Source organism: Pseudomonas putida NBRC 14164, from assembly GCF_000412675.1.
Taxonomy (GTDB): Bacteria; Pseudomonadota; Gammaproteobacteria; order Pseudomonadales; family Pseudomonadaceae; genus Aquipseudomonas; species Aquipseudomonas putida.
This window is the reverse complement of the sequence record NC_021505.1, coordinates 112659-228001: the sequence shown is the minus strand read 5'-3', so window position 1 is coordinate 228001 and position 115343 is coordinate 112659. Positions and strand designations below refer to the sequence as shown.

Here is a 115343-nt window from a genome sequence, read left to right as displayed (position 1 = left end):
GCAGCAGCGGTTTTGGCAGCTGGCTTGGCGGCAGGTTTGGCTGCAGCAGTAGCCTTGGCAGCTGGCTTCGCGGCAGGTTTGGCTGCGGTGGTTCTGGCAGCTGGCTTGGCAGCGGCAGGCTTGGTGGTTTTGACGGCGCGCTGGTCAAGGGCTTTGGCGGCGGCTTCGCGAACCTTGCCTACACCTTGGGCCAGCTTGAGGCTGTCCTGAGCATCGCGCTTGAGTTGCTGGATATAAGAGCGGGTCTGGGTTTGACGTTCCTTGAGGGCATCGAGCAGCCCTTCAAGTTCACCAACGGCTTTTTGCGCTTTGGACTGCGCCTTGGCTTTGCCTGCCTTGGCGGCGTCCTGCAATTTCAGGCGACCGTTGTGCAGTTTTTCCTGGGCCTTGCCACGCTGCTTTTCCAGTTTGGCCAGCAGTTTTTCCGCATCAGCCAGCGCTTGCGAGCAGGCATCTTCCAAGTGTTCGAGCAGGCTGCCCGAAAGTTGCTGGAGCAGGTGTAACGGCGTACTTACTGGCTTCTTTTTGGCCGACATGGTTTACCTCCTGGCTGACGAGATTGCGGCTCATACTATGCTTCTGCTGCTACCGCCGCTAGGGCATGTTGACAGTAATATTTACGCCGCGTTGCATGCCTGGGCAAAGTTGTTATCTTGCAGCTGCGTGAAAGTGTAGTTGCTGAATTAATCATTGCTGATATTTGGGAGTCAGGGCATTGCCTCGATATCTTGTATTAGGTTTATGCCTGCTGGTGCCAGTTGCAATGGCCGACAGCAACGACCATGACCTCGCCTACAGCCTGGGCGCCAGCCTGGGCGAGCGTCTGCGCCAGGATATGCCTGGCCTGCAACTGGACGCACTGGTCGAAGGCCTGAAACAGTCCTATCAGGGGCAACCCTTGAAGCTCGACAAAGCACGTATGCAGGCCGTGCTCCAGCAACACGAAGCCCAGGAAGGTGACGCCGCCACGCAGAAGTTGCAGGCAGCCGAAACACGCTTCATGGCCAACGAGCGTGGCCGTTATGGGGTACGCGAACTACCGGAAGGTGTGCTCTACAGTGAACTGCAGCCAGGCACAGGCGCGCAGCCCAAAGTTGGCGGTAAAGTGCAGGTGCGCTATGTGGGCAGGCTGCCGGATGGCTCGGTGTTCGACCAGAACCAGGCGCCCCAGTGGTTCAGCCTGGATTCGGTGATCGAAGGGTGGCAGGTGGCCTTGCCAAGGATGCACGCCGGGGCCAAATGGCGCCTGGTAATCCCGTCAGCGCAGGCCTACGGCGCCGAAGGCGCAGGTGACCTGATCGCACCCTACACGCCCCTGGTGTTCGAGATCGAATTGCTGGCGGTTGGCGACTGACGCCAACCTTCAGGCCTCGACTGTGCCTTCTTCCTTGTGCGCGTTGTGCAGCACTTCGATCAGGCAATCTTCGAGTTCGAAGCGCTCGTGCAGCAGGGCACCCAACTTGGTCAGCTTCTCGGCAAAACGAGCCGGGTCCGAGCACTCACCTTTTGTACAATGGTCGTTGAAGGCCAGAGCAATCTGGGTACTGTCATCGATGCGAGGATTGATCTGCGTGGCCAGCTCCAGACCGCGCGTGTCACCAAATTCCTTGGCTTCACTGACCAATTGTTCGCTGACCTCGAAGTGCCACGCCGAAACGTAGTCGACAAGGAGAGCACAGAAGTCCCCGTGCGTATCCTTGTCGGCGAAGGCCGGCTTCACATCGCGCAAAGCACGGAAAGCCTGCACCAGTTCCTGGCGCTCATCCAGCCAACGGTCGATCAGCTTGTGAACCCCACCCCAGCGTTCCTGGGCATTCTGACAACTATCGAGCATGGCAATCTCTTCCCTTCTGGGTAGATGCCGCTGCACCTCGCACCACGACCGCGCAGCACAAAGGTGACATCAGCAGGACGGCATCGAGCAGTTGTATTTTCGGTATGCGTGCTGGGAGATTATTCCCGCGCGTGCTGCCCATCAAGGTACGCAGCGGACAAAGTTCATACAAGTGTTTAATACCCTGTTAATACGCCATTGGTCGCGCTAGTGGCCCAGCCTTGTTCCAGGTCAACTTCTTGCCAGGGTGCGGAAACGATACGCCAGCAGGCAACTCAAGGGCGGCACGGCCAGCAACAAGAAGGCCAGCAGGCTCCACTCAGGCAGCGTCAGGTCGAGAAAGCTCCAGGTCAGCGAGCTGCATTCGGGGCCGCCGAGCAGCAATTGCCGCGCCGCCTCGCTCCAGGATTGCTCGAACACACGCCCGATCGGTACCGGGCATACAGGGATAGCACCGCTGGCCCCCTGCAACCAGACATGCCGTGCCGCCAGCAACGCGCCAGCCAGCGTGCAGCCCAGCGTCGCCCGTGCGTAATGGAGGGTGCCCTGCGTGCCTGGTGCCTGCAGCACCGCCGCCATGCTCAGCAGTGCGTACACCGCTAGCAGCAGCCGCTGGCTGAAGCACAACGGGCACGGCACCAACCCCCGTATGTTTTCCAGGTGGTATGACGCGACCAGCACCGCCAATGCGGCCAGGCAGGCAGGAAGGAAAAAAGTGCGCAAACGGGCCGGAAGCATGGGCGGTGAAAGTCCCGGGGAAGATGTTGTGGTGTGAGACGGTAGAGGAAAGATGCGCTTTGTATCAAGGCGCGACAGTAGCGACAAGTCGCTGAATGGCGTAGGAAATTTCAAGCGATACGGTAGGAGGCGGCTGAGGAACCGCACTGCAGATCTAACTGGCAGCGGTAGAAAAGTTACCCAACGCCAAAGCCCGCACCTTGGCGCGGGCTTTGGGGTGGGTCAGGCGCGTACGCCTTCTGGCAGGGGCAGCGCCAGCAGGCGCTCGTCCAGCAGGCCAAGGCCCTCCTGGAACAGCTGGTTGCTTCGCTCGGTCTCGCCCAGGCCAGCGAGCAGGCGAGCCAGTTCGGCACAGGCCTCGGGGTTGCGTTCCATGCGCAGGCTGCTTTCCAGGTAGTCCCGCGCCTTGCCCCACAGCCGGTTCTGCAGGCTCAGGCGGCCCAGGGTCAGTAACAGGCTGGCGTCTTGCGGGTGATCCTTGAGCCAGCCTTCGGCGGTTTGCAGCTGGCGCGCCGGGTCATCACCGCGCACCAGGCCGTACAGGCGGGCCAGGTGGCTTTCGTATCCACGCTTGAGGGCGGTGCGCAACACCTGCTCGGCTTCGTTCTGGGCACCTACCTGGCGCAATTGCTCAGCGTAGGCCAGCACCAGTTGCGGCTCCTGGCGCTGGGCCGCGGTCAGCTGCTGCCAGGCGCGTTCCAGGGCCTGACGTGCGCTTTGCGCATCTTCGCCACGGGTGGTGGCCAGGCTCAGGTTCTGGCCCCAGGCGCGTTGCTCCAAAGCGGCCAGCTCCGCGGCAGGCAGCACCTTGCCCTTGCGCAGGTCGGGCAGCAGGCGAATCAGTGCCGACCAGTCACCGCGCTGCAGGTACAGGCGCTGCAGCAGGCGCAGCACCTGGCCGTTGTGAGGGTGGCGTTCCTGCATGGCCAACAGGGTTTCCAGGGCGCCGTCACTTTCACCACGGTCCATCTGCAACTGTGCATGGGTCAGGGCGATGGCCAGTTCTGCTTGCGGCTGACGCTCCAGCGCGCGCTCCAGCAGGTTGTCGCTGTCTTCGGTGCGGCCCTGCTCGTTGGCAGCACGGGCGGCACCGAGGTAGTACAGCAGCGGCTGGCGTTCAGCCTCGGCGGCACGGTGCAGGTGGCGTTGAGCACTGGCCCAGCGGCCCTCGGCAAGGTCCAGCTGGCCCTGTTCGATGGCCAGACGGATGCGCCGGCTGCGATTACGCCGCGACCACGGGTTGACCACACCGCTGGAGGTCAGCACCAGGCCGACCAGGTAACGCAACAGCCACAACAGAGCGACCACGGCCAGCAGCCCGGCCAAGGCCGCCCACAGCCCCGATTGATAGCGGAAGCTTCCATAGGAAAGCAGTACGTAACCGCTGTGCTTGGCGACCGCAATACCCAGTGCCGCGGCAATCACGATTGCCAGCACGGCCAGCAGGTAGACACGCTTCATGGTTTGCCCCCTTCAGCCTCAGCCGGCAGGTGACGGCGCTGAATGTAGGCCTGCACGGCCGCCAGGCTTTCGCTGAGGTCGGGGGTAACCACCGACACCGGCTGATCGGCCAGGGCATTGAGGCTCTCAAGCATGGCCTTGCTTTGCGGGTTGTCGGCGTTGAAGTTGGCCAACAACACACTGCGGGCGTCGTCCAGCGCCTGGGTGTAGACCTTGGCGTCACCATTGAGCGCCGCCCACTGGGCCTGCTCGATGGTCAGGCTCAGGGCCAGGCGCAGCTGGTTCAGTTGCTGGCCGGCCAGCAGTGGCCGCACGTTTTCATCGGCGTTGAAGTCGATCTGGAAGTACTTGGAGATTTCTGCCCACCACTGCGACAGCCGGCTGGCACCATCGCCGTCGGCGGTCAGGGCACCCAGCGCATCGGCATTGCTGTCGAACTCGGGCGACTGCGCACTCAGCTGCTGTACCAGCTCACGCTGTGCAGCCAGTTTCAGGAACAGGCCGGTACGGTCCGGTTGCTGGGTGCTGTTGAGCGTGGCCAGGCTGCGTGCCAGTTGCTCACGGGCAGCGAAGGCACCCGGGTCGCTCTGCTCGCGCAGGATCTCGTCGGCGCCTTCGACCAGGGCCTTGGCGCTGGTGATGTCCTGCAAGGCCGACAGGCGCAGGGTAGCCAGGCGCAACAGGTGCTCGGCTTCAGCCAGGCGCCACTCTTTGCGGCTTTCGCCTAGCACGGTTTCCAGGCGCTGGCTGAGACGCTGCTGGTCGCCCTGCAATTGCGCCACCAGGCGCCGGCGGTCTTCCAGCTCGCTGGCCGCCGGCAGGCTGGCCAGTTGCGCGCTGATCTGCTGTTCGCGCTGCTGCAGGGCTTCTGCGCGCTGGGTGAGCGCCTCGATGTGCTGGCCCTGGTTGAACTCGCTGCCTTGCAGTTGACGTACCTGCCAGACACCCCAGCCACCTACTGCCACCCCGGCCGCACCCAGCAGCAAGGCCAGCGCTGCCAGGCCACTGCCGGAGCGCTTGGCAGGTGGGGCGGTGACAGGTTCCGCCGGCGCCTGTGCCGACGGCTGATCATTATTGGACAAGACAGTCTCGCTCACGTATCCATCCTTTGCATGGGGGCGCATCGCGTTCAGCTTAGCGCCTTAAGAGGCAGGTGCAGCGCTGCGCTGCACGGCTACCAGCAAGGCCGTGGCACTGGCGCCACGGCAATCCACAACCTGTTGGGCCCCAGCGGCCCGGGCCTGTTCGGCAACCCGTGGGCTGGGCACGAACAGCGGCAGGCGTGCCAGCTGCGGCCAATCCGCGCCAGCCAGCTGCTGCAGATGTTCAAAACCCTGCCCACTGCTGACCACCAGGCCATTGAGGCGTTCCGCTTCGATGCGGCGCTTCAGGGTGCCCGCCGGGTAATCCGGCAGGCAGCGACGATACAGTTCCAGATATTCGACACTAGCACCTTGCTCTGCAAGACGCTCTGCCAGCAGTTCGCGACCTCCGACGCCGCGCACGACCAGGACACGCGCTGCAGGCACGGCAACGGCCTGAAGCAGGGCCGGTAACGCCAGCAAGGCTTCGCTGTCATCGCCACGCGGCGGAGTGTTTACCTCCAGCCCGGCGCCCTGCAGCACTGCAGCGGTTGCCTCACCCACGGTGAACCAGCCTTGCCGTGGCGGCTGCAGGCTGGCTTCGGCCAGTTGCTCAAGCAACAACCGGGCAGCTGGCTTGCTGACCACGATGATCGCCTGGAAGCCATGCAGGCCTTCCAGCAGAAGACGCTGCCGGGGCTCCACGGTGACGGGCTCTATCGCCAGCAGCGGCAGGCAGCTGCTGCCCACCCCCGCTGCCGCCAGGCTTTGCGCCAGCGCCGCACAGTCCTCGGCAGGCCGGGTCAGCAGCAGGCGCCATTGGCTCACGGGTGGCCGGCCTCGCCGTAGACTTCCTTGAGGATGGCCTCGGCACCTTGGCCCAGCAGGTCTTCGGCCACCTGTACGCCCAAGGTCTCGGCACCAGCGCGAGGGGCACGGGCTTCGGCCACCAGCAGGGTACCCCCGCTCGGCTGGCCAACCAGGCCACGCAGCCAAAGCTGGTCACCTTCGAGCACCGCGTAGCAGGCAATCGGCACCTGGCAGCCACCATTCAGGTGTTTGTTCAGGGCGCGTTCGGCCACTACCCGGTCGGCGGTGTCGGCATGGTGCAGCGGCGCCAGGAGTGCGTGGATCTCGAGGTCGGCACTGCGGCACTCGATGCCCACCGCACCCTGGCCGCCAGCCGGCAGGCTGTCATCGACGCTGATGGTGGCGGTGATGCGGTCTTCAAAGCCGAGGCGGATCAGGCCGGCGGCGGCGAGGATGATGGCGTCGTACTCGCCGGCGTCCAGCTTGGCCAGGCGCGTATTGACGTTGCCCCGCAGGAAGCGGATTTGCAGGTCCGGGCGGCGCGCCAGCAACTGGGCCTGACGGCGCAGGCTGGAAGTGCCGACGATGCTGCCGGCAGGCAGCGCTTCAAGGCTGTCAAAGGTGTTGGAAACGAAGGCATCACGCGGGTCTTCACGCTCGCAGATGCAGTACAGGCCCAGGCCTTCGGGGAAGTCCATGGGCACGTCTTTCATCGAATGCACGGCGATGTCGGCTTCGTTGTCCAGCAGGGCGGTTTCCAGCTCCTTGACGAACAGGCCCTTGCCGCCGATTTTTGCCAGCGGCGCGTCGAGCAGCTTGTCACCCCGGCTGACCATGGGCACCAGGGTCACCAGCAGACCGGGGTGGGCCTGCTCCAGGCGGGCTTTGACGTATTCGGCCTGCCACAGGGCCAAGGCACTTTTACGGGTGGCAATGCGGATTTCGCGAGTGGACATGGAACGCCCCGATCCAGAGAAATGCCGCCGATGATAACAGCATCTCCTTTATCGCTTGCAGATGTGGATCAGCTGAGGGCCTCTTCGCGGCTAAAGCCGCTCCCACAGGGTGAGGTGCCGCTCTACAGGCCAATGATCAACCTGTGGGAGCGGGTTTACCCGCAAACAAGGGCACAGCCCTTGCCATGCGGGCGCCGTGTCAGAGGGTCTGCATCATCTTGCGCACGCCGGCAACATGCCGGCGGCTGACTGTCAGGGCATCACCGTCCAGGCCTTTCAGGTACAGCTGAAAGTGCCCCAGCGGGGTACGCTGCAAGCGTTCTATGCGCTCGCGGGCAACCAGCGCATTGCGGTGAATACGCACGAAGCGTTCGCCAAATTCATCCTCCAGGGCTTTGAGCGGCTCGTCGAGCAGCACTTCCCCGGCCTCGTGGCGCAAGGTGACGTATTTGTGGTCGGCAATGAAATAGATCACCTGGGGCAAAGGAATCAGCTCGATGCCTTTACGCGTGCGGGCACTGATGTGGCTACGTGGGCCGCCACCTTCATTGGCCGGCCGGGTAAGCGCCGCCAACTGGGCGCGGTTGGGTTTTTCGGCCTTGCGCAAGGCATCGCGCAACGCCTGGGCCTGGAACGGCTTGGTCACATGGCTGAGGGTACTGTCCTTGAATGCCTCGGCACCGTATTCGTCATCCCCGGTGCAAAACACCACCGCCGGCGGCGCCTCGCGTTCGCACAGGCGAGCGGCTACCTGCAGGCCATCCAGGCCTGGCATGCCGATGTCCAGCAGGACCACATCGGGCTTGAGGCTTTCGATCAGCGCAAGGGCCTCCTCGCCGTTGGTGGCGCTGGGCTCCAGCACGGTGTAACCCTCCAGTTCGCCGAGTAGCCGGCTGAGGCGTTCACGGCCTTGGGGTTCGTCATCAACGATCAGGACATTCATAATTGCGCTGGATTCCTGAATGAGTCTCGCACAGGTATAGCGTAGACAGGTGTGGTTCGAGCGACACTGCGGTCACGCTCTAGACCGGTGCGATGGCCAAAGATTCACTCGGACGGCAGATTCACCGCCAGTCCTTTGTCCAACTGTAGACGGTCCGTGGAACACTGCCGTTCATTCCTTAAAATCCTTCTCTGCCATTTTCCGGGCATTTCTCTCGACCGGCGCCCTGCGGCAGCCAGCCCAACCCTGCTATTATCGGCGCCACTTTTTCGTTCACGCCTGCAATGAGTGAATCCATGAGCACCGACAAGACCAATCAGTCCTGGGGCGGCCGCTTCAGTGAGCCCGTCGACGCCTTCGTCGCCCGTTTCACCGCCTCGGTCGATTTCGACAAGCGCCTGTACCGCCACGACATCATGGGTTCGATCGCCCATGCCACCATGCTGGCGCAGGTCGGCGTGCTCAGCGATGCCGAGCGCGACACCATCATCGATGGCCTGAAGACCATCCAGGGCGAAATCGAAGCCGACAACTTCGACTGGCGCGTCGACCTCGAAGACGTGCACATGAACATCGAAGCACGCCTGACCGACCGCATCGGCATCACCGGCAAGAAGCTGCACACCGGCCGCAGCCGCAACGACCAGGTAGCCACCGATATCCGCCTGTGGCTGCGCGACGAAATCGACCTGATCCTGGCCGAAATCACCCGCCTGCAGCAGGGCCTGCTGGAGCAGGCCGAGCGTGAAGCCGAAACTATCATGCCCGGTTTCACCCACCTGCAGACGGCTCAGCCGGTCACCTTCGGCCACCACCTGCTGGCCTGGTTCGAAATGCTCAGCCGCGACTACGAGCGCCTGGTCGACTGCCGCAAGCGTACCAACCGCATGCCCCTGGGCAGCGCCGCGCTGGCGGGCACCACCTACCCCATCGACCGCGAACTGACCTGCAAGCTGCTGGGCTTCGAAGCCGTGGCCGGCAACTCGCTGGACGGCGTGTCGGACCGTGACTTCGCCATCGAATTCTGCGCCGCTGCCAGCGTGGCGATGATGCACCTGTCGCGCTTCTCGGAAGAGCTGGTGCTGTGGACCAGCGCGCAGTTCCAGTTCATCGACCTGCCGGACCGCTTTTGCACCGGCAGTTCGATCATGCCGCAGAAAAAGAACCCGGACGTGCCAGAGCTGGTACGTGGCAAGAGCGGCCGCGTGTTCGGCGCCCTCACCGGCCTGCTGACCCTGATGAAAGGCCAACCGCTGGCTTACAACAAGGACAACCAGGAAGACAAGGAGCCGCTGTTCGACGCTGCCGACACCCTGCGCGACTCGCTGCGTGCCTTTGCCGACATGATCCCGGCGATCAAGCCAAAGCACGCCATCATGCGTGAAGCGGCCCTGCGCGGTTTCTCCACCGCCACCGACCTGGCCGACTACCTGGTACGCCGTGGCCTGCCGTTCCGTGACTGCCACGAAATCGTTGGCCACGCTGTGAAGTACGGCGTGGACACCGGCAAGGACCTGGCCGAGATGAGCCTGGACGAACTGCGCCAGTTCAGCGACCAGATCGAGCAGGACGTGTTTGCCGTGCTGACGCTGGAAGGCTCGGTGAATGCCCGTGACCACATTGGTGGTACGGCACCGGCGCAGGTACGCGCTGCCGTTGTTCGTGGCAAGGCCCTGTTGGCGTCTCGCTAACCCCCAAGGCGAGGGCTTCGCCCTCGTTCGCGGGCACGCCCGCTCCCACAGGTATTGCACAAGTTTCAAAAACGGTGCAGACCTGTGGGAGCGGGCATGCCCGCGAAGGGCTCAACACCAGACTCAGCGCTTGCCGCTGCGGATCATCTCCATGAAGGCCGGCATCGACGCTTCCTTGTCCGCCACGATCCGCGCCATGTGCGGGTTCTCGCCCATCAGCTGCAGCAACGCCTTGGCCTGCGGGAAGTCGGCCAAAAAGTCGATGTTCAGCACTTTCTTGCCCACGGCATAAGCCAGGTCGACCGAGAAGCAGAACATCAGGTCTGCCAGCGTCAGCTGCTCACCCGCAACATAGGGCGCAAAGCGACCGTTGCGCTTGAGGGTGGCAAAGCCGGCCAGCAAATCGGCACGCGCTTTCTCTTTGACCAAGGGCTCAACCGACATGCCGAAGAACGACTCGGCATAGCAAGTACGCGCCGGCAGCTCGATGTACAGCTCGATTTCCTTGAGCAGCTCACGCACCTTGGCCTGCCCGAACGGGTCGGCCGGCAGCAGTGCCTTGCCGCCTTGGGTCTGCTCGATGTAGTCGAGGATTACACTGGTTTCGCTGAGGAAGCCGTGCTCGGTCTGCAGCACCGGCACCTTGCCCCGCGGGCTCACTTCCAGCGCCTGTGGCGCCTGGCCGCCATAGAAGGTGACTTCTTCGAAGGGCAGGCCTTTTTCCAGCAGGGCCAGCTTGACCATGTTGTAGTAGTTGCTGACCGAGAATCCATGAAGCTTGAGCATGAGGTAACAGCCTCCAGGCCGTAAGGGGTTGGCCCGGCTTTTATAGACCCTAAGCCCGCCCCTGACCAGCGTCATGCACCCCGTCAATGCCCGGGCATTGCCGCCACGGGCGTGGCACACTGTGCATCCCATCACAGGAGTACCGCCATGAGCGAGCCCACCGACATCGACAATGACGACGAAGCCTTCGCCGAGGCGACACTGACCCAGGCCATCGAAAACCAGATTGAAAGCGGCGAACCGCCTGCGGCCAAGGCCACCTTCAACAAGCTGACCCTGGTCGGTTACGAGCGCGAGGACATCCTCAACCTGATGGCCCATGTGCTGGCCTTTGAAATCGACAACATGCTGGTGGAAGACCGCGCGTTCAACGGCGAGTGGTACGAGAACGCGTTGCGGGCGCTGCCGGAGCTGCCGCCTGAGATGGATCAAGGCGAGGACGAATAACCCGACTACACTCGAAGGTCAGGCACCGTAAGCGGTGCCGCCATCCTTGTCTGGAAGTCAGGAGTCGCCATGTCTTTTACCCCCGATCTGATCGCTGAACTGGAAGTACTCGCGCTGTTCAAACACGACAGCAGCCAGGAAGGCATCAAGATAAACAGCAACGCCGCCCCTGCCCTGGTCGCCGCTGCGCAACGCCTGCATGAAAAGGGGCTGACCGATCAACCCGATGGCGGCTACCTGACCAGCCTGGGTCACGACGCCGTTGACAGTGTCCAGCTGCTGCAGAACATCCTCAAGGCGCCACAGCCGGCCTGAACAGAGATCACAAGGGGCCGCGCTGCGGCCCCCGGTCAGTTGGCCGTTGCCCTGCGCTTTTCCACCAGCCACGAGCGCCCATACAGGAACACGATGGCCAGCAAGGCCACCGCCTGTGCCGACAGCGAGTAGGCATCAGCGTGAATGCCCAGCCAATCGAACTCGAAGAACGCCACCGGCCGTGTGCCCAGCACCCCGGCTTCTTGCAGCGCCTTCACGCCATGCCCCGCAAACACCACCGACAGCGCGCAAAGCAGCGCGGCGTTGATGCTGAAGAACAGCGTCAGCGGCAGCTTGGCAGAACCGCGCAAGATCACCCAGGCCAGGCCCACCAGCAGCACCAGCGCCGTGGCGCCACCCGCCAGCACCGCCTGGTGCCCGGCAGGGCCTGCCTGCAACCACAGGGTTTCGTAGAACAGGATCACTTCGAACAGTTCGCGGTACACCGAGAAAAACGCCAGCATCGCAAAGCCAAAGCGCCCGCCGCCGCTGACCAGGCTGCTTTTGATGTAGTCCTTCCAGGCAGCAGCGTGGCGGCGGTCATGCATCCATACACCGAGCCATAGCACCATCACCGCGGCAAACAGCGCCGTGCAGCCTTCCAGCAGTTCGCGCTGGGCGCCGCCCACATCGATCACATAGGCCGCCACCGCCCAGGTGGCGAACCCGGCGACCAGCGCCAGCCCCCACCCGATGTTGACGCTGCGTACCGCCGACTGCTGCCCGGTGTTACGGAGGAAGGCCAGGATCGCCGCCAGCACCAGAATTGCCTCCAGGCCTTCGCGCAGCAGGATCAGCAAACCGGAGATATAACTCAGCGACCAGCTCAGGCCGTCGCTGCCCAACAGCTTGGCGGCCTGGTCGAGCCTGCTCTTTGCCTCAGCCAGACGCTGTTCGGCCTGAGCCACGGGCAGGCCATCCTGCAGGGACTGACGGTAGGCCATCAGGGATTTTTCGGTGTCCTTGCGCGCCTGGGTGTCGATGTTGTCCAGCGAGCTTTCCACCAGCTCGAAGCCTTCCAGATAGGCCGCTACCGACAGGTCATAGGCCTGGTCGTGGTCACCTGCGCGGTAGGCGGCCAAGCTTTTGTCCAGCGTGTTGGCAGTGTATTCGAGCAGTTGCGCCGGGCCGCGCTTGACTTGCGGCGGCTGGGCACGCTGGGCACGGAAAGCTTCCACGACCGCGCTGCCTTCGTTGGCGGCGACTTCGGCCGGGGTCTGGCGAGCCAGGTCGGCGATGTTCCAGGTCTTGTCGCCTTTGCCGGCTTCCGGCTTGGCGGTGAAGCTGGCGATATAGGCGGCCACATCCCAGCGCTGGCGATCATCCAGCTGGTCGGCAAAGGACGGCATCTCAGTGCCGTCGATGCCCAGGGCCAGGGTGTTGTAGAGGTCGAACAGGCTCAACTGGTCCAGACGCACGACATCACGCAGGTTGGCGGGCGCAGGCTCCAGGCCCACGCCAGCGGGGCCGTCGCCTGCGCCGGTGTCTCCGTGGCAGATCGAGCAGTTTTGCGCATAAAGCGAAGCGCCACGGGCCGGGTCAGGTGTGATCACCGGGGCCTGGCTGACCTCGTAGGCCACTGCCAGTCGCGCGCCCAGCTGGCGGGCCTGCCGGGCGACAGCGGTGCCCTCCTGTCGCTGATCAATGGCCTGGCGTAACGCCTGGACGCCCTGTTCCAGGGCTTTTTGCTCGGTATTTGTGGGCAGGGCTTTGACCAGGTCGGCCAATACCGCGCTGAATTCCTGTTGCTCGCGGTATTCGCCCTCGTCGATCACTTTGCCGCCTTGCACGGTCGGCGGGTAGTCGGCGCCGATGTAGTCCAGCAGGTGCAGGGCCTTGCCGGCCTCGGCGGGGGACTCGGCCTGCGCCAGGGTGCTGCACAGCGCCAGCACCGGGCCAAGCAATATAGCCGGCAGCCAGGCAAGCAGACAGGAACGGGTTTTCATGGCCAGTCTCGAAGGGAATGCGAAAGAGAACATTGTTCACTCCGACTTGCCTTCGCTCAAGGGTGCTGGGCGGATTTCATGAAAAATCTTGCTACAAATCAGATGACAAGCATTCCGCCGCCCTCAGAACCTGCGCTGATCAGTGGGGGATGGCTTTGCCGGCGATGGCGGCCACGCCGATCCCACAGGAAACACTGGGTACCAATTGAGTAATCGCCAATTGAGCCATCGTCACTAGCCTGATGTGCAAACCAACAGGAGGCAGGGAACATGGATCGTCCCCATTCAGAGCAGTTACGGCTTGGACATTGTCCTGAACCCGAAGCGAGCGGGTTTGGGGATTATCCTCCCATCGCCGGCAAGCCAGCCCCTACAGGTGACACACGAGGCTTGAACGCAGTGACGTACCTGTGGGAGCTGGCTTGCCGGCGATGGGCCGCACAGCGGCCCCAGGTTTTTGGCAGCCAAGTAACACTGACAGTTGGGAGAATGCGTAACTGAACGGCACATTGGGCTGCAGGCGAAACAGGTCAAAGCTTTCCACGCCAACGGTGGAAGGATCTCTTGGGTCTTTGCTCATCGCTTGTAGTCACATGTGCCCCCCTACCTGACGAATTTCCACCTCATCTTCTCCTACCCTGAACGTCATGCGCTGACTACCATCAAGACGGACTTGCCAAAGGCCCAGCTTTTTGTTCGTGATCTTTAAATTCGGATCTCCCATTTTTTTGGCAGCCTCGGTAAATGAAAGTCCTTCTTTTTCAATAGCGTCGACAAAGATACTGTAGTTATGCTCTGCCGCAGGCGACAAATCTTTCATATCCCTGTCGCGTAGCCGCTTTACTTTAGGAGGGCTCACGGGGCTTGTAATAGAACTCGAAGCGTTAAATTGGCCTTGCCTATTTGCACGCTTGACGTCAAGTTTCAGGGGTTTGACACGCCTCATATGCCCTGTAGGATCGAAAAAATTCACTGGATCACAAGAGACATAGGCATAGGCATGCCACCCCCCCTTGCCGAACGGACTCCAGCTATCAGCGCTGTTGAAGCGCATCAGCGCCGGGTTGTATGCCCGGTAGCCGGCGCCTAGCAAATAACACCCAGTTACCCCATCGCGCGGCTGTCCGTCAAAACCCAACGCGCCCGCTAACGGGGCAACATCAAAACCGTAGGGCGCATAACTGAACTTTTCACAAGAGCGCTCAGCCCGCCCTTTCACAGTGCCATCAGGCATACCACACGTAACTTTTTCCATGCCCCACCTACCTGGTTAAGTCAGGCGGAGCATGGCGAACTCTCAAACGGTCATGTAACTAGCAGATCTATGGGCGTGGCGGCTCAGCCGTACCTGCCTTCCAGCCCCCACCCAATGCCAGAAACACACCGATCTGCCCCATGGCTACCTGGCTATTGGCCGCCGCCAACTGCGCACGCATGTCGGTATAGGTGCGCGTGGCCTGCAAATCCGCCAGGAACGATTCACGCCCTGCCTGGTAATACCGGTGGGTCTGATCCGCCGCTTCCTTGGCCGATTTTTCTGCCTCGGCCAAGGCATCACGCCGGTCCAGCAGGGCGCTGTACTGCGCCAGGCGGGTCTGGGTTTCGCGAATGGCGTTCAGCACCACGCCATCGAAGTTCGCCAACGCCGCCTGGGTAGAGGCTTCGGCCATGCGAATACGCGCACGGGTGCCATTGGTGGGGATGGTCCAGCTGACCTGCGGGCCGAAGCCCCAGCGGTTGGTCGAAGGCTCGCCGAGATTTTCCAGAATGCCGATGGTGCCGACCTGGGCGCCAATGCTGATGTCCGGGTACAGCGCGCCGGTGGCCACGCCGATGTAGGCAGTGGCAGCAGCCAGCTGGCGCTCGGCCTGGCGCACGTCGGGGCGACGTTTGAGCAGCGCGGCGCCATCACCCACCGGGACCAGCTGGTTCAGGTGCGGCAGCTCGGCACAATCTGCGGTGCCGGCAGGCAACTGGTCGACCGGCTTGGCCAGCAGCGCGGCCAGTGTGTACATGCCGGTTTCGCGCTCGGCCTTGAAGCGTGGCAGTTCGGCGCGCAAGGATTTGAACTGGGTCTGCGAGCGGGTGACCTGGGTTTCATCACCGCGGCCAGCATCGCGCAGGCGCTGGTTGAGTGTGACGCTCTGCTCCTGCAGGTCCAGCGACTCACGGGCGATGTGGAGTTCCTCGTTGGCCGAGCACACCTGGGTATAAGCCTTGACCACATCCGCCACCAGGGTGATACGGGCGGTATCGGCAGCGGCCTGTACAGCGTCGGCATTGGCCTTGGCGGCCTCGGTGCCGCGCTTGAAGGTGCCCCACAGGTCGAACTGGTAAGAGGCACTGATGATGGCCTCGCCAATGTTGGCCACTGGTACCTTCTCGGGCTGCAGGAAGGCTTCGCCCGACTCCTGCAACCGCTGGGCGCCGAGTTTGACGCCACCATTGAAGCCACCTTGCGATTCGGCCACTTCGACCTGGGCGCGGGCCTTGGCGATGTTGGCCGCCGCCACGCGCAACTCGGTGTTGGCACTCAGGGCCTGACGCACCAGCGCGTTCAGCCGCTGGTCCTGATACAGCTGCCACCAGTCCTCGGGCACCGGCGCCGAGACCACGCTGTCGGCATCCTGGCGCAGGGGGCCGCTCAGGTCGCTGCGTTGCACCGCCGCGTCCTTGGGCACCTCATAGTCGGGCCCTACCATCATGCAGGCCCCTAGTGACAGGCACAGGCCGGCCAGGATCAGCTGTTTCATGGGCGCTCGCCCTCGATGATCGACACCGTGGCGGTGCGCCCGGCAATCATGCGGAAGTCCTGCGGCACTTCATCGAAGGCGATGCGCACCGGAATACGCTGGGCCAGACGCACCCAGCTGAACGCCGGGTTGACGTTGGGCAGCAGGTTGGCACCGCTGCTGCGGTCGCGGTCTTCGATGCCCGCAGCAAAGCTCTGCACATGGCCGCGCAGGCGGGTGTTGTCGCCCATTACGCGAATGTCCACGGCATCGCCAATGTGGATGCCACCCAGCTTGGTCTCTTCAAAGTAGCCATCGACGTGGTACGAGGTGCTGTCGACCACCGACAGCACCGGGCGGCCGGCGGTGACGAATTCGTGGTTACGCGGGGCGCGGTCGTTCAGGTAGCCGTCCACCGGGCTGCGCACCACCGAACGGTCGAGATTGAGCTGGGCGGTATCGACTGCCACCTGGGCCTCGCTGACAGCCGAGCGGGCTCGGGCCTCGCGGGACTGGCTTTCTTCCAGCTGCTCGGCGGCCACCAGGTTGCCCAGCTTGCGGTTGCGCTGCGCCTCGCGTGAGGCCTGGGCCAGGGTTTCCTGGCGTTCGCCCAGGGTGGCCTTGGCCTGGCGCAGGGCCAGGGTGAAGCGGTCCTGGTCGATGGTGAACAGCACGTCACCGCGTTTGACGGTCTGGTTGTCGCGCACCTCGACCTTCTGGATCAACCCCGACACATCGGGGGCGATCTGGATCACGTCGGCGCGGATGTGGCCGTCGCGGGTCCAGGGGGCAAACATGTAGTACACCACCATCTGCCACACGAGCACGGCGGCGAAGGTCACTACCAGCAAGGTCAGGACCACACGGCCCAAGGTCAGCAAAGGTTTTTTCATGGCAGCATCAGGTTTCGGCAAAAGTGGTCCACCGCGCCAAGCAGCACGGCATACAGAGCAACGTTGAACAACGCCCGGTGCCAGACCAGGCGGTAGAAATGCAGGCGCACCAGCACCGCGTGCACCCCCAGGAACACCAGGTAGGTGCCAAACATCATCACCAGCAGCGTGGGCAGAAACACCCCGCTGATATCCAGTTCACCAATCACAGGGGCGCTCCGTCGAGGCCAGGGGGCAGTTGCGGTTGTTCGGCGGGTTCGAGCATCACTTCCACGCCCGGCAACAGCGCCAGCCGCAGGCCACTCAGGGCATGCAACAGGTGGGTGCGGGCATCGCCACGCTCGTACAATTCATCCAGGTTCAGCGCCAGGCGTGCGCGTTCCATGTTGCGCAGCAGCGCGGCCGGGGCATGCAGGCGCTCACCGGCACGCAGGCAGGCGGCGTAGTGCGCGCCGACTTCTTCGACCACCGTGCGCAAGCGCTCGCGGGCCTGCTGGCCGGCGCGCGGCATATAGGCCAGCAGGTCGAGCAAGTTCAGCCCCACGCGCAGGTCACGCAGTGCCACGCCGCTGTCCTGGCCGGTTTGCGACAGGCGCGGCAGGTGCTGCATCAGGCGGTCGAGCATCTGCACGCCCACCTGGCGTTGCTCGGCCAGGGTCGCCGGCTCGGTCATTTCGACAATGTCGCGCCAGGCGAAGCGGGTCATGCGCTTGGCCGCCAGCTCCACGCCGAACGGGCGCATCACCAAGGTCCAGATGAACGCGAACAACAGGCCAACGGGGCCGGCCAGGTTGGCGTTGAGGAAGGTGAAGAAGTCGGCGTCGTAGGCACCCTGGATGCTGATGAAGGTCGAGGTGTTGACGATGGTCAGCAAGGTGCCCAGGTAGAAGCGCGGCTGCACGGTCAGGGTGCCGATACAGATGAACGGCACGGCAAACGCCAGCACCAGCATCGGGAAATCGTGCAGGTTGGGCAGCACCAGGAACAGGTACAGGCTGGAGAAGATGACCGACATCAGCGTCCAGAAGAAGAACCGGTAGATCTGTGGCGCCGGGTCGTCCATGGCAGCAAAGAAGCTGCACGACACGGCAGCAAGGATCACGGCGCTGGCGCCGTCGTTCCAGCCCAGGCCAATCCACAAGCCGCACGCCACCACAATCGCCAGTACGGTAGAGGCCACCGAGTACAGCATCAGGCCACGGTCGAAGAATGCCGTCAGGCGGCCCAGGCGCCAGTGGCGGTACACCGCGCGCCAAGGCTTGGCATCGTCAGTACGCAAGGCGTGCTGCAGGGTGCAGCAGTCCTGCCATAAGTCAGCCCATTCGGTCAGGCGGTACAGGGCGTTGGACAGCAGCAGTTCGGCGCGCTGGTCGAGGGCGGCGGCACCGGGCTGCAGGCGGTCGATCTGCTCGTGCAGCGCGGTCCAGCGCGTTACCGAAGCGCTGTGAGCAGTGCCTTTCAGCCATTCGCGCGCGGCTTCAAGCAAGGGTTGAAGCTGGGCGAACTGGGCCGGGGCTCGGCCCTCCAGGGCCACAAGTGCGTCGTCGAGCGCATCAATGACCGGCAGCAGGTGAATCATCCGCCCACGCAGCTCACGAGCGTTCTTCAGGGTATGTGGGCCGGCACCTTCGTGGCCTAGCTGGCCGATCATCAGCTCCAGCGAGTTGAAGGTGGCGACCATCGCCCCGCGCATGCCGCCGACCTTGTCGGCGCTGGCTTCGCGGGCCAGGTAGGTGTCGCTGTAGCGGATCGCCTCGGTGAACCAGTTACCGGTGGCGCCGACCACCACGGGGGCCAGCCGGCGCGGCCAGAAAATGGCGCCGACCACTGCCGCACAGACGATCCCCAGGCAAATTTCCTGCGCACGGGAGGACGCCACGTCGAACACCGCCAGCGGGTTGTCGACCACCGCCAGGGCGATCATCGGCAGGGTATAGCCAGCCAGCATCAACACGTAGTTGTTGGCCGTGCGCAGGTTCAGCGACAGGAACAGCAAGGTGCCGGTCCACAGGGCGATGGCGATGCTCAGCAGCAACGGCGACTGCACCAGCGGCGGCACCAGGAAAATCGCGCCACCGGCACCCAGCAACGTGCCCACGGCGCGGTACAACGCCTTGGAACTGGTTGGGCCGACGAACGGGCTGGAGACGATGTACACCGTGGCCATGGCCCAGTAGGGGCGAGGCAGCTGCATGAGCAACGCGATGTACAAGGCGATCATGGAGGCGGCGAAGGTACGCGCACCGTAGAACCAGTCGCGGGCCGGTGGTACTGAGCTGAAGAAGCCGTTCATGCCACCCCGCCCACACCGCCCAGGCCGGCTGCTTCGAAGGCGCGCAGCACGCGCAAGGTGGCTTCCAGGTCGGCCTGATCGATACCGTTGAGCACATCGCGGCGCAGGCGCACCAGCTCGGCTTCGATGGCCTCGGCCAGGGCACGGCCTTCGGTGGTCAGGCTCAGGGCCTTGGCGCGACGGTCCAGTGGGTCCTCGCTGCGGCACACCAGGCCAGCCTTGCACAGTTGGTCGAGCAGGCGCACCAGTGACGGGCTTTCCAGGCCGGCAGCCTGGGCTACGGCCACCTGGTGCACACCGTCGCCCAGGCGCACGATCATAAGCAGCGGCGCAGCGCAGGCTTCGGAAATGCCGTAACCGGTCAGGGCGGTATGGCAGATGCGCCGCCAATGACGGGCGGCGACCACCATGCCACTGCTGACTTGCAGGCGCAGGAGATCAAGGGACATGAAAGGAACCAAGGATATTCATAGTTTGCTAACTATCAATATACGCCTTGCCCTCCCCCTGTCGTCAACAGTGGGCGACGGACAACCAGGTTAAATGTTGTTCATTTTTTAGCCTGTGCCGGCCTCTTCGCGGGTAAACCCGCACCTACAGGTATCCCACAATTTGTGAGGCTTGTGGTTTCCCGCGAAGAGGCCCGCACAGGCTAAAAAAATCAGGGCTGGATCTGGTCTTCCAGCTTCATGGTCAGTGCCAGCGTGCTGCCCATCTGCACCGCCCGGTCCCGCCATTCCTGATAGCGCGCTGCATCACGGCTGCTGAAATGCACCGCCAGCTCCTCTGCCGCCTGCACCACCCCCGCCGCTGCCGCCAGCTCCAGCCAGTACAGCGCGGCCTTCAGGTCGGCCTCTACATACAGCCCGTGCATCAGCCGGTAACCCACCTCAAAGCGACAGCGTGCTTCACCCCGCTCGGCCCCGCGCATGAACCATTGGTAGGCCTGAACCAGGTCGACCTGCCAGTCCAGGTCGCCGTCGCATACCTCCTCCTCATACAGGTCGCCCAATGCCGCGGCCGCGTGGAGCATGCCCCGCTCAAAGGCCTGCCGATAGCACTCCGCTGCCTGCATGTAGGAAGGGTCGATGCCTTTGCCAAAGTAATGCTGCTGCCCCAGGTTGAACCAAGCGGCGGCATTGCCTTGCAGGGCCGCCATGCGCAGCAGGTGGCCGGCCAGCACGGTATCGGCACGCCAGTACTTGCCGTTGAGCCAGATCCACCCGAGGTCGTTGAGTGCCGCCACGTTGCCCAGCAACGCCTGGCGGCGCAGGTCGGCATACACCGCCTGCAGGTCGCTGGCCTCATCCAGGCGGTTGACCAGCATCGAGCGCTGGCTGGGCAGACCCACACCGGCAAACAGCCACTGTCGCCTCCCGACCGGGGCCGGTGGCGCAATGACCCGCTCGGGAAGAAGGCGGGCAAGCAGCGAATGGATATTGCTGGCAGCAGACATGTTCATCCTCATTGAACGACGCACAACCCCAACCTTCGGCTGTGATGAGGCGTGATTCTGCGTGACGTCACGTCAAAACCTGTCGCGAACGAATCGGCACACGGCAACCAAATGCGAGTTCCTTGATCTGAGCAGGCTGTGGCCAATTGCCATACAGCACGCGTGCCGCCATCCTGTTGCGGCAAGCCTAGACAAGGACGTTACATTTTGCCGTTCGCCACCACTCGCGCCACCCTCAGCCGTCAGTGGGCGCTGCTGCGCCAGCTGCCCAACCGCTCCCCCGGCATTACCAGCGCCGAGCTTGTCTGGGGCCTGCGCGATGTCGGCTTCACGGTCAGCAAACGCACTGTCGAGCGCGACCTCAATGAGCTGTCGCTGATCTTTCCGCTAGAGCGCAATGACAAGAGCATCCCGTTCGGCTGGCACTGGTCGGCGAGTGCAGTGGGCGAGTTGCGCGGTAACTTCGACTTGCTGACGCACCTACGGGGGGATGCATTGCAACCGGCGAAGGGTGAGGGGGTGGAGCTGGTGGCACGGATCAGCGATGCACTGGCGCGGCAACTGCGTGTTGCACCGTTGAGCAGCGACATGCAGCTGACGGCGCTGGAGCATGGGCATCGGTTGCGGGCCACGGTGAGTGACGGCTGGCCATTGCGCTGGTGGCTGTTGAGCCATGGGGATGGGTTGGTGGTGGAGCAGCCTGTGGTATTGAGGGAAGAGATTGGCAAGATCCTGAGCAATGCGGCAGCTCAGTACCAGAATCTGTAGCCTGTACCGGCCTCTTCGCGGGTAAACCCGCTCCCACAGGAGACCGGTGGACCTTGAGTAGTGCACACCTGTGGGAGCGGGTTTACCCGCGAAGGGGCCGGTACAGGCTTACGCACTAGCGCTGCATCCCCCAGCGCCGCACGGTCAGCCGCTCCAGGGTGTTGAACACCAACCCTTCCACCAGCAAACCGATCAGGATCACCACCGCCAACCCGGCAAATACCTTGTCGGTATACAGCTCGTTGCGGTTCTGGAAGATGTACCAGCCCAGCCCCCCTTTACCGCTGCTGGCGCCAAACACCAGTTCGGCGGCAATCAGGGTGCGCCAGGCAAAGGCCCAGCCGATCTTCAGCCCCGACAGGATCGACGGCAAAGCCGCCGGCACCAGGATGTGCAGCACCAGCCGCAGCCCTTTCAGGCCATAGTTGCGGCCCGCCATGCGCAGTGTTTCCGAGACGCCAAGAAAGCCCGCGTAGGTATTCAGGGCCAAAGCCCACAGCACCGAATGCACCAGCACGAAGATCAGGCTATTGTCGCCCAGCCCGAACCACAGCAAGGCCAGCGGCAGCAGGGCAATGGCCGGAAGCGGGTTGAACATCGAGGTCAATGTGCCCAGCAGGTCGCGGCCCAGCTGGGTCGAAACCGCCAGGCTGGTCAGGCCGAATGCCAGGACGATGCCCAGTACATAACCCTTGAGCAGAATCACCAGCGACACGCCAACCTTGGCCGGCAGTTCGCCACTGATCATCCCGTCCCACAGGGCCGCGGCGGTTTGCAAAAAGCCTGGCAACAGCAGGTCGTTGTCCTGATAGCGGGCAACGGCCTCCCACAGCACAGCGATCACCAGCAGGATAACCGCCTTGCGCAGCCAGCCTTGCTGCCACAGGCGCTGGGCCAACGGCAGTTGTCGTTCCAGAGGCACACTGAGCAGGGGCTCCAGCTGCACCTCGTATTCCTGGCGTACAGGTGTAGTGGTCATGGCTGAAGCTCCTGTCAGTAGGCGATGCGAATATCGTTAAAACCAAGCTCGTCAGGCTGTTGCGGGGTATCCGCCTCATCAAACAGCAGACGGTGGATACGCCGGGCACTGGCCTGGAAGTCGCTGCCACCCAGGCTGCCCAGGTCGTACTGATGGCTGTGCACTTCGGCCCGTACCCGCCCCGGGTGCGGCGACAGCAGCAGGATGCGGTTGCCAACCACCAGCGCCTCCTCGATGGAGTGGGTCACGAACAGCAGGGTGAACCGTACTTCCTCCCACAGCAGCAACAGCTCTTCCTGCATCTTGCGCCGGGTCAGCGCATCAAGGGCGGCGAACGGCTCATCCATCAACAGGATCTTTGGCTGCGTGGCCAAGGCCCGGGCAATCGCCACGCGGGCCTTCATGCCGCCCGACAAAGTGTGTGGGTAGGCATCGGCGAAGGCGGCCAGGCCGACTTTTTCCAGGTAATGCAGTGCCCGCTCTTCGGCTTCGGCGCGCTTGAGCTGGCCAGACACCAGCAGCGGGAACATGACGTTCTGCTTTACCGTTTTCCACGGCGGCAGCTGGTCAAATTCCTGGAACACCACGATGCGGTCGGGGCCCGGACCACGGACAGCCTGGCCCTGCAAAAGAATCTGCCCTTCCTGCGGCTGGATGAAACCGGCGACAGCCTTGAGCAAGGTGGACTTGCCGCAGCCTGAGGGGCCCAGCAGCACAAAGCGGTCGGCACGGTCGACTTCGAAGCTGACCTGGTGGGTGGCCCGCACCACGCGTTGCGCGGTGCGGTATTCGAGGCTGAGGTTATCCACCTGGAGCAAAGGCGGCGTTGCGACACGGCTCAGGTTGCTGGCCGTGTGGCCTGGCAATGGGGCGGTCATGATCGATCAGCTCCCTTGCAGCGGGCGTTCATCCTGGAAGAAGTAGTCCTTCCACGATTCCGGCTTGTGCTTGATGGCGCCTACCCGATAGAGAAAATCGGCCAGCTTGTAGGTGTTCTTTGGTGTGACGGTGAATTCGTACTGCGGGTTGTCGATCAGCTTGATCAACGCATCGCGGTCGATCTTGGCCTTGGTCACACGGATATAGGTGTCGGCGGCAGCGGCCTTGTCTTTCTGGGCGAAGTCTGCGGCTTCAGCCAGGGCGTCAACGAAGGCCTTGTAGGTTTTAGGGTTGTCCGTGCGGAATTTCTCGGTGGCAAACAGCAAGGTCGGCGAGTTGGGGCCGAGCAGGTCATAGCTATTGAGCACCACATGCACGTCCTTGTTGGCGAGCACCTGGTCCTGGAACGGTGGGTTGGAGAAGTGCCCGTTCAGCTCGGTACCGCCGGCCAGCAGCGCGGCAGTGGCATCGGGGTGAGGTACGGCGAGGGTGTATTTGTCGAGGCGGTTGTATTCCTTGTCGCCCCATTGCTGGGCGGCGGCGTACTGCAGGAAGCGCGACTGCACCGAAACACCGACCGCTGGCACAGCGATGCGGTCTTTGCTGGTGATGTCGGCGATGGTCTTCACGTTGGGGTTGCTGCTGACCAGGTAGTACGGGAAGTTGCCCAGCGAGGCCACGGCCTTCACATTCTGCCGACCCTTGGTGCGGTCCCACACCGTAAGCAGCGGGCCGACACCCGCGCCGGCGATGTCTACCGAACCGGACAGCAGTGCGTCGTTGATGGCCGAGCCACCCGACAGCTGGGCCCAGTCGACGTCGATGTCGATGCCCTGCTCCTTGCCGTGCTTTTCGATCAGGTGCTGGTCACGCACCACGTTCAGCAGCAGGTAGACGATGCCGAACTGTTCGGCAATGCGAATCTTGCCTTCGGCCTGGGCCACTGCAGGGGCAGCCAGGCTGCCAACGACCAGGCTTGCGCCCAGGCCGATGCTTGCCGCCAGGCGGCTGATGGATTTGCGCATGATGATGTCCTCAGTCGTCAGAACGGGGCGTCGCCCTGGATGGTGGTGCGGTACAGCTTGCGGCGCAGGTGTGCGGGGCAGCCGGCGGCCAGGTGGATCAACGAGCGGTTGTCCCAGAACACCAGGTCATGGGGCTGCCATTGGTGGCGGTAGATGTTCTGCTCCAGCACGCTCAGTGCGTACAGCTGTTGCAGCACGTCGCGGCTTTCATCGTCGGGCAGGCCGACGATGCGGGTGGTGAAGCCTTCACTGACAAACAGCGCCTTGCGGCCGTTTTCCGGGTGGGTGCGGACCACCGGGTGGATAACTTCCTGTACCTGCGCCAATTGCTCGGCGGTCAGGTTCGGGCGCCAGTTGCCTTCAAATTTGGTTTCGGCGTAACGGGCGGTATAGGAGTGGGCAGCACTGCGGCCCTCGACCACTTTGCGCAAGGCGTCGGGTACGGCGTCCCAGGCTTTGTGCATGTCGGCGAACAGCGTATCGCCGCCTTCGCGTGGCAGTTCCTGGGCATGCAGCATGGAACCGAGGCTGGGCAGCGCTTTGTATGAAAGGTCGGAGTGCCAGAACTTGCCAGCATCACCCAGGCCGATGTTCTGACCGTTTTCGATGATGTTGGAAACGATCAGGATCTCGGGATGGCCTGTAAGCAGGAACTGCTTGAGCACATGGATCTGCAACTCGCCAAAGCGGCGGCTGAAGGCAATCTGCTGTTCCGGGCTGATGCGCTGGTCGCGGAACACCAGCACATGGTGGTCGAGGTGGGCGCGATGGATACGGGCGAAATCCTCGGCGTTGACCGGTTTGGCCAGGTCCAGGCCGATGATCTCGGCGCCTACGGCACCGGAGAACGGGCGGATTTCGAAAACTTGCGGCTGGGCGCTGTCGATGGTCGACAAGGCGTTCGAGGCGGCTGACATTTATCACTCCCACGCAGTGCGCGACTTCAATGGCGCGCAACGATCAGAAACGCACGGGGATTTCCCGTGTGGGTTCAAGTCGTGCGGCGCATCGATTGGTCGACGGGTACGCAGTGGATGTGACTATAAAGTCATAAGCGCGATATTTTAAATACCTTTAAAGCATAACCATATCACTGTCGCCGGGGCTGCCTTGCTGTCAGATCAGCCCACCCTGCTCTTCTTCGTCGATCAGGTTGTTGAGGCTGCTGAGCGCCTTGCGCGCGGTGGAGCGGTTGAGCAGCTTGGCCTGTGCGCCGGCAGGCAGGTCGGTGATCTTGAATACCCCCTTGGCGGTCAGCACGTCGATGAGGTCCTCGAGCACGCGGATCATGTCCAGGTCACTTTGCTTGAGCTGGTTGAGGCTGTTTTCCACGACGTCATCGGCAAACCATTCCTGGATATCGGCATGGTCGGCGGGGAGCATTTCGGTGAACTGGTCAAAAGCAGCTGCTTCTACCCGCAGCAACTGGCCGGTGGCGTCGCGTTGCACGTAGAACATGGCGGTGTCCCTCGTCACGTTGGTTCCTTGTTGGTAGACAGCAGCATAGGCAAAGATCGCCGGGCGCGCAGGCCCGGCGCCAGAGTATGCGCTGTCAGCAGATTGCAGGAAAGACCCGTGTGGGAGCGGCCTTGTGTCGCGAAAGGGCCGCGTAGCGGCCCCAGCGGTCTGCGCATTGTTGCTGAAACCGCGGGGCCGCTACGCAGCCCTTTCGCGACACGAGGCCGCTCCCACAAAAGGCAGTGCAGACTTGGCGAATGGGCTGCATGGCAGCCCTAAAGCGCATCAGCTGTCTTTGTTGTGGATGATGATGGTCGGGTCAGCACCGCTGATCAACGAGTTGACCGTGGTGTTGGACCAGTTCACCCCTTCAAGCTTGATGGTCACATCGGCATTTGCCAGACCGCCAGCATCGTTGAGCTTGCCTTCGCTGCTGACCTGCAACGTGGTCGTGCCTTCCACGGTGGTGAGTTTCAGGTAGTTGTCGATCGTGCTGCCCTTCTCACCCTGCAGCAGATCGCTCAAGTCGATCTTGTCTTTCTCGCCTACCTTGAAGTCCTTGATCACGTCGTTGCCGTAATCGCCCGCCTTCCACACGAAGGTGTCGGCACCGCTGCCACCGATCAGGATATCGTCGCCGTGGCCACCGATCAGGGTGTCATTGCCAGTACCGCCCAGCAGGATGTCGTTACCCCTGCCACCATCGAGCGTGTCATTACCACCTTGGCCGAAGAGGATGTCGTTGCCGTTGCCGCCGGACAAGAAGTCCTTGCCGTCGTTGGCACCGGAGATATCGAACTCGGTGTAGTGCTCGGTGATGTACTGGTGCACGTTGCTGGTGGTAACAGCACTGGCTTCGACACCGCTCTTCTGCGCAACGTAAGTCTGCAGGGCCTGATACCCCTCGCTGACGACACCATTGAGGGTGATCAGGTCACCGAAGATGATGTCGTTGCCGTTGCCGCCATCGATGGTGTCGGCGCCGGGCAAGATCGCCTCGGAGTGGCCCAGAATCGCCTTGGCCAGGTCGGACGGGTCGATGTTGGCCTGTGGCTTGCCAGCAGTGTCATAGGCTGTCAGGTCGCTGAGCGAGACATCGCTGTTCAGGCCAATCGCCTGCACCTTGCTCAGACCGGTATCTTTGCCACCAAGTACGGCAAAGCTCGCAGTGGAGCCTGCCGCCGAGTAGTAATAGTTCCAGTAGTCAGCGTAGCCAGTACCCGCCAGGTCGGAGGTCTCGTAGGTACCATCACCTTGGGCATGGATCGTCCCGATCTCCTTGATCGAGTCGAGCCTGCCATTACTCTTGTAGGTAGAGACGGTGATGAGCCCGTTACTGCTGATCTCAACCTTGTGCGTACTGTCGGCCCAGGCGCTGAAGGTGTCGCCAATCTTGTAATTGTTGACGCTGACCACGTCATCCAGATACTTGCCATTGGTCCATAGGCGAGGGTTGGTGCTTTCCCCGTTCTGGTAGTAAGTCGGCTTGCCATCAGTAATGAAGTAGGTGAGGTTCTCCGCACCAGAGTTGCTCAAGGCCACAGTGCTCTTGAAGAAGTTGGACGTGGTCTTGAACGCGTCTTCGTAGTTGGTACCACCGCCGTAGCGAGAACCGCCCACCATCGAGTCCAGTACCGTCTGCAACTTGCTCAGGGCATCGGTATCGTTCAGGTTCACCGTCACGTTCTTGTTGACCTGGGTGTCGAAGTCGACCAAGAAGATGTTCACGGTCCCGGAGGAGTCGGAGCCCAGGCTCGCTTTCAGCGTCTGGAACACGGACGCCAGCTGGGCCTTGGCCGTGGCAACAGACTGGTCACTCATACTGCCCGAGCTGTCGACCATGAAGGCAATGTTGTAGTTCTTGCCCTGGACCACGTTAAGGCCCGACACGTCGGCGACGATGATGTCGTTGCCTTCGCTGCCGGTCATGGTGTCGTTGCCCGAAGTGCCCACGCTGGCCTTGTAGGTTGCGCCGTACACCGTCACCGGGATGTTGCCAGTGGTGATGGCCGAACCGCCCAGGCTTTCGGTGGCAGTCGAGGTGACCGTGATGTCGAACGAGCCTTTGTAGTAGGCCGGCGGCGTCAGGGTCAGGCCGCTGAGTTTCCAGCCGGTTACATCCACCGGTGCGCTGCCTACCGTGACCGTGTGGCCTGCACCATCGCTGAGTACAGTGCCTTTCGGGATGCCGCTGAGGCTAACATTCAGGGTTTCGGAGCCATCGGTGTCGGTCAGGGCAGTATTGATACCAACCAGTTTCACCGAGCCACCTTCCGGCCCTTCGTTTAGTTTGTAGCCGTCGTAGTAGCTCTGACCATTCACGGTGTGCAGGTCGGACACGCCCAGGCCAGCGTTGGCCATCTCGGTCACGTTCTGATACATCTTGATGCTCGAGCTGCTCAGGTCAGTGGGCGTACCCGAGCCTACCTGGATGTTCAGGTCATAGCTGCCTGGCCCAGACTGGTTGGCATGGTAGACCTCGATCGGGTAGTAGCCACTGGTGTTCGGGGTGAAGGTACCCGAAACCTGGCCACCGGCACCCCAGGTAGCCGTGACCACAGTCTTGCCACCAATGGTGACCACGAAGCTGTCGTCGGCGGTACCGCTGAAGGTGTAGGTCTTGCCGGCTTCCAGGTAGATCAGGCCCGACGTTTTCGAGCCGGTGCCAGCAGTGACGCTGCCATCAGACTGCACGTTGGTAGTAGTGCTGCTGGAGTTGGCGTTGCCAGAGTTGGCAAATACCGTCTTCAGGTCCTCGCCGGTAATGCCATTGCCACCAGTACCCAGGCCTTTGAGGCTGGTCCAGACTTCCTTGGTCAGGCCCTTGGATTCGATATCGGCGCTGCCGAAGCTGAGCGTAGGTTTGTCGGCTACCGGACTGATGTCGACCTTCATGGTCACTTCTGTGCCCAGGTTGGTGCCATCGTTCGGCTTGTACTTGAACTGTGCGTAGTCGGCCTTCTGGTTACCCACGCCATTGCCACCGTAGTTATCCGAGCCCGACTGGTTGAGCAGCGGAACGAACTTCAGGTTCTTGGCAATGATGTCAGCCTGGCTCACCACCTGGCCAACGGTCACGTTCACCCAGGCAGTACCGTTGAAGAACTGCAGGCTGCCTGCGCCCGGGATAGAGGTAATGGTCACCGACAGACCGGTGTTGCCATCGGCATCGGTGACTTTGAAATCACTCCAGGCGAACACGTAGTCGGTGTCTTCCACGCCAAACACCGCGCCTCCAGGCGAAACTGGCAGGTGGTCGTTGTCGAGGATGGTGGTAGTCACGCTCGATTTGCTGCTATCCACCTGCAGGTTCTCGAAGTTGCCACCGGTGGCAGTTTCGATTTTCACCACGAAGTTCTCGGTACCTTCGACCAGCTTGTCGTCGATGGTAGCGATGTTGAACGTGGTGCCTGTGCTGTTGGCCGGGATCTTCACGGTGGTGACACCGGTGAAGTCCTCACCGTTTTTGGCGGTGCCGCTGTAGCTGAGGGTGATCGTGACTTCGGCCTTGGAGGCGTTGCTCAGGGTCAGCGTGTACTGGCCGGTTTCGCCCTCGGTCAGCGAACCGGTGCCGGTGATGCCGACCGTGGTGACGTCACCTTGGTTGCCGGTGCCCGGGGTACCCGAGCCTGGCTCGTCGGTCACGGTGGTGCTGACCGAGGTCTTGTCCAGGGTCAGTTGCTCGAACTTGCCGACATCAGTGCCGCTGACCGAAGCGATCGACTTGATCACAGGGTCGTTTGCACCAACGTAGACGTTGTCCGGGGCAGTCACAGTGGCAGTACCCACGGTGCCGTTGGCCGGCACGGTGATGGTGGTCTTGCCATCGTTCAGGGTGAAGGTCAGCGCCGAGTGGTTGTTGATCGGCAGGCCATCTTTGTTGGTCAGCGTCACGGTGTAGGTGATCACGCCACCTTCGGTGACCGACGAGGTCGCAGTCAGTTTCGCGATGACTTCGTCGTTGGTGTCGGTGACATTGACCTTCGCCGCGTCGCCCAGCTGCAGGTTCTCGAAGGTACGGCCGCCTATGTCGGCTGCCGACTTGATACCCAGGCTGATTTCGCCGGCGTCTTTGTAGACGTCGTCGCCTTGTGCTGCGTGCTCGTATGGCGCGCTGGTCTGGCCGGCCTTGATGGTGACTTGAGCGTTGTTGCTCAGGGTCACGACCAGGTCGTTGGCCAGGGCGGTGTTGATGTGCACGGTGAACGTCGGTTTGACGTTCTCGGCTACCGAGGTCTGGTCGGCGGTGATGGTCACCAGCACCAGGTCGCCCTGGTTGCCGGTGCCCGGAGTGCCCGAACCTGGCTCGTCGGTGACGGCGGTGCTGACCGGGGTTTTATCCAGAGTCAGCTGCTCGAACTTGCCGACATCCGCGCCGGTGACCGACTGGATAGCCTTCACGACCGGAGCGTTGGTGCCGGTGTAGACGTTGTCCGGAGCCGTGACCGTAGCGGTGCCGGTTGTACCGTTAGCCGGGATGGTGATGGTGGTTTTGCCATCGTCCAGGGTAAAGGTCAGCGCACCGTGCTTGTCGATTGGCAGGCCGTCTTTGTTGGTCAGCGTCACGGTGTAGGTGATCACGCCACCTTCGGTGACCGACGAGGTCGCAGTCAGTTTCGCGATGACTTCGTCGTTGGTGTCGGTGACATTGACCTTCGCCGCGTCGCCCAGCTGCAGGTTCTCGAAGGTACGGCCGCCGATGTCGGCTGCCGACTTGATACCCAGGCTGATTTCGCCGGCGTCTTTGTAGACGTCGTCGCCTTGTGCTGCGTGCTCGTATGGCGCGCTGGTCTGGCCGGCCTTGATGGTGACTTGAGCGTTGTTGCTCAGGGTCACGACCAGGTCGTTGGCCAGGGCGGTGTTGATGTGCACGGTGAACGTCGGTTTGACGTTCTCGGCTACCGAGGTCTGGTCGGCGGTGATGGTCACCAGCACCAGGTCGCCCTGGTTGCCGGTGCCCGGAGTGCCCGAACCTGGCTCGTCGGTGACGGCGGTGCTGACCGGGGTTTTATCCAGAGTCAGCTGCTCGAACTTGCCGACATCCGCGCCGGTGACCGACTGGATAGCCTTCACGACCGGAGCGTTGGTGCCGGTGTAGACGTTGTCCGGAGCCGTGACCGTAGCGGTGCCGGTTGTACCGTTAGCCGGGATGGTGATGGTGGTTTTGCCATCGTCCAGGGTAAAGGTCAGCGCACCGTGCTTGTCGATTGGCAGGCCGTCTTTGTTGGTCAGCGTCACGGTGTAGGTGATCACGCCACCTTCGGTGACCGACGAGGTCGCAGTCAGTTTTGCGATGACTTCGTCGTTGGTGTCGGTGACATTGACCTTCGCCGCGTCGCCCAGCTGCAGGTTCTCGAAGGTACGGCCGCCGATGTCGGCTGCCGACTTGATACCCAGGCTGATTTCGCCGGCGTCTTTGTAGACGTCGTCGCCTTGTGCTGCGTGCTCGTATGGCGCGCTGGTCTGGCCGGCCTTGATGGTGACTTGAGCGTTGTTGCTCAGGGTCACGACCAGGTCGTTGGCCAGGGCGGTGTTGATGTGCACGGTGAACGTCGGTTTGACGTTCTCGGCTACCGAGGTCTGGTCGGCGGTGATGGTCACCAGCACCAGGTCGCCCTGGTTGCCGGTGCCCGGAGTGCCCGAACCTGGCTCGTCGGTGACGGCGGTGCTGACCGGGGTTTTATCCAGAGTCAGCTGCTCGAACTTGCCGACATCCGCGCCGGTGACCGACTGGATAGCCTTCACGACCGGAGCGTTGGTGCCGGTGTAGACGTTGTCCGGAGCCGTGACCGTAGCGGTGCCGGTTGTACCGTTAGCCGGGATGGTGATGGTGGTTTTGCCATCGTCCAGGGTAAAGGTCAGCGCACCGTGCTTGTCGATTGGCAGGCCGTCTTTGTTGGTCAGCGTCACGGTGTAGGTGATCACGCCACCTTCGGTGACCGACGAGGTCGCAGTCAGTTTTGCGATGACTTCGTCGTTGGTGTCGGTGACATTGACCTTCGCCGCGTCGCCCAGCTGCAGGTTCTCGAAGGTACGGCCGCCGATGTCGGCTGCCGACTTGATACCCAGGCTGATTTCGCCGGCGTCTTTGTAGACGTCGTCGCCTTGTGCTGCGTGCTCGTATGGCGCGCTGGTCTGGCCGGCCTTGATGGTGACTTGAGCGTTGTTGCTCAGGGTCACGACCAGGTCGTGGTCCAGCGGTTGATTGATGTGCACGGTGAACGTCGGTTTGACGTTCTCCGCCACCGAGGTCTGATCGGCCGTGATGGTGACTTTGACCAGATCGCCTTCGTTGTTGCCGCCTGGGGTGCCCGGGGTGCCTGGCTCGTCAGTGACCTGAGTGCTGACCGGGGTCTTGTCCAGGGTCAGTTGCTCGAACTTGCCAACATCAGCCCCTGCAACGGTCGCAATCGAGTTGACCACCGCTGGGTTGGTGCCGACGTAGACGTTGTCCGGGGCAGTCACGGTGATCGAGCCGCTGGTGCCGTTGGCCGGTACGGTGATGACGGTCTTACCGTCGCTCAGCGTGAAGGTCAGGGCGCCGTGGTTGTTGATCGGCAGGCCGTCTTTGTTGGTCAGCGTGATGGTATAGGTGATCTCGCCGCCTTCGGTGACCGAAGGGGTTGCGGTCAGCTTCGCCACCACTTCGTCGGTGGTGTCGGTCACTTGAACGGTGGCCGCATCGCCCAGTTGCAGGTTTTCGAAGGTCCGACCGTCCACGTCCACAGCGGACTTGATGCCAACGCTGATTTCACCGGCGTCGTTGTAGACGTCATCGCCTTGTGCCGCGTGCTCATATGGCGCGCTGGTCTGGCCGGCCTTGATGGTGACCTGGGCATTGTTGCTCAGGGTCACGACCAGGTCGTTGGCCAAGGCGGTGTTGATGTGCACGGTGAACGTCGGTTTGACGTTCTCGGCTACCGAGGTCTGGTCGGCGGTGATGGTCACCAGCACCAGGTCGCCCTGGTTGCCGGTGCCCGGAGTGCCCGAACCTGGCTCGTCGGTGACGGCGGTGCTGACCGGGGTTTTATCCAGAGTCAGCTGCTCGAACTTGCCGACATCCGCGCCAGCAACAGTCGCGATCGACTGCACTACCGGGGTGTTGCTGCCAACGTAGACGTTGTCCGGGGCAGTGACAGTAATCGAACCGCTGGTGCCATTGGCCGGCACGGTGATGACGGTCTTGCCGTCGCTCAGCGTGAAGGTCAGGGCGCCGTGGTTATTGATCGGCAGGCCGTCTTTGTTGGTCAGGGTGATGGTGTAGGTGATCTCGCCGCCTTCAGTCACCGAAGGGGTAGCGGTCAGCTTCGCCACGACTTCGTCGGTGGTGTCGGTGACATCCACTTTCGCAGCGCCGCCGAGCTCCAGGTTTTCGAAGGTACGACCATCAACGTCCACAGCGGACTTGATGCCAACGCTGATTTCACCGGCGTCGTTGTAAACGTCATCACCTTGTGCAGCGTGCTCGTACGGCGCGCTGGTGTCGCCGGCCTTGATGGTGACCTGGGCATTGTTGCTCAGGGTCACGACCAGGTCGTGGTCCAGTGGCTGGTTGATGTGCACGGTGAAGGTCGGTTTGACGTTCTCGGCCACCGAAGTCTGGTCGGCGGTGATGGTGACCTTGACCAGGTCGCCTTCGTTGTTGCCGCCTGGGGTACCTGGGTTGCCCGGAGTACCTGGCTCGTCAGTGACCTGAGTGCTGACCGGGGTCTTGTCGAGGGTCAGTTGCTCGAACTTGCCGACGTCAGCGCCCGCAACGGTCGCTATCGAGTTGACCACCGCTGGGTTGCTGCCGACGTAGACGTTGTCCGGAGCAGTCACGCTGATCGCACCGCTGGTGCCATTGGCCGGCACGGTGATGACGGTCTTGCCGTCGCTCAGCGTGAAGGTCAGGGCGCCATGGTTATTGATCGGCAGGCCGTCTTTGTTGGTCAGGGTGATGGTGTAGGTGATCTCGCCGCCTTCGGTGACCGAAGGGGTCGCGGTCAGCTTCGCCACGACTTCGTCGGTGGTGTCGGTGACATCCACTTTCGCAGCGCCGCCGAGCTCCAGGTTTTCGAAGGTACGACCATCAACGTCCACAGCAGACTTGATGCCAACGCTGATTTCACCGGCGTCGTTGTAAACGTCATCACCTTGTGCAGCGTGCTCGTACGGCGCGCTGGTGTCGCCGGCCTTGATGGTGACCTGGGCATTGTTGCTCAGGGTCACGACCAGGTCGTGGTCCAGTGGCTGGTTGATGTGCACGGTGAAGGTCGGTTTGACGTTCTCGGCCACCGAAGTCTGGTCGGCGGTGATGGTGACCTTGACCAGGTCGCCTTCGTTGTTGCCGCCTGGGGTACCTGGGTTGCCCGGAGTACCTGGCTCGTCAGTAACGGTGGTGCTGACCGGGGTTTTGTCGAGGGTCAGTTGCTCGAACTTGCCGACGTCAGCGCCCGCAACGGTCGCAATCGAGTTGACCACCGCTGGGTTGCTGCCGACGTAGACGTTGTCCGGAGCAGTCACGGTGACCGAACCGCTGGTGCCGTTGGCCGGCACGGTGATGACGGTCTTGCCGTCGCTCAGCGTGAAGGTCAGGGCGCCGTGGTTATTGATCGGCAGACCGTCTTTGTTGGTCAGGGTGATGGTGTAGGTGATCTCGCCGCCTTCGGTGACCGAAGGGGTCGCGGTCAGCTTCGCTACCACTTCATCAGTGGTGTCGGTCACTTGAACGGTGGCCGCACCGCCCAGTTGCAGGTTCTCGAAGGTGGCGCCAGTGGCGTCGACCGCCGAATTGATGCCCAGGCTGATCTGGCCAGCGTCGTTGTAAACGTCGTCGCCTTGTGCCGCGTGCTCGTAAGGCGCGCTGGTGTCGCCGGCCTTGATGGTGACCTGGGCATTGTTGCTCAGGGTCACGACCAGGTCGTGGTCCAGTGGCTGGTTGATGTGCACGGTGAAGGTCGGTTTGACGTTCTCGGCGACCGAAGTCTGGTCGGCGGTGATGGTGACCTGCACCAGGTCGCCCTGGTTGCCGGTGCCCGGAGTGCCCGAACCTGGTTCGTCGGTGACAGTGGTGCTCACCGGAGTCTTGTCCAGGGTCAGCTGCTCGAACTTACCGACGTCAGCGCCCGCAACGGTCGCTATCGAGTTGACCACCGCTGGGTTGCTGCCGACGTAGACGTTGTCCGGAGCAGTCACGCTGATCGCACCGCTGGTGCCATTGGCCGGCACGGTGATGACGGTCTTGCCGTCGCTCAGCGTGAAGGTCAGGGCGCCGTGGTTGTTGATCGGCAGGCCGTCTTTGTTGGTCAGGGTGATGGTGTAGGTGATCTCGCCGCCTTCAGTCACCGAAGGGGTAGCGGTCAGCTTCGCCACCACTTCGTCGGTGGTGTCGGTGACATCCACTTTCGCAGCGCCGCCGAGCTCCAGGTTTTCGAAGGTACGACCATCAACGTCCACAGCGGACTTGATGCCAACGCTGATCTCACCGGCGTCGTTGTAGACGTCGTCGCCCTGCGCATCGTGGGTATACGGCGCGCTGGTATCACCGGCCTTGATGGTGACCTGGGCATTGTTGCTCAGGGTCACGACCAGGTCGTGGTCCAGTGGCTGGTTGATGTGCACGGTGAAGGTCGGTTTGACGTTCTCGGCCACCGAAGTCTGGTCGGCGGTGATGGTGACCTTGACCAGGTCGCCTTCGTTGTTGCCGCCTGGGGTACCTGGGTTGCCCGGAGTACCTGGCTCGTCAGTAACGGTGGTGCTGACCGGGGTTTTGTCGAGGGTCAGTTGCTCGAACTTGCCGACGTCAGCGCCCGCAACGGTCGCAATCGAGTTGACCACCGCTGGGTTGCTGCCGACGTAGACGTTGTCCGGAGCAGTCACGGTGACCGAACCGCTGGTGCCGTTGGCCGGCACGGTGATGACGGTCTTGCCGTCGCTCAGCGTGAAGGTCAGGGCGCCGTGGTTATTGATCGGCAGACCGTCTTTGTTGGTCAGGGTGATGGTGTAGGTGATCTCGCCGCCTTCGGTGACCGAAGGGGTCGCGGTCAGCTTCGCTACCACTTCATCAGTGGTGTCGGTCACTTGAACGGTGGCCGCACCGCCCAGTTGCAGGTTCTCGAAGGTGGCGCCAGTGGCGTCGACCGCCGAATTGATGCCCAGGCTGATCTGGCCAGCGTCGTTGTAAACGTCGTCGCCTTGTGCCGCGTGCTCGTAAGGCGCGCTGGTGTCGCCGGCCTTGATGGTGACCTGGGCATTGTTGCTCAGGGTCACGACCAGGTCGTGGTCCAGTGGCTGGTTGATGTGCACGGTGAAGGTCGGTTTGACGTTCTCGGCGACCGAAGTCTGGTCGGCGGTGATGGTGACCTGCACCAGGTCGCCCTGGTTGCCGGTGCCCGGAGTGCCCGAACCTGGTTCGTCGGTGACAGTGGTGCTCACCGGAGTCTTGTCCAGGGTCAGCTGCTCGAACTTACCGACGTCAGCGCCCGCAACGGTCGCTATCGAGTTGACCACCGCTGGGTTGCTGCCGACGTAGACGTTGTCCGGAGCAGTCACGCTGATCGCACCGCTGGTGCCATTGGCCGGCACGGTGATGACGGTCTTGCCGTCGCTCAGCGTGAAGGTCAGGGCGCCGTGGTTGTTGATCGGCAGGCCGTCTTTGTTGGTCAGGGTGATGGTGTAGGTGATCTCGCCGCCTTCAGTCACCGAAGGGGTAGCGGTCAGCTTCGCCACCACTTCGTCGGTGGTGTCGGTGACATCCACTTTCGCAGCGCCGCCGAGCTCCAGGTTTTCGAAGGTACGACCATCAACGTCCACAGCGGACTTGATGCCAACGCTGATCTCACCGGCGTCGTTGTAGACGTCGTCGCCCTGCGCATCGTGGGTATACGGCGCGCTGGTATCACCGGCCTTGATGGTGACCTGGGCATTGTTGCTCAGGGTCACGACCAGGTCGTGGTCCAGTGGCTGGTTGATGTGCACGGTGAAGGTCGGTTTGACGTTCTCGGCCACCGAAGTCTGGTCGGCGGTGATGGTGACCTTGACCAGATCGCCTTCGTTGTTGCCGCCTGGGTTGCCCGGGGTACCTGGCTCGTCAGTAACAGTGGTGCTGACCGGCGTCTTGTCGAGGGTCAGTTGCTCGAACTTACCGACGTCAGCGCCCGCAACGGTCGCGATGGAGTTGACCACCGCTGGGTTGCTGCCGACGTAGACGTTGTCCGGGGCAGTCACGGTGATCGAGCCGGTAGTGCCGTTGGCCGGCACGGTGATGACGGTTTTACCGTCGCTCAGCGTGAAGGTCAGGGCGCCGTGGTTGTTGATCGGCAGGCCGTCTTTGTTGGTCAGGGTGATGGTGTAGGTGATCTCGCCGCCTTCGGTCACCGAAGGGGTAGCGGTCAGTTTCGCCACCACTTCGTCGGTGGTGTCGGTGACATCCACTTTCGCAGCGCCGCCGAGCTCCAGGTTTTCGAAAGTCGCACCGGTGGCGTCCACAGCCGATTTGATGCCAACGCTGATTTCACCGGCGTCGTTGTAGACGTCGTCGCCCTGCGCATCGTGGGTGTACGGCGCGCTGGTGTCGCCCGCCTTGATGGTGACCTGGGCATTGTTGCTCAGGGTCACAACCAAGTCGTGGTCCAGCGGCTGGTTGATGTGCACGGTGAAGGTCGGTTTGACGTTCTCGGCGACCGAAGTCTGGTCGGCGGTGATGGTGACCTGCACCAGGTCGCCCTGGTTGCCGGTGCCCGGAGTGCCCGAACCTGGTTCGTCGGTGACAGTGGTGCTCACCGGAGTCTTGTCCAAGGTCAGCTGCTCGAACTTGCCGACATCCGCGCCAGCAACAGTGGCGATAGACTGCACCACCGGGGTGTTACTGCCGACGTAGACGTTGTCCGGGGCAGTCACGGTGATCGAACCGCTGGTGCCATTGGCCGGTACGGTGATGACGGTCTTACCGTCGCTCAGCGTGAAGGTCAGGGCGCCGTGATTGTTGATCGGCAGACCGTCTTTGTTGGTCAGCGTGATGGTGTAAGTGATTTCGCCACCTTCGGTCACCGAAGGGGTTGCGGTCAGCTTCGCTACCACTTCGTCGGTGGTGTCGGTCACTTGAACGGTAGCCGCGCCGCCAAGCTGCAGGTTCTCGAAGGTCGCACCGGTAGCATCTACCGCCGAGTTGATGCCCAGGCTGATTTCGCCCGAGTCTTTGTAGACGTCATCGCCTTGTGCGTCGTGAGTGTACGGTGCGCTTGTCTCGCCGGCCTTGATGGTGACCTGAGCGTTGTTGCTCAGGGTCACGACCAGATCGTGGTCCAGCGGTTGGTTGACGTGCACGGTGAACGTCGGTTTGACGTTCTCGGCCACCGAGGTCTGGTCGGCGGTGATGGTGACTTTGACCAAGTCACCTTCGTTGCCTGGGGTGCCCGGCTCATCGGTTACCTGGGTGCTGACCGGGGTCTTGTCCAGGTTCAGGTTTTCAAACTTCCACGCGTCCGCGCCGCTGACGGCATCGATGGCATTGACCACCGGCTGGTTAGTCCCGACATAGACGTTATCCGGCGCGGTTGCAGTGGCTGAACCGGTGGTGCTGTTGGCGGCCACAACGACCGTCGTGCCATCGGTCAGCTTGAAGTACAGCTCTGCATGGTTGTTGATCGGCAGACCATCTTTGTTGGTCAGGGTGATGGTGTAGGTGATCTCGCCACCTTCGGTCACCGACGGGCTCGCCGTCAGGGTTGCGGTGGTAGTGTCTACCGAATCGTTGATCGTGGTCTGAGCCGGGGTCGGATTCGGGGTCAGCTGCTCGAAGTTGCCGCCGGTGGCGTTTTCGATGGTGACACTGACGGTCGAGCCGTTGTTGTAGACGTCGTTCGCCGGGGTCTGGAAATCAACGCTGCCTTGGGTTTTGCCGGCCTCAACGGTGATGGTCTGGCCGTTGGACAGGGTCACGGTTACCGGCGTCTGGGCAGGGTTGCTCAGGGTCACGGTGTAGGTGATCACGCCGCCTTCAGTAACGCTTGGCGAAGCGGTCAGGGTCGCTGTGGTGGTGTCTACCGAATCGTTGATCGTGGTCTGAGCCGGGGTCGGGTTCGGCGTCAACTGCTCGAAGTTACCGCCAGTGGCGTTTTCGATGGTGACACTGACAGTCGAACCGTTGTTATAGACGTCGTTCGCCGGGGTCTGGAAGTCGACACTGCCCTGGGTTTTGCCGGCTTCAACGGTGATGGTCTGGCCGTTGGACAGGGTCACGGTTACCGGAGTTTGGGCAGGGTTGCTCAGGGTCACGGTGTAGGTGATCACGCCACCTTCAGTAACGCTTGGCGAAGCAGTCAAAGTCGCAGTGGTGGTGTCTACCGAATCGTTGATCGTGGTCTGAGCCGGGGTCGGATTCGGGGTCAGTTGCTCGAAGTTGCCGCCGGTGGCGTTTTCGATAGTGACGCTGACGGTCGAACCGTTGTTGTAGACGTCATTCGCCGGGGTCTGGAAATCAACGCTGCCTTGGGTTTTGCCCGCTTCAACAGTGATGGTCTGCCCATTGGACAGGGTCACGGTCACCGGCGTCTGGGCAGGGTTGCTCAGGGTCACGGTGTAGGTGATCACGCCACCTTCAGTGACGCTTGGCGAAGCGGTCAGGGTTGCGGTGGTGGTGTCGACCGAATCGTTGATCGTGGTCTGAGCCGGGGTCGGATTCGGGGTCAGCTGCTCGAAGTTACCGCCAGTGGCGTTCTCGATGGTGACGCTGACAGTCGAACCGTTGTTGTAGACGTCGTTCGGCGGGGTCTGGAAATCAACGCTGCCTTGGGTTTTGCCCGCTTCAACAGTGATGATCTGCCCATTGGACAGTGTCACGGTTACCGGCGTCTGGGCAGGGTTGCTCAGGGTCACGGTGTAGGTGATCACGCCACCTTCAGTGACGCTTGGCGAAGCGGTCAGAGTGGCGGTCGTGTTATCGACCGAGTCACTGATTACCGTTTCAGCCGGTGCAGGGTTCGGCGTCAGTTGCTCGAAATTGCCACCTGTAGCGCCGGTGATCGTGGTACTGACGGTCGAACCGTTGTTGTAGACGTCGTTCGCCGGGGTCTGGAAGTCGACGCTGCCTTGGGTCTTGCCAGCTTCGATGGTGATTACCTGCCCGTTGGACAGCGTCACGGTCACCGGCGTCTGGGCAGGGTTGCTCAGGGTCACGGTGTAGGTAATTACGCCACCTTCGGTCACCGACGGGTTCGCCGTCAGCGTCGCAGTGGTGGTGTCGATGGTATCGGTAACCTGGGTGACTGCCGGCGTTTGCGGCACTGTCACCGTCAGGCCGTTGCCGCCGGTGGTACCCGTTACAGTTGCCGAGATCTGGCCACCGTCGATATAAGGCGTGTCATTTGCCGGGACCACGACATTGACGCTGCCGCTGGTCTGCCCGGCCGGGATGACGATTACGGCACCATTGGACAGGGTGACGACCAGGTTGGTGGTCGGCGCCTGGCCAACCGTGGCGGTATAGACGATTACGCCACCCGCTTCGCTGATGGAAGGAGTGGCGCCAAGAATCAGGTCGGTAGCAACGTTGGTGTCGATCGTCGGCGTAGTCACTTGGTTATTGCTGGTGGTATCCAGCAAGCCAACCTCTTCGCTGTCGAGCCCGGTAGCAAAGCCCAGCCCTTCCGTCGGGAAGCCAACGGTAGCATCGACCCGACCCGCGGTTTCTTCGAGCATCACGAAGCTGTGACCACCGCCAAGCGCGCCGCCGCCGCCCGCTGCGGACGGGCCAGCTGCGGTGGCTTCAAGCTCGGTAGTCGGGTCGACACCGGCCGCGATCGCCTGTTGCAGCTCTTCTACCGACGGCGCGGCCTGCGCGGTCGCCTGGCTCAGGTCGGTGCTGCTGTCAGGCGCATCGGCGCTCCACTGGCTGTCGCGGCCCAGGTCAAGCAGACGGCCATCGGCTAGCTCCAAAGTAACTGCGCCACCCGGGCCAGTGAGCACTTCCTCACCTGCCAGCAGGCGGTCCCCTTCGATGAGCACACGACGAATGCCCTCTGGGGATACCGCAATAACCTGGCCGACAATGCTTTTGACGATGGCTACAACGCTGCTCATTGGACTCTCCGTGTGACCCTATGGGTACTTCCATGCCAGAGCGGCACTCGCAAGCCACTGCAGGCGGAACTATGTCGATGATCTCTTGACGCTTTATTGCGTCAATTTTTCGTCTATAACTATTTGGAATTACTTAAATGCCAAACTATTGACCTTATAGAGGCCATCCTAAACAATCGGCAATGTAATGTCACATTGATATTTGTACCTTAGCCAACCGTTCATTGAGGACAAATGTCGTACATCATCGAAAGCTTGCTTAACGCTAGTTCCAGCGACGTTTTTAACGCCGGGACATCGGCATTTAATGCTGCAGAACAGCCGCCCATCGGCAACCGTCAAACGTGCACGCGTCAATTTTCAGATTACTTTCGCGCCCCAGGCTGCCAACTCCTTACAAGCACAAACCTTGCCTGAAACCGGACAGGCCGGGGCGTCAAAACGAGGCAACATCGGGGCTGTATAGGGTTCGAGCCAACGCCAGCCTTTTACAGCGCCCGGCCTGCGACAACGCTTCATCGCAGATCAGACAGATAGAGAACGATTGCGCAGATACTGACACCGCGATGATGGCAAACCCTTGACGATTTCTGAACCAGCGCCAAGCGTGCAAGCAGACTTTGTACGATGAATTTTAACGATCAGCACTTTTAAAACCGTCAACAAATCAGCGCCCATTAAATGACGAAGACAAAGATCGATCATAGGCGGCCCACTCACTGTCTGGCGGGCAGGCTATGCTGCTGAAAGTGCTTCAGGCTGTACCCACACCGGATCAAAAATGAAACACCCACTGCCCGGGAGCAGTCTGGTAGCAATGAACGACGTACAATTGTTTACTCAGTATCGATTCGAGGCGACCATTGGCCGTCTGCTCAGCCATAAGGGCGTCGTAGCCCCTACCTACACCGCTTGGCAGCACCATTGAAAGCCAGGGCGAGCCGGCCAGACCTTAACGGCGGCACACCCACCCCACCCACCACAAGGATGAAGAGAGCGCCGCGTGGAATCTGAAGTCAGTCGAGTCCAACTCAGCCATGATCCACGCAGTCAGCATGACGATCCCTTGCTGGATAGCCTGCTGAGCCTGTGTGTCCTGCACCAGAAACCCGCCAGCCGGGTCATGCTGACCACCGGCCTGCCGCTGCCCGCACAGCGCCTGAGCCCCGAGCTGCTGCCCCGCGCCGCCGCCCGGGCCGGCCTGCAAGGGCGTCTGCTGCAGCGCAAGCTGGAGCAGATCCCGAGCATCGCCATGCCGGCGATGCTGCTGCTGAAGGAAGGCCGCAGTGCCGTCCTGCTGGGCTGGGAGAACGAAGATACCGCGCGCCTGTTGCTCAGTGAGAGCGACGGCGGCGAGGTGCATGTCAGCCGCGAAGCCCTGCAAAGCGACTATAGCGGCCGCGTGTTCTTCGCCCAGCCGCAGCACAAGTTCGACGTCAACCACGGCAACCTCATCCCGCGGGCAAAGTCGTGGTTCCGCGATACCCTGCTGCGCAGCAAGTGGCTGTATATCGACGCCATCGCCGCCAGCCTGGTGATCAACCTGATCGCCCTGGCTGCGCCGCTGTTTGTGATGAACGTGTATGACCGTGTGGTGCCCAACCAGGCAACGTCAACGCTCTGGGTGCTGGCCATCGGTATCGCCGGCGCCTACATCTTCGACCTGATCCTCAAGGGGCTGCGAGGCCTTTGTCTGGACCTGGCCGGCAAGAAGACCGACCTGATCATCTCGGCGACGCTGTTCGAGCGCATCGTCGGCATGTCGATGAAGTACCGCCCGGCCAGGGTCGGCAGCTTTGCCCAGAATATTCACGAGTTCCAGGGCCTGCGCGACTTCCTCGCCTCATTGACCCTGACCAGCCTGATCGACCTGCCGTTCACCATTCTTATCCTGATCGTCATCGCCATCATTGGCGGGCACCTGGTGTGGATCCCGATCATTGCCTTCCCGCTGGCCCTGGGCATCGGCTATGCCTTGCAACGGCCGCTGATGGCGACCATGGAGCGGACCATGGCCCTGGCCTCCGAGCGCCAGTCCAGCCTGATCGAAACCCTGGCCGGCCTGGATGCGGTAAAGGTCAACAACGCCGAAAGTGAACGCCAGTACATGTGGGAGCAGACCCTGGGCACCCTCAGCCGCCTGGAGCTGCGCGTGAAGGTGCTGTCGAGCCTGGCGATGAACATCACCATGCTCATCCAGCAGCTGGCTGGCGTGGCGATGATCTGCGTTGGCGTGTACCTGATCATCGACGGCAACTTGAGCATGGGCGGTCTGGTGGCGTGCTACATGCTTAGCGGTCGGGCGCTCGGGCCACTGGCCTCGCTCAACGGCTTGCTTGCCCGCTACCAGCAAGCCAAGGTCACCATGGTGGCCACAGACCACATGATGGAACTGCCGCAAGAGCGCAACTTCGAGGAGCGCCCGCTGAGCCGCAAGGTACTGCAGGGTAGTGTCGAGTTCCGCGGGGTTGATTTCACCTACCCGAACCAGCAGAACCTGGCGCTGAAGAACATCAACCTGACCATCCGCCCCGGCGAAAAAGTCGGCATCATCGGCCGCAGTGGCTCGGGCAAGAGCTCGCTGGCCAAGCTCATCGTCGGCCTGTACGAGGCCGATGGCGGCTCGCTGCTGGTCGATGGCGTGGACATTCGCCAGATCGACGTCAGCGAGCTGCGCCACAACATCGGCTATGTACCGCAGGACATCCAGCTGTTGGCTGGTACCCTGCGCGACAACCTGGTCAGCGGTGCCCGTTACATCGAGGACGAACTGATCCTGCAGGCCGCCGAGCTGGCGGGTGTGCATGAATTTGCCCGTTTGCACCCGGACGGTTACGAGCTGCAAGTGGGTGAACGCGGGCAGAACCTGTCCGGCGGCCAGCGGCAGAACGTGGCGCTGGGCCGCGCGCTGCTGCTCAACCCGCAAATCCTGTTGCTGGACGAGCCGACCAGTGCCATGGACAACACCGGCGAGGAGCGTCTCAAGCAGCGCCTGCAAGCGGTGGTGGAAGGCAAGACGGTACTGTTGGTCACGCACCGTGCCTCGCTGCTGTCGCTGGTGGACCGGCTGATCGTGATCGATCGCGGGCAGATTGTCGCCGACGGCCCGAAAGCCGCGGTCATGGATGCGCTGAAGAAGGGGCAGATCAGTGTTGCATAAGCTGGATATGGGGCAATTCAAGGATGGCCTGCGGCGCTACTTCAAAGGTTCCGACTCACTGGGCGGCCAGCCGCTGCCAGAGGTCAACAAGGCCCTGATCGAAGATGCACCGCGGGTTGTGCGGCTGACCATCTGGGGCGTGATCCTGTTCTTCGTGTTCTTGATCGTGTGGGCCAGCGTCGCCCCCATCGACGAGGTCACGCGAGGTGAAGGCAAGGCCATTCCGTCGTCCAAGGTGCAGAAGATCCAGAACCTGGAGGGCGGTATCGTCGCCGAAATCTTCGCCAAGGAAGGGCAGATTGTCGAAATTGGCCAGCCATTGCTGCGCCTGGATGAAACCCGCTTCGCCTCCAACGTTGGTGAGACCGAGGCCGACCGCCAATCCATGGCCCTGCGGGTCGAACGCCTGAGCGCCGAGGTAGAGGACCGCCCGCTGAAGATCGACGAAGAACTGCGCAAAGCCGCACCAAGCCAGGCGGCCAGTGAAGAGTCGCTGTACCAGAGCCGGCGCCAGCAACTGCAGGACGAAATTGGCGGCCTGCAGCAGCAGCTGGTTCAGCGCCAGCAAGAGCTGCGTGAATACAGCTCCAAACGCGCCCAGTACGCCAACAGCCTGGAGTTGCTGCGCAAGGAAATCGGCATGTCAGAACCGCTGGTGGCAACTGGCGCAATCTCCCAGGTCGAAGTGCTGCGCCTGCGCCGCGCCGAAGTGGAGAACCGTGGCCAGCTGGACTCCACTGCGCTGGCCATCCCGCGTGCCGAGGCGGCCATACGCGAGGTGCAAAGCAAGATCGAGGAAACCCGAGGCAAATTCCGCAGTGAAGCGCTGACCCAGCTGAACGAGGCGCGGACCGAGCTGAACAAGGCCACGGCCACCAGCAAGGCACTGGACGATCGGGTGCACCGTACCATGGTCACTTCGCCTGTACGCGGTATCGTCAAGCAGATGCTGGTCAACACCATTGGTGGGGTGATCCAGCCTGGCAGCGATATCATTGAAGTGGTACCCCTGGACGACACGCTGGTCATCGAAGCGAAGATCCTGCCCAAGGACATCGCCTTCCTGCACCCTGGCCAGGAGGCGACCGTCAAGTTCACGGTCTACGACTACACCATCTACGGTGGGCTCAAGGCCAAGCTGGAACAGATCGGCGCCGACACCATCACCGACGAAGACAAGAAGACCACCTACTACCTGATCAAGCTGCGCACCGACCGCAGCCACCTGGGGACTGACGAGAAGCCGCTGCTGATCATCCCAGGGATGGTGGCGACGGTGGATATCATGACCGGCAAGAAGACCATCATGAGCTACTTGCTCAAGCCGATCATGAAGGCGCGTTCGGAGGCACTGCGCGAGCGCTGATGAGTTTGGCCACTGTTTTCCAGTGGCTCCTCTAGCCCTATCGCCGGCAAGCCAGCTCCCACAGGTACCGCACTGGCTTTGAAGTTGGTGCGGTACCTGTGGGAGCTGGCTTGCCGGCGATAAGGCCGGAACCGCCAGTACGAGAACTCAGCGCCAGGGCGCAGGTTCACCTACCAGCTGCCCCTGAATGCCGCCTACCCCCATCTCCTGCAGCACCCGCCGCTCCCCTTCTGTCTCGACACGCTCGGCAATCAGCGGCAAGTCGATGCTGTGCGCTGCACGCTGGATCGCCTCGATGAACAGCCGCTTGTGCTGCTCATGGTCGATGTTGCGGATGTAGCTGCCGTCAATTTTCAGGTACGCCAAGCCCAGGTGCGCCAGGTTGCCGATCATGCTGAAGCGCCCGCCAAAGCGCTGCAGCGCCAAGCCAAAACCCAGCCCGTGCAGGCGCCGGGTGAGTTGCTCCAGAGCCGTCTGCTCAGGCAACTGCTCCTCGCCAATTTCAAAAACCAGCCGCGGGCCGAGCGCCGCATTCTGGCCGAGCAATTCAAAGATGCGGTGCAGGGCCTTGGGGTCGGCCAATGTAGCGGCGGACAGGTTCAGCGCCAGCACCTGGTCATGCCCACGCAGGTGCGCCAATACTTTCTCCAGCACCAGCACGTCCAGCCGCGGCATCCAGCCGAAGCGCTCCAGCCAGGGCAGGAAGCGACCCGCCGGCAGTGCATCGCCCTGGCCATCCTGCAAGCGGGAAATCACCTTGTGGTGCAGTACCCGTTGCACCGAAGTGCAATCCACCACCGGCTGGAAGAACAGCTCGAAATGCCCATTTTTGAACGCCTGATCGAGCCGCTCGTGCCAGGCGTGCTGGCTATCGGCAGCAACGGCGGCCACACCTTGTTCAAGGCATACCCACCCCGGCGTTGGCTGGTTCTCGGCACGGGCCAGAGCCTCATCGGCCAGTTTCAGCAAAGCCTGTGGAGAATCACCGGGGCTGAACGGCGCGAGGCCGATACAGGCCACCGGGTCGATATCACTGGCACCGGTCTCATGCAGGCTTTGCAGCGTCGCTTCCAGTGCCTGGGCAAGGTGTACTGCCTCCTCATGCACCATGCCCGGCGCCAGCACAGCAAACTCGCCACCGCGGCTGCGGGAAATCAGGTCGTTGGTTTCCGGGAAGCTGGCACAGGTACGGCGCAACTGCTCACCCACGGCCTGCAGCAACTGGTCGGTACGCTGGCCGCCAAGGCGTGCGTTCAGCCCCGCCAACCCTTGGACACGCAGTAACAGCAGGTAGCCGGCGCGCGCGTCCTCCAGGTTGCTTACCCGGGTGTTCAGCTGCATTTCGAAATAGCGGCGGTTCGAGAGCCCGGTCAGGCTGTCCTGGTAGGACTCCGCACGCAGCCGCTCGCTGCGCTCGGCCTGCTCGGTAAACAGCGCCTTGAGCTTCTCGACCATCTGGTTCATCGCCTGCACCACACGGCGTAGCTCCGGCGTGCGGGGCAACTCGGGCAGGCTCAGGAATTCGCGGCGCGCAATGGCATGGGATTGCTCAACCATATAGTCCAGCGGGCGCAATTGGCGGCGCAGCAGCAAGGCGCCGAGCACGGCACTGGCTGCACCGCACAGCAGCAACCAGCCCAGGCTGCCCAAGGCGCTTTGCCAGAGTTTGGCAATGGCAAACATCGGGTGGCTGATCACTTCCACCCGCGCGGCCTGCTGCCAGCCGCGGCTGACGATGGCGTCGCCACCGGCGGCCTCAAGGCCGATCAGGTGCACGAACCAGCGCGGTACCCCGCCCGGGTCCGGCTCGGCGTGGCGCTCCACCAGCACGGCGTTGGAGCCCAGGTCGACGACCTTGATGCTTGCATAGTAACCACTGTCGAAGATCGAGCTGACCATCAGCTCGACCATCGCCGGGTCGTCGATATTCGGCGTCAGCGAAAGCGCCAGCGCGGTCGCTGCATCTTGGGCGTGCGAACGCAACTGGTTGACGTACTGGCTGCGCGAGCTTTCCAGGCTGACCATGAAACTGCCACTGAAGGCGACTACCAGGAACAGGCAAATGGCCAACAGCAATTGTTTGAACAGTGACATCTGTGCTCCTTCAGTAAACCGGCTCGGCCGGGAACCCTTCGGCCTGCATTTTCTTCAGCAAATCCTGCCAGCGTGACAGCCGCTTGGTGTCGCCGACCTTCTTGTTGCCTGCGGCGCCCGTCAACCACAACCCCTCGCCATTGAAGGCATACACCGGCAGCAGGTCGGTACGTTGGCTTGCCGGCTTGATGGCATCCATGAGGCTGTCGAGCACCAAAGGCTGGGCCTGTGGGTTTGAATAATAAGTCAGGACCATGTGCGCGCGATTCTGCCGCAACGCCTTGACGTAGGTGATGCGCAGTTTTTCGCTGGGGATGCCCATGCGCCGCAGGCTGAAATACTTGGCGATGGCGTAGTCCTCGCAGTCCCCGGCACCTTTGATCAGTGCCTGCACCGGTGTGGCCCAGTAGTCGACCTCATGCCACAGGTCAATGTCTTCGACATAGCGCAATTGCTGGTTGAAAAAACGGTTGACCACTTGCAGTTGCTCAAGCTCAGTACCCTACTTTTGCGTGGTCATCAGGTTCTGCCAGGCATCGATACGACCCTGCCCGGCACCCAGTGGGCCATACAAGGCCTGCGACTTGCGGCTGATCTGGGAGAAATCCCAATCCGCGTGCAAGCCGCCCAGCAGCAGACTGCCCAGCAGCCCGGCAAAGGCGACACGTCGCACAACGGTTTTGAACATCCAGGATATCGCCACTGCCAAGCCCTGTGCAGGCCAGTCGAAAGCAGCGATGGTGCGGCTTGCCACTGCAAAAAACAATGGCACCCTGCAATCATGCATCCGCCTGTCAGCCGGCCTACACTTTCTGTTTATAACCTTCTATAGGCCGCTTCCTTTGGCGGGCGACTTCATCCACCATAGCCGCGCTTTTGGGGCGCCCGTGCCAATGCGGGCCTTGGTTTGACAACTCCCACAAGCTGTAACTAGTGTCATTGGATCCAACTTTAGTCATCGTTGAGGCAGACGTCGCGTGGCCGAGAAAATCAAATTGAGCAATGTGCTGGTCAGCGAGCAGCTGTCGCCGCACCAGGCCCGTGCCGTGATCGAAGAACGCCTGCGTAGCGCCATCCTCGATGGCCGCCTGCCCCCTGGCACCGCCGTGCGACAACAAGAGCTCGCCACCTTGTTTGGCGTCAGTCGCATGCCCGTGCGCGAAGCCCTGCGCCAGCTTGAAGCGCAATCGCTGCTGAAAGTGGAGATGCACAAGGGTGCGGTGGTTGCGCCGCTGATCGGCGAGGATGCGGTGGACACCTATGCCCTGCGCGTACTGCTTGAGAGCGAAGCGCTGCGCCAGTCGATCCCGCTGCTTGATGCCAGCGATATCGCCAGCGCCCGTGGCTATATTCAGCAACTGGAGAACGAAACACGCCACGCCGAAATCGGCCGCCTGAACCGCCTGTTCCACATGGCGCTGTACAGCAAGGCGTCTAACAGGAAGCTGCTGCGCCTGATTGAGAACGAACTGAACGAAGAAGAGCGCTTCCTGCGTTTTCATCTTTCATCCATGGGCCTGGGCAAGCTGACCCAGGACGATCACAACGCACTGGTAGACGCGGCAAGCGACAAGCTGGTGGATGAGGCGGTAGCCGTGCTGGCCCGGCACCTCAATAGCGGAGCGCTGGTAATCCGCAATTATCTGGATGCGCAACGGGCGCGTTAGCGCGTAACTGGCTTTACGTGCGGCGCGAGCAGATGGGTTGCAAATTGACCCTGCCACGCCAACAATGAGACTAATTATCATTCATGTCCATTGATGCCAGCGCCCTCCACTATGCCCAGCAACGACTCCGTGCAAACGCTCTACAGTGACCACCACGGCTGGTTACACGCCTGGCTGCGCAGCAAGCTGGGCAATGCCGCCGATGCCGCAGACCTGGCCCACGACACCTTCGTCCGCTTGCTGCAACGCCGCGAACACCTGCAGCTGAATACCCCTCGGGCGTTCCTGCGCACGGTAGCGCGTGGGCTGGTCATCGATCACTGGCGCCGCGAGGAACTGCACAGGGCCTACCTGGAGGCACTGGCCCGTGTGCCGGAAGCACAGTATCCCTCGGCCGAAACCCGCGAGCTGCTGCTGGAATTGCTTGAGCGTATTGCGCGCATGCTCGACGGCCTCAAACCCAAGGTACGTCGCGCCTTCCTGCTGGCCCAATGCGAGGGGCTGAAGCACCAGGCCATTGCCGAGCAGATGGGGATCTCGGTGCGTACCGTGGAGCGTTACATCGCCGATGCGCTCTTCCATTGCTATGTGCTGCGCTATGAAGATGAGTGTTGAATCAATGACTGCCGCACGCCCTGATGCAAAAGCGGTCAAACAGGCCATCCAGTGGCTGCTGCGGTTGCGCGAGAGCGGGCATGAGCCGACGCTGCAACAACAGTGCGCGCAATGGCGCAGTGCCCACCACGAACATGAGCAGGCCTGGCAACGGGTGATGCACCTGCATCAGGACCTTGACCTGCGCTCCGTCCCCGGTGCCGGGTTGGCATTGCAAACCCTGGAAGCCAGCCAGCAACGCCTGCACCGCCGGCAAGCGCTGAAGCTGCTTGGCGGCGTTGTCATGGTGGGATCGGCGACATGGCTGGCCAAAGACCTCGATGCTATCAGTGCGTGGGCGTCGGACTATGCCACCGGCACCGGTGAGCAACGCGTCTTCACCCTGCCCGATGGCTCACTGATGCAACTCAATACCCGCACTGTCGTGGACCTGGCCTTCAATGACCAGCAGCGTCTGGTTCGCCTGAAGCAGGGGGAGCTGATGATGACCTGCAACTCTGGGCATCCAGTGCTGGTACAAACCCGCGATGCACTGCTGGAAGGGTTCGCAGGGCGCTTTGTGGCCTATCAGGAGAACGATTGCACACGCGTCAGTGTCAACCACGGCAAAGTGGCGATCCACCGGCCTGGCAATGGCCACCTTCTGTGGATTGAAGGCGGCCAGCACTGGCGCCTGGATGCTCAAGGCGCGCACCAGCTGACGCACCTGGACATGGACGCGATGGCCTGGACTGAAGGGCTGATCGTTACCCAGGACATACGCCTGTCCGACTTCCTCGCGCAGGTCAGTCGTTATCGCCACGGTTACCTGGGCTGCAGCGACGAAATTGCCGATTTGCGCCTGTCCGGGGTGTTCCGTCTCGCAGACCCGGAGCAGCTGCTTCAGTTGCTGCCGCAAACGCTGCCCGTAAGGCTTCGCCAACGTACGCGCTGGTGGGTACGTGTAGAAAGCATGGCTTGATAAGACCTTGACGATTTCTGGCGGGTTTTCAATCCCGGTCCGGCTAGGACAGTAAGCAACACCTTCTGCCCTCATCACTTCAACGGACCCTTCATGCCTATCAACCCGGTGTTAACCCACACTCTCAACTTGAATGATTATCGACCTGTCCTGCAATCAGCATGCTTGCGCCATGCCATCCGGGCTGCGCTGTTTGGTACTGCCTTGAGCCTGGCCGCTGTTCCGCAAATGTGCGCAGCGGCTGAAACAGCGCAAGTGAGTCATCGCTATGCAATTCCGGCCGGCCAACTGGCCGACGTACTCAATCAGTTCGCTCGCCAGGCCGGCATTACCCTGTCAAGTACGCCTCAGCTCACCGATGGCCTGCAATCGAACGGCCTGCAGGGGCAGTACGCTACCGACCAGGCGCTGCGCCAACTGCTCAATGGCAGCGGCCTGGAAGCGGTCAGTCAGGATGGACGTAGCTATGTGTTGCAGACACAGCCCCAGGAAGCCGCCCTGTCATTGCCAGACACTGATATCCGTGGGTTCACCCTCGGCAATGCGCTGGGCAGCATGGAGGGTTACAACGCCACCCACAGCCAGGTGGCGACCAAGACCAGCACGCCGTTGGTGGAAACCTCCCAATCCGTCTCGGTGGTTACTCGCCAGCAGATGGATGATCAGGGCTCACAGACCGTTGCCCAGGCCATGCGCTACACGCCTGGGGTACTGACCAACCCTTACGGTGCCACACATCGCTACGACTATGTGGCCATGCGCGGCTTCAACGACGGTTCTGTGGATAACATCTACGTCGATGGGCTCAAGTCGATGGGTGACAACGGCACCTACAGCACCATGCAGGTAGACCCGTACTTCCTTGAGCGCATCGACATTCTCAAGGGGCCCTCTTCGGTGCTGTATGGTCGAAGCTCGCCGGGGGGCCTGGTCGCCCTGACCACCAAGAAGCCGCTGTTTACCCCCTTCCATCAGATTCAGGCCACGGTTGGCACCCAAGGCCAACGTGGCATGGGTTTCGACTTCAGCGGCCCTGTGGATGACGATAAGCGTATCGCTTATCGCCTGACCGGCCTGGCGGATGCATCCGACACCCAGTTCGACCACAACAAGGAAGAACGCTACACCATCGCCCCGGCCATGAGCGTCGATTTCACCGAAGATACCTCGCTTACGCTTCAGGCCTACCTGCAGCACGACCCTAACGGTGGGTACCACGGTGGCAACCCTGCAGAAGGCATGCTGCACAAGCGCAATGGCTTGCGCTTGTCAGACCACTTCTTCGAGGGCGAGCCGGGCATCGACAACTACGAACGTACCCAGCAGTCGTTCAGCTACCAGTTCGAGCACCGCTTCAACGATGTGTTCACGGCGCGGCAAAACTTCCGTTACCAGGATTCTGACGTGTCCATGGACCAGGTGTACTCAGCCGGCTGGGCAGATGCCGACAGCAACGTCCTCAACCGCGCCTACACCGGCGGCGACGAGCGCCTGCATTCGTACATCATCGACAATATGCTGCAGGCGGAATTCTTTACCGGCGCTGCCAAACACACCCTGCTGCTGGGCGCCGACTACCAGCGGCGCAAGGCCGATGTCGCATGGCGTTATGGCTCGGTCGACCCGCTGGACGCCGGCAACCCGCAGTACGGCAATGGCAACCTTCAGGTATTGGGGGAAAACCGCTACCAGCGGCGCTTGCAGCAAACAGGTGTGTACCTGCAGGACCTGGTGGAGCTGGACCAGTGGCGCTTCTCCCTGGGGCTTCGCCAGGACTGGGTGAAGGTGTCGGAGGAGAATCGCGACAGCGACACCAAGGTCAGCGATCAGCGCTCCAAGTTCACCACCCGGGCCGGGGTGCTCTACCTGTTCGAGAACGGCATTGCGCCCTATGTCAGCTACTCGGAGTCGTTCAATCCCAACACCGTGTCCGACCAGGAAGGCCGCCCGCTGGCACCGACTGAGGGCACTCAATGGGAAGCGGGTATCAAGTATCAGCCTCCGGGAAGCGACAACCTGTTTACCGCATCGGTGTTCCGCATCGAGCAGGAAAACCTGGCCTCGAAGCAGCCTGACGAAAACTTCTATCGCCCGGTAGGTGAAGTACGCTCGCAAGGGCTGGAGCTGGAGGCACATGTGCAGCTGACCGACAGCCTCAAACTGCTGGGCGGCTACACCTTTACCGAGATCGAGTATTCCAGGTCGATGCCGAGCCTGACGTCGGGCAGCCTGGACAACAAGGGCAATTCGCCAACCCAGGCACCAAAACAGATGTTCTCGCTGTGGGCTGACTACAACTTCCGCCAAGGGCCGCTGGATGGCCTGCGGCTGGGCGGTGGGGTGCGGTATGTGGGCTACAGCTGGGTAGATGCGGAGAACAGCATGAAGGTGCCTTCCTACACGTTGTTTGACGCTTCGCTCGGCTATGACCTGGGCAAGGTTGGGCTCAAGGGTGTGGATGTGCGCCTTAACGCCAACAACCTTACCAATGAAAGCTATATCACCTCATGTGCCAGCCTGAACTATTGCTACATGGGTGAAGAGCGCAATGTCAGCGCCACGGTCAGCTATCAGTTCTGAAATGAAAGTGGCTGCTGATACGCGGTACGTGTAGGAGCGACCTTGTGTCGCGATCAGGCTGAAAGTGAAGGCCCGGAAAAGACAAAGCCCCTGTCTGCATTGCAGACAGGGGCTTTGGGTTTGAATCTTGACGATGACCTACTCTCACATGGGGAAACCCCACACTACCATCGGCGATGCATCGTTTCACTGCTGAGTTCGGGATGGGATCAGGTGGTTCCAATGCTCTATGGTCGTCAAGAAATTCTGTGTGCTGGCCCGTCACTCGGACGTGCCTGCGAATCTCTGTAGTTCCTACTTAAAGACAAAACCCCTACCTGCATGTGCAGATAGGGGTTTTGCGAAATGAATCTTGACGATGACCTACTCTCACATGGGGAAACCCCACACTACCATCGGCGATGCATCGTTTCACTACTGAGTTCGGGATGGGATCAGGTGGTTCCAATGCTCTATGGTCGTCAAGAAATTCTGTAGCCAGAATGTCCAGATGGACAGCCCAGCGAATTCGGATATGCGATATTTGTGGTTTGTTGCGAACTTTCGGTTCGTATCATCTTCACCACCGCAATCTGCGCTAGCAAATTGCTTGGGTGTTATATGGTCAAGCCTCACGGGCAATTAGTATTGGTTAGCTCAACGCCTCACAGCGCTTACACACCCAACCTATCAACGTCGTAGTCTTCGACGGCCCTTTAGGGGATTCAAGATCCCAGTGAGATCTCATCTTGAGGCAAGTTTCCCGCTTAGATGCTTTCAGCGGTTATCTCTTCCGAACATAGCTACCCGGCAATGCCACTGGCGTGACAACCGGAACACCAGAGGTTCGTCCACTCCGGTCCTCTCGTACTAGGAGCAGCCCCTCTCAAATCTCAAACGTCCACGGCAGATAGGGACCGAACTGTCTCACGACGTTCTAAACCCAGCTCGCGTACCACTTTAAATGGCGAACAGCCATACCCTTGGGACCGGCTTCAGCCCCAGGATGTGATGAGCCGACATCGAGGTGCCAAACACCGCCGTCGATATGAACTCTTGGGCGGTATCAGCCTGTTATCCCCGGAGTACCTTTTATCCGTTGAGCGATGGCCCTTCCATACAGAACCACCGGATCACTAAGACCTACTTTCGTACCTGCTCGACGTGTGTGTCTCGCAGTCAAGCGCGCTTTTGCCTTTATACTCTACGACCGATTTCCGACCGGTCTGAGCGCACCTTCGTACTCCTCCGTTACTCTTTGGGAGGAGACCGCCCCAGTCAAACTACCCACCATACACTGTCCTCGATCCGGATAACGGACCTGAGTTAGAACCTCAAAGTTGCCAGGGTGGTATTTCAAGGATGGCTCCATGAGAACTGGCGTCCCCACTTCAAAGCCTCCCACCTATCCTACACAAGCAAATTCAAAGTCCAGTGCAAAGCTATAGTAAAGGTTCACGGGGTCTTTCCGTCTAGCCGCGGATACACTGCATCTTCACAGCGATTTCAATTTCACTGAGTCTCGGGTGGAGACAGCGCCGCCATCGTTACGCCATTCGTGCAGGTCGGAACTTACCCGACAAGGAATTTCGCTACCTTAGGACCGTTATAGTTACGGCCGCCGTTTACCGGGGCTTCGATCAAGAGCTTCGCTTGCGCTAACCCCATCAATTAACCTTCCGGCACCGGGCAGGCGTCACACCCTATACGTCCACTTTCGTGTTTGCAGAGTGCTGTGTTTTTAATAAACAGTCGCAGCGGCCTGGTATCTTCGACCGGCATGGGCTTACGGAGCAAGTCCTTGACCCTCGCCGGCGCACCTTCTCCCGAAGTTACGGTGCCATTTTGCCTAGTTCCTTCACCCGAGTTCTCTCAAGCGCCTTGGTATTCTCTACCTAACCACCTGTGTCGGTTTGGGGTACGGTTCCCAGTTATCTGAAGCTTAGGAGCTTTTCTTGGAAGCATGGTATCAACCACTTCGTCGCCTAATGGCAACTCGTCATCAGCTCTCGGCCTTGAAATCCCGGATTTGCCTAAGATTCCAGCCTACCACCTTAAACCTGGACAACCAACGCCAGGCTGGCCTAACCTTCTCCGTCCCTCCATCGCAATAACTGGAAGTACAGGAATATTAACCTGTTTTCCATCGACTACGCTTTTCAGCCTCGCCTTAGGGACCGACTAACCCTGCGTCGATTAACGTTGCGCAGGAAACCTTGGTCTTTCGGCGTGCGAGTTTTTCACTCGCATTGTCGTTACTCATGTCAGCATTCGCACTTCTGATACCTCCAGCAAGCTTCTCAACTCACCTTCACAGGCTTACAGAACGCTCCTCTACCGCATCACCAAAAGGTGATACCCGTAGCTTCGGTGCATGGTTTGAGCCCCGTTACATCTTCCGCGCAGGCCGACTCGACTAGTGAGCTATTACGCTTTCTTTAAAGGGTGGCTGCTTCTAAGCCAACCTCCTAGCTGTCTAAGCCTTCCCACATCGTTTCCCACTTAACCATGACTTTGGGACCTTAGCTGACGGTCTGGGTTGTTTCCCTTTTCACGACGGACGTTAGCACCCGCCGTGTGTCTCCCATGCTCGGCACTTGTAGGTATTCGGAGTTTGCATCGGTTTGGTAAGTCGGGATGACCCCCTAGCCGAAACAGTGCTCTACCCCCTACAGTGATACATGAGGCGCTACCTAAATAGCTTTCGAGGAGAACCAGCTATCTCCGAGCTTGATTAGCCTTTCACTCCGATCCACAGGTCATCCGCTAACTTTTCAACGGTAGTCGGTTCGGTCCTCCAGTCAGTGTTACCTAACCTTCAACCTGCCCATGGATAGATCGCCCGGTTTCGGGTCTATACCCAGCGACTAAACGCCCTATTAAGACTCGCTTTCGCTACGCCTCCCCTATTCGGTTAAGCTCGCCACTGAATATAAGTCGCTGACCCATTATACAAAAGGTACGCAGTCACCTAACAAGTAGGCTCCCACTGCTTGTACGCATACGGTTTCAGGATCTATTTCACTCCCCTCTCCGGGGTTCTTTTCGCCTTTCCCTCACGGTACTAGTTCACTATCGGTCAGTCAGTAGTATTTAGCCTTGGAGGATGGTCCCCCCATATTCAGACAAAGTTTCTCGTGCTCCGTCCTACTCGATTTCATTGATAAGAGATTTTCGTGTACGGGGCTATCACCCACTATGGCCGCACTTTCCAGAGCGTTCCACTAATCTCAAACCAACTTAAGGGCTGGTCCCCGTTCGCTCGCCACTACTAAGGGAATCTCGGTTGATTTCTTTTCCTCAGGGTACTTAGATGTTTCAGTTCCCCTGGTTCGCCTCTTGCACCTATGTATTCAGTACAAGATAACCAGCTTGTGCTGGCTGGGTTCCCCCATTCAGAGATCTCTGGATCACAGTCTGTTTGCCGACTCCCCAAAGCTTTTCGCAGGCTACCACGTCTTTCATCGCCTCTGACTGCCAAGGCATCCACCGTATGCGCTTCTTCACTTGACCATATAACCCCAAGCAATCTGGTTATACTGTGAAGACGACATTCGCCGAAAATTCGCACGTTGCTCTTTCGAGCAGAACTCACAAATTTTACCTTAGCCTGATCCACCAGCAGTGAAACTGGTGTTCAGTCTATTTCTATCACATATCCGAATTTTTAAAGAACGATCTGACAAAAGTCAGAAATCAACATTCATCAACGAATGTTCATTTCTAAGTTCTGACAAGCTACTGCGTACGGCGAAAGTGGTGGAGCCAAGCGGGATCGAACCGCTGACCTCCTGCGTGCAAGGCAGGCGCTCTCCCAGCTGAGCTATGGCCCCGTATTCTACGGCTAAACCGTGTAATGGTAGGTCTGGGCAGATTTGAACTGCCGACCTCACCCTTATCAGGGGTGCGCTCTAACCAACTGAGCTACAGACCTATAACAGGGTCGCGTTACAGCATCGTCTTTATACAAGTGAATCAAGCAATTCGTGTGGGAGCTCATCAGCAGGCTGATGTCGTCGATTAAGGAGGTGATCCAGCCGCAGGTTCCCCTACGGCTACCTTGTTACGACTTCACCCCAGTCATGAATCACACCGTGGTAACCGTCCTCCCGAAGGTTAGACTAGCTACTTCTGGTGCAACCCACTCCCATGGTGTGACGGGCGGTGTGTACAAGGCCCGGGAACGTATTCACCGCGACATTCTGATTCGCGATTACTAGCGATTCCGACTTCACGCAGTCGAGTTGCAGACTGCGATCCGGACTACGATCGGTTTTGTGAGATTAGCTCCACCTCGCGGCTTGGCAACCCTCTGTACCGACCATTGTAGCACGTGTGTAGCCCAGGCCGTAAGGGCCATGATGACTTGACGTCATCCCCACCTTCCTCCGGTTTGTCACCGGCAGTCTCCTTAGAGTGCCCACCATAACGTGCTGGTAACTAAGGACAAGGGTTGCGCTCGTTACGGGACTTAACCCAACATCTCACGACACGAGCTGACGACAGCCATGCAGCACCTGTGTCAGAGTTCCCGAAGGCACCAATCCATCTCTGGAAAGTTCTCTGCATGTCAAGGCCTGGTAAGGTTCTTCGCGTTGCTTCGAATTAAACCACATGCTCCACCGCTTGTGCGGGCCCCCGTCAATTCATTTGAGTTTTAACCTTGCGGCCGTACTCCCCAGGCGGTCAACTTAATGCGTTAGCTGCGCCACTAAAATCTCAAGGATTCCAACGGCTAGTTGACATCGTTTACGGCGTGGACTACCAGGGTATCTAATCCTGTTTGCTCCCCACGCTTTCGCACCTCAGTGTCAGTATCAGTCCAGGTGGTCGCCTTCGCCACTGGTGTTCCTTCCTATATCTACGCATTTCACCGCTACACAGGAAATTCCACCACCCTCTACCGTACTCTAGCTTGCCAGTTTTGGATGCAGTTCCCAGGTTGAGCCCGGGGCTTTCACATCCAACTTAACAAACCACCTACGCGCGCTTTACGCCCAGTAATTCCGATTAACGCTTGCACCCTCTGTATTACCGCGGCTGCTGGCACAGAGTTAGCCGGTGCTTATTCTGTCGGTAACGTCAAAACACTAACGTATTAGGTTAATGCCCTTCCTCCCAACTTAAAGTGCTTTACAATCCGAAGACCTTCTTCACACACGCGGCATGGCTGGATCAGGCTTTCGCCCATTGTCCAATATTCCCCACTGCTGCCTCCCGTAGGAGTCTGGACCGTGTCTCAGTTCCAGTGTGACTGATCATCCTCTCAGACCAGTTACGGATCGTCGCCTTGGTGAGCCATTACCTCACCAACTAGCTAATCCGACCTAGGCTCATCTGATAGCGCAAGGCCCGAAGGTCCCCTGCTTTCTCCCGTAGGACGTATGCGGTATTAGCGTTCCTTTCGAAACGTTGTCCCCCACTACCAGGCAGATTCCTAGGCATTACTCACCCGTCCGCCGCTGAATCGAAGAGCAAGCTCTTCTCATCCGCTCGACTTGCATGTGTTAGGCCTGCCGCCAGCGTTCAATCTGAGCCATGATCAAACTCTTCAGTTCAATACTGCTTGGGTTTTTAAGAAACCCTAAACTTGGCTCAGCAATCTCAAATGACTATGTGATTTCTCGCATGGTCACTTGTGATGCTGATAATCTTGTTGACTATCAGTCCATACTCACAAGCACCCACACGAATTGCTTGATTCAATTTGTTAAAGAGCGTTTGGTTAAGAGCTTTTCGTCTCAACCGAGGCGCGCATTCTACGCTTTCCTCAGAGCCTGTCAAGCGTTTATTTTGAAGTTTTTTCCGAGAAACTCGTTTAACTTCAGACACTTAACCCGCTTCGATCTCTCGTCGCGGGAGGTGAATAATACAGCATTCAAAAACGCTGTCAACCACCTTTTTACTGCAGCTGGTTGACCTTACGGCCTACCAGGAAGAAGCATGAGCTTCTACTTAAAGACAAAACCCCTACCTGCATGCGCAGATAGGGGTTTTGCGAAATGAATCTTGACGATGACCTACTCTCACATGGGGAAACCCCACACTACCATCGGCGATGCATCGTTTCACTACTGAGTTCGGGATGGGATCAGGTGGTTCCAATGCTCTATGGTCGTCAAGAAATTCTGTAGCCAGAATGTCCAGATGGACAGCCCAGCGAATTCGGATATGCGATATTTGTGGTTTGTTGCGAACTTTCGGTTCGTATCATCTTCACCACCGCAATCTGCGCTAGCAAATTGCTTGGGTGTTATATGGTCAAGCCTCACGGGCAATTAGTATTGGTTAGCTCAACGCCTCACAGCGCTTACACACCCAACCTATCAACGTCGTAGTCTTCGACGGCCCTTTAGGGGATTCAAGATCCCAGTGAGATCTCATCTTGAGGCAAGTTTCCCGCTTAGATGCTTTCAGCGGTTATCTCTTCCGAACATAGCTACCCGGCAATGCCACTGGCGTGACAACCGGAACACCAGAGGTTCGTCCACTCCGGTCCTCTCGTACTAGGAGCAGCCCCTCTCAAATCTCAAACGTCCACGGCAGATAGGGACCGAACTGTCTCACGACGTTCTAAACCCAGCTCGCGTACCACTTTAAATGGCGAACAGCCATACCCTTGGGACCGGCTTCAGCCCCAGGATGTGATGAGCCGACATCGAGGTGCCAAACACCGCCGTCGATATGAACTCTTGGGCGGTATCAGCCTGTTATCCCCGGAGTACCTTTTATCCGTTGAGCGATGGCCCTTCCATACAGAACCACCGGATCACTAAGACCTACTTTCGTACCTGCTCGACGTGTGTGTCTCGCAGTCAAGCGCGCTTTTGCCTTTATACTCTACGACCGATTTCCGACCGGTCTGAGCGCACCTTCGTACTCCTCCGTTACTCTTTGGGAGGAGACCGCCCCAGTCAAACTACCCACCATACACTGTCCTCGATCCGGATAACGGACCTGAGTTAGAACCTCAAAGTTGCCAGGGTGGTATTTCAAGGATGGCTCCATGAGAACTGGCGTCCCCACTTCAAAGCCTCCCACCTATCCTACACAAGCAAATTCAAAGTCCAGTGCAAAGCTATAGTAAAGGTTCACGGGGTCTTTCCGTCTAGCCGCGGATACACTGCATCTTCACAGCGATTTCAATTTCACTGAGTCTCGGGTGGAGACAGCGCCGCCATCGTTACGCCATTCGTGCAGGTCGGAACTTACCCGACAAGGAATTTCGCTACCTTAGGACCGTTATAGTTACGGCCGCCGTTTACCGGGGCTTCGATCAAGAGCTTCGCTTGCGCTAACCCCATCAATTAACCTTCCGGCACCGGGCAGGCGTCACACCCTATACGTCCACTTTCGTGTTTGCAGAGTGCTGTGTTTTTAATAAACAGTCGCAGCGGCCTGGTATCTTCGACCGGCATGGGCTTACGGAGCAAGTCCTTGACCCTCGCCGGCGCACCTTCTCCCGAAGTTACGGTGCCATTTTGCCTAGTTCCTTCACCCGAGTTCTCTCAAGCGCCTTGGTATTCTCTACCTAACCACCTGTGTCGGTTTGGGGTACGGTTCCCAGTTATCTGAAGCTTAGGAGCTTTTCTTGGAAGCATGGTATCAACCACTTCGTCGCCTAATGGCAACTCGTCATCAGCTCTCGGCCTTGAAATCCCGGATTTGCCTAAGATTCCAGCCTACCACCTTAAACCTGGACAACCAACGCCAGGCTGGCCTAACCTTCTCCGTCCCTCCATCGCAATAACTGGAAGTACAGGAATATTAACCTGTTTTCCATCGACTACGCTTTTCAGCCTCGCCTTAGGGACCGACTAACCCTGCGTCGATTAACGTTGCGCAGGAAACCTTGGTCTTTCGGCGTGCGAGTTTTTCACTCGCATTGTCGTTACTCATGTCAGCATTCGCACTTCTGATACCTCCAGCAAGCTTCTCAACTCACCTTCACAGGCTTACAGAACGCTCCTCTACCGCATCACCAAAAGGTGATACCCGTAGCTTCGGTGCATGGTTTGAGCCCCGTTACATCTTCCGCGCAGGCCGACTCGACTAGTGAGCTATTACGCTTTCTTTAAAGGGTGGCTGCTTCTAAGCCAACCTCCTAGCTGTCTAAGCCTTCCCACATCGTTTCCCACTTAACCATGACTTTGGGACCTTAGCTGACGGTCTGGGTTGTTTCCCTTTTCACGACGGACGTTAGCACCCGCCGTGTGTCTCCCATGCTCGGCACTTGTAGGTATTCGGAGTTTGCATCGGTTTGGTAAGTCGGGATGACCCCCTAGCCGAAACAGTGCTCTACCCCCTACAGTGATACATGAGGCGCTACCTAAATAGCTTTCGAGGAGAACCAGCTATCTCCGAGCTTGATTAGCCTTTCACTCCGATCCACAGGTCATCCGCTAACTTTTCAACGGTAGTCGGTTCGGTCCTCCAGTCAGTGTTACCTAACCTTCAACCTGCCCATGGATAGATCGCCCGGTTTCGGGTCTATACCCAGCGACTAAACGCCCTATTAAGACTCGCTTTCGCTACGCCTCCCCTATTCGGTTAAGCTCGCCACTGAATATAAGTCGCTGACCCATTATACAAAAGGTACGCAGTCACCTAACAAGTAGGCTCCCACTGCTTGTACGCATACGGTTTCAGGATCTATTTCACTCCCCTCTCCGGGGTTCTTTTCGCCTTTCCCTCACGGTACTAGTTCACTATCGGTCAGTCAGTAGTATTTAGCCTTGGAGGATGGTCCCCCCATATTCAGACAAAGTTTCTCGTGCTCCGTCCTACTCGATTTCATTGATAAGAGATTTTCGTGTACGGGGCTATCACCCACTATGGCCGCACTTTCCAGAGCGTTCCACTAATCTCAAACCAACTTAAGGGCTGGTCCCCGTTCGCTCGCCACTACTAAGGGAATCTCGGTTGATTTCTTTTCCTCAGGGTACTTAGATGTTTCAGTTCCCCTGGTTCGCCTCTTGCACCTATGTATTCAGTACAAGATAACCAGCTTGTGCTGGCTGGGTTCCCCCATTCAGAGATCTCTGGATCACAGTCTGTTTGCCGACTCCCCAAAGCTTTTCGCAGGCTACCACGTCTTTCATCGCCTCTGACTGCCAAGGCATCCACCGTATGCGCTTCTTCACTTGACCATATAACCCCAAGCAATCTGGTTATACTGTGAAGACGACATTCGCCGAAAATTCGCACGTTGCTCTTTCGAGCAGAACTCACAAATTTTACCTTAGCCTGATCCACCAGCAGTGAAACTGGTGTTCAGTCTATTTCTATCACATATCCGAATTTTTAAAGAACGATCTGACAAAAGTCAGAAATCAACATTCGAAGCGAATGCTCATTTCCAAGTTCTGATCAGGAACAACGTCAGGCCTGCACAAGGCCTTGATCGTCTTTTACAAAGAATCAAGCAATTCGTGTGGGAGCTCATCAGCAGGCTGATGTCGTCGATTAAGGAGGTGATCCAGCCGCAGGTTCCCCTACGGCTACCTTGTTACGACTTCACCCCAGTCATGAATCACACCGTGGTAACCGTCCTCCCGAAGGTTAGACTAGCTACTTCTGGTGCAACCCACTCCCATGGTGTGACGGGCGGTGTGTACAAGGCCCGGGAACGTATTCACCGCGACATTCTGATTCGCGATTACTAGCGATTCCGACTTCACGCAGTCGAGTTGCAGACTGCGATCCGGACTACGATCGGTTTTGTGAGATTAGCTCCACCTCGCGGCTTGGCAACCCTCTGTACCGACCATTGTAGCACGTGTGTAGCCCAGGCCGTAAGGGCCATGATGACTTGACGTCATCCCCACCTTCCTCCGGTTTGTCACCGGCAGTCTCCTTAGAGTGCCCACCATAACGTGCTGGTAACTAAGGACAAGGGTTGCGCTCGTTACGGGACTTAACCCAACATCTCACGACACGAGCTGACGACAGCCATGCAGCACCTGTGTCAGAGTTCCCGAAGGCACCAATCCATCTCTGGAAAGTTCTCTGCATGTCAAGGCCTGGTAAGGTTCTTCGCGTTGCTTCGAATTAAACCACATGCTCCACCGCTTGTGCGGGCCCCCGTCAATTCATTTGAGTTTTAACCTTGCGGCCGTACTCCCCAGGCGGTCAACTTAATGCGTTAGCTGCGCCACTAAAATCTCAAGGATTCCAACGGCTAGTTGACATCGTTTACGGCGTGGACTACCAGGGTATCTAATCCTGTTTGCTCCCCACGCTTTCGCACCTCAGTGTCAGTATCAGTCCAGGTGGTCGCCTTCGCCACTGGTGTTCCTTCCTATATCTACGCATTTCACCGCTACACAGGAAATTCCACCACCCTCTACCGTACTCTAGCTTGCCAGTTTTGGATGCAGTTCCCAGGTTGAGCCCGGGGCTTTCACATCCAACTTAACAAACCACCTACGCGCGCTTTACGCCCAGTAATTCCGATTAACGCTTGCACCCTCTGTATTACCGCGGCTGCTGGCACAGAGTTAGCCGGTGCTTATTCTGTCGGTAACGTCAAAACACTAACGTATTAGGTTAATGCCCTTCCTCCCAACTTAAAGTGCTTTACAATCCGAAGACCTTCTTCACACACGCGGCATGGCTGGATCAGGCTTTCGCCCATTGTCCAATATTCCCCACTGCTGCCTCCCGTAGGAGTCTGGACCGTGTCTCAGTTCCAGTGTGACTGATCATCCTCTCAGACCAGTTACGGATCGTTGCCTTGGTGAGCCATTACCTCACCAACTAGCTAATCCGACCTAGGCTCATCTGATAGCGCAAGGCCCGAAGGTCCCCTGCTTTCTCCCGTAGGACGTATGCGGTATTAGCGTTCCTTTCGAAACGTTGTCCCCCACTACCAGGCAGATTCCTAGGCATTACTCACCCGTCCGCCGCTGAATCGAAGAGCAAGCTCTTCTCATCCGCTCGACTTGCATGTGTTAGGCCTGCCGCCAGCGTTCAATCTGAGCCATGATCAAACTCTTCAGTTCAATACTGCTTGGGTTTTTAAGAAACCCTAAACTTGGCTCAGCAATCTCAAATGACTATGTGATTTCTCGCATGGTCACTTGTGATGCTGATAATCTTGTTGACTATCAGTCCATACTCACAAGCACCCACACGAATTGCTTGATTCAATTTGTTAAAGAGCGTTTGGTTAAGAGCTTTTCGTCTCAACCGAGGCGCGCATTCTACGCTTTCCTCAGAGCCTGTCAAGCGTTTATTTTGAAGTTTTTTCCGAGAAACTCGTTTAGCTTCAAACACTTAACTCGCCGCGATCTCTCGTAGCGGGAGGTGAATCATACAGCGTTTAGAAGCGCTGTCAACCACCATTTCAACCGCTTGCGATCTTTCGATCGTAGCCCTTTCTGCACCACCTTAACTACCTAACTCATTGAATCTCAAGGAGTTTGTCGTTCCGATGTCGCTGGAAGTGGGGCGCATTATAAGGCGATTCGGAAGGGCGTCAACCTTTAATTTCAAGAAACCTTAATATCGCTGAAAAGCAAAGCAGGGAGGCCTGGCGGCCTCCCTGCTCTTATGTAGCACCAGCTGTTTCTAGAGCACCCCGGCCTCGCGCAAGCGCTGCACCTCACCTGCCTCCAGCCCCAGCACTTCCCCCAGTACCGCCTCGGTATGCTCACCCAGCAGCGGCGGCGCCCGTCGATACTCCACCGGCGTCTCCGACAACCGTATAGGGCTGGCTACCTGCGGCACGCTACCCGCCAATGGATGCGGAATGTTCACCGCCAGCCCACGCGCCAGCACCTGTGGGTCCTGGAACATCTGCGCCAGGTCATTGATAGGCCCGCACGGCACCCCAGCAGCCTCCAGCTGGGCAACCCATTCGGCGGTTGTCTTGAACACCGTGGCCTGGCGAATCAGTGGAATCAGCTCGACCCTGTTGGCCACCCGCTGCTTATTAGTAAGGAAACGTGGATCGTCCGCCCATTGTGGCTGCCCGGCCACTTCTGCGAACTTGCGGAACTGGCTGTCGTTGCCCACGGTAAGAATGAAGTCGCCGTCCGCCGTAGGGAAGTCCTGGTAGGGCACTATATTAGGGTGCGCGTTGCCCAGGCGCCGAGGCGGGTTGCCTGTGGTCAGGTAATTCATGGCCTGGTTAGCCAGGCAGGCTACTTGTACATCGAGCAACGCCATGTCGACATGCTGACCCACCCCGGTCTGCTCCCGATGGGCAAGGGCGGCAAGCATGGCTACCGTTGAGTACAGCCCGGTAAGGATGTCGGTAAGCGCCACACCCACCTTGACCGGCCCCGCGCCTTCCTCACCCTCCGGGCGGCCAGTCAGGCTCATCAGCCCACCCAGCCCCTGGATCATGAAGTCATAACCCGCACGCTTGGCATACGGCCCGGTCTGGCCGAAACCGGTAATGGAGCAATAGACAAGCTGTGGGTTGATCGCCTTCAGGCTCTGGTAGTCCAGCCCATAGGCCGCCAAACCACCCACCTTGAAGTTCTCGATGACAATATCGGACTTCGCTGCCAACTCACGCACCAGGCGCTGCCCTTCAGGCCGGGTGAAATCGATGGTCACCGAACGCTTGTTACGGTTGGCCGACAGGTAGTAAGCCGCCTCACTGGTGTTTTCACCCCCGGCATCCTTGAGGAAGGGCGGTCCCCACGCGCGGGTATCGTCACCACTGCCCGGGCGCTCCACCTTTATAACGTCAGCACCCAGGTCAGCGAGAATCTGGCCAGACCATGGGCCGGCCAACACGCGCGAAAGGTCCAGCACCCGCAGATGTGATAGCGCGCCCATGGGCTGGCTCCTTATTAATAGAAGGCCTGGATACCGGTCTGCGCACGCCCCAGGATCAGTGCATGCACGTCGTGAGTACCTTCATAGGTGTTGACCACCTCAAGGTTTACCAGGTGACGGGCCACGCCAAACTCATCGGAGATGCCGTTGCCACCCAGCATGTCGCGCGCCATGCGGGCGATATCCAGCGCCTTGCCGCAGGAGTTACGCTTCATGATCGAGGTAATCTCCACAGCAGCTGTACCTTCATCCTTCATACGCCCCAGGCGCAGGCAGCCTTGCAGTGCCAAGGTAATTTCGGTCTGCATGTCGGCCAGCTTCTTCTGGATCAGCTGGTTGGCAGCCAGAGGGCGACCGAACTGCTGACGGTCCAGGGTGTACTGACGCGCGGTGTGCCAGCAGGCTTCGGCAGCACCCAGCGCCCCCCACGAGATGCCATAGCGGGCAGAGTTGAGGCAGGTAAACGGGCCTTTGAGACCGCGCACATCCGGGAAGATGTTCTCTTCTGGCACGAACACATTGTCCATGACCACTTCACCGGTGATGGAGGCGCGCAGGCCGACCTTGCCATGGATTGCCGGGGCGCTGAGCCCCTGCCAGCCTTTTTCCAGGACAAAGCCGCGGATATCCCCTGCATCGTCCTTGGCCCAGACCACGAATACATCAGCGATGGGGCTGTTGGTGATCCACATCTTGCTCCCGGTCAGGCGGTAACCGCCGTCGACCTTCCTGGCGCGGGTGATCATCGAGCCAGGGTCGGAGCCATGGTTAGGCTCGGTCAGGCCGAAACAACCGATCCACTCGCCACTGGCCAGCTTGGGCAGGTACTTCTGCTTTTGTGCCTCGGTACCAAACTCGTTGATCGGCACCATCACCAGCGACGACTGCACGCTCATCATCGAGCGATAACCCGAATCGATACGCTCAACCTCACGAGCGATCAGGCCATAGCACACGTAATTCAGCCCGCTGCCGCCGTATTGCTCGGGAATGGTGGCACCCAGCAGGCCAATTTCCCCCATCTCGCGGAAGATCGCCGGGTCGGTCTGCTCGTGGCGGAAGGCCTCGAGCACACGCGGGGCCAGCTTGTCCTGGGCGAACTGATAAGCGCTGTCACGCACCATGCGCTCTTCTTCAGTGAGCTGCTGATCCAGCAGCAGCGGGTCGATCCAGTGGAAGCTTGCTTTACCGGCCATGAGCGAAATCCTCGAAATAGGGGGCAGTTTCTTGTGCCTTTGAGCCTAGGCCTGATCGGCCGCCGGGACAAACGAGGATTGCGCACCAATTAGTGATAATTTGTCACTTCGTAAATCGGTCAAACCCCTTATGAACAGCCTTACGAGTGAGGTTGACGTACATGCGCCGCAAGATCCCCAGCACCGCTGCCCTGGTTTGCTTCGAAGCAGCGGCGCGCCACGAGAGCTTTACCAAGGCTGCGCAGGAACTCGCCCTGACCCAGGGCGCCGTTTGTCGGCAGATTGGCGGCCTCGAGGCCTTCCTCAATGTGGAACTGTTCCGCCGTTCGCGCCGCGGCGTGAAGCTGACCGAGGCCGGTCTTTCCTACAGCCGCCAGGTTGCCGCACAACTGGACGCCGTAGAGCGCGATACCCTGTCGGTGATGGGCCAGCAGGGCGCCAGCGTGGTCGAACTGGCCGTAGTGCCTACCTTTGGCACCCAATGGCTGCTTCCGCGCCTCAAGGACTTCCAGCAACGCCACCCGGAGGTCACGATCAACCTCACCAACCGCACCCGGCCATTCCTCTTCGCCGACACCCCCTTTGATGCCGCTATCTATTTCGGTGATGCCGACTGGTCCGGCACCCAGTCGCACCGGCTGATGGGGGAGAACCCGGTCCCCGTCTGCAGCCCGGCATTGCTGGCTGGGCAGGGCATGCTCGAAGCACAGCGCATCGCCCAACTGCCGCTGCTGCAGCAAAGCACGCGCCCCTACGCCTGGCGGCAGTGGTTTGGCAGCCTGGGGATGAATGTGGAGCGCGACATGACAGGCCCGCGTTATGAACTATTCTCGATGCTCGCCCAGGCGGCGATACATGAAATGGGGATCGCGCTGATTCCCCCGTTCCTGATCCAGCGCGAGTTGGGGGAGGGTAGGTTGGTGGTCGCTAACAGGCATGCCCTGAGCAGCAACAAGGCCTACTATCTGATGATTCCGGAGCGCAAGGTGGAGTCGGCCTCGCTGCGCGCCTTCCGTGACTGGCTGGTGAGCCAGGCCCGGGCCTACACCGCAACAAACTGACCAAGTGCGACAAATTGACTCTGTAGTCAATTATTTTAAACACCTACAGATGTATGTATTTGTCGCATATGCATAAACTGTTATGCCAGCGTGTAAACCCTCTTTAACCCTGCTAACCACGCGGCTTTGCGCGGTATTTTGCGACATTCACCGTGCAATAAGCGAATTGACCGAAATATTTTTGATTTTCTCTCCTAATCTCCCAATAGCCTATGTTTGACGGGCTGGAGCCTTACCGCTGCGACAAGCGGTCACAGGGTGACTTGTAGTTTTAACTTCGTTTCGCTCCATAACCGGTTGAAGGCCTCAGGGTTCGTCTGCAAAATGCTTCGCCCGCCCGGGATTCGGCGGGTCGGCGCTCCACAGCCGCCCCAGCGCACCATCCGAAGTGCGCTGGCTCTTACAAAGACAAAAGGTCACCGCAGGAGAAATAGTCGTGCACATTGGTGTTCCTCTCGAGACGCAGACCGGTGAGACAAGGGTCGCTGCGACCCCGGAAACCATCAAGAAACTGATTGGCCAGGGCCATCAGGTCACCGTCCAACGGGGGGCAGGGCTCAACGCCAGCATTCCGGACAGTGCCTATGAGGCCGTGGGCGCTTCCCTTGGGAGCGCAGCCGATGCCTACGGCGCCCAATTGGTACTCAAGGTGGTCGCTCCCAACGACCAGGAGCTGGCCCTGATCAACAGTGGCAGCCTGCTGGCGGGCATGCTCAACCCCTTCAACAGCGAGCTGATCGGCAAGATGGCCGAACGCGGCATCACCGCTTTCGCCCTGGAAGCCGCGCCACGCACCTCGCGGGCGCAGAGCCTGGACGTGCTGTCGTCGCAGGCCAACATCGCCGGTTACAAGGCCGTGCTACTGGCTGCCCATTACTACCCACGCTTCATGCCCATGCTGATGACCGCCGCCGGTACCGTGAAGGCCGCGCGCGTGCTGATCCTGGGGGCGGGTGTTGCCGGCCTGCAGGCCATCGCCACCGCCAAACGCCTGGGTGCAGTGATCGAAGCGTCCGACGTACGCCCGGCCGTGAAGGAGCAGATCGAGTCGCTGGGTGCCAAGTTCATCGACGTGCCTTACGAGACCGATGAGGAACGTGAGTGCGCTGAAGGCGTCGGCGGTTACGCCCGCCCCATGCCCGCCAGCTGGATGCAACGCCAGGCCCAGGCGGTGCACGAGCGCGCCAGGCAAGCGGATATCGTCATCACCACGGCGCTGATCCCAGGCCGCAAGGCACCCACGCTGCTCAGCGCCGAAACCGTTGCGCAGATGAAGCCCGGCTCGGTGGTCATCGACCTCGCTGCAGCGCAGGGTGGTAACTGCCCGCTCACCGTTGCTGATCAGGTGGTAAAGGAAAACGGCGTGACGATCGTCGGCCCGACCAACCTGCCGGCCCAGCTGGGTGCCGATGCTTCGGCGCTGTATGCGCGCAACCTGCTGGACTTCATGAAGCTGCTGTTCGACAAAGACGGCGCGCTGGTCATCAACCTCGAAGACGACATCGTCGCGGCCTGCCTCATGTGCCGTGATGGTCAAGTCGTCCGCAAGAACGGCTAAGGAGCACGACAATGGAAGACATGCTGATTTCCCATGGCATCTACAACCTCATCATCTTCGTGCTGGCCATCTATGTGGGCTACCACGTGGTGTGGAACGTCACCCCGGCACTGCACACGCCGCTGATGGCCGTGACCAACGCCATTTCTGCCATCGTGATCGTCGGTGCCATGCTGGCCGCCGCCCTCACCGTGACCCCTGCCGGCAAGCTGATGGGCACCCTCGCCGTGGCCCTGGCCGCGGTCAATGTGTTCGGTGGCTTCCTGGTCACCCGCCGCATGCTTGAGATGTTCAAGAAGAAAGCCAAGAACGAGGGGCAGAAGTAAGCATGAGCATGAATCTGGTAACACTTCTGTACCTGGTCGCTTCGGTCTGCTTCATCCAGGCGCTCAAGGGCCTGTCGCACCCGACCACGTCGCGGCGCGGCAACCTGTTCGGCATGATCGGCATGGGCATCGCCATGCTCACCACGGTTGGCCTCATCTATAAGCTGGGGGCCGAGCTGGCTACCGCGGGTATTGGCTACGTCATCGTCGGCCTGCTGGTCGGTGGTACTGCCGGTTCGATCATGGCCAAGCGCGTCGAGATGACCAAGATGCCGGAACTGGTCGCCTTCATGCACAGCATGATCGGCCTGGCTGCGGTGTTCATCGCCATTGCCGCCGTGCTGGAGCCGCAGTCGATGGGCATCGTTGCCGCAATCAGCGACCCGATCCCCACCGGCAACCGCCTGGAGCTGTTCCTCGGCGCTGCAATCGGTGCAATCACCTTCTCCGGTTCGGTGATCGCCTTCGGCAAGCTGTCGGGCAAGTACAAGTTCCGCCTGTTCCAGGGCGCCCCGGTACAGTTCCCCGGCCAGCACAAGCTGAACCTGATCCTCGGCCTGACCACCATCGCCCTGGGCCTGCTGTTCACCTTCACCGGTCATTACAGCGCCTTCACCCTGATGCTGGCCCTGGCCTTCGTCATGGGCGTGCTGATCATCATCCCGATCGGCGGCGCCGACATGCCGGTGGTGGTGTCGATGCTCAACAGCTATTCGGGGTGGGCAGCCGCCGGTATCGGCTTCTCCCTGAACAACTCGATGCTGATCATCGCAGGCTCGCTGGTGGGTTCGTCCGGTGCCATCCTCTCGTACATCATGTGCAAGGCGATGAACCGGTCGTTCTTCAACGTCATCCTCGGTGGCTTTGGCGGCGATACCGACGCCGGCGCCGCTCAAGGCTCGAAAGAGCAACGCCCGGTGAAGTCCGGTTCGGCCGACGATGCCACCTTCCTGCTCAGCAACGCCGACAGCGTGATCATCGTCCCGGGCTATGGCCTGGCGGTGGCCCGTGCCCAGCACGCGCTGAAGGAGCTGACCGAGAAGCTGACCCACAACGGCGTGACCGTGAAGTATGCCATCCACCCGGTGGCGGGGCGCATGCCCGGGCACATGAACGTGCTGCTGGCCGAGGCCGAGGTGCCGTACGATCAGGTGTTCGAGATGGACGACATCAACGCCGAGTTCGGCCAGGCCGACGTGGTGCTGGTGCTGGGTGCCAACGACGTGGTCAACCCGGCGGCGAAGAATGACCCCAAATCGCCAATCGCCGGCATGCCGATCCTAGAAGCGTTCAAGGCCAAGACCATCATCGTCAACAAGCGCTCCATGGCCAGCGGCTATGCCGGCCTGGATAACGAACTGTTCTACCTGGACAAGACCATGATGGTGTTCGGTGACGCCAAGAAGGTCATCGAAGACATGGTCAAGGCGGTGGAGTGAAAACCGCCGCTGCAAACCAACTGATATAAAGGAAGCCCCGGTCAGATTCAGCCGGGGCTTTCCTTTTATTGATCCGGATCAACGGCTCTACTTCAAGGCTTCTCATACGACCATGGTCGTGGGACGGCAATGGGCTAAATCTCTAGACTGCGCTGCAGTAGTTTCAGTAGCCCGAGATAACAATCCATGTACCGTGATCGTATCCGCTTGTCCTCCCTGCACAGCAAGGTAATGAGTGCGGCTGATGCCGCTGGTCTGATCGAGGACGGCATGACCGTCGGCATGAGCGGTTTCACCCGCGCCGGCGAAGCCAAGGCCGTACCGCATGCACTGGCCGAACGTGCCAAGCAGTCGCCACTGAAAATCAGCCTGATGACCGGCGCCAGCCTGGGCAACGACCTGGACAAGCAACTGACCGAGGCCGGCGTGCTGGCTCGCCGCATGCCGTTCCAGGTCGACAGCACCCTGCGCAAGGCCATCAATGACGGCCAGGTGATGTTCATCGACCAGCACCTGTCGGAAACCGTCGAACAATTGCGTAACCAGCAGCTGAAGCTGCCGGACATCGCTGTCATCGAAGCCGTGGCCATCACCGAACAAGGCCACATCGTGCCAACCACGTCGGTAGGCAACTCGGCCAGCTTCGCGATCTTTGCCAAGCAGGTGATTGTCGAGATCAACCTCTCGCACAACCCCAACCTCGAAGGCCTGCACGACATCTATATCCCGACCTACCGCCCGACCCGCACGCCAATCCCGCTGGTCAAGGTCGATGACCGCATCGGCAGCACCGCCATTCCGATCGACCCGGCCAAGATTGTCGGCATTGTCATCAGCAACCAGCCGGACTCACCGTCCACCGTACTGCCGCCAGATGACGAAACCCAAGGCATCGCCGACCACCTGATCAACTTCCTCAAGAATGAAGTTGAAGCCGGCCGCATGACCAACAGGCTCGGCCCGCTGCAAGCCGGTATCGGCAGCATCGCCAACGCCGTGATGTGCGGCCTGATCGAGTCGCCGTTCGAAGACCTGACCATGTACTCCGAAGTACTGCAGGACTCCACCTTCGACCTGATCGACGCCGGCAAGCTGAGCTTCGCGTCGGGCAGCTCGATCACCTTGTCCGGCCGCCGCAATGCCGACGTTTTCGGCAACCTGGAGCGGTACAAGGACAAGCTGGTGCTGCGCCCGCAAGAAATCTCCAACCACCCGGAAGTGGTTCGTCGCTTGGGCATCATTGGTATCAACACCGCCCTGGAGTTCGATATCTACGGCAACGTCAACTCCACCCACGTGTGCGGTACCCGGATGATGAACGGCATCGGCGGCTCGGGTGACTTCGCCCGCAACGCCCACCTGGCCGTATTCGTCACCAAGTCGATTGCCAAAGGCGGCGCGATCTCCAGCGTGGTGCCGATGGTCAGCCATGTCGACCACACCGAGCACGACGTGGACATCCTGGTCACCGAGCAAGGCCTGGCCGACCTGCGTGGCCTGGCGCCGCGCGAGCGGGCACGGGCGATCATCGACAACTGCGTGCACCCAGACTACCGCGCTGCGCTGAACGATTACTTCGATCGCGCCTGCCAGCGTGGCGGCCACACTCCGCACATCCTGCGTGAAGCGCTGAGCTGGCACGAGAACCTGGAAGAAACCGGGCGCATGCTGGCTAGCTGATGCAGATGGGCTGCACAGCAGCGCCTCCAACTCAGCTGTGACATCGCAATACTGGGGCCGCTCTGCGGCCCTATCGCGACACAAGGCCACCCCTACAAGCCTGTGCTACACAGTTGGGTCATCTACCTCGACATAAACTGTTCTACTGTACCGGTTTTGTGCCGGTCCCTGCCGTTCAAAACCTTCTCACGACCTTAAAATGCACCATATTCGTGCAGACCAGTACAGTTGCGCCATTTTCGAGTGCAACAGTAGGGTTACACAGTTAACTGAGCCATCGTCTTTCAACAGAACTGTATCTACTGTTATGGACAACAGAGGAGGATCATTGGCATCAGTTAAATCACTACCTAATCCCGCCATAAGCGGAAGGATGAAGCATCATGGAACGTACCCTCAGTTCCGGTCTGGTTTTTGAAAGCAACGCCCAGCAATCCAACGCCTCGCTGCCCCTGCGCGCACTGTCGACCCTGCTGCTGTGGCAGCGCCGTATGGCCAGCCGCCGTCAACTGGCTCGCCTGGACGGCCGCCTGCTGGCTGACGCCGGTATCAGCGAGTCGCAGCGTTACGAAGAGCTGAGCAAGCCTTTCTGGCGCTAAGCTCCGGCTTGCCGGCTTCGCTGGCACCGCGAATTCCCAAACCCGTTGCAGGTGACTGCAACGGGTTTTTTTATTCCCAGGCCGCAGGCTAGAGCCGTTTCAGTTAGACCAGTACAGTTTTAGAAATATTCGAATAAAGCAGGTACAGTTAGTTGGCGTGCCGTTCATTAACTTCCACAAACAACGGCGCGTGATACGCTTGCCTTAGCTGTCTATTGAAAGCCGCTGTTAAACGTACCGCGACGCCCTGTATGAGCGTCCGATAAACAGAACCACCCGATCCTAGTCCAGGAGTTCACCATCATGTCCCGTAAATACCTGAGTGGCACCGCCCTGATGCTGAGCCTGGCCGGCACCGCACACGCCACCAGCTTCGTTGTCACCACCGACGCCGTCGTTGGCGCAGTAGCCGCATCCACCGATGCCACTTCCGATATCTCCTCGTCTTTCAAAGACGACAAGATCGTGCAGGCCGCCCGTGACGACGCCGCCAGCTTCGTTGGCAGCCAAGGCGACATCCGCGGTGCCAAGCTGGAGAGCGCTTTCCTGCACATCCGCTCGCAGATGCCGGCGCTGCAGGCCAGCGACGCGCAACTGGCCCAGGCCATCCTGGCGCTCTGAGCCCGGTTGAGCCGTTCAGCTGTGCTGGTCACCCCGAGCACAGCCGCACCCAACTTTGCCGCCCACGTTCCGAGCCGTTGTAGAGCCCATGCGTTATCTGTTGCCGCTGCTGTTCTCCGTTGCCGGCATGGCCAGTGCCCATGCCATGGATACCACCACGCAAAGCCTGGTCATCACCGGCTATGTCACCAGCCAGGTCACCACCGCACCGTTTGATCGCAAGCTGGTACGCCAGGCGCGCGACGATGCGGCTGCCTTCGTTGCCAGCGACGGCCAGATCCGCGGCGTGCGGCTGGAGGCCGCGCTGGAATCATTACGCCACAATTGTTCACAGCACGCCGTCGGCGACCTGGAACTGGCGCAGGCGATTCTCGTCCAATAACTACATCTGACTCCCTGTATTTTTTCGGAGATGCTCCATGCGTAAACCGCTGATTGCCGCTACCCTCGGCATGCTGCTGCTGGCCGACCTGGCCCATGCACAGACCTTGGTGGCCACCAGCAACATCATCGTGCGTGCCTTTGGCCGCTCGATCGACTTCACCTCAGACACCACCACATCCATTCGCGACTCCAAAGTGGTACGCGAAGCCCACGATGACGCCGCCAGCTTCGTCGCCAGCAATGGTGACATTCGCGGTGTCCAGCTCGAGGCCGCCTTCAGCACCCTGCGCGAGCGTGTGCCAGAAGCCCGCAGTGCCAGCGATCAGGTACTGGCTGAAGCCATCCTCGCGCTGTGAACCGCATACGTGCCTGGCTGCTCGGCTGCGTCCTGACGCTGCTCGGCACACCCGCATTGGCCGACCTGCAGCTTGAGCTGCAGGCATCCGGCCTTGACCCCCAACAAACCCAAGCCACCCAGGCCCTGCTCGACGAGGCCATGGGCAAGCTGCCTCCGCGCTTCAAGCAACAGCTGGACCGCCGCGTGCGGGTCAGCTGGAGCGACAACATGCCTGCCGACGCCTACGGCCAGGCATCGCTGGTGTCCACACTCGAACTCAACCGTCGCCTGCTGCCCGGCCTCACCGATGGCAGCGCCGCCACCGAGCGCACCAACCGCCCGCATGGCACGGTACGTGAGGAGCTGCTGGCCACCGTGCTGCACGAGCTCACCCATATCTACGACCGTGCCCGCCTGTGGACCGGTGCCGAGAATTCGCTGATTGCCCGCTGCAAGCGCCAGCAAGGCACACTGGGCAAGATTGGCCTGCCCGAAGAATGCCGCGGCCAGGCCGAGCGCCGCTTCACCCTCAGCGACGACCCGCGCCTGCTCGACCTGGCCGGCTGGCAGCAATACGTGGGCCGACGCGGGGAGCGCGAACAGCACAATGGCCAGTTCGTGCGCAGCCCCGACAGCTATGAGCTGAGCAGCCCCAAGGAGTACATCGCGGTCAACATGGAGTACTTCCTCCTCGACCCGAGCTACGGCTGCCGCCGCCCGGCACTCAACCAATACCTGCGCGAACATTTCGGCTGGGCACCCCAACAGGACACTTGCGCCAAGGGCCTGCCGTTCATCAACGCGGGCAGCGACTTCGCCCGCCAGCCGCTGGGTGAAATCGACCCCGAGCGGGTGTATGAAGTGGATTACCTGCTGGCCGAAGCCAACCAGAACCTGGTCAGCCGGTGGGGCCACAGCATGCTGCGCCTGGTGATCTGCAAGCCCGGCCGCCCACGCGGGCCGGACTGCCGCCTGGACCTCGACCAGAGCCTGGTGCTGTCGTACCGCGCCTTCGTCAACGACGTGCAGCTGTCCAGCTGGGACGGCCTGATCGGTGTCTACCCCTCGCGATTGTTCGTACTGCCGCTGGGCCAGGTGATCGATGAATACACCAAGACCGAACTGCGTAGCCTGGCCTCGGTACCCCTGAAGCTCAGCCGCGATGAAGTCGAGAACCTGGTGCGTCAGGCCGCCGAGATGCACTGGAGCTATGACGGCAACTATTGGTTCCTGTCCAACAACTGTGCGGTGGAGTCACTGAAACTGCTGCGCAGCGGCACCGCCAACCCACGCCTGAACGACCTCGACAGCATCATGCCCAACGGTTTGCTGGCCGTGCTCAAGGGCAGGGGGCTGGCCGACACCAGCGTACTCGACGACCCACGCGAGGCGTTGCGCCTGGGCTACCGCTTCGACTCGTACCGCGACCGCTACCAGGCCATGTTCGAGGTACTGAGGAAACAGCTGCCGATCAAGCAGGCCCTGGTTGAAGACTGGCTGGCCCAGGATGCCGAACAGCGCCGCCCCTGGTTCGCCAAGGCCGACCTGCGCACCAGCGCTGCGTTGCTGCTGCTTGAACAAGCCAGCTTGCGCCGGCAACTGCTGCTGGCCCAGGACGAGGTCAAGCAACGTTACCTGAATGCCGCGGCGCTGAAAGATGGCAGCATCAACAAAGCTGACGCCACCCTCAAGCAGATGCTCGCCAACAGTGGTTTCCTCAGCCGCCCGGCAGAGTTGCTCGATGCCAAGGGCTACGGGCTGCCGCAACCCGAAGAGCGCAAGCACCTCGAGCAGGTCAGCAGCGAACGCCAGGCGCAGCTGCTGCGCTTGAGCACCAGCCTGGACAAAGAGGTGAGGGCGCTGCTGGAACCCTCACGGGCCAAGGAAATTGCCGCGGTCGAGGCCAATGTGAAGCAGATCGGTGAGCATTTGCGGGCGCTGCACAAAGCTGCGGGTGGCCTGCAATTGTAAGCATGGCTGTACCGGCCCTATCGCCGGCAAGCCAGCTCCCACAAATTCTGCACAGGCCTTGAATATTGCGCAGTACCTGTAGGAGCTGGCTTGCCGGCGATAGGGCCTGCAGCACCAGCACAATTGCTTACTGGCTTTCGCCTTCCTCTTCTGGCAAATCCTCATCCAGATGCAACCACGGCAACCGGCTGCCCACCCAGATATGCCGGCTGGCCCGCACCCGCTCCGGGTGATCCAGCGTCGCCACCGTCACGTCGATCGTCTCAGGGCTGTGCGTGGTCACCAGCGCGACGTGCGCCCCACACTGCCCGCAGAAGTACCGGCTGCAACTGGCCGGTGCCACATAGCAGTTCGGTTCACCCGCCAGCCACACAAACCCCGAACGGGGCAGGGTGACCCAGGTCACAACCAGCCCACCGCTTACCCGGCGGCAAATCGTGCAGTGGCAGTGGGCAATGTCTGTCAGGTCACCCTCCAACCGGTAACGCAAGGCGCCGCAATGGCAGCCCCCTTCGGTCACATTCTGCATCACCTACCTCTCGTCGCCTTTGCCTCAGCGAAAGCTGGCTGAAAGCTTGCCCTCATAGGATAGCCGCCACTACCGGCACAAGACCGGTCAGCCAGGGCACCCGGTAAACACCGCGCCCGGCCCAATCAACAACAACAATGGTGATTCTGATGTATTCCTGTGCCCGCCTTCCTGCAGTACCCCTCCGCATGCTCCCTGCGCAGCGCCTGACGCGCTGATCCGCCCGAATAGACTTTCCTTTCGCCGCGCCACGCCTGGAGTATTGCCATGCTGACCTTCCTCGGCTTTGCCATGGTCATCACCTTCATGTACCTGATCATGACCAAGCGCCTGTCGGCCTTGATCGCACTGATCCTGGTACCGATCCTGTTCGCCCTGTTCGGCGGTTTCTCCGCCAAGATCGGCCCTATGATGCTCGAAGGCATCAGCAAGCTCGCGCCTACCGGCGTGATGCTGATGTTCGCCATCCTCTACTTCGCCCTGATGATCGACTCCGGCCTGTTCGACCCGGCCGTGCGCAAGATCCTCAAACTGGTCAAGGGCGACCCGCTGAAAGTCTCGGTCGGTACCGCCGTGCTGGCCCTGGTGGTCTCGCTCGACGGTGACGGCGCCACCACCTACATGATCTGCTGCGCCGCCATGCTGCCTATGTACAGCCGCCTGGGCATGAGCCCGCGGATCATGGCCGGCCTCATCATCCTCGCCGGCGGGGTGATGAACATGACCCCTTGGGGTGGCCCGACCGCCCGTGCCGCCAGTGCGCTGCATGTGGACCCTTCGGACATCTTCGTGCCGATGATCCCGGCCATGCTGTTCGGCGTGGTGGCGATCCTGGCCATTGCCTACATGTACGGCAAGCGTGAACGTGCCCGCCTGGGCGAACTGCACCTGCCGACCGACGATATCGATCACAGCGAAATCACCGTTTCGCAATTCCCGGAGGCACGCCGGCCCAAGCTGCTGTACTTCAACGGTGCCCTGACCGCCGCCCTGATGGTCGCGCTGATCGCCGGCGTGCTGCCACTGCCCGTGCTGTTCATGATCGCCTTCAGCATCGCCATGATCGTCAACTACCCGTGCCTGCAGCAGCAGAAGGACCGCATCGCCGCCCACGCCGGCAGCGTGCTGGCCGTGACCGGGCTGATCTTCGCTGCTGGCATCTTCACCGGCATCCTGTCGGGTACCGGCATGGTCGACGCCATGTCCAAGAGCCTGCTGGCCGTCATCCCCGAAGCGCTGGGCCCTTACCTGGCGGTAATCACCGCGATCGTGAGCATGCCGTTCACCTTCTTCATGTCCAACGATGCCTTCTACTACGGCGTATTGCCGGTGCTGGCCGAAGCCGCCAGCCACTACGGCATCACCCCGGTGGAAATGGCCCGTGCGTCGATCGTCGGGCAACCGGTACACCTGCTCAGCCCGCTGGTACCCTCCACCTACCTGCTGGTGGCCCTGGCCGGCATCGAGTTCGGCGATCATCAGCGCTTCACGCTCAAGTGGGCAGTGCTGGTGTGCCTGTGCATAATGCTCGCCGCACTTCTGATGGGGATTTTCCCGCTGTTCAGTAGTCTTTAATACAGACGTATCAACTACGCGACGCGCCCTGACCGGGGCGCGTTGCCATTACCGCTCGAAGGAAATTACATGGAATGGCTGACCAGCCCGGAAATCTGGGTTGCCTTTTTTACCCTCACCGCGCTTGAGATCGTCCTCGGGATCGACAACATCATCATGATCTCGATCCTGGTCAGCCGCATGCCCAAGCACATGCAGCCGCGCACCCGGATCTTCGGCCTGGCCCTGGCCATGGTCACCCGTATCCTGCTGCTGCTGTCGATCACCTGGGTCATGCGCCTTACCGCCGACCTGTTCGTGGTGTTCGGCCAAGGCATCTCCGGGCGTGACCTGATCCTGTTCTTCGGTGGCCTGTTCCTGCTATGGAAGAGCTCGCAAGAGATCTACCACGGCCTGGAAGGCGAAGACGAAAACCCGGATGAGCCGAAAGGCGCAGGTGGCAAGTTCTTCTACACCATCATCCAGATCGCCATCATCGACATCGTGTTCTCGCTGGACTCGGTAATCACTGCAGTGGGCATGGTGTCCCACGTGCCGGTGATGATCGCCGCCATCGTTGTCGCCGTACTGGTGATGATGCTGTGCGCCGGTGCCATCAGCAATTTCATCGACAAACACCCGTCGCTGAAGATGCTCGCACTTTCGTTCCTGATCGTGGTCGGTACCGTACTGATCGCCGAATCTTTCGACGTGCACGTGCCGAAGGGTTACGTCTACTTCGCCATGGCGTTCTCGCTGGCGGTGGAAGCCATCAACATCCGCATGCGCACCGCCTCAGCCCGCAAAGAGGGCAAAGAGCAAGACCCGGTGAAACTGCGCAAAGACATTCCGGGTCAATAACCCCCGGAAGTGCAAAACAGAAAGGGCCCTTCGCAGGGCCCTTTTTTCATGTCTGATCGGTTTCAAACAAATGACAGCCATGCGAAGCTGGCGACAGCTGCGCAAAACAACTAAAGCTTTGAGTGAGCACTGAAAATTCTTCAAAAGCTCACGTATCTTTTCTTGGCCCGGTGGGCCAGTGCAACAGGGGGCCTTCGCCATGCTGACCCTGCTCAACCTGCTCTCAGCCGTGACGCTTCTGGTCTGGGGCACCCATATCGTGCGTACCGGCATCCTCCGGGTATTCGGCTCGAACCTGCGGCGCATCATCAGCCAGAACATGGACAAGCGACCGCTGGCGTTCATCGCCGGCATTCTGGTCACCGCCATGGTGCAGAGCAGTAACGCCACGGCCATGTTGGTCACATCTTTCGTCGGTCAGGGCCTGATGGCCATGACCCCGGCCCTGGCGATCATGCTGGGTGCCGATGTGGGTACCGCGCTGATGGCCCGTGTACTGACCTTCGACCTGTCGTGGCTGTCACCGCTGCTGATTTTCCTGGGCGTAATCTTCTTCCTCTCGCGCAAACAGACACGGGCAGGCCAACTGGGCCGGGTTGGTATCGGGCTTGGCCTGATCATTCTGGCACTGGAACTGATCGTGCAGGCAGCTGCACCGATCACCCATGCCCAAGGCGTTAAAGTGCTGTTCGCTTCACTAACCGGCGACATCATGCTGGACGCCTTGGTCGGCGCCATGTTCGCCATGGTTTCCTATTCCAGCCTTGCCGCCGTGCTGCTCACCGCAACGTTGGCAGGCGCCGAAGTCATCAGCCTGCCGGTGGCCATCGGCCTGGTGGTCGGCGCCAACATCGGCAGTGGCTTGCTGGCCTTCATCAGCACCAGCATGCAGAACACCGCCGGGCGCCGGGTGGCCTTGGGCAGCCTGCTGTACAAGCTGCTCGGCCTGCTGCTGATCATTCCCGTGCTGCACCCGCTGGTGGAGTGGATGGACTCCCTCAGCTTCAGCCCGCAAGAGCTGGTGATCGGCTTCCACCTGCTCTACAACACACTGCGCTGCCTGCTCATGCTACCCACAGTCAAATTGATGGGCCGGCTATGCAATACCCTGCTGCCCGAGCGCGAAGCCGGCAACGGACAAGTGCGCCCACGCCACCTCGACGCCTCGGCACTGGAAACGCCCAGCCTGGCCTTGGCCAACGCCTGCCGCGAAACCCTGCGCCTGGGCGATATCGTCGACAGCCTGCTCGAAGCCGTGCTCGGTGCCCTGCGCGGCACCCAGACCGCCCTGCCGCAGCAGGTCCGCGTCCTGGGCGAAGACGCCGAAGCGCTGTACAGCGCGATCAAGCTGTACCTGGCGCAAATGTCGCGCGAGGACCTCAGCGAGCCGGACAACCGCCGCTGGGCCGAGATCATCGAGCTGGCGATCAACCTCAAGCTGGCCTGCGACCTGATCGAGCGCATGCTACGCAAGGTCCAGCAGCAGAAAACCAGCCAGCGCCGGGAGTTTTCCCAGACAGGCCTGGAAGAGCTCACCGGCCTGCAGGAGCAATTACTGGCCAACCTGCGCCTGGGTCTGTCGGTGTTTCTCAGTGCCGACCCGGAGAGCGCCCGCTTGCTGCTGCGTGAAAAACGCCGTTTTCGCGCCCAGGAACGGCGCTTGGCGCACGCCCATGTCAGCCGCTTGCAGCGTAAGGTGGTGCAAAGTATCGAGACCAGTTCGCTACACTTGGAGCTGATTGCCGACATGAAGCGGTTGAACTCTTTGTTCTGCAGCAGTGCCTATGTGGTACTGGGCGGCTCGGACACCGGCGGCCTGATGCTCGACAGCGTGCCGGACGAAGCCCGTCTGCCCTGATTTTGCCTACCAGAGGATTCTCGCTCGCCCATGCGTTGCCTGATGTTCGTTTGTCTGCTGATCTGCAGCCTGTCCTCATTGGCCCTCGACCGCTCACGCGTTGAGGGCTACCTGCTGCCCAACGGCCTGCAGGTCATCCTGAAAGACGGCTACGAGCGTGACCATGTGGCGATCCGCCTGGTGGTCGGGGTCGGCCTGGACGACTTCGATTGCGAGCAGAAAGAACTGCCGCACCTGCTTGAGCACCTGCTGTTCAGCGGCATCGACGAAACAGGCGAGGGCGGCCTGGAAGAGCGTTTGCAAACGCTGGGCGGCGAGTGGAACGCCTATACCAGCAGCGCCGACACCACCTTCGTGATCGAAGCCCCGGCGCGCAACCAGCGCAAGGTACTCGACCTGCTGCTGGCGGTCATCCGCGACACCCCTATCGATGCCAAGGCCCTGGTCACCGCCAAGCGCATCATCGAACGCGAAGATGGCGGCCATTATGGCCACCTGCAGCGCTGGCTCGACCGCCAGGACATCGGCCACCCCGCCAGCGATCAGCTGGCCACCGAGCTGGGCCTGAAATGCCCGGAGCGCTCCAATATCGACGACATGACCCTGGAGCAGGTGCAAGCCTTGCGTGACCGCTGGTACGCGGCCAACAACATGACCCTGATCATGGTCGGCGGCCTCGACCGGCTGCTGCCGGCTTATCTGGAACGGACCTTTGGCGAACTGCCAGCCACCGAACCGGAGGAGCGCCGCAACCTGGAGAGCATCACCCACCAGGCCGAACAACGTCGCCACCTGACCCGGGGCTGGCTGGGTGACAGCGTCAAACTGCACTGGCTGTTCATCGAGCCGGTGCTGGACAACGACCACCAGGCCACCCTCGACCTGCTGTCGCGCTACCTGGACTGGGCGCTGTACGACCAGCTACGCCTGCGCAACGGGCTGTCCTACGGTCCATCGGTGCAGCGCGAGAGCTTTGGCGACACCGGCCTGCTCAGCCTCAACGCCGACCTTGAGCGCGATGACATCGACAAGGCGGTAAAGGTAATGCAGGCCCTGTTCGAGCACCTGCGCAAGGAAGGCCTGGACCCGGACACCTTCGCCCGCATCAAGGACGCTAGCGTCGCCAAGGAGAGCTGGAGCACCCAAGGCAACAGCGCCCTGGCCGACTATTACTGGGGCGCGCTGAACGACTATACCGACGGGCGTTTTGCCAACCCGGTGCGCAAGCTGCGCCAGGTCAGCCTGGAACAGGCCAACGCGGCGCTGAAAGAACTGCTCAGGGAAGAGGGCTACCTGCGTATCGAGAAGCCGTTGCTTGGCTACGACGAGCTTTACGGGCTGGCCGCCTTGCTTGTGGGGCTGATCCTGGCGGCAGGGTTGCTGCGCTGGCGACGGCATGGGCCTGAACGGCCGAGTGGTGCTACACGGGAGCGGTGAATCGGCGGTATCCTTTTGCCAGTACCGGCCCCTTCGCGGGCGTTAGCGCCGAACCCTATGGGAGCGGGCAAGCCCGCGAAGGGGCCGTACAGCCACCTCACCCTTTCTGTTGTAGCCCCCAATGCCCCAAATCCCCCATATCGTCCAGCGCATCATCGAACTGCTCAAACGCTACCCCGGCATCATCGCGCTCGGCGGTTTCCTCTCCGGTATCGGCAGCTTCATCCTGGTCGACCGCCAGGCCGGCCTGGCCAGCTGGGTTGCCGTACTCATGCTGGTCAGCTGGGTCTGGCTGATGCTGGAAAACACCCTCACCGGCCTGTTCGCCCGCACCTTCAACCGCGAAATCCCGCAGCCGCTGTTGCGCTACGCGACGCAGATGATCCACCAGGAAACGCTGTTCTTCGTGCTGCCGTTCTTCTTCATCACCACCACCTGGAACAGCGGCCAGCTGGTATTCACCGGCTTGCTCGGCGCCGCGGGCCTGATTTCGATCATCGACCCGTTGTACTACAAGTGGCTGGCACCGCGGCGCTGGCTGTTCCTGGCGCTGCATACCCTGACGCTGTTCGCCGCCCTGCTGACCGCACTGCCGATCATCCTGCATCTGACCACCGCGCAAAGCTTCAAGCTGGCCCTGATCGCGGCCATGGCCCTGTCGTTCCCCAGCCTGGCCAGCAGCTTCCCGATCAACAACTGGCGCCGCGCCGTGGCGCTGGTACTGGTTACCCTGTCGGTCGGTGCCGGGGGCTGGCTGCTGCGCTCCTGGGTACCGCCAGCCACCCTGTGGATGACCGAGGTGGCGGTGAGTACCGAAGTGCTGAACCGCCAGCCAGGCGAGTCGCTGGACGAGATTGCCGCCAGCCGCATCCGCAGCAGTGGCCTGTACGCCTACACCGCCATCAACGCACCCCGCGGCCTGAACGAGCGGATCTACCATGTGTGGCAAAAGGACGGTAAGGAAGTTGACCGCATCGCCCTGGACATCCACGGCGGGCGCAAGGAAGGCTACCGGGCCTGGACCCACAAGCAGAACTTCCCGCCAAACCCGGTGGGCAAATGGCAGGTCAGGGTGCTGACCGAAGATGGCCAGGTGATTGGCGTACTGCGCTTCAAGGTGGTCGACGACACGCCAGCGCAGTAAATGAAAGGGGGCGCTATGCGCCCCCGGGGCATCAACACACAGCACATAATCACCAAACAGCCCATGCCCGCTGCGCTATGATCAGCCCCTAAGCCTTAGCGCCGAGTCAATTGCATGGAGCCTATGACCACCCCCAGCGCCACCCTGGACGCCAGCAGCCAACCGGCCTGCCTGCGCATAACCGGTGACTGGACCCTGGCGCACTACGCCAGCCTCAGGCGCGAGAGCGAGCAGCTGCGCGCCCAATACCCTGCCGACACCGTCGCCGATCTCAGCCAACTGGGCCGCCTGGACACCGCCGGGGCATCGCTTCTGGCCGAGCTGCTTGGCTCCGAGCGCCTGTCACACTGCACCGAAGACCTGCCCGAAGCCAGCCGCGCACTGCTCAAGAACGTCTACTGCTCGGTCCAGGACTACTGCATCCCGGTCAAGGAGCCCGAGCGCAACGTACTGCTGATGCTGCTGGAACGCATCGGCCGTGCCGTCGGCACCCTGTGGCAAGACTCCATGCAGTTGCTGGGCTTCATCGGGGTCATCCTCGAAACCCTGCTGCGCCGCGCCCTCACACCGCACCGCTGGCGCCTCACGCCGGTTGTTGCACACATCGAGCAGACCGGGCTGGACGCAGCCCCTATCGTCGCCTTGCTGACCTTCCTGGTAGGCGCGGTGGTGGCCTTCCTCGGTGCCACGGTGCTGGCCGCGTTCGGCGCGACCATTTTCACCGTCGACCTGGTGGCGTTCTCGTTCCTGCGCGAGTTCGCCGTGCTGCTGACCGCCATCCTCATGGCCGGCCGCACCGCCAGCGCCTTCACCGCGCAGATCGGCTCGATGAAGGCCAACGAAGAAATCGACGCCATCCGCACCCTGGGCCTGAACCCCATGGAGCTGCTGGTGGTGCCACGGGTACTGGCGTTGCTGATTACGCTGCCCTTGCTCACCTTCATCGCGATGATCTGCGGCATCGTCGGCGGCGCAGTGGTCTGCGCCCTGTCGCTGGACATCTCACCGGCCATGTTCCTGTCGCTGCTGCAAAGCGATATCGGCGTGCAACACTTCCTGGTGGGCCTGGCCAAGGCGCCGTTCTTTGCCTTCCTGATCGCCGCCATCGGCTGCCTCGAAGGCTTCAAGGTCAGCGGGAGCGCCGAATCGGTGGGCGCACACACCACCTCGGCGGTGGTGCAGTCAATTTTCGTGGTCATCGTGCTGGACGCCGTGGCCGCCCTGTTCTTCATGGAGATGGGCTGGTGAGTGACCGGGAAAAAGTGATCGAAGCCCGCGGCATCTGCAACCGCTTCGGCTCCCAGGTTGTGCATGAAAACCTGGACCTGGACCTGTACCGTGGTGAAATCCTGGCCGTGGTCGGCGGTTCGGGCAGCGGCAAGTCGGTACTGCTGCGCAGCATCATTGGCCTGCGCCGGCCCAATGAGGGGCTGATCAAGGTGTTCGGCCAGGACCTCGCGGGCCTTGGCGAAGAGCAGCGCTCGCTGGTGGAACGGCGCTTCGGCGTGCTGTTCCAGAAGGGCGCGCTGTTCTCTTCGCTTACCGTCACCGAGAACGTAGCGTTGCCGTTGATCGAACACGCCGGGCTGTCCCGCGCCGATGCCGAGCACCTGGCCGGCGTGAAGCTGGCCCTGGCCGGGTTGCCCATTTCCGCCGCCGACAAGTACCCGTCCTCGCTGTCGGGGGGCATGATCAAGCGTGCAGCGCTGGCCCGTGCCCTGGCACTGGACCCGGACATCCTGTTTCTCGACGAGCCCACCGCCGGCCTGGACCCGATCGGCGCCGCCGCGTTCGACCAGCTGATCCTGACCCTGCGCGATGCACTGGGCTTGTCGGTGTTCCTCATCACACACGACCTCGACACCCTTTACACCATTACCGACCGCATCGCGGTGCTGTCGCAGAAAAAGGTCCTGGTGGCCGGCCCGCTGGCCGAGGTCGAACAGACCAACGACGCCTGGATTCAAGAATACTTTCACGGCCCACGCGGGCGCGCCGCCGAGCAGGCCGCCACCCGTGCCGGGCAGGAGCGCTGAGCAATGGAAACCCGAGCCCATCACGTTCTTATCGGCCTGGTCACCGTCCTGGTGGTGGCTGGTGCCATGCTGTTCGGCCTTTGGCTGACCAAGTCCAGCGTCGATGACGCCTTCAAGGATTACGAAGTGGTGTTCAACGAAGCCGTTTCCGGTCTGTCGCGCGGCAGCCCGGTGCAGTACAACGGCATCAAGGTCGGCGATGTATCCACCCTGCGACTGGACCCGAAAGACCCGCGCCGGGTACTGGCCCGGGTGCGCCTGAGCGGCGACACCCCGGTAAAAGAAGACACCCAGGCCAAGCTGACCCTGGCCGGCGTGACAGGCAACTCGTTCATCCAGCTCAGCGGCGGCACCCCCCAAAGCCCGGAACTGAAAGGCAAGGATGGCAAGCTGCCGGTGATCATTGCCTCGCCATCGCCGATCTCGCGACTGCTCAACGACAGCAGTGACCTGGTCACCAACATCAACCTGCTGCTGCACAACGCCAACCAGATGTTCTCCGAGGACAACATCGGCCACCTCAGCAGCACCCTGGCCAACCTCGACAAGACCACGGGTGCCTTCGCCGGCCAGCACGGCAGCATCGCCCAGGCCATCGAGCAACTGGTGCAGGTGGGCAAGCAGGCCAGTGCCACGTTGGCCGAAACCCAGGCACTGATGCGCAATGCCAACGGCCTGCTGGCCAGCGATGGCAAGCAGGCAATCGGCAGTGCCGAACAGGCCATGCAGTCCTTGGCCGAAAGCACTGCCACCATCAACAACTTGCTGAAAAACAACAGCGAGGCCATCGGCGATGGCGCCCAGGGCCTGAACCAGCTCACCCCAGCCATTCGCGAGCTGCGCGAAACCCTCAACGCGCTAAAAGGCATTTCCCGGCAACTGGAGGCCGACCCGAGCGGCTACCTGCTCGGCCGCGACAACAACAAGGAGTTCCAGCCATGAAACCGTCGATGCGCCTGCTGGCCCTCGCGGCCGCGCTTAGCCTGGCCAGTGCCTGCTCAATCCTGCCCAAGACCGAACCCTTCGACCTCTATCGCCTGCCGGTAAACCAGCCCAGCCGCACGGCGGCGCCGCTGGACTGGTCCTTGCGCCTGAACAAGCCGCTGGCCAGTGAAGTGCTGGCGGGTCCGCGCATTGCCGTCATCCCGCAGGGCGATGTGGTCAGCAGTTACAAGGGCGCGCGCTGGAGCGATGCGGCCCCGGTGCTGCTGCGCAACCGCCTGCTCGATGGTTTTCAGCGCGACGGCCAGGTGCAGCGCCTGAGCGCCGACGACAGCAACCTGCAGGCCGACTACGAGCTGGCTGGCGAGCTGCAGGCGTTTCAGAGTGAATACCGCCCGGGCGGGGCAGTGGAGGTGGTGATCCGCTACGACGCGCGTCTGGTCCAGGGCCGCACCCAGCGTATCCTGGCCAGCAAGCGCTTCGAGATCCGCCAGCCGCTGGCCGACAAGCAGGTGTCAGCGGTGGTCGCCGGATTCGGCCAGGCCAGCGACCAGCTGGTGGGGCAGGTGGTGGGTTGGACCATTGGCAAGGCCAACCAGGCTCAACTGAAGGTTCAGGCGAAGAACCAGTAGCAGATGAAAATCGCCGCAATCACCCCGGAAAACTCGGCCAGCAGTGCGCAACCCACCGCATGGCGCACGCGCTGGATGCCCACGGCGCCAAAGTACACGGCCAGTACGTAGAAGGTGGTTTCGGTGCTGCCTTGAATCGTTGCCGCTACCAGGGCCGGGAAGCTGTCCACGCCTTGGGTCTGCATGGTCTCGATCAGCATGGCCCGAGCTGCGCTGCCGGAGAACGGCTTGACCAGCGCGGTGGGCAGGCCCTCGACGAAGCGGGTATCCAGGCCCATCCAGTTCACCGCATGACGGATACCGTCCAGGGCCAGCTCCAGGGCGCCAGAGGCGCGCAGCACACCCACCGCCACCAGCATCGCCACCAGGTACGGCAGCAGGTTCTTGGCCACGTCGAAGCCTTCCTTGGCGCCTTCGACAAAGGCTTCATACACCTTCACCCGCCTCATGGCGCCAATCACCAGGAATAGCATGATCACGCCAAACAGCGTGAGGTTGCCCAGGATCGATGACAGGCTAGCCAGCGCGGCGGCCGACAGGGTGCCAAGAAACGCCATGAAACCGCCCAGCAGCAAAGCGCCGGGGATGAAGTAGGCAAGCACCACCGGGTCCCACAGACGCAAACGCTGCATCACAGCCACCGACAGCAGGCCGACCAGGGTCGAGACGCTGGTCGCCAGCAGTATTGGCAGGAACACCATGGTCGGGTCGGGCGCGCCCTGCTGGGCCCGGTACATGAAGATGGTGACCGGTAGCAGCGTCAGCGACGAGGCGTTGAGCACCAGGAACAGGATCTGCGCGTTGCTCGCGGTGGTGCTGCTGGGGTTCAGCTCCTGCAGTGCGCGCATGGCCTTCAGGCCAATCGGCGTGGCGGCGTTGTCCAGGCCCAGGCCGTTGGCGGCGAAGTTCATGGTAATCAGGCCCAGGGCAGGGTGGCCGGGCGGTACCTCAGGCATCAGGCGGGCAAACAGCGGGCCCAGCACCTTGGCCAACCATTCGACGATACCGGCCTTCTCGGCGATCTTCAGAAAGCCCAGCCACAGGGTCAGGGTGCCGAACAGCAGCACCATCACCTCGACCGACAGCTTGGCCATGGCAAAGATGCTTTCGACCATTGCCGCGAAGATGCCAGCGTTGCCGCCTACCAGCCATTGGGCCAGGGCGGACACCGCCGCCACCAGGAAAAAGCCAAGCCAAAGGCCGTTGAGCATCCGCGTGTACCCCCTGAAAAATGCCCGAATGATAGCGTATCGCAGCCCCTGACTGGCGATCGCAGGCGAAGGCTGCGCCCTCGTATCGCGACACAAGGCCGCTCCCACAAAGATCGGTGAACGCCCGCCCTTGTGGGAGGGGCCTTGCGTCGCGATAGGGCCGCAACGCGGCCCAAGATCTCACAGACAACAAAAAGCCCCGACAGGTCGGGGCTCTTGGTCAAGCTGCCATCAGGCTCAGCGCTTGGCGGTTTCGCCAGCGACTACAGCTTCCTTTTTGTCGGCCATCAGCGAGGCGTAGTACTTCTCACCCTTGGCCGCGTCGTACATGCCTTCCCAGCGCGCGATGACCAGTGCCGCCAGGGCGTTGCCCACCACGTTCAGCGCGGTACGGGCCATGTCCATGATGCGGTCGACACCGGCGATGAAGGCCAGGCCTTCCAGCGGGATGCCCACGCTGCCCAGGGTAGCCAGCAGGACCACGAACGATACGCCCGGCACGCCAGCGATGCCTTTGGAGGTGACCATCAGGGTCAGCACCAGCAGCAGCTGCTGGCTCCACGACAGGTCGATACCGTACAGCTGGGCGATGAAGATGGCCGCGATGCTCTGGTACAGGGTCGAACCGTCAAGGTTGAAGGAGTAGCCGGTCGGTACCACGAACGAGCAGATCGACTTCGGCGCGCCGTACTTTTCCATTTTCTCGATCACGCGCGGCAGCACGGTTTCGGAGCTGGAGGTGGAGTAGGCCAGGATCAGCTCATCTTTCATGATGCGCATGATCTTGATCACCGAGAAGCCGAACACGCGGGCCACCAGGCCCAGCACCATGAAGGCGAAGAAGGCGATGGCGAAGTACACCAGCAGTACCAGCTTGGCCAGCGGCAGCAGCGAGCTGAAGCCGAAGTTGGCCACGGTCACGGCGATCAGGGCGAACACGCCGATCGGGGCGTAGTTCATGATCATGTGGGTGACCTTGAACATGGTTTCCGAGACGGCCTGGAAGGTGCGTACCAGTGGGTCGCGCAGTTCTGCCTGCAGGCTCGAAAGGCCCAGGCCGAACATGACCGAGAAGAAGATGATCGGCAGCATTTCGCCACGCATCAGCGCTGCGAAGATGTTCGACGGGATCAGATTCAGCAGGGTTTCGATGAACGCGTGCTCATGCTGCACCTCAGCCGCAGTGGCCTGGTACTTGGAGATGTCCACGGTACCCAGGGTGCTCATGTCGATACCGGCGCCCGGGTGGAACAGGTTGGCCAACACCAAACCCACGACGATGGCGATTGTGGTCACCACTTCGAAGTAGATGATGGTCTTCAGGCCGATGCTGCCCAGTTTCTTCGCATCGCCAACCCCGGCGATACCCACGATCAGCGACGAAATCACGATCGGGACGACGATCATCTTGATCAGGCGAATGAAGATGTCACCGGCGGGCTGGAGGACGTTGCTGATCCACCAGGCCTTTTCCGCGCTGAAGTGGTTCAGCAGCGCGCCGATTGCAACGCCCAGGACCAGACCGATAACGATCTGCCAGGCGAGGCTCAGTTTTGCCTTCTTCATGTCTTTACCCTTTGTTCTAGTGGTCATGGCACCGGACGAAAACGCCCGTGACAGAGCCATTGGCCAGGTCACGGGCAGCAAATCAATCCATCCGGCGACTTCATGTAAGGACAGCGCAGGCGAGCGACAGGGCGCTCTGGCCAGCGAAAAAGGCGGCAACTATTGCGATGGCAAGGGGGGAAATCTAATGCCGGAAACGCATACCCCATACCGCTTACGCATACTGGTTCGCACGAAAATAGGGCGCTCGCAAGTGCTTGATTTATAACGTTCGGAATCCCGAACAAGACCAAACCGCCATATTTCGGCAGATTTGACGGTATGGGATGGAGAGGGAAGATGGCCTGTTCGACAATCCGAATGGCGGAAATGACACTTGAAGACGCGTCATTGAAGTCGAAAAAAATTGACGTGCGGTCGAGACAAAATGTGTCTCAAGGTAAAAATCGCGCAAGAGAAGAGGTGTTTTCTGCAGGGCTCCTCGGAAGTCAGATCGGCTCAGGTGTCCCTTTGACACCGCCGATCTGAGACTTCCGATTCCGCCTTTCCTGACCCGGCCCATCGCTGGAGGCACTCCCTGTACCCCTAGGCCACTCCGATCCTGCAACAATCAGAACAGCCCGGCCCCTTGGTCATGTGCTGCCCCTCCTCGGGGCGGCGCATCATAGAAGGCTGAAATATAGAAAGGTTCAGCTTCTATTACGTGACAGTCGGTGACCTTTCATCCGTACCGGCAACAAAGGCTCAGTACCAGTTCGGGTCACGCTTGAGCTGCTCCTGCAGCATTGCCTTCATGCCGTCGTCGGGTTCGCCCAGCCAGCGGTACTGCGCATGGCGAGTGGGCGACTTGTCACTCGGCAAGCCTTCGGGTACCTCCACGAGCATCCCGTAGGCATCATCCTTGTCCCAGCTGAATGCAACGATCAGCCGCTTGTAGGTGCAGTTGTCCTGCGACTCGCACAGCGGGCCTACCAGATACTTGTCGCCATCTTCGGTCACGGCGGACATCTGCTGCTGGGCACTGCCGGTCAAGTTGACCACCCAATCAGGCAGGCGTTCCTCGCCCTTGATTGTGTCCTGCCAGGTTTCCCGGTACTCCGGATCCGAGCCGAGCAACTGGTCGACCCGGACCTGGCCGTCATTGGCCGCCATCGCCGCCGCACTGCCACCCATCAGCAGGGCGGCAGCCAGGGCTGTTGAAAGCATCCTGCTCATCTTCAACCTCGTCCACGTCCAAAGAAGAAGGAGGCTACGAACAGCACCAGGAAGACAATGAACAGGATCTTCGCGATACCCGTCGCAGCGCCGGCGATACCACCGAAGCCCAGTACGGCAGCGACAATGGCGATGATGAGGAAAGTGATAGCCCAACTCAGCATGGTGGTTCTCCTTTCTTTTTCAGAATCGGTCCGGATCGGCAGGTCAGAAGACCCAACGGTCCTGTGGTACGACATTTTCCAAGGTGGCCGGGGAGGCAGTCGCCTGGCCAGCGGGCAGCGGGTCAGCGGGCAGCGGGTCAGCGGGCAGCGGGTCAGCGGCCTTGACCAGGGTATTGGCACGGGTTGCCTGAATCTGCGTCAACAGTGCAGTCTGCGCTGCTACCTGCTCAGCCAGGCGCGCGGTCTGCCAGCTGTAATAAAAGAGGCCAGCGGCCAAGGTCAGCAGCAGCGCCATGCCGAGTGTCAGCATCTGGCGCAGGGGCAGTGCGGCGATCTGCGAGCGATTGACGGATTGGCGGTTCATGCCGGCTCCTCCTGCTGTAATTTTTGTTCAAACCTGAACAGGTAATTGCAGCCTGCATGCCAGCCTTGTTAATTAAATTAAATCCTTATAAATCAATTACTTAACTAGATAGCAGATGATCCCCAAGCGCGTATCCTGCACGATGGGGCCTGCGGGGTCGTGCGAATTGCACGATCAGCCTTCCACCTTGGTCGCCACCTTGAGCAAGTCGGCATCCACCCCGCGTACACCGATGATCTGCCGGGCGATCTCCACGGCGATGGTTTTCTGCTCAGCGCTGACTACCTCGCCCGATAGCCGCACCATCCCCGCTTCGCTGGCCACTTTCAGGTTCAAGCCATCGAGATTGCGGCTGAAGCGGTAGCTGTTCTGGATCTTGTCGATGATCCAGCTGTCACTCGGCTGCGGCCCGGTTGGCGCGCCCACGGGCATTTCCCGCGCCTTGGCCATGGCCGCGGTATCCAGGCTGACCAGGTTGTTGACCAGGTGTACGCCGTCGGTGGTACGCGCCACCACGCCTGCCAGCTCCTTGGCTTCGGCACTGTCGACCCTGCCGCGCAACGTCACCACGCCGTCACTGCTTTGTACTTCTATAGGGGCCTTTTCGGTGGTGCGGCTCCACAACAGCCGGGCACGGATCACCGCCGCCAGGGTGGCATCCTCCAGGCGTTGGGCGTAGGCACGTAGCTCCAGCGGGCGCTCAACCAGTTGGGCATTGACCTGGAGCTGGTTCTCCACCTGTTCGATGCCCCGGGTAGCCCGCGCCACATCTTCAGCCAGTTGCCGCTCGACCTCGTTCTCCACCTCACCTGAAAGCCGCGCCTGCTTGCCGTCCACCTCTACCTTGATACGAAATGGGTTGAGCATGCGGTTCAATGACAGCGCGGTTTGCAGGGCGCCTTCCAGGCGCGCGTCCTGCACAGGGTCGGCGAAGGCCGGGGTAAAGATTGGCAGCAGGGTAGCTGCCAAAACAGCTGTACGTAGGTAAAAGGGCATGGCAGTGCCTCCTTCGTAGGCAAAATCTGAAAATCATCGCAACCAATGTGCCACCGCGTGCCTCTAAGCAAATCATTGGAATATCGCGGTCTGCAGGCATCATTTGGCCATTGGCTAGCATGCAAAGGACAGAATCCTTCAGAATTCACCATGCAACTTGCCCGATTTTTCCCACACTATATGTAGATCTATCCTTAAGGAGCGCAGGAAATGGAATCAGCCCAGGACAACCAAGGCCGCATTCTGCTGGTGGATGACGAGTCCGCGATCCTGCGCACCTTCCGCTATTGCCTGGAAGACGAGGGCTATAGCGTGGCCACGGCCAACAGCGCCGCCCAGGCCGAAACCTTGCTGCAGCGCCAGGTATTCGACCTGTGCTTCCTCGATTTACGCCTGGGCGAGGACAACGGCCTCGACGTACTGGCGCAGATGCGCATCCAGGCACCCTGGATGCGCGTTGTGATTGTCACCGCGCACTCGGCGATCGACACGGCGGTGGACGCCATCCAGGCCGGCGCCGCCGACTACCTGGTCAAGCCCTGCAGCCCCGACCAGCTGCGCCTGGCCACCGCCAAGCAGCTGGAAGTGCGCCAGCTTTCCGCGCGCCTGGAGGCACTGGAAGGTGAAGTGCGCAAACCCAAGGACGGCCTCGACTCGCACACACCGGCCATGATGGCGGTGCTGGAAACCGCCCGCCAGGTCGCCACCACCGACGCCAACATCCTCATCCTTGGCGAGTCCGGCACCGGCAAAGGCGAGCTGGCCCGGGCCATCCATGGCTGGAGCAAGCGTGCACGCAAAGCCTGCGTGACCATCAACTGCCCGTCGCTGAATGCCGAGCTGATGGAAAGCGAACTGTTCGGCCACACCCGCGGCGCCTTCACCGGCGCCAGCGAAAGTACCCTGGGGCGGGTCAGCCAGGCCGACGGGGGCACGCTTTTTCTTGACGAGATCGGTGATTTTCCGCTGACCTTGCAGCCCAAGTTGCTGCGGTTCATTCAGGACAAGGAATACGAGCGCGTCGGTGACCCGGTTACCCGGCGCGCCGATGTACGCATTCTGGCCGCCACCAACCTCAACCTCGAAGAGATGGTGCGCGAAAGCCGCTTCCGCGAAGACCTGCTGTACCGCCTCAATGTCATTACCTTGCACTTGCCGCCCCTGCGCGAGCGCAGCGAGGACATCCTGACCCTGGCTGACCGCTTCCTCGCCCGCTTCGTCAAGGAATACTCCCGCCCCGCCCGGGGCTTCAGCGACGAAGCACGCTCGGCCCTGCTCAACTACCGCTGGCCCGGCAACATTCGCGAACTGCGTAACGTGGTAGAGCGGGCCAGCATCATCTGCCCGCAAGAACGTGTGGAAATCAGCCACCTGGGCATGGGTGAACAGCCTGCCGGCAATGCCCCGCGCGTGGGTGCAGCACTAAGCCTGGATGAGCTGGAGCGCGCCCATATCGGCGCCGTGCTGGCGGCCAGCGACACCCTCGACCAAGCCGCCAAGACCTTGGGCATCGATGCCTCCACCCTGTACCGCAAACGCAAGCAGTACAACCTATGAAGTGGCCACCCATGAAGCTGCGCACGCGGCTTTTCCTCAGCATATCGGCGCTCGTGACCGTGGCATTGCTTGGGTTGTTGCTGGGCCTGGTCAGTGTGCTGCAGATGGCCACGGTGCAGCAGCAGCTGGTTCGCGAGACCACCCATGCCTTGGAAGTGGGGCTGAAGTTGCGCCAGAACCTGGGTGAACAGCTGACCCTGATTCTTGATGAAGACACCGCCCCGGAAAGCCTGCGGCTGTTGCAGGAAAACTTCCAGGCCCTGCTAAACCAAGGGCTGGAGCAAGGCGGTGAGCGCACCGGTTTCAGCAAGGCCAGCAGCAATTACCAGACGTTCCTCCAGGCCTATCGCGACAGCGCCGCCCCCGCTCGCAGCATGGGTGTGGATCAACCGCTGGGGGCCGCGTTCAACCAGGTGCGCAGCGACCTGATCGATTCCCACAGGCAGGCATTGGACCTGATCACCCGTAGCGAGGAACGCACCCGGGACCGCGCCTTGCTGGTCAGTGGTGTGCTTGGCTTGATGGGCCTGGTGGTGCTGGTACTGGGCTTTATTACCGCGCACAACATCGCCCGGCGTTTCGGCCAACCGATCGAAGCCTTGGCCATCGCGGCCGACCAACTGGGCAAAGGTAATTTCGACGTCACACTGCCAGTCACCCAGGCCACCGAGCTGAACCAGCTGACCCGCCGCTTCGGCCTCATGGCCGATGCCTTGCGCAAGCACCAGGCCACCAACGTCGACGAGCTGCTGGCCGGCCAGCAGCGGCTGCAGGCCGTGCTCGACAGCATCGACGACGGCCTGCTGATCATCGACCGCCAAGGTCGCCTGGAGCACCTCAACCCGGTGGCGCAACGCCAACTGGGCTGGAACCACAGCCGCGTGGGCAGCAGCCTGGCCGAGGCCCTGCAGCGCCCGGAACTGGAGCAGCAGCTGCGCCAGGTGCTGCGCGGCGGCAGCCTGGACCGGCCGCCGGACGACTTGAACATGGAGGTCGATGAAGAAGCGCGCCTGCTCACCTACAGCCTCACCCCGGTCAGCCACCCGCAGGGCCCGATCCTTGGCGCGGTGATGGTGCTGCACGATGTGACCGAGCAGCGGGCATTCGAACGCGTGCGCAGCGAGTTCGTGCTACGTGCTTCCCACGAGCTACGCACCCCGGTCACCGGCATGCACATGGCATTCGGCCTGTTGCGCGAGCGGGTCAAGTTCCCTGCCGAGGCGCGCGAAAACGACCTGCTGGAAACCATCGGCGAAGAAATGCAGCGCCTGACCCAGCTGATCAACGACCTGCTCAACTTCTCCCGCTACCAGAGTGGGCTGCAGAAACTCGATCTGGCCCCCTGCGCCCTTGACGAACTGCTGGAGCGGGCGCAACTGCGTTTTGCCGAGCAGGCGGCACACAAGCAGATCGAGTTGACCAAGGAACTGGAACCGCCGCTGCCGCGCCTGCGGGCTGATGCTGCCCAGTTGGACCGGGTGCTGGACAACCTGCTGCACAACGCCATCCGTCATACCGCCAACGGCGGGCGTATCCGTTTGCATGCAAGACGGCATGCGGAGCGGGTGATCATCAGTGTCGAGGACAACGGCGAGGGCATTGCCTACGGGCAGCAGGGGCGCATCTTCGAGCCCTTCGTGCAGGTAGGCCGCAAGAAAGGGGGTGCAGGGCTGGGGCTGGCGTTGTGCAAAGAAATCGTGCAGCTGCATGGCGGGCGGATGGGTGTGTTTTCCCGGCCGGGGCAGGGGACCCAGTTCTATATGGCGCTGCCGGTTTGACAGTCGCCTGCACCGGCCTCACCGCCGGGCAGGATTACTCAGTGCTCTGCGCGTCGTGGTAGCTGCCCGCGGGTTACCAGCTCGGCAAACTGCCTGGCGTTCAGCGGCCGGGCAAACAGCCAGCCCTGGCCGTAATTGACCCCTTCACTGTTCAGCAGCACCGCCTGGTCCTCACACTCTATGCCCTCTGCTATCACCCGCAGGTGAAGGTCATGGGCCATGCGGATGATATGCGGAGCAACGCCACTGCTGGCGGCATCGTGGCCCAGCGCGTCGATGAACGCCTTGTCGATCTTCAGGCAGTCCACCGGGAGGGTCTGCAGGTAGGCCAGGCTGCAATAGCCTGTACCAAAGTCGTCGATGAGCACCTGATGCCCCGAAGCGCGCAGCGATTGCAGGTTGTCACGGGCCACCACCACATCCACCAGGCCTCGCTCGGTGACCTCGAAGGCAATCTGGCTGGGCGCCACCCGATGCAAGGCCAGCAGGCGGGCCGCCACCCGGCCGATACGCGGCACCATCACATCGCAGGCGGCCAGGTTCACCGATATGTACAGTTTGGGGTGCGAGCGCAGCAACTGGCCCAGCTGTTCGAGCACGCGCTGCAGGACAAAGTCGGTGATCTGGCGAATCTGCCCGGTGTTTTCCGCCAGCGGGATGAACAAGTCCGGGCTGGTCAGGGTACCGTCCGGGCGCCGCCAGCGCACCAGCGCTTCGGCACCCACGCAGCGTCGGCTGTCGAGTTCGAAGATTGGCTGGTACAGCACCTGCAGCTCCCCGCGGCGCAAAGCATGCTGCAACTCCGAGCTCATCGACCGCCGCTGCAGGATCAATTGCAGCACCAGCCAACCAATGCAACAAGCCGCCAACACACTGCCGGGGAACAGCAGCCAGAGCATGCCGTTCATCCTCAATGGCAGGCTGGCCCGCGGGGCAATCAGCACCAGTTGGTAATCCGGCGACTTGGTCGGCATGCGGTAAATCAGGCGGTCGCTGAGTTCAAGTAGCGACTTGTGGCTTGTCGACCAGGCCGAGGGCGGCGGCCACACTTGTGGCGGCCCCAGCACGGGGATGGCGCGGGCACCGTTATCCAGCACCACCACCAGGCTGCCGCCCGGAGGCAGATCGACCACATCGGTCAGGTGCCCGCGCGAGGTGGAGACCACGAACTGGCCCCGGCCTAGCATGAGCGCAGCCAGGTTCTCGTTCGGTTCGGTGGTGGTGTTCAACCAGTAGCTGTAGGTCGGCCCCTGGATATCCGGTGCCCGCAAAGGTTCGAACGCCCGCTCATCACCACGGTTGGAGCAGGCGATATCACCATCCACGTAAGCCGCTTCATAAATGAACCGCGAACTCAGCCCCACCTGCTGCAACGCCGCCAGCATCGCTGGGCTGCAGCCACGCAAGGGCTGTGCCTGCAACAAGTCTACCCCTTCACGCAGCTGGCCAAACACTTGTTCGAGGCGGTCGAGAAAACGCTCTCCCTGAGCGTTCATCTGTTCGCTCTCGCTTTGCTTCATCTGTTGCAGGGCAATACCGATGCTGGCAGAGAGCAACAGGGCCGCGCTGGCCAGCGCTGCCAACGTGGCCAGCATCCAGGGACGGTAAAAAATTTGGCGCAGCAAGGTGATGATGGCTGACATCAAAGGCATCCAGTTGATAACTAAGGTATAGCAACTGAATCGAGAATCACCCTCACCGTCTGGCACTTCGCTGCACGCCACACTGTTTTTTTGTGGGAGCGGCTGCCCTATTAAAACCCAAAGGTTTGCGCGATCACTGTGGGAGCGGGCGTGTCGGAGCGCCGAACCGCCGCGAACACCGGCGTAGCCGGTGCCATGCAGCGCGTCGCATGCTTCGCGGGCACGCCCGCTCCCACAGGGTGATGCGCCAGCCTGAGGGATGGTGCAAAACGGTTGCGCCTAGAGGGCTCAACGCATGCGGTTGAGCACCTGCAGCATCGCCGCCGTCTGCGCATCGGGCATGCCGTCGAAGCGCTGCGGGCGGAAGCGCATCTGGAACGCTGTGATCACATGGCGGGTGGCAACATCCAGCACCCCGGTCTGCTCGATTTGATAGCCAAACCGCGCCAGTTCCTGTTGGTACCAGCCAATGCTCGGCGGGTTGACGCTGAAGTAGGCCTGCTGCCGTGCCACGGCGTTGGCATCTGGCCAGATACCCAGCCCGGCATCGGCCAGGCGCTTCCACGGGAACAGCGGCCCCGGGTCCAGCTTGCGTGATGGAGCGATATCACTGTGACCAATGATGTGCCGCGGTTCGATGTTGTTGCGCTTTACGATGTCCTTGAGCAGCGCAATCAGCGACTGGACCTGCGCTTCGCTGTAAGGGTGCCAGACCCGGCCATTGGGTGTGTCGGTGAACCCAGGGTTGACGATCTCGATGCCAATGGACGAGGAGTTCAGCCAGGTGCGCCCCTGCCACTGGCTGTCGCCGGCATGCCAGGCACGGCGGTTTTCATCCACCAGTTGATACACCGTCGCAGGCCCGTCGCCGATCAGGTAATGGCTGCTGACCTCACCATGGGTGAGCAACGCGAGCGAGCGCTCCAGCGAAGCATTGGTGTAATGCAGGACAACGAACTGGATGCGGTTGTCCTGGTTGGCCGAGGGATGGCTGCGGTCGATGCGCAGGCCCGTCGAGCAACCGGCGACAGATAACAGCAAAAAGGAAATCAGCGTTTTTTTCAGCGTGGAAAGCACGTCAGTGGCCTCAGCGAATGAGCGCTACAGTATAACGTGCTCCCCATGGCCGCGCTTGCCGTGGGTCTGTGTTTGCAGGCTAGTTCTGCTCGACGCGGTTGCGCCCCTGCTCCTTGGCCCGGTACAGCGCCGCATCAGCGCGCTTGAGCACCTGGTCGCCGCGCTCGCCGGAGCGGAACGCACCCAGGCCGATGGAGGTGGTAATCACCACCCGCTCGCCCTTGAAGTGGAACGGGCAGGCTTCCACCGTGGCCCGCATTGTTTCCGCCATTTGAGCAGCGGCGGCCGGTGATGTCTGTGGCAGCAGCAGGACGAATTCCTCGCCACCGAAGCGGGCGATGAAGTCACGGCCCCGCAGGCGCTTGCGCAGCTGGTCGGCGACAATCTTCAACACCTTGTCCCCGGCCAGATGCCCATAACTGTCGTTGATGCGCTTGAAATGATCCAGGTCGAGGATCGCCATGGCCAGATGGCCACCATTCTCCTGCCATTCGATTATTTCGCGCTCGACCCGCTCGCTCCAGGCCGCGCGGTTGGGCAGACCGGTCAGGGGGTCGAGCAGGGCTTTCTGGCGTTGCTCTTCCAGGTGCTCGCGGTAACCGAGCGCTTCGTGCTCCATGTTCGCCACCCGTTCCGACAGCCCTTGCAGGCGCCCCGCCAGCTCTTGCTCGCGGCGGTCCCGCTCGTGCTTGTGCTCGTCCATGGTGACCAGCAGGCCTTCCAGGCGGTTTTCCAGGATGTGCTTGAGGCTATCGACGTCGGCAGCGCCCTGCACACTGCTTTGCAACCCATCGACATGCTCGCGCAACTGGGTGTCCAGCTCGCGAGCGGCGGAGCTGTTGTCGGCATGGCCGGCGCTGGCCTCGTGCAGGTGGCTCTGGAAGCCTTCGAGGCGCTCATTGAGTTGCTGCAGGTAGGTTTCGAACTCGTGCTGGCCACTGTCGGTGATCGCCAGCATGAGCACGGCGAGGTCATCCAGCACCGGGATCAGCTCGTACCAGTTCAGGCCCCGGGCAACGCGCTCGCGCATGTCCAGCGCCTGGGCCTTGTGCCGCTCGGGCAGGCTCAGGTCATCGAGCAGGCCGATCAGGGTCTTCTCGATGTGCGCAGCAACCTGGCTGTAGGGCGGCTCTACGGCGTAGGGCAGGGCATAGGGGCCGTCTTCGCCAAAGGTTTCTTCAAGTGGTTGTGCCGGTTGTACTTCTGCCAAGGGTTCGCTGACGGCCGCTTCCGGCTCGGGCGCTTCTTCCTGTGGCAGTGGCTGGGCAGCCGGGGCGTCAATTGTTTCGATCAACGCCGGGCCGGATACCTCAAGCTCAGGTTCGGGCGTTACGGTCGCTTCGGCGCTAGAGGCTGAAAGCGGTTGCAGCGCATCCACATCGTCTGGCTGGGGGGCATAGATACTGTGCTGTGCAGCCGGGGGCGCATCAGCAGCAGGCACCGCTGCCGGCGCGGGCGCGGGCTCGCCTTGTGGCTCATCCTCGCGGCTACCGAACAGGCGTTGCAAAAAGCCGGGTCGGGTTTCGTCCCCCGGTTTGCCGAGGGCCGACAGTGCAAGGCCCTGCAAGCCGCTCAGCTCGCCCAGCAGCGGCGGCAGGTCGCGGGACTGGGCAACGCCACCATCGAGTTTTTTTGCGAGCTTTTTCAATGGCCGCGAGATATCGCTGGGCAGCGGCAAGCCTTGCAGCTGGCCGACCAGCACGGTCAGCGCATCGCTGACCTGGTTCATGCGGGTTTCCCGGCGCTGTTCGGAGTCCAGCACCGCTTTCTCAAGGCGCGGAATCAACCCGGCGAGGCCGGCGTCCATGTTGTCACTGCGGATAACCTCGCGCATTTCCTTCATGCACGCGTCCACCACCTTGTCACTGCCTTCGGCAGCCAGGGTGCTGCGCACCAGACCGCGACGCAGCAGGTCGAGACGGGCGTCCCAACGGCGCTCGAGCTTTTCTTGCTGCTCGATGCTTTTAAGGTATTTTTCTTTCCAGCGCTCAGCGTCTTCAGTCATGCCCGGGTCCGCAAACGGTGATGGCAATTAGCTCAAGACCGGCAGCGTATCCACAGTCAATGCATCAGGCAATCGAATCTCGACAGCGACGGGAAGGTGGTCGGAAATTGGCCGCGCCAACACCTCGACACGCTCAAGCGTGAGGCTTGGGCTGAGCAGGATATGGTCCAGGCAACGCTGGGGGCGCCAGCTGGGGAAAGTCGCCTCGACTTGCGGGGCGATCAGGCCCAGGTCGCGCAGCGGCGAGTGCTCCAGCAGGTCGGTGGCATGGGTGTTCATGTCGCCCATCAGCACCTGATGACGGTAACCGCCAATCAGCTCGCGGATGTAGCCCAGTTGCAGGGCACGGGTCTTGGCGCCAAGCGCCAGGTGCATCATCACCACGATCAGCGCATCTTCGCCTTCGCCAAAACGCACCAGGATCGCCCCACGGCCGGCCGGGCCGGGCAACGGGTGGTCTTCGAGCGCTTGCGGCTTCAGGCGGCTGAGCACGCCATTGCTGTGCTGGGCGAAACGCCCGAGGTTGCGGTTGAGTTGCTGGTACCAGTAGGGGAAGGCCCCCAGATGAGCCAGGTGCTCGACCTGGTTTACATAACCTGAGCGCAGGCTGCCACCGTCGGCTTCCTGCAAGGCCACCAGGTCGAAGTCGCCCAGCAAATCACCGATTTTCTGCAGGTTGCCGGCACGCCCGTTGTGCGGCAGCAAGTGCTGCCAGCTGCGGGTCAGGTAATGCCGGTAGCGCTCGGTGCTGATGCCGACCTGAATGTTGAAACTGAGCAGCCGCAGGCGACCATCCTCGGGCAAGCCGGAGGCCTGCAGGTGATGCTCGTTGACCTGCGGCTGGTGCAGGCCAATGCCACGCGTGGTTCTGAAGCGGGGCATGGGTTACGCCGCCTACTTGGCGGCGCGCTCCTTGGCGATCAGCTGGTCGGCGACGTTCAGTACGCCTTCCGGCCCGCCAGCGGTACCCAGGTCGAAGCGGTACTTGCCGTTGACGACCAAGCTCGGTACGCCGGTGATTTCGTACTTCTTCGCCAGTTCCTTGGCCTGGTTGACCTGGCCCTTGATGGCGAACGAATTGAAGGTAGCCAGGAACTTGTCCTTGTCCACACCCTGGGTGGCGAGGAAGTCGGCCATGTCCTGCGGGTCGGTCAGGCGCTTTTTCTGGTTCTGGATGGCGTCGAAGACGGCAGCATGCACCTTGTGCTCGACGCCCATGGCTTCGAGGGTCAGGAACATCTGGCCGTGTGCGTCCCATGGGCCACCGAACATGGCAGGAACACGTTTGAAGTTGACGTCAGCCGGCAGCTTTTCAGCCCACGGGTTGATGGTCGGCTCGAAGTGGTAACAGTGTGGGCAGCCGTACCAGAACAGCTCGACCACTTCGATCTTGCCAGGCACGGAAACTGGAACAGGGTTGCTCAGCTCGAGGTATTCCTTGCCAGCAACAGGCTCGGCGGCCTGGACGGCAGTCATACCAAATACGCTGGCAGCGACCAGCGCGGCGCTGAGAATCAGTTTACGCATGCTTTACTCCTGAGCAGTCATAGGTCGCCACGACCCTACCTGCACTGAGACAGGCCGGGAAGGGATCGAGTTCTGTAGTGTAACGGCTGCGGACTGAAAAAAGGGCGGCCCGGCCGCCCTTTCATCATTGGCCTACAACATTAACTGAAGGTTAATGCAGGCCCTGGATGTAGCTGGCCAACGCCTCGATGTCGTGGTTGCTCAGCTTGCCGGCGATGGTGCGCATGGTCATGGCATCACCATCGTTGGTGCGGTTGCCTTCGCGGAAGTCCGTGAGCTGCTTGGTCACGTACTGCGAGTGCTGGCCGCTCAGGTGCGGGAAGCCGGCCAAAGCAATACCTGCGCCGTTGGGGGAGTGGCAACCGGTGCAGGCAGGCATGCCTTTTTCCAGGTCGCCGCCATTGAACAGCGAACGGCCACGTTCGACCAGCTTTGGATCGGCGGCACCCACGCTGCCTTTCTGGCTGGAGAAGTAGGCGGCGATATCGGCCAGGTCCTGGTCGCTGAACGCGGTCAGCATGCCGGTCATCTCCAGCACGGTACGCTTGCCCGACTTGATATCGTGCAGTTGTTTTTCGAGGTAACGCTGGCCCTGGCCGGCCAGTTTCGGGAAGTTTGGTGCCAGGCTATTGCCGTCGGGGTTGTGGCAGGCGCCACACACGGCCGTCTTGGCCTGACCGGCGGCGGCATCGCCCTTGACAGTTTGCGCAGCAGTGGCCGCACCTGCGACACCCAGGGTCAACAGCAGACTCACGACTAGTTTGTTCATCAGCTAATCCAACACGGCTAAGGGTGAAATGTTATGTATCGGGACTGCCGCTCATCCAAAGGATGACCAAACGGTAGTCCTCGGCACTGCAGTCCATGCACAATCCACGCGGCGGCATAGCCTTGAAACCCTGGGTCACGTGCTTCACCAGTACATCCATGCCTTGCGCCAGCCTTGGCTCCCATGCTGCCCGGTCACCCTGTCTGGGCGCCTGTGGCAACTGCCCGGTGTGACAGGCCGCACACGTGCGGTTGTACAACACCTCGGGATCCTGTGTAGCCTGTGCGCTGAAAACCGGCAGGAACATACCGACAGCAAGCAGCCATTTCGCCATGCGGAACGACCTTCAGGGTTGGGGGCCGCGCTGCGTTCTGATGCGCGAGCTATTGTTCGACACCCCATGCCCGTTCCCCTTCGCTGGGAGAATGAGCACACAAAAACTGGGGCATTATATACTTCCGCCATCCAAACGGAAACGACACCGCTTGCCAGGCTCGGGCCTTCAGAGTCAGGCAACACCCACATCGGATATCCCATGCAAGTCAAGAACCCCATCCTCGGCCTCTGCCAGAAAGCCACATTCGCCCTCAGCGCTGCCAAGGTCGAACAATGTCCGGAAGACCAGGGTTACGAGGTGGCTTTTGCCGGCCGCTCCAACGCCGGCAAATCCAGCGCCCTCAACACCCTGACCCATGCCAGCCTGGCGCGTACCTCGAAAACCCCGGGGCGCACCCAGCTGTTGAATTTCTTCAGTCTGGACGATGAACGGCGTTTGGTCGACCTGCCGGGCTACGGTTATGCGAAAGTGCCGATCCCGCTCAAGCAGCACTGGCAGAAACACCTGGAAGCCTACCTGGGCAGCCGTGAGTGCCTACGCGGCGTGATCCTGATGATGGACGTGCGCCACCCGATGACCGACTTTGACAAGATGATGCTCGACTGGGCCAAGGCCAGCCGCATGCCCATGCACATCCTGCTGACCAAGGCCGACAAGCTCACCCATGGCGCGGGCAAGAACACCTTGCTGAAAGTGCAGTCGGAAATCCGCAAGGGCTGGGGTGATGGCGTGACCATCCAGCTGTTCTCGGCGCCCAAGCGCCTGGGCGTGGAAGACGCCTACCGCGTGCTGGCGGGCTGGATGGAGCTGGAAGACAAGCCTGTGGCCTGAGGGCCTGCGCAGACCTGTAGGAGCAGCCTTGTGCTGCGAAGAGGCCATGACAGGCTGTAGAAATCTGTTGTCCATACCGGCCCTTTCGCAGCACTAGGCTGCTCCTACAATAGGGAGCAGCAGCGGCTGCCTGTCAAATTGCGGGCAAAAAAAACCCCGGACTTCGTATGGGGAGGGGGAAGTTCGGGGTCCAAGTCCGGACCGCTAGGGCGGGGTCCAGATATCTGCCAACACTTAACACAACATAGGAGCATCGAAGGGCTTCACCAGCCATTCAGTTACTCTGAGTTCCGCTTCACCGGTTTAGTTCCGAAGCCCTGAAAACTATTTGCGATAGTTTCATGAAACTTCAGCACCAACTGCACTGAGCAGTGCCAGGATCCGCGTCACTACGTCGCAGATCCTACACAGCTTTCCCCGCTCAATCAGTGAGCTTCGTCCCAATTTGCGCCAATTCCTGCCTCCACCAGCAGCGGCACATCCAGTTGTGCGGCCTGGCTCATGTGCTGGCGAATTTCATCTTTCACCTGCTGAACCAGGTCTTCACGCACCTCCAGCACCAGTTCGTCGTGAACCTGCAGGATCACCCGGGCATCCAGCCCGCTCTCGCTCAGCCAGTTATCCACATTGACCATGGCCCGCTTGATGATGTCGGCTGCGGTGCCCTGCATCGGCGCGTTGATCGCCGTACGCTCGGCGCCTTTGCGCAGGGCCGGGTTCTTGGCGTTGATGTCTGGCAGGTACAGGCGGCGGCCGAACAGGGTTTCGACAAAGCCTTGCTCGGCGGCCTGCGCACGGGTGCGCTCCATGTAGGCCAGCACGCCCGGGTAGCGGGCGAAGTAACGGTCGATGTAGTCCTGCGACTGCTTGCGGTCGACGCCGATCTGCTTGGCCAGGCCAAAGGCGCTCATCCCGTAGATCAGGCCGAAGTTGATGGCTTTGGCCTTGCGACGCTGGTCGGTGGTGACGTCTTCCAGGGCAACACCGAACACTTCCGCCGCCGTTGCCCGGTGCACGTCGAGGTCGTTGCGGAAGGCGTGCAGCAGGCCTTCGTCCTTGGCCAGGTGGGCCATGATGCGCAGCTCGATCTGCGAGTAGTCCGCCGCCAGCAGTTTGTAGCCCGGGCTGGCAATGAACGCCTGGCGGATACGCCGGCCCTCGGCGGTACGGATCGGGATGTTCTGCAGGTTCGGGTCGCTCGACGACAACCGGCCGGTCGCTGCCACTGCCTGCTGATAGGAGGTGTGGATTCGCCCGGTGCGCGGGTTGATCTGGCCCGGCAGCTTGTCGGTGTAGGTGCTCTTGAGCTTGCTCAGGCTGCGGTACTGCATCAGTACCTCAGGCAGTGGGTAGCCGAGCAAGGCCAGTTCATCGAGTACGGCTTCGGCGGTGGATGGCTGGCCCTTGGCGGTCTTGCTCAGCACCGGCATGCCCAGCTTGTCGTAAAGGATCGAACCCAGCTGCTTGGGCGAGCCGAGGTTGAATTCTTCACCGGCCAGCTCGTAGGCCCGCAGCTCCAGCTCGGCCATCTTCACGCCCAGCTCACCGCTCTGTACGTGAAGCAGTGCGGCATCGACCAGCGCACCTTGACGCTCGATCTTGGCCAGCACCGGCACCAGCGGCATTTCGATGTCCATCAGCACCGGCAGCACGCCCGGCGTCTGCGCCAGGCGCGTCTGTAGCGCCTGGTGCAAGCGCAGGGTGATGTCGGCGTCTTCGGCAGCGTAAGGGCCGGCCTTGTCCAGGTGGATCTGGTTGAAGGTGAGCTGCTTGGCGCCTTTGCCGGCGATGTCCTCGAAGGCAATGGTGGTGTGGTCGAGGTACTTTTGCGCCAGGCTGTCCATGTCGTGACGGGTAGCGGTGGAATTCAGCACATACGACTCGAGCATGGTGTCGTAGGCCACGCCGCGCATTTCGATGGCGGGCGAACCGTTGGCGAGGATATTGATGTCGTACTTGGCGTTCTGCCCGACCTTGGCCTTGGCCGGGTCTTCCAGCAGCGGTTTCAGCGCCAGCAATACAGCCTCGCGGTCCAACTGGGCCGGCGCACCTTCATAGTCGTGCGCCAAGGGCACATAAGCCGCCTCATGGGGCGCGACAGCGAAAGACAGGCCAACCAGCTGCGCCTTCTGGGCATCCAGGCCGGTTGTTTCGGTATCAAAGGCAAACAGCGGCGCCTGGCGCAGCTTTTCCAGCCATGCGTCGAAACGGGCCTGGTCCAGAACGGTTTCGTACTGCGGCTCGACCTTGGCCGTCGGCTCTGCGACCGGCGCAACCTCAGTACCAGCCCTTGCCGCGTCGCGCTGCACCTCGGCAACCCAGCTCTTGAACTCCATCTCGGTGTACAGCGCCAACAGCGCATCGCGGTCGGGCTCGCCACACACCAGTGCCTCGACCTCGACATCCAGCGGCACATCGACCTTGATGGTGGCCAGTTCGTAGGAAAGGAACGCCGCATCGCGGTGCTCCTCCAGCTTGGCCGGCAAGGTCTTGGCGCCGCGAATGGCCAGCGCCGGCACCTTGTCCAGGTTGGCGTAAAGGTCGCTGAGGCCACCGCCGATACCGGTCAGCAGGCCCACCGCGGTTTTTTCGCCAACGCCGGGTACGCCTGGGATGTTGTCGACCTTGTCACCCATCAGGGCCAGGAAGTCGATGATATGTTCCGGGCCGACGCCAAATTTCTCGTGCACGCCAGCCACGTCCAGCACGCTACCGGTCATGGTGTTGACCAGGGTAATGTGCCCGTCCACCAGCTGGGCCATGTCCTTGTCGCCGGTCGAGATGATCACCGGGCGGCCCTGGGCGGCGCTGCTGCGCGCCAGGGTGCCGATCACGTCGTCGGCTTCGACACCCTCAACGCACAACAGCGGGTAGCCAAGTGCCCTCACGCTGGCGTGCAGCGGCTCGACCTGCACCCGCAGGTCGTCAGGCATGCTTGGGCGGTTGGCCTTGTACTCTGCGAACATGGCATCACGGAATGTGCCGCCCTTGGCGTCGAACACCACCGCGAACAGGCTGTCCGGGTACTGCTTGCGCAGGCTCTTGAGCATGTTCAGCACACCCTTCACCGCACCGGTCGGCATGCCCTTGGACGTGGTCAGCGGCGGCAGCGCGTGGAAGGCGCGGTACAGGTAGGAGGAACCGTCCACCAGGACGAGGGGGGCTTGGCTCATGAGCAGAATCAACCTTTTCGACGGGTCCGGCGCTAGAATAGCCAGAATCATTGACGACAAAGGGACTAGGTTATCATGCGTACACTCAATCGCCTGTTACTGCTCGGCCTGTTGGCAACCACGCCAGTCGTCACCCTGGCGGCGGACGACGCCCCCTCGGCCGATCCCGAGGTGACCATTCGCACGGAAGGCGACAAAACCATCCAGGAGTACCGGCAGAACGGCTTCCTGTATGCGATCAAGATCACGCCGAAAAACGGCAAGCCTTATTTTCTGGTACGCGCTGATGGCACTGATGCCAATTTCATTCGATCCGACCAGCCGGACATGCTGATTCCGTCCTGGAAGATCTTCGAGTGGTAATCTGACGCGCACCGTTCACATCAACCCGGCACTTCCCGGCGGAAGTGCCCGTATGGGCAAATTTTCATCATGTCAGTCTTCACCCCCGTGACCCGGCCTGAGCTGGAAACCTTTCTGGCGCCGTACGAGCTGGGCCGTCTGCTCGACTTCCAGGGCATTGCCGCCGGCACCGAGAACAGCAATTTCTTCGTCAGCCTCGAACAGGGGGAGTTCGTCCTGACGCTGATCGAGCGCGGGCCCAGCGAGGACATGCCGTTCTTCATCGAACTGCTCGACACCCTGCACGACGCCGACATGCCGGTGCCCTATGCCATTCGTGACCGCGACGGCAATGGCCTGCGCGAGTTGTGCGGCAAGCCGGCACTGCTGCAGCCACGGCTGTCGGGCAAGCACATCAAGGCGCCGAACAACCAACACTGCGCCCAGGTCGGCGAGCTGCTGGCACACATTCACCTGGCCACCCGCGAGCACATCATCGAGCGCCGCACCGACCGTGGCCTGGACTGGATGCTGGCCTCGGGTGCCGAGCTGTTGCCGCGCCTGACTGCCGAACAGGCCGCATTGCTGCAGCCGGCGCTGGATGAAATCACCGCGCACAAGGCGCAGATCCTTGCGTTGCCACGGGCCAACCTGCATGCCGACCTGTTCCGCGACAACGTGATGTTCGAAGGCACCCACCTGACCGGCGTGATCGACTTCTACAACGCCTGCTCCGGGCCGATGCTGTATGACATCGCCATCACCGTGAACGACTGGTGCCTGGATGAGAAGGGCGCGGTGGATGTACCGCGTGCCCAGGCATTGCTGGCGGCCTATGCGGCGCTGAGGCCGTTCACGGCGGCCGAAGCCGGGCTGTGGCCGGAAATGTTGCGGGTAGGTTGCGTGCGCTTCTGGCTGTCGCGCCTGATCGCAGCCGAATCGTTTGCCGGGATGGATGTGATGATCCACGACCCGAGCGAGTTCGAAGTGCGCCTGGCCCAGCGCCAGCAAGTGGCCTTGCACCTGCCGTTCGCCCTTTAGACCCCGTCTGCTTCTTCGCGGGCACGCCCGCTCCCACAGGGATAACACAACCCTGAAAGTTATCGTTGTTCCTGTGGGAGCGGGCATGCCCGCTCCCACAGGGATAACACAACCCTGAAAGTTATCGTTGTTCCTGTGGGAGCGGGCATGCCCGCGAAAAGGCCGGTACAGGCTTACAGCTGTTCCAGGCAACCAGCCAGATCACCACCCAGCTTCTCAAGCAAGCGCTCATACCCTTTGCCATCCACCGGGTCGGTGCCACCCAGTGCATCCAGCTCGGCCAGGCGCACCGGCAGCCCGGCAGTCAGGGTCTCGGCCAGGCGCGGTCGCAGTGGCGGTTCGCTGAACACGCACGTCTTGCCCACTTCCTGCAGGCGCTTGCGCATGGCTGCCACATGTTGCGCCCCAGGCTGCACCTCGGACGCCACGCTGAACACGCCGGTGTGCTTCAAGCCATATTCAGCCTCGAAGTAATCGAACGCTTCGTGAAACACGAAGTACGGCCTGTCGGCAATACCCTCCACCCGCGCCTTGATACGCCCATCCAGTGCATCCAGCCGCTCATCGAAGGCCTTCAGGTTGCTCTGGTAGCGAGCTGCGTTGGCAGGGTCGACCTGTGCCAGGTCAGCCGCCATTTTGGCCGCGATTACTCGCGCGTTGACCGACGATAACCACAAATGTGCATCCAGGCTGCCTGGACGGTGATCGTGGTCATGGTCGTCGTGGTCTTCTTCCTCATGGGAATGGCTGTCCTCGCCAAAATGGCGCAGCTTCATGCCCGTCAGCGACTGCACGGCCACCGTAGGCTTGCTACGGCTGCCCAGCACCCGCGGCAGGAAGCTCTCCATGTCCGGGCCGATCCAGTACAGCAGGTCGGCATCACCTACGCGGCGCACATCGGACGGGCGCAAGGCATAGTGGTGCGGCGAAGCGCCTGGCGGCAGCAACACGTCAGGGCTGCCAACGCCATCCTGCACGGCAGCGGCAATCTGCTGCAGGGGCTTGATACTGGTGAGCACACGCACATCGGCCTGGGCAGAAAATGCGATGAAAGCGACAAACAGAGCTAGGAATCGGGACACGGTGGATACTCGAGTCGTCAGAAACAGGTAACATAATAACGTCTCCATCCAGAACCGTCGCTGCCCATGTCCATCACGCCGCTGGCCAACCGTCCTCACGATCATTCCCATTGCGTACACAGCGCACTGGCTGAAGCCGACGCCTTGTGCACCCGCCAGGGCCTGCGCCTGACCGCGCTGCGCCGCCGTGTGCTGGAGCTGGTGTGGCAAAGCCACAAGCCGCTGGGCGCCTACGACATCCTCGCCGTGCTCAGCGAGCAGGACGGCCGCCGCGCCGCGCCGCCCACGGTATACCGCGCGCTGGACTTCCTGCTGGAAAACGGCCTGGTGCACCGCATCGCCTCGCTCAACGCCTTCATCGGCTGCAGCCACCCCGAACACGTGCACCAAGGCCAGTTCCTGATTTGCCGGGCCTGCCATGTGGCCATCGAGCTGGAGCAGAGCAGTATCAGCGACGCCATCATCAACAGCGCCAAAGACGTGGGCTTCACTGTCGAGACCCAGACCGTGGAAGTGGTCGGCCTGTGCGGCAGCTGCCGGAGCGCGGCATGAGCGATGCCCTGATCCGCCTGGAGCAGGTCGGCGTCACCTTTGGCGGCGAGGCGGTGCTCGACAGCATCGACCTGTCGGTCGCACCCGGCCAGATCGTCACCCTGATCGGCCCCAACGGGGCGGGCAAGACCACCTTGGTGCGCGCCGTACTCGGGTTGCTCAAGCCGCACCGTGGCAAAGTATGGCGCAAGCCGAAGCTGCGCATTGGCTACATGCCGCAAAAGATTCAGGTCGATGCCACGCTGCCGCTGTCGGTGCTGCGCTTCCTGCGCCTGGTGCCCGGCGTAGACCGCGCCGCAGCCTTGTCGGCGCTGCAGGAAGTGGGCGCCGAACAGGTCATCGACAGCCCGATCCAGACCATTTCCGGCGGCGAGATGCAACGCGTGCTGCTGGCCCGCGCCCTGCTGCGCGAACCCCAGTTGCTGGTGCTCGACGAGCCGGTGCAGGGTGTGGACGTGGTCGGCCAGACCGAGCTGTACAACCTCATCACCCGCCTGCGCGACCGCCATGGCTGCGGCGTGCTGATGGTGTCCCACGACCTGCACTTGGTGATGAGCGCCACCGACCAGGTGGTGTGCCTGAACCGTCACGTGTGCTGCTCGGGCCACCCCGAGCAAGTCAGCGGCGACCCGGCGTTCGTCGAACTGTTCGGCCAGACCGCACCTAGCCTGGCCATTTACCACCACCACCACGACCACAGCCACGACCTGCACGGCTCGGTGGTCGCCCCTGGCACCCATGTTCACGGAGAGCACTGCAAGCATGGCTGATTTTCTTCTCTACGCCTTGCTTGCCGGCTTGTCCCTGGCGCTGGTTGCCGGCCCGCTGGGTTCCTTCGTGGTATGGCGGCGCATGGCCTATTTTGGCGACACCCTGTCCCATGCCGCTTTGCTCGGTGTGGCCATGGGCTTTGCCCTGGACGTCAGCCCGGCACTGGCAGTGACCATCGGCTGCCTGCTACTGGCGATTTTGCTGGTGACCTTGCAGCAACGCCAACCGCTGGCCTCCGATACCCTGCTCGGCATTCTCGCCCCCAGCACGCTGTCGCTGGGCCTGGTGGTACTGAGCTTCATGCACGATGTGCGCATCGACCTGATGGCCTACCTGTTCGGTGACCTGCTGGCCATCAGCACCACCGACCTGGCCTGGATCCTCGGCGGCAGTGCGCTGGTGCTGGTGCTGCTTGCCGCGCTGTGGCGGCCGCTGCTGGCAGTCACCGTGCACGAAGAACTGGCCACGGTCGAAGGCCTGCCCGTTGCCGGCCTGCGCCTGGCACTGATGCTGCTGATTGCGGTGGTGATTGCGGTGGCCATGAAGATCGTCGGTGTGCTGCTGATCACCTCGCTGCTGATCATCCCCGCGGCTGCGGCGCAGCGTCACGCCCGCTCCCCCGAGCAGATGGCCGTGGGCGCCAGCCTGCTGGGCGTCACCGCGGTCTGCTGTGGCCTGGCCATGTCGTGGTTCAAGGATACCCCCGCCGGCCCGTCGATCGTGGTTTGCGCGGCGGTGCTATTCTTGCTGAGCCTGGCCCTGCCAAAACGCTGAACAGCAGGGCGTGTGAAGGCACGCCTTGCAACCTTTTGCCGGGTAAAGGGTCTGTAAGACCTGTTTTCGAGCGTGCGCACCTGGGTGTAGACTTGCTCGCTTTTTGCGCAAATAGAGAGTCGCAGGAATGAAGCCGTTCGCCTCCCGTTATCTGCTTGTTGCCGCGTTTTCCCTGCTCCTGGCTGCCTGTTCCAGCGCGCCGGTCGAACAGGCCCCCGCACCTGCCCAAGCCGATGCCTGGCAGCAGTTGCAACAAAACATCGCCAGCAACGAGCTGGCCACCGCCGAAGACCAACTGGCAGCCCTGCAAGCGCAGTCGCCTGACGACGCGCGCCTGGAGCAATACCAGCGTCAGTTGGCCGAAGCCTACCTGCAACGCAGCCAGATCGTCCTGCAAAAGGGTGATGTGAATGCGGCCGCTACCGCCCTGGCCCGTGCCCGGGCACTGATGCCGCAAGCCCCGGCAGTGACCGGTGGCGATCCCCTGTCCCAGGCACGCAAGGCCGAGCTGGAGAAGGCAGAGGCTGCCTTGAAAGCCGCCGAAGCCAAGCCCACGGCACGCATCATCGACCCGACTGCGCCAAGCACGGTGGTTGCCTTGAAGACCACTGACAGCCGCGCCATGCGCCGCCAGCTCGATGACATTGCCGCCGATGTGGTGAGCTATGACTGCGAAGTGGTGTTCCAGGTGCCGCGCACAGACGATGCGCCGTGGCTGAAGACCTTGCTGGAGAAGCGCGTGCGCAAGATCGACAGTGGGTTCCAGCTCAAGCAGAAGCATGAAATTCAACGCTCGCTGCCGGCGCAGGTGGTTCTGGTACCGCATCAGCGCTGAAAACACTGGCGGCGCTGCGCGCCCCTTTCGCGACACAAGGCCGCTCCTACCAGGGCATGCAATCTCCGGTAGGAGCGGCCTTGTGACGCGATGGGGTGCGAAGCAGCTCCTTAGGCTGGTACAGCCTCTGCAGCAGCTTCACGCTCCCACACCCGGTGCCCCTCGACCGCTTTGACGAAAGCGTCCAGCGTCTTCTGATCATCGCCCAGCAACAGCCCCTTGTCCTCCTTCAGGCCCAGCGCGTCCACCAGCACCTTGCCCTCCTTGGCAAAGCCGATCGCCTTCAGGTGCTTGTAGGCTTCGAGCAGGAAGTGCTTGGCCAGGCCACTCGCCCCCAGCGCATCCAGCGCGGCCTTCCCGGCCGGTACCAGCACCCCGTCGAACATGATCGAAGGCATGCCCTCCATCGAGGCATCCACGGGCAGTGCCTTGCCGCCGGCAGCCTTGACCGGTGCCGAGGTGGGCCCAAGCAGCATGATGCGCGCGCTGTGGGCCTCAAGCGCCTTGACCAACCGGTCGACACTGCCGGCATCCACGCCATCGGCCAGCAGCACAGCTATCTTGCGCCCCTTGATGCCCACAACCCCTGGGTGGTTCATCTGGCTCAATGCCGGGGACTCGGCAAGCTTGCTGCCTTTCACCTGAACGGTGCCCGCCTTGGGTGCCGGCAACCCCAGGTTGGCGGCTACCGCAGCCGCCAGCTTCAGATCGATGTTGGCCAGGATTTCGTTCACCTCACGGGCACGAATGGCCTCGCGCTCGACCTTGCCCAGCTCGAAGCTGTAGGCCTTGATGATGTGCTGTTGCTCTGTCGGGCTCATGCTCTGGAAGAACAACCGCGCTTGCGAGAAATGGTCGCCGAACGAATCGCTGCGCTGGCGAATCTTGTGCGCATCGATGCGCTCCTGGAAGCTCTCGAAGCCGCCATCCTGTGCTGCGGGTGGCGTTTCCTTCGGCCAGCCGCCGTCGATGGAGTTCGGCTCATACGAGGCACGGCCCCTGTGCACGGTGTGCTGGTGCAAAGCGTCGCGCTGGTTGTTGTGGTTGGGGGCCACAGGGCGGTTGATCGGGATCTGGTGGAAGTTCGGCCCGCCCAGCCGGCTCAGTTGCGTGTCGGTATAGGAGAACAGCCGGCCCTGCAGGAGGGGGTCATTGGTGAAGTCGATACCCGGCACGATATGGCCAGGGCAGAAGGCAACCTGCTCGACCTCGGCGAAGAAGTTGTCCGGGTTGCGGTTCAGCACCATCTTGCCCAGCGGGGTGACGGGTACCAGTTCTTCGGGAATGATCTTGGTCGGGTCCAGCAGGTCGAAGTCGAATTTGTGTTCGTCAGCCTCCGGCACAATCTGCACGCCCAGTTCCCATTCCGGGTAGTCGCCGGTTTCAATGGCTTCCCACAGGTCACGGCGCTGGAAGTCGGTGTCCTTGCCCGCCAGTTTCTGGGCTTCGTCCCACAGCAGCGAATGCACGCCCTGGCTCGGCTTCCAGTGAAACTTGACGAAGCTGGCCACACCTTCGGCATTGATCAGGCGGAAGGTGTGCACGCCAAAGCCCTCCATCATTCGCAGGCTGCGCGGGATGGCGCGATCAGACATGGCCCACATGACCATGTGGGCCGACTCCGGCACCAGCGAGACAAAATCCCAGAAGGTGTCATGCGCCGAGCCGCCGGTAGGTATCTCGTTGTGTGGCTCTGGCTTTACCGCGTGGACAAAATCGGGAAACTTGATGGCATCCTGGATGAAAAACACTGGCATGTTGTTGCCGACCAGGTCGAAATTGCCTTCGTCGGTGTAAAACTT

80 protein-coding genes, 2 tRNA genes, 7 rRNA genes and 4 pseudogenes (2 of these 93 cut by a window edge) are annotated in these 115343 nt (G+C 61.2%); 39 read left to right on the top strand and 54 right to left on the bottom strand.

The genetic code is table 11. From position 1 onward, the window contains the following. A protein-coding gene (locus tag PP4_RS00985) for an AlgP family protein (RefSeq protein ID WP_016497488.1) crosses the window boundary here: on the bottom strand, window positions 1–536 show its 5' portion. 649 nt of this gene lie to the left of the window's left edge; only the first 536 of its 1185 coding nucleotides appear in the window; it begins with the start codon at window positions 534–536; its stop codon lies off the left edge, out of view. A 179-nt stretch (window positions 537–715) separates the two neighbouring features. Here PP4_RS00985 and PP4_RS00980 point away from each other — a divergent pair, with 179 nt between their 5' ends. Beyond that, a complete protein-coding gene (locus PP4_RS00980) occupies window positions 716–1354 on the top strand; it encodes an FKBP-type peptidyl-prolyl cis-trans isomerase (protein WP_041167480.1) in 639 nt (212 codons plus the stop codon). A 9-nt stretch (window positions 1355–1363) separates the two neighbouring features. Here PP4_RS00980 and PP4_RS00975 read toward each other — a convergent pair whose 3' ends face one another. From PP4_RS00975 to PP4_RS00945, 7 genes are all read right to left on the bottom strand, one after another. After that, window positions 1364–1834, bottom strand: a complete 471-nt coding sequence (locus PP4_RS00975; protein ID WP_016497486.1) for an Rsd/AlgQ family anti-sigma factor — start codon at window positions 1832–1834, stop codon at window positions 1364–1366. Window positions 1835–2065: 231 nt separating this feature from the next. Continuing rightward, entirely contained in the window at window positions 2066–2572 is a 507-nt protein-coding gene (locus tag PP4_RS00970) for a disulfide bond formation protein B (RefSeq protein WP_041167479.1), read from the bottom strand. A gap of 222 nt (window positions 2573–2794) precedes the next feature. Then, on the bottom strand, window positions 2795–4033 hold the full coding sequence (locus PP4_RS00965; protein WP_016497483.1) for a heme biosynthesis HemY N-terminal domain-containing protein: 1239 nt from the start codon (window positions 4031–4033) through the stop codon (window positions 2795–2797). Then, the gene (locus PP4_RS00960) at window positions 4030–5130 is read right to left on the bottom strand and encodes a uroporphyrinogen-III C-methyltransferase (RefSeq protein WP_016497482.1); all 1101 of its coding nucleotides are present in this window, start codon (window positions 5128–5130) and stop codon (window positions 4030–4032) included. Before PP4_RS00960 ends, PP4_RS00965 begins: the two co-directional genes overlap by 4 nt. 45 nt (window positions 5131–5175) lie before the next feature. After that, the gene (locus tag PP4_RS00955) at window positions 5176–5943 is read right to left on the bottom strand and encodes a uroporphyrinogen-III synthase (RefSeq protein WP_016497481.1); all 768 of its coding nucleotides are present in this window, start codon (window positions 5941–5943) and stop codon (window positions 5176–5178) included. Next, window positions 5940–6881, bottom strand: a complete 942-nt coding sequence (gene hemC, locus PP4_RS00950) for a hydroxymethylbilane synthase (RefSeq protein ID WP_016497480.1) — start codon at window positions 6879–6881, stop codon at window positions 5940–5942. The genes PP4_RS00955 and hemC overlap by 4 nt, the downstream gene beginning before the upstream one ends. A gap of 199 nt (window positions 6882–7080) precedes the next feature. Continuing rightward, window positions 7081–7824, bottom strand: coding sequence for a LytR/AlgR family response regulator transcription factor (locus PP4_RS00945; RefSeq protein WP_015268539.1), 744 nt, complete (start codon window positions 7822–7824; stop codon window positions 7081–7083). Between the two features lie 296 nt (window positions 7825–8120). Here PP4_RS00945 and argH point away from each other — a divergent pair, with 296 nt between their 5' ends. Further along, entirely contained in the window at window positions 8121–9515 is a 1395-nt protein-coding gene (argH, locus tag PP4_RS00940; protein WP_016497479.1) for an argininosuccinate lyase, read from the top strand. 123 nt (window positions 9516–9638) lie between these two features. Here the strand turns inward: argH and PP4_RS00935 are convergent, their stop codons facing one another. Continuing rightward, a complete protein-coding gene (locus tag PP4_RS00935) occupies window positions 9639–10301 on the bottom strand; it encodes a glutathione S-transferase (protein WP_016484339.1) in 663 nt (220 codons plus the stop codon). A 147-nt stretch (window positions 10302–10448) separates the two neighbouring features. Between PP4_RS00935 and PP4_RS00930 the strand changes: the two genes are divergently transcribed. Together PP4_RS00930 and PP4_RS00925 are read left to right on the top strand one after the other, a co-directional pair. Next, complete coding sequence (locus PP4_RS00930; protein WP_016497478.1) at window positions 10449–10748, top strand: hypothetical protein; 300 nt, start codon at window positions 10449–10451, stop codon at window positions 10746–10748. Between the two features lie 69 nt (window positions 10749–10817). Further along, window positions 10818–11063, top strand: coding sequence for a TIGR02647 family protein (locus PP4_RS00925; protein ID WP_016484337.1), 246 nt, complete (start codon window positions 10818–10820; stop codon window positions 11061–11063). Between the two features lie 35 nt (window positions 11064–11098). Here PP4_RS00925 and PP4_RS00920 read toward each other — a convergent pair whose 3' ends face one another. From PP4_RS00920 to PP4_RS00885, 9 genes and pseudogenes are all read right to left on the bottom strand, one after another. Continuing rightward, entirely contained in the window at window positions 11099–13042 is a 1944-nt protein-coding gene (locus PP4_RS00920; protein ID WP_016497477.1) for an FTR1 family protein, read from the bottom strand. Between the two features lie 427 nt (window positions 13043–13469). After that, window positions 13470–13589: pseudogene (locus PP4_RS29965) on the bottom strand (DUF3077 domain-containing protein); the annotation flags it as partial. Between the two features lie 363 nt (window positions 13590–13952). After that, a pseudogene (locus PP4_RS29960) lies at window positions 13953–14243 on the bottom strand (RHS repeat-associated core domain-containing protein); the annotation flags it as partial. A gap of 88 nt (window positions 14244–14331) precedes the next feature. Continuing rightward, window positions 14332–15762, bottom strand: coding sequence for an efflux transporter outer membrane subunit (locus tag PP4_RS00910; RefSeq protein ID WP_016497475.1), 1431 nt, complete (start codon window positions 15760–15762; stop codon window positions 14332–14334). Beyond that, complete coding sequence (locus PP4_RS00905; RefSeq protein ID WP_016497474.1) at window positions 15759–16634, bottom strand: efflux RND transporter periplasmic adaptor subunit; 876 nt, start codon at window positions 16632–16634, stop codon at window positions 15759–15761. Before PP4_RS00905 ends, PP4_RS00910 begins: the two co-directional genes overlap by 4 nt. Continuing rightward, a complete protein-coding gene (locus PP4_RS00900; RefSeq protein WP_016497473.1) occupies window positions 16631–16843 on the bottom strand; it encodes a DUF1656 domain-containing protein in 213 nt (70 codons plus the stop codon). Before PP4_RS00900 ends, PP4_RS00905 begins: the two co-directional genes overlap by 4 nt. After that, complete coding sequence (locus PP4_RS00895) at window positions 16840–18927, bottom strand: FUSC family protein (protein ID WP_016497472.1); 2088 nt, start codon at window positions 18925–18927, stop codon at window positions 16840–16842. Before PP4_RS00895 ends, PP4_RS00900 begins: the two co-directional genes overlap by 4 nt. After that, the gene (locus tag PP4_RS00890) at window positions 18924–19376 is read right to left on the bottom strand and encodes a MarR family winged helix-turn-helix transcriptional regulator (protein WP_016497471.1); all 453 of its coding nucleotides are present in this window, start codon (window positions 19374–19376) and stop codon (window positions 18924–18926) included. The genes PP4_RS00895 and PP4_RS00890 overlap by 4 nt, the downstream gene beginning before the upstream one ends. 212 nt (window positions 19377–19588) lie before the next feature. Continuing rightward, window positions 19589–20383: a tetratricopeptide repeat protein gene (locus PP4_RS00885; RefSeq protein ID WP_016497470.1), complete on the bottom strand. Its 795-nt coding sequence runs from the start codon at window positions 20381–20383 to the stop codon at window positions 19589–19591. Window positions 20384–20590: 207 nt separating this feature from the next. Between PP4_RS00885 and PP4_RS00880 the strand changes: the two genes are divergently transcribed. Next, window positions 20591–21151, top strand: coding sequence for a WCX domain-containing protein (locus PP4_RS00880; protein WP_016497469.1), 561 nt, complete (start codon window positions 20591–20593; stop codon window positions 21149–21151). A gap of 115 nt (window positions 21152–21266) precedes the next feature. Here PP4_RS00880 and PP4_RS00875 read toward each other — a convergent pair whose 3' ends face one another. From PP4_RS00875 to PP4_RS00850, 6 genes are all read right to left on the bottom strand, one after another. Next, the gene (locus PP4_RS00875; RefSeq protein ID WP_016497468.1) at window positions 21267–22130 is read right to left on the bottom strand and encodes an ABC transporter permease; all 864 of its coding nucleotides are present in this window, start codon (window positions 22128–22130) and stop codon (window positions 21267–21269) included. 14 nt (window positions 22131–22144) lie between these two features. Beyond that, entirely contained in the window at window positions 22145–23008 is an 864-nt protein-coding gene (locus PP4_RS00870) for an ABC transporter ATP-binding protein (protein ID WP_016497467.1), read from the bottom strand. Window positions 23009–23014: 6 nt separating this feature from the next. Next, window positions 23015–24034, bottom strand: coding sequence for an ABC transporter substrate-binding protein (locus PP4_RS00865; protein WP_016497466.1), 1020 nt, complete (start codon window positions 24032–24034; stop codon window positions 23015–23017). A 17-nt stretch (window positions 24035–24051) separates the two neighbouring features. Beyond that, window positions 24052–24951 (bottom strand): TauD/TfdA dioxygenase family protein, encoded by a 900-nt coding sequence (locus PP4_RS00860; protein WP_016497465.1) that lies wholly within the window; start codon window positions 24949–24951, stop codon window positions 24052–24054. Between the two features lie 199 nt (window positions 24952–25150). Continuing rightward, complete coding sequence (locus tag PP4_RS00855; RefSeq protein WP_016484321.1) at window positions 25151–25492, bottom strand: hypothetical protein; 342 nt, start codon at window positions 25490–25492, stop codon at window positions 25151–25153. 285 nt (window positions 25493–25777) lie between these two features. Next, window positions 25778–40552, bottom strand: a complete 14775-nt coding sequence (locus PP4_RS00850) for a retention module-containing protein (RefSeq protein WP_016497463.1) — start codon at window positions 40550–40552, stop codon at window positions 25778–25780. Between the two features lie 1003 nt (window positions 40553–41555). Here PP4_RS00850 and PP4_RS00845 point away from each other — a divergent pair. Further along, window positions 41556–43712 carry a type I secretion system permease/ATPase gene (locus tag PP4_RS00845; RefSeq protein ID WP_019471019.1) on the top strand — a complete coding sequence of 719 codons (2157 nt, stop codon included), beginning with the start codon at window positions 41556–41558 and terminating at the stop codon, window positions 43710–43712. A gap of 7 nt (window positions 43713–43719) precedes the next feature. Beyond that, window positions 43720–45078, top strand: coding sequence for an HlyD family type I secretion periplasmic adaptor subunit (locus tag PP4_RS00840; RefSeq protein ID WP_197538705.1), 1359 nt, complete (start codon window positions 43720–43722; stop codon window positions 45076–45078). Window positions 45079–45225: 147 nt separating this feature from the next. Here the strand turns inward: PP4_RS00840 and lapD are convergent, their stop codons facing one another. After that, a complete protein-coding gene (gene lapD / locus PP4_RS00835; RefSeq protein WP_016497459.1) occupies window positions 45226–47172 on the bottom strand; it encodes a cyclic di-GMP receptor LapD in 1947 nt (648 codons plus the stop codon). A gap of 10 nt (window positions 47173–47182) precedes the next feature. After that, window positions 47183–47944, bottom strand: a pseudogene (gene lapG / locus PP4_RS00830) (cysteine protease LapG). A gap of 205 nt (window positions 47945–48149) precedes the next feature. Between lapG and PP4_RS00825 the strand changes: the two are divergent. The 4 genes from PP4_RS00825 to PP4_RS00810 all read left to right on the top strand — a co-directional run bounded on the left by PP4_RS00825 (window position 48150) and on the right by PP4_RS00810 (window position 52995). After that, window positions 48150–48839, top strand: coding sequence for a GntR family transcriptional regulator (locus PP4_RS00825; RefSeq protein WP_016497456.1), 690 nt, complete (start codon window positions 48150–48152; stop codon window positions 48837–48839). A gap of 111 nt (window positions 48840–48950) precedes the next feature. Beyond that, window positions 48951–49454, top strand: coding sequence for a sigma-70 family RNA polymerase sigma factor (locus tag PP4_RS00820; RefSeq protein WP_016497455.1), 504 nt, complete (start codon window positions 48951–48953; stop codon window positions 49452–49454). 4 nt (window positions 49455–49458) lie between these two features. Continuing rightward, window positions 49459–50415 carry a FecR domain-containing protein gene (locus tag PP4_RS00815; protein WP_016497454.1) on the top strand — a complete coding sequence of 319 codons (957 nt, stop codon included), beginning with the start codon at window positions 49459–49461 and terminating at the stop codon, window positions 50413–50415. 165 nt (window positions 50416–50580) lie between these two features. Next, the gene (locus PP4_RS00810) at window positions 50581–52995 is read left to right on the top strand and encodes a TonB-dependent siderophore receptor (RefSeq protein WP_016497453.1); all 2415 of its coding nucleotides are present in this window, start codon (window positions 50581–50583) and stop codon (window positions 52993–52995) included. 125 nt (window positions 52996–53120) lie between these two features. Here the strand turns inward: PP4_RS00810 and rrf (PP4_RS00805) are convergent. From rrf (PP4_RS00805) to PP4_RS00755, 11 genes are all read right to left on the bottom strand, one after another. Beyond that, window positions 53121–53236: ribosomal RNA gene (rrf, locus tag PP4_RS00805) — 5S ribosomal RNA — on the bottom strand. Between the two features lie 109 nt (window positions 53237–53345). Further along, window positions 53346–53461 (bottom strand): 5S ribosomal RNA (gene rrf / locus PP4_RS00800). Between the two features lie 134 nt (window positions 53462–53595). Further along, window positions 53596–56487 (bottom strand): 23S ribosomal RNA (locus PP4_RS00795). 244 nt (window positions 56488–56731) lie between these two features. Beyond that, window positions 56732–56807, bottom strand: a tRNA-Ala gene (locus PP4_RS00790). 24 nt (window positions 56808–56831) lie between these two features. Beyond that, window positions 56832–56908 (bottom strand) — tRNA-Ile (locus PP4_RS00785). An 87-nt stretch (window positions 56909–56995) separates the two neighbouring features. Beyond that, window positions 56996–58532, bottom strand: a 16S ribosomal RNA gene (locus PP4_RS00780). 449 nt (window positions 58533–58981) lie between these two features. Further along, a 5S ribosomal RNA gene (gene rrf / locus PP4_RS00775) occupies window positions 58982–59097 on the bottom strand. Between the two features lie 134 nt (window positions 59098–59231). Beyond that, window positions 59232–62123, bottom strand: a 23S ribosomal RNA gene (locus PP4_RS00770). Window positions 62124–62440: 317 nt separating this feature from the next. Continuing rightward, a 16S ribosomal RNA gene (locus PP4_RS00765) occupies window positions 62441–63977 on the bottom strand. The 16S, 23S and 5S rRNA genes sit together here with 2 tRNA genes alongside, the layout of an rRNA operon. Window positions 63978–64545: 568 nt before the next feature. Continuing rightward, complete coding sequence (locus tag PP4_RS00760; protein ID WP_016497452.1) at window positions 64546–65766, bottom strand: CaiB/BaiF CoA transferase family protein; 1221 nt, start codon at window positions 65764–65766, stop codon at window positions 64546–64548. A 14-nt stretch (window positions 65767–65780) separates the two neighbouring features. Next, entirely contained in the window at window positions 65781–66962 is a 1182-nt protein-coding gene (locus PP4_RS00755) for an acyl-CoA dehydrogenase (RefSeq protein WP_016497451.1), read from the bottom strand. Window positions 66963–67123: 161 nt separating this feature from the next. On the opposite strand from PP4_RS00755, the gene PP4_RS00750 reads away from it, so the two are divergent. The 10 genes from PP4_RS00750 (at window position 67124) to PP4_RS00705 (ending at window position 76938) form a co-directional block, all read left to right on the top strand. Further along, complete coding sequence (locus PP4_RS00750) at window positions 67124–68023, top strand: LysR family transcriptional regulator (protein WP_016497450.1); 900 nt, start codon at window positions 67124–67126, stop codon at window positions 68021–68023. A 436-nt stretch (window positions 68024–68459) separates the two neighbouring features. Further along, window positions 68460–69581 carry a Re/Si-specific NAD(P)(+) transhydrogenase subunit alpha gene (locus tag PP4_RS00745; protein WP_016497449.1) on the top strand — a complete coding sequence of 374 codons (1122 nt, stop codon included), beginning with the start codon at window positions 68460–68462 and terminating at the stop codon, window positions 69579–69581. A gap of 11 nt (window positions 69582–69592) precedes the next feature. Next, window positions 69593–69907 (top strand): NAD(P) transhydrogenase subunit alpha, encoded by a 315-nt coding sequence (locus PP4_RS00740; protein WP_016484308.1) that lies wholly within the window; start codon window positions 69593–69595, stop codon window positions 69905–69907. A 2-nt stretch (window positions 69908–69909) separates the two neighbouring features. After that, a complete protein-coding gene (locus tag PP4_RS00735; RefSeq protein ID WP_016497448.1) occupies window positions 69910–71346 on the top strand; it encodes an NAD(P)(+) transhydrogenase (Re/Si-specific) subunit beta in 1437 nt (478 codons plus the stop codon). Between the two features lie 186 nt (window positions 71347–71532). Next, complete coding sequence (locus tag PP4_RS00730) at window positions 71533–73026, top strand: acetyl-CoA hydrolase/transferase family protein (RefSeq protein ID WP_016497447.1); 1494 nt, start codon at window positions 71533–71535, stop codon at window positions 73024–73026. A gap of 383 nt (window positions 73027–73409) precedes the next feature. Next, window positions 73410–73625 carry a DUF1127 domain-containing protein gene (locus tag PP4_RS00725; protein WP_016497446.1) on the top strand — a complete coding sequence of 72 codons (216 nt, stop codon included), beginning with the start codon at window positions 73410–73412 and terminating at the stop codon, window positions 73623–73625. A 303-nt stretch (window positions 73626–73928) separates the two neighbouring features. Beyond that, on the top strand, window positions 73929–74246 hold the full coding sequence (locus PP4_RS00720) for a DUF2388 domain-containing protein (protein ID WP_016497445.1): 318 nt from the start codon (window positions 73929–73931) through the stop codon (window positions 74244–74246). Window positions 74247–74334: 88 nt separating this feature from the next. Continuing rightward, the gene (locus tag PP4_RS00715) at window positions 74335–74628 is read left to right on the top strand and encodes a DUF2388 domain-containing protein (protein ID WP_016497444.1); all 294 of its coding nucleotides are present in this window, start codon (window positions 74335–74337) and stop codon (window positions 74626–74628) included. Between the two features lie 37 nt (window positions 74629–74665). After that, window positions 74666–74986, top strand: a complete 321-nt coding sequence (locus tag PP4_RS00710) for a DUF2388 domain-containing protein (RefSeq protein ID WP_016497443.1) — start codon at window positions 74666–74668, stop codon at window positions 74984–74986. Continuing rightward, window positions 74983–76938, top strand: coding sequence for a DUF7844 domain-containing protein (locus PP4_RS00705; protein WP_016497442.1), 1956 nt, complete (start codon window positions 74983–74985; stop codon window positions 76936–76938). Before PP4_RS00710 ends, PP4_RS00705 begins: the two co-directional genes overlap by 4 nt. 127 nt (window positions 76939–77065) lie before the next feature. Here the strand turns inward: PP4_RS00705 and PP4_RS00700 are convergent, their stop codons facing one another. Then, window positions 77066–77467 (bottom strand): GFA family protein, encoded by a 402-nt coding sequence (locus PP4_RS00700; protein WP_016497441.1) that lies wholly within the window; start codon window positions 77465–77467, stop codon window positions 77066–77068. A gap of 267 nt (window positions 77468–77734) precedes the next feature. Between PP4_RS00700 and PP4_RS00695 the strand changes: the two genes are divergently transcribed. The 9 genes from PP4_RS00695 to PP4_RS00655 all read left to right on the top strand — a co-directional run bounded on the left by PP4_RS00695 (window position 77735) and on the right by PP4_RS00655 (window position 87931). Beyond that, complete coding sequence (locus PP4_RS00695; protein WP_016497440.1) at window positions 77735–79042, top strand: CitMHS family transporter; 1308 nt, start codon at window positions 77735–77737, stop codon at window positions 79040–79042. Window positions 79043–79111: 69 nt separating this feature from the next. Further along, on the top strand, window positions 79112–79882 hold the full coding sequence (locus PP4_RS00690) for a TerC family protein (RefSeq protein ID WP_016497439.1): 771 nt from the start codon (window positions 79112–79114) through the stop codon (window positions 79880–79882). A gap of 199 nt (window positions 79883–80081) precedes the next feature. Further along, window positions 80082–81740 carry a Na/Pi cotransporter family protein gene (locus tag PP4_RS00685; protein ID WP_016497438.1) on the top strand — a complete coding sequence of 553 codons (1659 nt, stop codon included), beginning with the start codon at window positions 80082–80084 and terminating at the stop codon, window positions 81738–81740. Between the two features lie 30 nt (window positions 81741–81770). Continuing rightward, window positions 81771–83177 carry a M16 family metallopeptidase gene (locus PP4_RS00680; protein WP_016497437.1) on the top strand — a complete coding sequence of 469 codons (1407 nt, stop codon included), beginning with the start codon at window positions 81771–81773 and terminating at the stop codon, window positions 83175–83177. A 121-nt stretch (window positions 83178–83298) separates the two neighbouring features. Next, window positions 83299–84321, top strand: a complete 1023-nt coding sequence (locus PP4_RS00675) for a DUF5924 family protein (protein WP_016484295.1) — start codon at window positions 83299–83301, stop codon at window positions 84319–84321. Window positions 84322–84435: 114 nt separating this feature from the next. After that, on the top strand, window positions 84436–85569 hold the full coding sequence (locus tag PP4_RS00670) for an ABC transporter permease (protein ID WP_041167477.1): 1134 nt from the start codon (window positions 84436–84438) through the stop codon (window positions 85567–85569). Next, window positions 85566–86357: an ABC transporter ATP-binding protein gene (locus PP4_RS00665; RefSeq protein WP_016497435.1), complete on the top strand. Its 792-nt coding sequence runs from the start codon at window positions 85566–85568 to the stop codon at window positions 86355–86357. The genes PP4_RS00670 and PP4_RS00665 overlap by 4 nt, the downstream gene beginning before the upstream one ends. A gap of 3 nt (window positions 86358–86360) precedes the next feature. After that, a complete protein-coding gene (locus PP4_RS00660; RefSeq protein WP_016497434.1) occupies window positions 86361–87299 on the top strand; it encodes an MlaD family protein in 939 nt (312 codons plus the stop codon). Continuing rightward, complete coding sequence (locus PP4_RS00655; protein ID WP_016497433.1) at window positions 87296–87931, top strand: ABC-type transport auxiliary lipoprotein family protein; 636 nt, start codon at window positions 87296–87298, stop codon at window positions 87929–87931. The genes PP4_RS00660 and PP4_RS00655 overlap by 4 nt, the downstream gene beginning before the upstream one ends. On the opposite strand, the gene PP4_RS00650 is transcribed toward PP4_RS00655, so the two are convergent. The 6 genes from PP4_RS00650 to PP4_RS00625 all read right to left on the bottom strand — a co-directional run bounded on the left by PP4_RS00650 (window position 87913) and on the right by PP4_RS00625 (window position 93447). After that, window positions 87913–89142, bottom strand: a complete 1230-nt coding sequence (locus tag PP4_RS00650) for a nucleoside recognition domain-containing protein (protein ID WP_016497432.1) — start codon at window positions 89140–89142, stop codon at window positions 87913–87915. The two genes, PP4_RS00655 and PP4_RS00650, sit on opposite strands and share 19 nt — an antisense overlap. Window positions 89143–89379: 237 nt before the next feature. Then, window positions 89380–90708, bottom strand: coding sequence for a glutamate/aspartate:proton symporter GltP (gene gltP / locus PP4_RS00645; RefSeq protein ID WP_016497431.1), 1329 nt, complete (start codon window positions 90706–90708; stop codon window positions 89380–89382). 744 nt (window positions 90709–91452) lie between these two features. Then, window positions 91453–91923, bottom strand: a complete 471-nt coding sequence (locus tag PP4_RS00640) for an inhibitor of vertebrate lysozyme family protein (RefSeq protein ID WP_041167476.1) — start codon at window positions 91921–91923, stop codon at window positions 91453–91455. A 2-nt stretch (window positions 91924–91925) separates the two neighbouring features. Beyond that, complete coding sequence (locus PP4_RS27555) at window positions 91926–92087, bottom strand: DUF1328 domain-containing protein (RefSeq protein WP_003252966.1); 162 nt, start codon at window positions 92085–92087, stop codon at window positions 91926–91928. Between the two features lie 43 nt (window positions 92088–92130). Next, window positions 92131–92451, bottom strand: coding sequence for a hypothetical protein (locus PP4_RS00630; protein WP_016497429.1), 321 nt, complete (start codon window positions 92449–92451; stop codon window positions 92131–92133). A 174-nt stretch (window positions 92452–92625) separates the two neighbouring features. After that, the gene (locus tag PP4_RS00625) at window positions 92626–93447 is read right to left on the bottom strand and encodes a BON domain-containing protein (RefSeq protein WP_016497428.1); all 822 of its coding nucleotides are present in this window, start codon (window positions 93445–93447) and stop codon (window positions 92626–92628) included. A gap of 210 nt (window positions 93448–93657) precedes the next feature. Here PP4_RS00625 and algB point away from each other — a divergent pair, with 210 nt between their 5' ends. Both algB and PP4_RS00615 read left to right on the top strand, forming a co-directional pair. Beyond that, complete coding sequence (gene algB / locus PP4_RS00620) at window positions 93658–95004, top strand: sigma-54-dependent response regulator transcription factor AlgB (protein WP_016497427.1); 1347 nt, start codon at window positions 93658–93660, stop codon at window positions 95002–95004. After that, entirely contained in the window at window positions 95001–96782 is a 1782-nt protein-coding gene (locus PP4_RS00615) for a KinB sensor domain-containing domain (RefSeq protein WP_016497426.1), read from the top strand. Before algB ends, PP4_RS00615 begins: the two co-directional genes overlap by 4 nt. A gap of 38 nt (window positions 96783–96820) precedes the next feature. Here the strand turns inward: PP4_RS00615 and PP4_RS00610 are convergent, their stop codons facing one another. The 7 genes and pseudogenes from PP4_RS00610 to PP4_RS00580 form a co-directional block, all read right to left on the bottom strand. Beyond that, a complete protein-coding gene (locus PP4_RS00610; protein WP_016497425.1) occupies window positions 96821–98425 on the bottom strand; it encodes an EAL domain-containing protein in 1605 nt (534 codons plus the stop codon). Between the two features lie 288 nt (window positions 98426–98713). Next, the gene (locus PP4_RS00605) at window positions 98714–99502 is read right to left on the bottom strand and encodes an N-acetylmuramoyl-L-alanine amidase (protein WP_016497424.1); all 789 of its coding nucleotides are present in this window, start codon (window positions 99500–99502) and stop codon (window positions 98714–98716) included. 79 nt (window positions 99503–99581) lie between these two features. Continuing rightward, window positions 99582–101507, bottom strand: a complete 1926-nt coding sequence (locus tag PP4_RS00600; RefSeq protein ID WP_016497423.1) for a GGDEF domain-containing protein — start codon at window positions 101505–101507, stop codon at window positions 99582–99584. A 27-nt stretch (window positions 101508–101534) separates the two neighbouring features. Continuing rightward, window positions 101535–102367, bottom strand: a pseudogene (locus PP4_RS00595) (endonuclease/exonuclease/phosphatase family protein). A gap of 34 nt (window positions 102368–102401) precedes the next feature. Next, window positions 102402–103034, bottom strand: a complete 633-nt coding sequence (dsbA, locus tag PP4_RS00590) for a thiol:disulfide interchange protein DsbA (RefSeq protein WP_016497421.1) — start codon at window positions 103032–103034, stop codon at window positions 102402–102404. Between the two features lie 151 nt (window positions 103035–103185). Then, window positions 103186–103803 carry a c-type cytochrome gene (locus tag PP4_RS00585; protein WP_016497420.1) on the bottom strand — a complete coding sequence of 206 codons (618 nt, stop codon included), beginning with the start codon at window positions 103801–103803 and terminating at the stop codon, window positions 103186–103188. A gap of 31 nt (window positions 103804–103834) precedes the next feature. Then, a complete protein-coding gene (locus tag PP4_RS00580; RefSeq protein WP_016484276.1) occupies window positions 103835–104137 on the bottom strand; it encodes a c-type cytochrome in 303 nt (100 codons plus the stop codon). A 201-nt stretch (window positions 104138–104338) separates the two neighbouring features. Between PP4_RS00580 and yihA the strand changes: the two genes are divergently transcribed. Beyond that, window positions 104339–104971, top strand: a complete 633-nt coding sequence (gene yihA, locus PP4_RS00575; protein WP_016497419.1) for a ribosome biogenesis GTP-binding protein YihA/YsxC — start codon at window positions 104339–104341, stop codon at window positions 104969–104971. Window positions 104972–105396: 425 nt separating this feature from the next. Here the strand turns inward: yihA and polA are convergent, their stop codons facing one another. After that, window positions 105397–108144: a DNA polymerase I gene (polA, locus tag PP4_RS00570; RefSeq protein WP_016497418.1), complete on the bottom strand. Its 2748-nt coding sequence runs from the start codon at window positions 108142–108144 to the stop codon at window positions 105397–105399. A gap of 75 nt (window positions 108145–108219) precedes the next feature. Here polA and PP4_RS00565 point away from each other — a divergent pair, with 75 nt between their 5' ends. Together PP4_RS00565 and PP4_RS00560 are read left to right on the top strand one after the other, a co-directional pair. Continuing rightward, window positions 108220–108507: a DUF2782 domain-containing protein gene (locus tag PP4_RS00565; protein WP_003252997.1), complete on the top strand. Its 288-nt coding sequence runs from the start codon at window positions 108220–108222 to the stop codon at window positions 108505–108507. 69 nt (window positions 108508–108576) lie between these two features. Further along, window positions 108577–109527, top strand: a complete 951-nt coding sequence (locus PP4_RS00560; RefSeq protein ID WP_016497417.1) for a homoserine kinase — start codon at window positions 108577–108579, stop codon at window positions 109525–109527. Window positions 109528–109700: 173 nt separating this feature from the next. On the opposite strand, the gene PP4_RS00555 is transcribed toward PP4_RS00560, so the two are convergent. Beyond that, the gene (locus PP4_RS00555) at window positions 109701–110657 is read right to left on the bottom strand and encodes a zinc ABC transporter substrate-binding protein (RefSeq protein WP_016497416.1); all 957 of its coding nucleotides are present in this window, start codon (window positions 110655–110657) and stop codon (window positions 109701–109703) included. An 18-nt stretch (window positions 110658–110675) separates the two neighbouring features. On the opposite strand from PP4_RS00555, the gene zur reads away from it, so the two are divergent. From zur to PP4_RS00535, 4 genes are all read left to right on the top strand, one after another. Continuing rightward, entirely contained in the window at window positions 110676–111161 is a 486-nt protein-coding gene (gene zur, locus PP4_RS00550) for a zinc uptake transcriptional repressor Zur (protein ID WP_016497415.1), read from the top strand. Then, window positions 111158–111931 (top strand): zinc ABC transporter ATP-binding protein ZnuC, encoded by a 774-nt coding sequence (gene znuC / locus PP4_RS00545; protein WP_012269923.1) that lies wholly within the window; start codon window positions 111158–111160, stop codon window positions 111929–111931. Before zur ends, znuC begins: the two co-directional genes overlap by 4 nt. Continuing rightward, entirely contained in the window at window positions 111924–112706 is a 783-nt protein-coding gene (gene znuB, locus PP4_RS00540; RefSeq protein ID WP_016497414.1) for a zinc ABC transporter permease subunit ZnuB, read from the top strand. The genes znuC and znuB overlap by 8 nt, the downstream gene beginning before the upstream one ends. 127 nt (window positions 112707–112833) lie before the next feature. Next, the gene (locus PP4_RS00535) at window positions 112834–113541 is read left to right on the top strand and encodes a PA5502 family lipoprotein (protein ID WP_016497413.1); all 708 of its coding nucleotides are present in this window, start codon (window positions 112834–112836) and stop codon (window positions 113539–113541) included. Window positions 113542–113651: 110 nt separating this feature from the next. Here the strand turns inward: PP4_RS00535 and katE are convergent, their stop codons facing one another. Then, window positions 113652–115343, bottom strand: the 3' portion of a protein-coding gene (gene katE, locus PP4_RS00530) for a catalase HPII (protein ID WP_016497412.1). It continues 453 nt past the right edge of the window; the window shows 1692 of its 2145 coding nt (coding positions 454–2145); its start codon lies off the right edge, out of view; the stop codon is at window positions 113652–113654.

Excerpts from the sequence above, each read along its gene's own strand:
- PP4_RS00700 (WP_016497441.1), bottom strand. The coding sequence starts at position 77,467 with ATGCAGAATGTGACCGAAGGGGGCTGCCATTGCGGCGCCTTGCGTTAC.
- PP4_RS00680 (WP_016497437.1), top strand. The coding sequence starts at position 81,771 with ATGCGTTGCCTGATGTTCGTTTGTCTGCTGATCTGCAGCCTGTCCTCA.
- PP4_RS00860 (WP_016497465.1), bottom strand. The coding sequence starts at position 24,951 with ATGTCAGCCGCCTCGAACGCCTTGTCGACCATCGACAGCGCCCAGCCG.
- PP4_RS00565 (WP_003252997.1), top strand. The coding sequence starts at position 108,220 with ATGCGTACACTCAATCGCCTGTTACTGCTCGGCCTGTTGGCAACCACG.
- hemC (WP_016497480.1), bottom strand. The coding sequence starts at position 6,881 with ATGTCCACTCGCGAAATCCGCATTGCCACCCGTAAAAGTGCCTTGGCC.
- PP4_RS27555 (WP_003252966.1), bottom strand. The coding sequence starts at position 92,087 with ATGCTGAGTTGGGCTATCACTTTCCTCATCATCGCCATTGTCGCTGCC.
- PP4_RS00815 (WP_016497454.1), top strand. The coding sequence starts at position 49,459 with ATGACTGCCGCACGCCCTGATGCAAAAGCGGTCAAACAGGCCATCCAG.
- PP4_RS00820 (WP_016497455.1), top strand. The coding sequence starts at position 48,951 with ATGCCCAGCAACGACTCCGTGCAAACGCTCTACAGTGACCACCACGGC.
- PP4_RS00715 (WP_016497444.1), top strand. The coding sequence starts at position 74,335 with ATGCGTTATCTGTTGCCGCTGCTGTTCTCCGTTGCCGGCATGGCCAGT.
- PP4_RS00610 (WP_016497425.1), bottom strand. The coding sequence starts at position 98,425 with ATGTCAGCCATCATCACCTTGCTGCGCCAAATTTTTTACCGTCCCTGG.
- PP4_RS00925 (WP_016484337.1), top strand. The coding sequence starts at position 10,818 with ATGTCTTTTACCCCCGATCTGATCGCTGAACTGGAAGTACTCGCGCTG.
- PP4_RS00690 (WP_016497439.1), top strand. The coding sequence starts at position 79,112 with ATGGAATGGCTGACCAGCCCGGAAATCTGGGTTGCCTTTTTTACCCTC.
- lapD (WP_016497459.1), bottom strand. The coding sequence starts at position 47,172 with ATGTCACTGTTCAAACAATTGCTGTTGGCCATTTGCCTGTTCCTGGTA.
- PP4_RS00840 (WP_197538705.1), top strand. The coding sequence starts at position 43,720 with ATGGGGCAATTCAAGGATGGCCTGCGGCGCTACTTCAAAGGTTCCGAC.
- PP4_RS00640 (WP_041167476.1), bottom strand. The coding sequence starts at position 91,923 with ATGAGCAGGATGCTTTCAACAGCCCTGGCTGCCGCCCTGCTGATGGGT.
- PP4_RS00975 (WP_016497486.1), bottom strand. The coding sequence starts at position 1,834 with ATGCTCGATAGTTGTCAGAATGCCCAGGAACGCTGGGGTGGGGTTCAC.
- PP4_RS00930 (WP_016497478.1), top strand. The coding sequence starts at position 10,449 with ATGAGCGAGCCCACCGACATCGACAATGACGACGAAGCCTTCGCCGAG.
- PP4_RS00970 (WP_041167479.1), bottom strand. The coding sequence starts at position 2,572 with ATGCTTCCGGCCCGTTTGCGCACTTTTTTCCTTCCTGCCTGCCTGGCC.
- PP4_RS00560 (WP_016497417.1), top strand. The coding sequence starts at position 108,577 with ATGTCAGTCTTCACCCCCGTGACCCGGCCTGAGCTGGAAACCTTTCTG.
- PP4_RS00695 (WP_016497440.1), top strand. The coding sequence starts at position 77,735 with ATGCTGACCTTCCTCGGCTTTGCCATGGTCATCACCTTCATGTACCTG.
- dsbA (WP_016497421.1), bottom strand. The coding sequence starts at position 103,034 with ATGCGTAAACTGATTCTCAGCGCCGCGCTGGTCGCTGCCAGCGTATTT.
- PP4_RS00535 (WP_016497413.1), top strand. The coding sequence starts at position 112,834 with ATGAAGCCGTTCGCCTCCCGTTATCTGCTTGTTGCCGCGTTTTCCCTG.
- argH (WP_016497479.1), top strand. The coding sequence starts at position 8,121 with ATGAGCACCGACAAGACCAATCAGTCCTGGGGCGGCCGCTTCAGTGAG.
- PP4_RS00650 (WP_016497432.1), bottom strand. The coding sequence starts at position 89,142 with ATGCTCAACGGCCTTTGGCTTGGCTTTTTCCTGGTGGCGGCGGTGTCC.
- PP4_RS00600 (WP_016497423.1), bottom strand. The coding sequence starts at position 101,507 with ATGACTGAAGACGCTGAGCGCTGGAAAGAAAAATACCTTAAAAGCATC.
- znuC (WP_012269923.1), top strand. The coding sequence starts at position 111,158 with ATGAGCGATGCCCTGATCCGCCTGGAGCAGGTCGGCGTCACCTTTGGC.
- PP4_RS00895 (WP_016497472.1), bottom strand. The coding sequence starts at position 18,927 with ATGAACGGCTTCTTCAGCTCAGTACCACCGGCCCGCGACTGGTTCTAC.
- algB (WP_016497427.1), top strand. The coding sequence starts at position 93,658 with ATGGAATCAGCCCAGGACAACCAAGGCCGCATTCTGCTGGTGGATGAC.
- PP4_RS00660 (WP_016497434.1), top strand. The coding sequence starts at position 86,361 with ATGGAAACCCGAGCCCATCACGTTCTTATCGGCCTGGTCACCGTCCTG.
- zur (WP_016497415.1), top strand. The coding sequence starts at position 110,676 with ATGTCCATCACGCCGCTGGCCAACCGTCCTCACGATCATTCCCATTGC.
- PP4_RS00625 (WP_016497428.1), bottom strand. The coding sequence starts at position 93,447 with ATGCCCTTTTACCTACGTACAGCTGTTTTGGCAGCTACCCTGCTGCCA.
- PP4_RS00710 (WP_016497443.1), top strand. The coding sequence starts at position 74,666 with ATGCGTAAACCGCTGATTGCCGCTACCCTCGGCATGCTGCTGCTGGCC.
- yihA (WP_016497419.1), top strand. The coding sequence starts at position 104,339 with ATGCAAGTCAAGAACCCCATCCTCGGCCTCTGCCAGAAAGCCACATTC.
- PP4_RS00870 (WP_016497467.1), bottom strand. The coding sequence starts at position 23,008 with ATGACCGCCCCATTGCCAGGCCACACGGCCAGCAACCTGAGCCGTGTC.
- PP4_RS00725 (WP_016497446.1), top strand. The coding sequence starts at position 73,410 with ATGGAACGTACCCTCAGTTCCGGTCTGGTTTTTGAAAGCAACGCCCAG.
- PP4_RS00945 (WP_015268539.1), bottom strand. The coding sequence starts at position 7,824 with ATGAATGTCCTGATCGTTGATGACGAACCCCAAGGCCGTGAACGCCTC.
- PP4_RS00910 (WP_016497475.1), bottom strand. The coding sequence starts at position 15,762 with ATGAAACAGCTGATCCTGGCCGGCCTGTGCCTGTCACTAGGGGCCTGC.
- PP4_RS00630 (WP_016497429.1), bottom strand. The coding sequence starts at position 92,451 with ATGAACCGCCAATCCGTCAATCGCTCGCAGATCGCCGCACTGCCCCTG.
- PP4_RS00585 (WP_016497420.1), bottom strand. The coding sequence starts at position 103,803 with ATGAACAAACTAGTCGTGAGTCTGCTGTTGACCCTGGGTGTCGCAGGT.
- polA (WP_016497418.1), bottom strand. The coding sequence starts at position 108,144 with ATGAGCCAAGCCCCCCTCGTCCTGGTGGACGGTTCCTCCTACCTGTAC.
- PP4_RS00855 (WP_016484321.1), bottom strand. The coding sequence starts at position 25,492 with ATGTTCTACGTGCAACGCGACGCCACCGGCCAGTTGCTGCGGGTAGAA.
- PP4_RS00735 (WP_016497448.1), top strand. The coding sequence starts at position 69,910 with ATGAGCATGAATCTGGTAACACTTCTGTACCTGGTCGCTTCGGTCTGC.
- PP4_RS00865 (WP_016497466.1), bottom strand. The coding sequence starts at position 24,034 with ATGCGCAAATCCATCAGCCGCCTGGCGGCAAGCATCGGCCTGGGCGCA.
- PP4_RS00740 (WP_016484308.1), top strand. The coding sequence starts at position 69,593 with ATGGAAGACATGCTGATTTCCCATGGCATCTACAACCTCATCATCTTC.
- PP4_RS00750 (WP_016497450.1), top strand. The coding sequence starts at position 67,124 with ATGCGCCGCAAGATCCCCAGCACCGCTGCCCTGGTTTGCTTCGAAGCA.
- PP4_RS00875 (WP_016497468.1), bottom strand. The coding sequence starts at position 22,130 with ATGACCACTACACCTGTACGCCAGGAATACGAGGTGCAGCTGGAGCCC.
- PP4_RS00730 (WP_016497447.1), top strand. The coding sequence starts at position 71,533 with ATGTACCGTGATCGTATCCGCTTGTCCTCCCTGCACAGCAAGGTAATG.
- PP4_RS00755 (WP_016497451.1), bottom strand. The coding sequence starts at position 66,962 with ATGGCCGGTAAAGCAAGCTTCCACTGGATCGACCCGCTGCTGCTGGAT.
- PP4_RS00670 (WP_041167477.1), top strand. The coding sequence starts at position 84,436 with ATGGAGCCTATGACCACCCCCAGCGCCACCCTGGACGCCAGCAGCCAA.
- PP4_RS00555 (WP_016497416.1), bottom strand. The coding sequence starts at position 110,657 with ATGGAGACGTTATTATGTTACCTGTTTCTGACGACTCGAGTATCCACC.
- PP4_RS00885 (WP_016497470.1), bottom strand. The coding sequence starts at position 20,383 with ATGTCTGCTGCCAGCAATATCCATTCGCTGCTTGCCCGCCTTCTTCCC.
- PP4_RS00580 (WP_016484276.1), bottom strand. The coding sequence starts at position 104,137 with ATGGCGAAATGGCTGCTTGCTGTCGGTATGTTCCTGCCGGTTTTCAGC.
- znuB (WP_016497414.1), top strand. The coding sequence starts at position 111,924 with ATGGCTGATTTTCTTCTCTACGCCTTGCTTGCCGGCTTGTCCCTGGCG.
- PP4_RS00905 (WP_016497474.1), bottom strand. The coding sequence starts at position 16,634 with ATGAAAAAACCTTTGCTGACCTTGGGCCGTGTGGTCCTGACCTTGCTG.
- PP4_RS00615 (WP_016497426.1), top strand. The coding sequence starts at position 95,001 with ATGAAGTGGCCACCCATGAAGCTGCGCACGCGGCTTTTCCTCAGCATA.
- gltP (WP_016497431.1), bottom strand. The coding sequence starts at position 90,708 with ATGAAGAAGGCAAAACTGAGCCTCGCCTGGCAGATCGTTATCGGTCTG.
- PP4_RS00760 (WP_016497452.1), bottom strand. The coding sequence starts at position 65,766 with ATGGGCGCGCTATCACATCTGCGGGTGCTGGACCTTTCGCGCGTGTTG.
- PP4_RS00850 (WP_016497463.1), bottom strand. The coding sequence starts at position 40,552 with ATGAGCAGCGTTGTAGCCATCGTCAAAAGCATTGTCGGCCAGGTTATT.
- PP4_RS00655 (WP_016497433.1), top strand. The coding sequence starts at position 87,296 with ATGAAACCGTCGATGCGCCTGCTGGCCCTCGCGGCCGCGCTTAGCCTG.
- PP4_RS00920 (WP_016497477.1), bottom strand. The coding sequence starts at position 13,042 with ATGTTCTCTTTCGCATTCCCTTCGAGACTGGCCATGAAAACCCGTTCC.
- PP4_RS00935 (WP_016484339.1), bottom strand. The coding sequence starts at position 10,301 with ATGCTCAAGCTTCATGGATTCTCGGTCAGCAACTACTACAACATGGTC.
- PP4_RS00675 (WP_016484295.1), top strand. The coding sequence starts at position 83,299 with ATGCCCCAAATCCCCCATATCGTCCAGCGCATCATCGAACTGCTCAAA.
- PP4_RS00720 (WP_016497445.1), top strand. The coding sequence starts at position 73,929 with ATGTCCCGTAAATACCTGAGTGGCACCGCCCTGATGCTGAGCCTGGCC.
- PP4_RS00965 (WP_016497483.1), bottom strand. The coding sequence starts at position 4,033 with ATGAAGCGTGTCTACCTGCTGGCCGTGCTGGCAATCGTGATTGCCGCG.
- PP4_RS00890 (WP_016497471.1), bottom strand. The coding sequence starts at position 19,376 with ATGTCCCTTGATCTCCTGCGCCTGCAAGTCAGCAGTGGCATGGTGGTC.
- PP4_RS00685 (WP_016497438.1), top strand. The coding sequence starts at position 80,082 with ATGCTGACCCTGCTCAACCTGCTCTCAGCCGTGACGCTTCTGGTCTGG.